The sequence below is a fragment of the Butyrivibrio fibrisolvens genome, from assembly GCF_037113525.1.
GTDB classification, from domain to species: Bacteria; Bacillota; Clostridia; order Lachnospirales; family Lachnospiraceae; genus Butyrivibrio; species Butyrivibrio fibrisolvens.
In genome coordinates this window covers 1,095,756-1,211,098 of sequence record NZ_CP146963.1, presented here as the reverse complement: position 1 = coordinate 1,211,098, position 115,343 = coordinate 1,095,756, and the positions used below count along the sequence as shown (strand labels likewise).

The 115,343-nt window shown below is 40.5% G+C and carries 81 protein-coding genes, 1 tRNA gene, 6 rRNA genes, 1 pseudogene and 1 riboswitch (2 of these 90 cut by a window edge); of the genes and pseudogenes, 16 read left to right on the top strand and 73 right to left on the bottom strand.

Annotation, left to right across the window (positions count from 1 at the left end; translation table 11 throughout):
• From WAA20_RS04810 to WAA20_RS04795, 4 genes are all read right to left on the bottom strand, one after another.
• Positions 1-700 carry the 5' portion of a hypothetical protein gene (locus tag WAA20_RS04810; RefSeq protein ID WP_073387360.1) on the bottom strand. 38 nt of this gene lie to the left of the window's left edge, so only the first 700 of its 738 coding nucleotides appear in the window; the start codon lies at positions 698-700; its stop codon lies off the left edge, out of view.
• Between the two features lie 377 nt (positions 701-1,077).
• Complete coding sequence (locus WAA20_RS04805; protein WP_073387361.1) at positions 1,078-2,331, bottom strand: hypothetical protein; 1,254 nt, start codon at positions 2,329-2,331, stop codon at positions 1,078-1,080.
• A gap of 262 nt (positions 2,332-2,593) precedes the next feature.
• Entirely contained in the window at positions 2,594-3,448 is an 855-nt protein-coding gene (locus WAA20_RS04800; protein ID WP_338802336.1) for a hypothetical protein, read from the bottom strand.
• A gap of 83 nt (positions 3,449-3,531) precedes the next feature.
• Positions 3,532-4,407, bottom strand: a complete 876-nt coding sequence (locus WAA20_RS04795) for an alpha-galactosidase (RefSeq protein ID WP_338802335.1) — start codon at positions 4,405-4,407, stop codon at positions 3,532-3,534.
• 640 nt (positions 4,408-5,047) lie between these two features.
• On the opposite strand from WAA20_RS04795, the gene WAA20_RS04790 reads away from it, so the two are divergent.
• Positions 5,048-5,434: a DUF6431 domain-containing protein gene (locus WAA20_RS04790; RefSeq protein WP_338802333.1), complete on the top strand. Its 387-nt coding sequence runs from the start codon at positions 5,048-5,050 to the stop codon at positions 5,432-5,434.
• 323 nt (positions 5,435-5,757) lie between these two features.
• On the opposite strand, the gene WAA20_RS04785 is transcribed toward WAA20_RS04790, so the two are convergent.
• The 12 genes from WAA20_RS04785 to WAA20_RS04730 form a co-directional block, all read right to left on the bottom strand.
• Positions 5,758-6,237, bottom strand: coding sequence for a glycoside hydrolase family 3 C-terminal domain-containing protein (locus tag WAA20_RS04785; RefSeq protein WP_338802331.1), 480 nt, complete (start codon positions 6,235-6,237; stop codon positions 5,758-5,760).
• Between the two features lie 81 nt (positions 6,238-6,318).
• Positions 6,319-6,501, bottom strand: a complete 183-nt coding sequence (locus tag WAA20_RS04780; RefSeq protein WP_338802330.1) for a hypothetical protein — start codon at positions 6,499-6,501, stop codon at positions 6,319-6,321.
• 416 nt (positions 6,502-6,917) lie between these two features.
• Complete coding sequence (locus tag WAA20_RS04775) at positions 6,918-8,555, bottom strand: HD domain-containing phosphohydrolase (protein ID WP_338802329.1); 1,638 nt, start codon at positions 8,553-8,555, stop codon at positions 6,918-6,920.
• Positions 8,556-10,328, bottom strand: a complete 1,773-nt coding sequence (locus WAA20_RS04770; RefSeq protein WP_073387341.1) for a HAMP domain-containing sensor histidine kinase — start codon at positions 10,326-10,328, stop codon at positions 8,556-8,558.
• Positions 10,329-10,949: 621 nt separating this feature from the next.
• Positions 10,950-12,980 (bottom strand): methyl-accepting chemotaxis protein, encoded by a 2,031-nt coding sequence (locus tag WAA20_RS04765; protein ID WP_073387342.1) that lies wholly within the window; start codon positions 12,978-12,980, stop codon positions 10,950-10,952.
• A gap of 194 nt (positions 12,981-13,174) precedes the next feature.
• Positions 13,175-14,005, bottom strand: a complete 831-nt coding sequence (gene folK / locus WAA20_RS04760; protein ID WP_073387344.1) for a 2-amino-4-hydroxy-6-hydroxymethyldihydropteridine diphosphokinase — start codon at positions 14,003-14,005, stop codon at positions 13,175-13,177.
• Positions 13,986-14,921 carry a dihydropteroate synthase family protein gene (locus WAA20_RS04755; protein WP_073387345.1) on the bottom strand — a complete coding sequence of 312 codons (936 nt, stop codon included), beginning with the start codon at positions 14,919-14,921 and terminating at the stop codon, positions 13,986-13,988. The genes folK and WAA20_RS04755 overlap by 20 nt, the downstream gene beginning before the upstream one ends.
• Positions 14,922-15,071: 150 nt before the next feature.
• Positions 15,072-15,584: an HD domain-containing protein gene (locus tag WAA20_RS04750; protein WP_073387347.1), complete on the bottom strand. Its 513-nt coding sequence runs from the start codon at positions 15,582-15,584 to the stop codon at positions 15,072-15,074.
• A gap of 112 nt (positions 15,585-15,696) precedes the next feature.
• Positions 15,697-16,251: a GTP cyclohydrolase I FolE gene (folE, locus tag WAA20_RS04745; RefSeq protein WP_073387348.1), complete on the bottom strand. Its 555-nt coding sequence runs from the start codon at positions 16,249-16,251 to the stop codon at positions 15,697-15,699.
• Positions 16,252-16,358: 107 nt separating this feature from the next.
• On the bottom strand, positions 16,359-17,777 hold the full coding sequence (locus WAA20_RS04740; RefSeq protein WP_073387350.1) for a folylpolyglutamate synthase/dihydrofolate synthase family protein: 1,419 nt from the start codon (positions 17,775-17,777) through the stop codon (positions 16,359-16,361).
• A 76-nt stretch (positions 17,778-17,853) separates the two neighbouring features.
• A riboswitch (THF riboswitch) is annotated at positions 17,854-17,952 on the bottom strand.
• 88 nt (positions 17,953-18,040) lie between these two features.
• Positions 18,041-20,065, bottom strand: coding sequence for an HD domain-containing phosphohydrolase (locus tag WAA20_RS04735; RefSeq protein ID WP_338802325.1), 2,025 nt, complete (start codon positions 20,063-20,065; stop codon positions 18,041-18,043).
• 110 nt (positions 20,066-20,175) lie between these two features.
• Complete coding sequence (locus WAA20_RS04730; RefSeq protein ID WP_073387352.1) at positions 20,176-22,287, bottom strand: HD domain-containing phosphohydrolase; 2,112 nt, start codon at positions 22,285-22,287, stop codon at positions 20,176-20,178.
• A gap of 247 nt (positions 22,288-22,534) precedes the next feature.
• On the opposite strand from WAA20_RS04730, the gene WAA20_RS04725 reads away from it, so the two are divergent.
• Positions 22,535-24,133: a hypothetical protein gene (locus WAA20_RS04725; RefSeq protein ID WP_073387354.1), complete on the top strand. Its 1,599-nt coding sequence runs from the start codon at positions 22,535-22,537 to the stop codon at positions 24,131-24,133.
• Positions 24,134-24,229: 96 nt separating this feature from the next.
• On the opposite strand, the gene WAA20_RS04720 is transcribed toward WAA20_RS04725, so the two are convergent.
• The 7 genes from WAA20_RS04720 to WAA20_RS04690 form a co-directional block, all read right to left on the bottom strand.
• Positions 24,230-24,871 (bottom strand): metal-dependent hydrolase, encoded by a 642-nt coding sequence (locus WAA20_RS04720; protein ID WP_073387355.1) that lies wholly within the window; start codon positions 24,869-24,871, stop codon positions 24,230-24,232.
• A gap of 210 nt (positions 24,872-25,081) precedes the next feature.
• On the bottom strand, positions 25,082-25,792 hold the full coding sequence (locus tag WAA20_RS04715; protein WP_338802322.1) for a hypothetical protein: 711 nt from the start codon (positions 25,790-25,792) through the stop codon (positions 25,082-25,084).
• Positions 25,789-26,847, bottom strand: coding sequence for a hypothetical protein (locus WAA20_RS04710; protein ID WP_338802321.1), 1,059 nt, complete (start codon positions 26,845-26,847; stop codon positions 25,789-25,791). Before WAA20_RS04710 ends, WAA20_RS04715 begins: the two co-directional genes overlap by 4 nt.
• 81 nt (positions 26,848-26,928) lie before the next feature.
• Positions 26,929-27,354, bottom strand: coding sequence for a hypothetical protein (locus WAA20_RS04705; RefSeq protein WP_073387358.1), 426 nt, complete (start codon positions 27,352-27,354; stop codon positions 26,929-26,931).
• Positions 27,355-27,369: 15 nt separating this feature from the next.
• Entirely contained in the window at positions 27,370-28,107 is a 738-nt protein-coding gene (locus WAA20_RS04700; RefSeq protein WP_073387360.1) for a hypothetical protein, read from the bottom strand.
• A 378-nt stretch (positions 28,108-28,485) separates the two neighbouring features.
• Positions 28,486-29,739, bottom strand: coding sequence for a hypothetical protein (locus WAA20_RS04695; protein WP_073387361.1), 1,254 nt, complete (start codon positions 29,737-29,739; stop codon positions 28,486-28,488).
• 262 nt (positions 29,740-30,001) lie between these two features.
• Positions 30,002-31,816, bottom strand: a complete 1,815-nt coding sequence (locus tag WAA20_RS04690; RefSeq protein WP_073387363.1) for a glycoside hydrolase family 27 protein — start codon at positions 31,814-31,816, stop codon at positions 30,002-30,004.
• A gap of 641 nt (positions 31,817-32,457) precedes the next feature.
• Here WAA20_RS04690 and WAA20_RS04685 point away from each other — a divergent pair.
• The 3 genes from WAA20_RS04685 (at position 32,458) to WAA20_RS04675 (ending at position 35,086) form a co-directional block, all read left to right on the top strand.
• Positions 32,458-32,976, top strand: coding sequence for a DUF6431 domain-containing protein (locus WAA20_RS04685; RefSeq protein ID WP_139263575.1), 519 nt, complete (start codon positions 32,458-32,460; stop codon positions 32,974-32,976).
• A 62-nt stretch (positions 32,977-33,038) separates the two neighbouring features.
• Positions 33,039-34,283, top strand: coding sequence for a DDE-type integrase/transposase/recombinase (locus WAA20_RS04680; RefSeq protein WP_026512086.1), 1,245 nt, complete (start codon positions 33,039-33,041; stop codon positions 34,281-34,283).
• Positions 34,283-35,086: an AAA family ATPase gene (locus tag WAA20_RS04675; protein WP_073384787.1), complete on the top strand. Its 804-nt coding sequence runs from the start codon at positions 34,283-34,285 to the stop codon at positions 35,084-35,086. Before WAA20_RS04680 ends, WAA20_RS04675 begins: the two co-directional genes overlap by 1 nt.
• Before the next feature lie 136 nt (positions 35,087-35,222).
• Here WAA20_RS04675 and WAA20_RS04670 read toward each other — a convergent pair whose 3' ends face one another.
• Positions 35,223-36,098, bottom strand: coding sequence for a CorA family divalent cation transporter (locus WAA20_RS04670; RefSeq protein ID WP_338802312.1), 876 nt, complete (start codon positions 36,096-36,098; stop codon positions 35,223-35,225).
• A gap of 340 nt (positions 36,099-36,438) precedes the next feature.
• Here WAA20_RS04670 and WAA20_RS04665 point away from each other — a divergent pair, with 340 nt between their 5' ends.
• The 3 genes from WAA20_RS04665 to WAA20_RS04655 all read left to right on the top strand — a co-directional run bounded on the left by WAA20_RS04665 (position 36,439) and on the right by WAA20_RS04655 (position 39,264).
• Positions 36,439-36,843 carry a hypothetical protein gene (locus WAA20_RS04665; RefSeq protein WP_338802310.1) on the top strand — a complete coding sequence of 135 codons (405 nt, stop codon included), beginning with the start codon at positions 36,439-36,441 and terminating at the stop codon, positions 36,841-36,843.
• On the top strand, positions 36,824-37,783 hold the full coding sequence (locus WAA20_RS04660) for an MFS transporter (RefSeq protein WP_338802308.1): 960 nt from the start codon (positions 36,824-36,826) through the stop codon (positions 37,781-37,783). Before WAA20_RS04665 ends, WAA20_RS04660 begins: the two co-directional genes overlap by 20 nt.
• Before the next feature lie 716 nt (positions 37,784-38,499).
• Entirely contained in the window at positions 38,500-39,264 is a 765-nt protein-coding gene (locus tag WAA20_RS04655) for a helix-turn-helix transcriptional regulator (protein WP_338802306.1), read from the top strand.
• 378 nt (positions 39,265-39,642) lie between these two features.
• Here WAA20_RS04655 and WAA20_RS04650 read toward each other — a convergent pair whose 3' ends face one another.
• Positions 39,643-40,902 (bottom strand): endo-1,4-beta-xylanase, encoded by a 1,260-nt coding sequence (locus tag WAA20_RS04650; RefSeq protein ID WP_073387369.1) that lies wholly within the window; start codon positions 40,900-40,902, stop codon positions 39,643-39,645.
• 435 nt (positions 40,903-41,337) lie between these two features.
• Between WAA20_RS04650 and WAA20_RS04645 the strand changes: the two genes are divergently transcribed.
• Together WAA20_RS04645 and WAA20_RS04640 are read left to right on the top strand one after the other, a co-directional pair.
• On the top strand, positions 41,338-43,725 hold the full coding sequence (locus WAA20_RS04645; protein WP_073387371.1) for a phosphoketolase: 2,388 nt from the start codon (positions 41,338-41,340) through the stop codon (positions 43,723-43,725).
• Positions 43,726-43,929: 204 nt separating this feature from the next.
• Positions 43,930-45,021 carry a ribose-phosphate pyrophosphokinase gene (locus tag WAA20_RS04640; protein WP_073387372.1) on the top strand — a complete coding sequence of 364 codons (1,092 nt, stop codon included), beginning with the start codon at positions 43,930-43,932 and terminating at the stop codon, positions 45,019-45,021.
• Between the two features lie 64 nt (positions 45,022-45,085).
• On the opposite strand, the gene WAA20_RS04635 is transcribed toward WAA20_RS04640, so the two are convergent.
• The 5 genes and pseudogenes from WAA20_RS04635 to WAA20_RS04615 form a co-directional block, all read right to left on the bottom strand.
• A complete protein-coding gene (locus WAA20_RS04635; protein WP_073387374.1) occupies positions 45,086-46,216 on the bottom strand; it encodes a GGDEF domain-containing protein in 1,131 nt (376 codons plus the stop codon).
• 86 nt (positions 46,217-46,302) lie between these two features.
• Entirely contained in the window at positions 46,303-48,153 is a 1,851-nt protein-coding gene (locus WAA20_RS04630; protein WP_073387375.1) for a glycoside hydrolase family 36 protein, read from the bottom strand.
• A gap of 163 nt (positions 48,154-48,316) precedes the next feature.
• Positions 48,317-48,862, bottom strand: a complete 546-nt coding sequence (gene rbr, locus WAA20_RS04625; protein WP_242951169.1) for a rubrerythrin — start codon at positions 48,860-48,862, stop codon at positions 48,317-48,319.
• Positions 48,863-48,904: 42 nt separating this feature from the next.
• Positions 48,905-49,012 (bottom strand): annotated as a pseudogene (locus WAA20_RS04620) (rubredoxin); the annotation flags it as partial.
• A gap of 103 nt (positions 49,013-49,115) precedes the next feature.
• Entirely contained in the window at positions 49,116-50,327 is a 1,212-nt protein-coding gene (locus tag WAA20_RS04615; RefSeq protein WP_338802300.1) for a cation:proton antiporter, read from the bottom strand.
• Positions 50,328-50,589: 262 nt separating this feature from the next.
• On the opposite strand from WAA20_RS04615, the gene WAA20_RS04610 reads away from it, so the two are divergent.
• On the top strand, positions 50,590-51,216 hold the full coding sequence (locus WAA20_RS04610; protein ID WP_073387378.1) for a hypothetical protein: 627 nt from the start codon (positions 50,590-50,592) through the stop codon (positions 51,214-51,216).
• 144 nt (positions 51,217-51,360) lie between these two features.
• Here the strand turns inward: WAA20_RS04610 and WAA20_RS04605 are convergent, their stop codons facing one another.
• Positions 51,361-52,569, bottom strand: a complete 1,209-nt coding sequence (locus WAA20_RS04605; protein ID WP_073387380.1) for a hypothetical protein — start codon at positions 52,567-52,569, stop codon at positions 51,361-51,363.
• 287 nt (positions 52,570-52,856) lie between these two features.
• On the opposite strand from WAA20_RS04605, the gene WAA20_RS04600 reads away from it, so the two are divergent.
• The gene (locus tag WAA20_RS04600; protein WP_073387381.1) at positions 52,857-53,093 is read left to right on the top strand and encodes a cysteine-rich small domain-containing protein; all 237 of its coding nucleotides are present in this window, start codon (positions 52,857-52,859) and stop codon (positions 53,091-53,093) included.
• Positions 53,094-53,319: 226 nt separating this feature from the next.
• Here the strand turns inward: WAA20_RS04600 and WAA20_RS04595 are convergent, their stop codons facing one another.
• The 6 genes from WAA20_RS04595 to WAA20_RS04570 all read right to left on the bottom strand — a co-directional run bounded on the left by WAA20_RS04595 (position 53,320) and on the right by WAA20_RS04570 (position 61,185).
• Positions 53,320-55,971 carry an FctA domain-containing protein gene (locus WAA20_RS04595; RefSeq protein WP_073387383.1) on the bottom strand — a complete coding sequence of 884 codons (2,652 nt, stop codon included), beginning with the start codon at positions 55,969-55,971 and terminating at the stop codon, positions 53,320-53,322.
• A 486-nt stretch (positions 55,972-56,457) separates the two neighbouring features.
• Entirely contained in the window at positions 56,458-57,567 is a 1,110-nt protein-coding gene (locus WAA20_RS04590; RefSeq protein ID WP_073387385.1) for a histidinol-phosphate transaminase, read from the bottom strand.
• A 123-nt stretch (positions 57,568-57,690) separates the two neighbouring features.
• The gene (gene cbiB, locus WAA20_RS04585) at positions 57,691-58,800 is read right to left on the bottom strand and encodes an adenosylcobinamide-phosphate synthase CbiB (protein WP_073387386.1); all 1,110 of its coding nucleotides are present in this window, start codon (positions 58,798-58,800) and stop codon (positions 57,691-57,693) included.
• A 70-nt stretch (positions 58,801-58,870) separates the two neighbouring features.
• Positions 58,871-59,269: a bifunctional adenosylcobinamide kinase/adenosylcobinamide-phosphate guanylyltransferase gene (locus WAA20_RS04580; RefSeq protein ID WP_073387388.1), complete on the bottom strand. Its 399-nt coding sequence runs from the start codon at positions 59,267-59,269 to the stop codon at positions 58,871-58,873.
• Between the two features lie 67 nt (positions 59,270-59,336).
• Positions 59,337-59,894: a bifunctional adenosylcobinamide kinase/adenosylcobinamide-phosphate guanylyltransferase gene (locus WAA20_RS04575; RefSeq protein WP_073387390.1), complete on the bottom strand. Its 558-nt coding sequence runs from the start codon at positions 59,892-59,894 to the stop codon at positions 59,337-59,339.
• Between the two features lie 88 nt (positions 59,895-59,982).
• Entirely contained in the window at positions 59,983-61,185 is a 1,203-nt protein-coding gene (locus WAA20_RS04570; protein ID WP_338802298.1) for a nicotinate-nucleotide--dimethylbenzimidazole phosphoribosyltransferase, read from the bottom strand.
• 167 nt (positions 61,186-61,352) lie between these two features.
• On the opposite strand from WAA20_RS04570, the gene WAA20_RS04565 reads away from it, so the two are divergent.
• Positions 61,353-63,044, top strand: coding sequence for a diguanylate cyclase (locus tag WAA20_RS04565; protein WP_338802297.1), 1,692 nt, complete (start codon positions 61,353-61,355; stop codon positions 63,042-63,044).
• An 82-nt stretch (positions 63,045-63,126) separates the two neighbouring features.
• Here WAA20_RS04565 and WAA20_RS04560 read toward each other — a convergent pair whose 3' ends face one another.
• Positions 63,127-63,579, bottom strand: coding sequence for a GAF domain-containing protein (locus WAA20_RS04560; protein WP_073387393.1), 453 nt, complete (start codon positions 63,577-63,579; stop codon positions 63,127-63,129).
• 299 nt (positions 63,580-63,878) lie between these two features.
• On the opposite strand from WAA20_RS04560, the gene WAA20_RS04555 reads away from it, so the two are divergent.
• Positions 63,879-65,447 carry a helicase HerA-like domain-containing protein gene (locus WAA20_RS04555; protein ID WP_073387394.1) on the top strand — a complete coding sequence of 523 codons (1,569 nt, stop codon included), beginning with the start codon at positions 63,879-63,881 and terminating at the stop codon, positions 65,445-65,447.
• A gap of 183 nt (positions 65,448-65,630) precedes the next feature.
• Here the strand turns inward: WAA20_RS04555 and WAA20_RS21035 are convergent, their stop codons facing one another.
• The 12 genes from WAA20_RS21035 to WAA20_RS04500 form a co-directional block, all read right to left on the bottom strand.
• Positions 65,631-66,224, bottom strand: coding sequence for a hypothetical protein (locus tag WAA20_RS21035; protein ID WP_330393625.1), 594 nt, complete (start codon positions 66,222-66,224; stop codon positions 65,631-65,633).
• Positions 66,221-67,216: an FAD-dependent oxidoreductase gene (locus WAA20_RS21030; RefSeq protein WP_330393626.1), complete on the bottom strand. Its 996-nt coding sequence runs from the start codon at positions 67,214-67,216 to the stop codon at positions 66,221-66,223. Before WAA20_RS21030 ends, WAA20_RS21035 begins: the two co-directional genes overlap by 4 nt.
• A gap of 77 nt (positions 67,217-67,293) precedes the next feature.
• On the bottom strand, positions 67,294-68,850 hold the full coding sequence (locus WAA20_RS04545) for a response regulator (protein ID WP_073387396.1): 1,557 nt from the start codon (positions 68,848-68,850) through the stop codon (positions 67,294-67,296).
• An 18-nt stretch (positions 68,851-68,868) separates the two neighbouring features.
• The gene (locus WAA20_RS04540; protein WP_073387397.1) at positions 68,869-70,575 is read right to left on the bottom strand and encodes an extracellular solute-binding protein; all 1,707 of its coding nucleotides are present in this window, start codon (positions 70,573-70,575) and stop codon (positions 68,869-68,871) included.
• A 527-nt stretch (positions 70,576-71,102) separates the two neighbouring features.
• A complete protein-coding gene (locus WAA20_RS04535; protein ID WP_338802294.1) occupies positions 71,103-72,380 on the bottom strand; it encodes an IS110 family transposase in 1,278 nt (425 codons plus the stop codon).
• 173 nt (positions 72,381-72,553) lie between these two features.
• Positions 72,554-74,353, bottom strand: coding sequence for an extracellular solute-binding protein (locus tag WAA20_RS04530; protein ID WP_073390129.1), 1,800 nt, complete (start codon positions 74,351-74,353; stop codon positions 72,554-72,556).
• 40 nt (positions 74,354-74,393) lie between these two features.
• Positions 74,394-75,368: a carbohydrate ABC transporter permease gene (locus tag WAA20_RS04525; protein ID WP_081373978.1), complete on the bottom strand. Its 975-nt coding sequence runs from the start codon at positions 75,366-75,368 to the stop codon at positions 74,394-74,396.
• 57 nt (positions 75,369-75,425) lie between these two features.
• Complete coding sequence (locus WAA20_RS04520; RefSeq protein ID WP_242951234.1) at positions 75,426-76,862, bottom strand: ABC transporter permease subunit; 1,437 nt, start codon at positions 76,860-76,862, stop codon at positions 75,426-75,428.
• A 137-nt stretch (positions 76,863-76,999) separates the two neighbouring features.
• Positions 77,000-78,733, bottom strand: a complete 1,734-nt coding sequence (locus tag WAA20_RS04515) for a histidine kinase (RefSeq protein ID WP_167562764.1) — start codon at positions 78,731-78,733, stop codon at positions 77,000-77,002.
• A 220-nt stretch (positions 78,734-78,953) separates the two neighbouring features.
• Positions 78,954-79,577: a uridine kinase gene (gene udk / locus WAA20_RS04510; RefSeq protein WP_073390124.1), complete on the bottom strand. Its 624-nt coding sequence runs from the start codon at positions 79,575-79,577 to the stop codon at positions 78,954-78,956.
• A gap of 163 nt (positions 79,578-79,740) precedes the next feature.
• The gene (locus tag WAA20_RS04505; RefSeq protein WP_073390123.1) at positions 79,741-80,757 is read right to left on the bottom strand and encodes a transglutaminase domain-containing protein; all 1,017 of its coding nucleotides are present in this window, start codon (positions 80,755-80,757) and stop codon (positions 79,741-79,743) included.
• Positions 80,758-80,759: 2 nt separating this feature from the next.
• Positions 80,760-81,593: a hypothetical protein gene (locus WAA20_RS04500; protein ID WP_073390121.1), complete on the bottom strand. Its 834-nt coding sequence runs from the start codon at positions 81,591-81,593 to the stop codon at positions 80,760-80,762.
• A gap of 179 nt (positions 81,594-81,772) precedes the next feature.
• Between WAA20_RS04500 and WAA20_RS04495 the strand changes: the two genes are divergently transcribed.
• Both WAA20_RS04495 and WAA20_RS04490 read left to right on the top strand, forming a co-directional pair.
• Entirely contained in the window at positions 81,773-82,438 is a 666-nt protein-coding gene (locus WAA20_RS04495; RefSeq protein WP_073390120.1) for a response regulator transcription factor, read from the top strand.
• A gap of 7 nt (positions 82,439-82,445) precedes the next feature.
• Entirely contained in the window at positions 82,446-83,657 is a 1,212-nt protein-coding gene (locus tag WAA20_RS04490) for a HAMP domain-containing sensor histidine kinase (RefSeq protein WP_073390118.1), read from the top strand.
• Positions 83,658-83,773: 116 nt separating this feature from the next.
• On the opposite strand, the gene rsgA is transcribed toward WAA20_RS04490, so the two are convergent.
• The 23 genes from rsgA to WAA20_RS04375 form a co-directional block, all read right to left on the bottom strand.
• Complete coding sequence (rsgA, locus tag WAA20_RS04485; RefSeq protein ID WP_073390117.1) at positions 83,774-84,691, bottom strand: ribosome small subunit-dependent GTPase A; 918 nt, start codon at positions 84,689-84,691, stop codon at positions 83,774-83,776.
• A 65-nt stretch (positions 84,692-84,756) separates the two neighbouring features.
• Positions 84,757-86,805: a Stk1 family PASTA domain-containing Ser/Thr kinase gene (gene pknB, locus WAA20_RS04480; protein ID WP_073390115.1), complete on the bottom strand. Its 2,049-nt coding sequence runs from the start codon at positions 86,803-86,805 to the stop codon at positions 84,757-84,759.
• A complete protein-coding gene (locus WAA20_RS04475) occupies positions 86,802-87,539 on the bottom strand; it encodes a Stp1/IreP family PP2C-type Ser/Thr phosphatase (protein ID WP_073390132.1) in 738 nt (245 codons plus the stop codon). Before WAA20_RS04475 ends, pknB begins: the two co-directional genes overlap by 4 nt.
• Before the next feature lie 28 nt (positions 87,540-87,567).
• A complete protein-coding gene (rlmN, locus tag WAA20_RS04470) occupies positions 87,568-88,641 on the bottom strand; it encodes a 23S rRNA (adenine(2503)-C(2))-methyltransferase RlmN (protein ID WP_278308472.1) in 1,074 nt (357 codons plus the stop codon).
• Complete coding sequence (locus tag WAA20_RS04465) at positions 88,641-90,116, bottom strand: transcription antitermination factor NusB (RefSeq protein WP_073390114.1); 1,476 nt, start codon at positions 90,114-90,116, stop codon at positions 88,641-88,643. Before WAA20_RS04465 ends, rlmN begins: the two co-directional genes overlap by 1 nt.
• The gene (locus WAA20_RS04460) at positions 90,116-90,802 is read right to left on the bottom strand and encodes a zinc metallopeptidase (protein ID WP_073390112.1); all 687 of its coding nucleotides are present in this window, start codon (positions 90,800-90,802) and stop codon (positions 90,116-90,118) included. The genes WAA20_RS04465 and WAA20_RS04460 overlap by 1 nt, the downstream gene beginning before the upstream one ends.
• Before the next feature lie 94 nt (positions 90,803-90,896).
• Entirely contained in the window at positions 90,897-91,826 is a 930-nt protein-coding gene (gene fmt / locus WAA20_RS04455; RefSeq protein ID WP_073390111.1) for a methionyl-tRNA formyltransferase, read from the bottom strand.
• Between the two features lie 102 nt (positions 91,827-91,928).
• Complete coding sequence (gene def / locus WAA20_RS04450; RefSeq protein ID WP_073390109.1) at positions 91,929-92,420, bottom strand: peptide deformylase; 492 nt, start codon at positions 92,418-92,420, stop codon at positions 91,929-91,931.
• A 101-nt stretch (positions 92,421-92,521) separates the two neighbouring features.
• Entirely contained in the window at positions 92,522-94,915 is a 2,394-nt protein-coding gene (gene priA / locus WAA20_RS04445) for a primosomal protein N' (protein WP_081373977.1), read from the bottom strand.
• Positions 94,916-95,370: 455 nt separating this feature from the next.
• Complete coding sequence (locus WAA20_RS04440) at positions 95,371-96,858, bottom strand: UDP-N-acetylmuramoyl-L-alanyl-D-glutamate--2,6-diaminopimelate ligase (protein ID WP_073390108.1); 1,488 nt, start codon at positions 96,856-96,858, stop codon at positions 95,371-95,373.
• A gap of 133 nt (positions 96,859-96,991) precedes the next feature.
• The gene (gene recJ, locus WAA20_RS04435) at positions 96,992-98,812 is read right to left on the bottom strand and encodes a single-stranded-DNA-specific exonuclease RecJ (RefSeq protein ID WP_073390106.1); all 1,821 of its coding nucleotides are present in this window, start codon (positions 98,810-98,812) and stop codon (positions 96,992-96,994) included.
• Between the two features lie 78 nt (positions 98,813-98,890).
• Positions 98,891-101,167: a protein translocase subunit SecDF gene (locus tag WAA20_RS04430; RefSeq protein WP_073390104.1), complete on the bottom strand. Its 2,277-nt coding sequence runs from the start codon at positions 101,165-101,167 to the stop codon at positions 98,891-98,893.
• A 98-nt stretch (positions 101,168-101,265) separates the two neighbouring features.
• Positions 101,266-102,288: a hypothetical protein gene (locus WAA20_RS04425; RefSeq protein WP_073390103.1), complete on the bottom strand. Its 1,023-nt coding sequence runs from the start codon at positions 102,286-102,288 to the stop codon at positions 101,266-101,268.
• Positions 102,289-102,300: 12 nt separating this feature from the next.
• On the bottom strand, positions 102,301-103,752 hold the full coding sequence (gene scfB / locus WAA20_RS04420) for a thioether cross-link-forming SCIFF peptide maturase (RefSeq protein ID WP_073390101.1): 1,452 nt from the start codon (positions 103,750-103,752) through the stop codon (positions 102,301-102,303).
• Positions 103,753-103,959: 207 nt separating this feature from the next.
• Complete coding sequence (scfA, locus tag WAA20_RS04415; protein ID WP_022755440.1) at positions 103,960-104,109, bottom strand: six-cysteine ranthipeptide SCIFF; 150 nt, start codon at positions 104,107-104,109, stop codon at positions 103,960-103,962.
• 429 nt (positions 104,110-104,538) lie between these two features.
• Positions 104,539-107,454, bottom strand: a 23S ribosomal RNA gene (locus tag WAA20_RS04410).
• 248 nt (positions 107,455-107,702) lie between these two features.
• Positions 107,703-107,776, bottom strand: a tRNA-Ile gene (locus WAA20_RS04405).
• A gap of 4 nt (positions 107,777-107,780) precedes the next feature.
• Positions 107,781-107,898: ribosomal RNA gene (gene rrf / locus WAA20_RS04400) — 5S ribosomal RNA — on the bottom strand.
• 82 nt (positions 107,899-107,980) lie between these two features.
• Positions 107,981-109,525, bottom strand: a 16S ribosomal RNA gene (locus tag WAA20_RS04395).
• Between the two features lie 791 nt (positions 109,526-110,316).
• Positions 110,317-110,751: a GNAT family N-acetyltransferase gene (locus WAA20_RS04390; protein ID WP_073390592.1), complete on the bottom strand. Its 435-nt coding sequence runs from the start codon at positions 110,749-110,751 to the stop codon at positions 110,317-110,319.
• Positions 110,752-110,945: 194 nt separating this feature from the next.
• Positions 110,946-113,861 (bottom strand): 23S ribosomal RNA (locus tag WAA20_RS04385).
• Positions 113,862-114,191: 330 nt separating this feature from the next.
• Positions 114,192-114,309, bottom strand: a 5S ribosomal RNA gene (gene rrf / locus WAA20_RS04380).
• A gap of 156 nt (positions 114,310-114,465) precedes the next feature.
• Positions 114,466-115,343: ribosomal RNA gene (locus WAA20_RS04375) — 16S ribosomal RNA — on the bottom strand (it continues 667 nt past the right edge of the window).
• Together the 16S, 23S and 5S rRNA genes with 1 tRNA gene alongside form the textbook arrangement of a ribosomal RNA operon.

The following is a 115,343-nucleotide window of genomic DNA, read 5'->3' as shown; positions in this document are numbered from 1 at the left end:
CATACCAGGATCTGAAATAGGTAAGGCCTTCGTGGTATGACCATTCATATTCTGCGTGATAATCCATCTGCTCTCTTGTGTCATTTATAGTCCATTCGCCACAGTAATCATAGGTAACTATGATTCCATCAATGTTTCTTTCATGATCTTCGCCGCCTTCAAATCTTATTCCTTTTTCCAGGAAATCATCTTTTGAAGGAGCCGTGTCACCCTGATAATCATACAAAAGATATATACTATCATCGTATATCATGAACTTACCGATATTATATCTGTCTATAGATCCATTTAAGTATCTTTCAGAAACATCGTCATAACTTATGTCCATCGAGTAAATACTGTACTCATCGCAAGCATCAAGCAGCGAAAGCTTCACATCAACTGTCTTGACCTTTTCATCAAAAAACTCCTGCACCTGGTATTCATACTTTTCAGAAAAGATAGTAAAAAAACAATTCCAGGTGTATCGATTTATATTTTCCAGATTGCCTTCTTTTGATTTGCACGCAAGCAAATAATAATCTTTTGGATTAAATGGATTACCTATATTATGATTTTCTTTATAAACAGCTTCCTTGCCACAAACTATGGCATTATCATATTCATAGTAAAATATGGATGGGCCTCCGAACAATTCTGATTCATCTCTTGCTACCATCGTCTTATCATTTCTCACAACGATTTCTTCCGTAGTATCCATATACGCAATTCCCCAAAACATCCAAAAGGGAAATAATCCGATAATGGTAACTATAGTGGCAACTGTTAATAATATGCGACTTCGAAGTCTTTTTAAATGGTAAATAACCTGAATCATCCCCAAAAATGCGAATAAGACAAAAAGAATTATAGCCATCCTTTTGATCCCAAATCTATATTGCAGACCGAATTCATGTAAAATGAGGGAAGAAAAATAAAAGACGATGCCAGCGATCACTGTGAAAAGGAGCAAATTATCAATGATAGATTTTACTGCTTTCTTTAATGTTTTCATATTTCATTTTCCCTCTTTAAAACATAATATCAATTTAACTTTCTTCATATACTCCCCATCAGCGATCACGGCTTTAGCCCCAATCAGCCAGCAAAATCAATTTTAATAAACACAATGGTGTTGTCTTCCGCAACTGTAAACGTAAGTTCATGGCCTTCAAATTCATAAACTATGTCAGTGTATCCTGACCAGGATCCCTCTCTAATATCATCAGGTGCTCCATATGCATCTATCACACTGTAGATTGAATCATATTCTGAAATATCTCTTCTGGTCGGTATCCCCAAATAAATAAAATCCATATATGTGTCCGAGCCTTCAAATTCCATTGACGGGCTTACACATACAATTCTAACTTCATAATCGCTGCTATAATCTAAAGCATCAGGATAAGCAAGCTGCCATCTATATCCCTCTTGTGCTGAAATAAAGCCATTATTGGTATCCTCAAAGTTTTCAGGATAAGATAGTGCATTAATTATTTCCTGATAGCTTGTATCAGGGCCAATATCAAAGCCATTGTAGGTTATAGTAACGTCTTCTTTGGTAAGTTCAGACTCATTAGCCTTGGAAAGTAAATTTTCAATATCCTCATACGTATTTGTAGTTATCTCAATAGGCTCAGCTTCTGCTCCATATCCGGATCTATAGTAAGTAAGCACCTTATCGCTGTCAAAGACATACTCTGCATAATAACCTGTTCCCCCTGACTCACTTATTGTATCGTAGTAGCTGCATCTGCAAAGATAGCCATCATTATGAAGCTTTATTTTATAACCAGATCTTTCATCGCTATAATCTTCTTCCGAATAAACTAATACTCCATAATCATAAAAATCCTGTTCCTTATGATTATCTCTAGTATCCGTGATCAGATAAATCTCATCTTCCTTGAACAGGAACGTTCCTATGTGTAATCTGTCGAGATCCCCGTGATAATCGACGATGACATCCTCATCATAAACTATATCGTAAGAGTATACGTCTCCATCGTCGAAAGCACCTGTCTTAACAATGCTTACCGGTACAGAATCAACCTCCTCTTCGTATAAATAGATGACTCTATAATCAACTTGGATACTATCTTCCATTGCTTCATCAGTATCATCAGTTTCGACAGCTTTGGTATCTTCCTCATCTTCATTTGAAGCTTCTATATCGCTTTCTTTGGCTTCATCTTCTGCATCATCTTTTGACGTATCTGATTCATTACTCACTTCAGATACGTCTGATGTATTATCTTCAGAAGACTCTTCTTTAAGACCCAGATCCAGATTGCCACAACCGCCCATCACGCATGTAGCTGCTAAGAATAATGCAATAACCTTTTTCTTCATATCATTCTCCCAAATGGCTGCTTTTCCCAAAACAGCCTAGTTAACTAATGTATATTGTATATTGTATCTATATGTAAATCCCTACTCTACAAAATCTGACAAAAAGCTTGTTTTACCCGATAAAAAGCATTTTTGGCTCAGCAAAATTTTTATTGCCGTAAACAAAGCCCTTCGTTTTGACCGAAGGGCTTTAATGCTATAGCAATATTCAGCATTACCAAAAACGCAGTAATTATTCGTTTCTGTAATCTAGTTCAAGAAGTTATCTAATTGGAGATACTCTAAAAGTCACGTTGTCATGAGCCTTAAGCTCATCTACAGCAATAACCTTACCTGAAAGGCTTCTCTCTTCTCCTGTCCAGAGGTCTTTGATCTGATAAGTCTGTGCGCCTTTAAAGCTTTCAGCATCTGCCATCTTGTTTTCAATATACTCAAGTATATTATCAAGACTGATTTCTATCTTATTAGTAACATCTTCTCCAGCAAGGTTAATAAATGTTACTGCGATATCACCATTTTCAAGAGGCTTAGCGAGGATATCTACTCTGTTATGATCCATGAGGTATACCTTATCAGCATCCTTATCGGCAAGGCTAGACCATACTCTCTTAGCCTGAACTCCGAGCTTATCCTGATTTAAGGCAATGATATCTTTGTTGGTTATTATGTTCCAGATATAGTCGCCCTTTTCAACTTTTCTAAGGTCCATGCCAAGCATAAGAGGTGAGTTCATCATAGACCACATGGCAAAATGAGTCTTAGCCATAGTTTCATCTACATCTCCCATTCCAATAACCATCATATCCGGGTCGTTCCAACCTCTTTCAGGGCTTGCGAACTCGTCCATAATAACGCATTTATCATACTGTGAGGTTATGCTGCAGGTTCCGTCTGCTTCCCAGTATCCTCTTCCAGGGTCCCCGTCTCTTCCTACCTGGAAGGTGATGTCGTTTAAGATTCTCCAGGAATCTCCTACTTTGTATCCCCAGTCGCCAGGCATTGTCTTACCCCATTCGCAGATTGAAAGGAGTATATCCTTGTTAGGATCAGCTTCTTTTAAGGAGTTGTACATTGCAGCATAGGAGCAAAGTGTATTTTCCTGACGTCTGTGATTCATAAGTCTAAGAACTGTATCACCGCTTTTTACAGTTACATCACATACATAGTTTTCCTTAAAGTCTTCTGTACCTTCAGTGCTTTCTACAAGGTTGTCAAAAAGAAGTCTAAATTACTTCCATCTGATACAGCAACCTGAAGCCACTGGCCTACACCTGCTTCTTTACCTGTAGCATAGGTTACATACAGCTTATAGGTGCCTTCAGAGGCGTTTTTAAGATCAAATGTAAGCTCACTACTCTGGTCACCAACAGGTGTGTTACCTATATTAGTTCCATCAAAAGTACCTATATTAGTAACATAGTTTTCTTTTACTACAGCATGTCTTCCTGTAACAACTCCGTCTGCTACAGCATTAAGTACAAGCTCTTTTCCATCTGCACCTACAAGCTTAACTTCCTTAATGCTTGGAGCATATGTAAATCTTGCATTCTCTCCTGCAGAAAAAGTTGCATTATCCCACAGATAGTAGCAGTTATCTACCTTAAGGAAATCTATATCCCAGTCTGTATAGCTTACAGCGTCTACATCTTCAAATCCGCAGGTACCAACTGCTGATCCTGCGCATAGGTTGGTTCCTATGTCATTGTACATTCCAAACTTAAGGCCTCTTTCATGTATATAATCTGCCAGAGCCTTAAATCCACTGGGGAACTTAAGCGGCTCATTAGTCAGCTTTCCATCTACTCTTTCAGAGTTATAACAACCATCATCAAGAACAAGATACTCATATCCTGCCTTGTCCAGTTCAAGTTCTATGAATTTATCTGCCATAGCCTTGGTCAGGGCTTCTGTATTGCCACTTCCAAATGCATTCCAGCTGTTCCAGCCCATGGCAGGTAGCCTTTTCTTTTTGCCTTCAAATGGGGTGTTATTGTTAAAAGAGTCATATCTGTATTCTTTACTACCAATTTCCTGCGGATGCTGTCTTGATGTTCGGGTGATCTTGTCTGTAGCCATTTTATGTCCTTTCTGATCTCTATATTCGCTTCTATGTACGGGATACAGGATGTATAGAGTTACGTTCCGTAACTCAGTACATGTTTAGAAGTTAGGAGTTCACTCTAACTTCCATGTACGTATAACAAAATCATTTTCCAATATATAAAGCCTTAAAACAATGTCACGCTGTGCTATTATCTTCCCAATTATTACCATAAAAAATAGCGCCGGTTTCCACATTTCCGGCGCCATTTTTGAAAGACAATGTGAATATGTGACTTTTGCGTAGTTTCTTAAATACAAATACTAAATACAATCATCTGATTATTTTTACACCTTTTCACAAATGGATTACTTTACAAGAGCTTCTTTTTCTTAAAGAAGGTAACACAAACCACTACAATCAGTACGCACACTATACCAGTAAAATGTTGTTTGTTACTTTACCTGCGTTCTAAATTCTGTTTTTGAATCACTTTATTTAAAGGTGTGGACTTATTTATTCTGGTGCATAATACGCCAGATTATTTAATGCCATGCCTTTTGTGTTATCATGGGAAAGTTACTGACAATAAAAGGCAGGATCCCTCCCCGACCAAAGTTTGGTATCCTGCCTTAGCAACTCCGTACACAGAAGTGTACGAAAACATGCAAGACAATGATAACCCTTTACGTCGAAGAAAACAATCCGATTACACCATGTTTCTACAACTCTGTCCTAAACAATCTCCAGTTCCATCAGCTCAAATGCCCTTGTGGTCAGTCAGGCTGCCTATCCGTCCATGGTTATTACAACAGATATGTTAAAACCGAGGATGGAAAAGTAATGTTCAGGATCTGCCGTGTGAAATGCGATCAGTGTGGACGCACTCACGCTATCCTTCTGTCATCAATGGTTCCTTATTCCCAGATATCATTCCAGGATCACCTTCAGATAATCACAGCTCATGAAAAAGAGACGCTTTCAAGCATCACTCTTTCCTCAGCTCTGTCTTTTGACGAGAGCAACTTTAGATACATCATCGGGATGTACCTGAAGCACTGAAACAACGGCTTATCTCCGAACGTATTTCTGTTGATAGCAAAAGCCTTATAAGCAGCTGTTTTCAATACTTCAAGCGTCAGTTCATGCAGATTAAATGTACTCCAAATATCCTTTTCTTAAATACCACATAACCTGGCACGAACTCTCTCCTGATCCTCCATATACTTAAGAAAAAACGAAAGGAGGATCCGCCATGGATCAGGAAAAAACAACAAAACATTGCTCTTATGAGATACTCTGTTATCTCTCCAATCATTTCAGGTCTCTGGGAAGACTACTCATCCCTTACGGCTTTCTTTAATGACGCCTCAGCCAAGGGAGTTTTAGCTCCATGTATCAGTAAGCTTACCTGAAGGAACAGACTTACCTGTAAGAACATCAGCAACGATATTACCGCCGATGTTACCCATCTGGCCTACTATCATAACTGCGTTTATTCCCTCTGTATTTCTGAGAGGCTTAGTATCGATCACTGCGCCTGTATTAAGAAGGACGATTGTCTTTTTATAGTTTTCTGCAAGGAACTTAATATTGGCAATCTCTGCATCATCAAGCTCGTAGTCCTTTTTAACATTGAATCTGTCAGCACCTTCACCTGAATTTCGGCTGATAACATATATAGCAACGTCTGTATCCTTAACATCTGTTATAAGATTCTCATCAGGACTTACGAATGGTGTGGAGAACATGATCATGATAGGCGGAACATGCTTCTCCTGCGCCTTTTTGTTAACATCATCCATGTACTTACTTTCAGCATCTGAAAGTATCTTGTCATATTCATCAAGCCAGTCTTCTGACACAACATCAAAGCCTTCAGCCTTAAGACCTTCATAGATATTGATAACTTCTCTTGGTTAACATCTCCTGATCCTGTACCACCCTTAACTGTGTGTCTTGCACCGCTTCCGTATAATGCAACTGTTCTTTCCTCCTTTCTTAAGAGGAAGTGTTCCATCATTTTCAAGAACGACCATGCATTCTCCGGCAAGTGATCTTACAAGTTCCTGATTCTCCTTCTCTAAAGCTGTAACTTCATCAGAAGTAAGCGCGTATAATTTCCCCATATTACAGTAACCTCCTGCGTTTCAAACAATTTCTCTGTTTTTATAACGGAACACGTGTCCCGTTTTGATAAAAAGATTATCGCACACAAAATGAAAGATTGTAAAGGGGAATTGAAAATTCTAGAATTTTCAATTCCTAGAATTTTCAATTTCCAGAATTTTTAAAAAATCCCCACAAATTTTACAAATTTTACAATTCACATGGAATATATAAAGCCAAGCGCTTATCTCACGGACTATTGAAATAATCCATAAGTTGCGCTTGGCTTTAATTTCTTTTCATTCTTTTTGTTTAAAGATCTGTATCAAAACTTTTAATCAGCTGATCAGGAGCTTTTCATCATGAGCGCTGTGCTCATCATTCTGCAAATGCATATAATACTCTTCAAGTTCACGCCTGCATCCTACAAATACACTCAGCATATTAGGATCAAACTGACTTCCATACCTTCGATCATGATCCTTGCAGCTTCCTCATATTTGATAGCTTTCTTGTAGTACCTCTGGCTGACAAGTGCATCATATACATCGGCAATAGCCATGAGTCTTGCTTCAAGTGGGATCATCTCACCTACAAGTCCCTCAGGATATCCTCTTCCATCCCATCTTTCGTGATGATATCTGGCTACATTGTAAGCAACATCTACGAAATGTTTTTCCTCAACTCCTTTTAAAATGAGGTTAACGAACTCGCCACTCTTGATGGAATGAGTCTTCATGATATTGAACTCTTCTCTTGTCAGATCTCCGGGCTTACATAAAATCGAGTTTTCAATAGTGATCTTTCCGATGTCATGCATAGGTGCAGCTCTGACAACATCTTCTGCAAATTGCTCTGAAATATGATATGTGCCCTGTTTCTTGGCTTCATTAACAACTATCTTGATAAGGTCACTGGTTCTTTTAACGTGACCACCTGTATTGTTGTCTCGGTTCTCCACCATGTTGGCAAGACCAAGAACAACCTTTTCCTGAATACTCTTGATATTCTCAGTCTTCTGGTCAACTTCCTTATTGAGTGTATTGTTATAGTCCTTCATGACCTGAAGAACCTTCTCTTCTTCAGTAACGTCTCCTATATCAAAAAGATACCCCTGGATCTTACCATCTTTTCTTATGGAAAATTCGGAGATCTCACACTGGCAGATCTTGCCGCCGCAGTTGAACTTTTTGATATTCCTTATATCTCTTCTGTAATCATCTATCAGACTGTAAAAGATCGATCTAAGCTCGCTTTCTTCAGGAAGCTTGTCATCAACTATCTGTTTTTTCAGTTCTGGAAGAAAATCATAGATCTTGTTGTTGCAGCTAAGAAAGTTTTTATCAAGGTCAAAAGCGGCATAACCCTTGGTTCCATGATACTTCTGCTGTTCAGATATAAGACATGCTATGTCATGGGTATGCGCATGGTCATAATTAAATGCTATCAAAATATCTGCAGTTGCATAAAGGGCCGGAAGATTGGAAAAATCAACATCAAGGACCGCTTCAACTATATAAATAGCAATTCCAAGTCCCGTCAAAAGTGAAAAAAGTGCAAGGGTTCTTCTTGAGTATGTACCTTTTTTGACAACTGCAACGATCATGAGCGCCAGCATAATTCCAAGCATGAACAAAAGATAGATCCAGTGAATGATCTTTAAAGGACCGTTGACCATTTTGGTCGCTGTACCCATTCCAGTGTCGATCAGGGTAATGTTCTTATAATACAGATCATTGTTTAAGCAAAGCCATATGCCAAACAAGTGAAGAAAAGCCGTTCCATAAGCCAGTATCTTCATCCATGATTTTACTGTCAGACCAACAAATCGCATTATATTGAATATAACAACTGTCAAAAGAACTGTACTATCAAGGTACAAAAAGCAGAAGCATATTTTTGCCCCTTCAACAGTTGTAACCCTCGTCTTAAGCCAGTATCCAAGTATTACGACAGGAACCAGTATCACAAGAGTCCAATAGTAAATATCAATATTCTCATAATTTTTCTGCGCCATAAAAATAACTACAAGCGCGGAAATGATAAGAAGTATACCATAAAAGGACGTAATCATTTACCAGTCTATCTCACTTTCTCTAACGCTATATTTCCCAATAGGACTTCGATCAACTATTTCCTGATCTATTTCAAAATAGTAGTCATTGCCATTGTCGTATGTATCAGAAATATTCAGCTCTGAACCCATAGCTTTAAGCATTCCTTCCACAAGATCTATACTGATCTCATTTTCTTTTTCCTTAGGAACACCATTATCAGCTTCCATATATTTGCGATAAAACTTGATTCTTTCATCAGGTCTGTTCTTTGGCTCGATCTCCTTGACAGAAATGAGAAGGTGAACCTTATCTTTATCAACAACCTTACCAAAAACACCAAGGCGTAATCCACCAGTCTTATTACGGCTGATAAGATACATGATCAGTGTAATAAGAATCTGCTTAAGTCTGACAGAATCTCCATTCATTTTATCCGGAATCGTGTCTGTGATATCTGTCTGGTACTCCACCCCTTTATATTTCATTCTTGGCCAGATAAGTTCATATATTTCATCAAGAAACGCACTTAAAGAGTATTCCTCTGGTGAAAGTTCAAGCTTTCCTACTTCCAGATTGGAATAGTCGATCACGCTGTCAACTTCAGCCATAAGTACTTTGCCGGAACTGATGACTGACTTGGCAAAAGAAGTGATATCGTCATCATTGCTGCGTTCAACTATCAGATTGGTCAATTTGAGCATAACAGTAATAGGAGTCTTGATCTCCTTTGAAATGTTTGCAAGAAAAGCACTCTTAACCCTGCTCTCTGATTCTGCTCTTTCAACCTTCCTTAAGATCTTATCGATCTCTTTCTTTTCCTCACTGATCTGTTCAGCAGTAAAAAGAACCTTTTCAACAGGTCTTCCGGAACCAGCATCCATATTGATAAATCTGATCCTGCTCCAGCCAAAATTTTTACTGATATATTCAATAGATATACTATTCCTGTTTTTCATCCTCTCGGGGAGAGTTGTAAGATCACCAAATTCAAGCAAAGGTTCAAGATATGACTCTGCTGCATCAAACTTATACAGATTCTTGAACTGTTCATTGGCTCCAAGGTTCTTGGGTCTGTCCTTATCCATACCTTCCGGATAGCTGACAGGAATAATAGTATCCTCCAAAAGATCTACTATATAAATAATGGTATACAGGCCTGACATACTGGAAAGACCTGACTTACGAAGTTCGAGTTCTCTCTCAGCCTTTTTGTAGACATATAATGCCGTAATGTACATACCAAGGGTAAAAAATCCCCATACAAGAAGCAGACCTATTATCAAAAATACAGGGCCTTCGTAATAATTTCTGTGGAAATAGTAATAGAAAGTGTAATCAGAAAGATCTACGCTCTTATCGTAATATAAGATAAAGCCAACTACGGTTTCATCTCCCGGTTTAACAGGGACTTCACGCATGTTTTCTTCAGGATAATAGATTATGTAGTCGCCTTCTTCAAGAGGGATCAACAGATCTGACTCATCAAAAAAATGTTCAAGCTCTATCTCGTCTTCAGCATAATTGGCGAGGTTAAGAGTCTGTATTTTCTCTTTATCTGTTCCTACGTGCTGATGAACTTCAACATCTCCGTTCCAGAACTGGTTAAGATAGCATGGCCCTTTGATATTGATCCTAAGCTTCCAGTCACTTATAGCGCTGGTAGATCCGTTAAAAATGCGGGCATCAGATATGATTCCATATAGATCCATCCCTCTCTTGATCCAGCTTGATGTATTATTGCCTCTGAAGTGGATGTCCATAGAGGTCTGGTCAGACATTTCATCGGTCATTTTTGAATCCTTGCTGCTGAATGTATGCAAGGTTGAATTATAAGTAGAAATGCTGATGTATTGGACTATAGTACACAATACCAATAGTGCAAAAATTATTATTAAAGCTGTATGTATCCTCTTTTTGAATCCGGAACTCATGGCACCCCTCTATGTCATAAAGTCTTATACCTACAACAAGCTCTCCGTACACTGCGGAGAGCTTACCATAGTAATACATCATAATAATAATTGATAATTTGTTATCAAACAAGGAGTTATCAATATTTCGTGTTATTTCGTTATTGAGCAAAAGGTATCCACCGCAAATTTTTCCCAAAATCCGCATCTTTCGCCATTTTACGCACAAAAAAACAAGTGATGTTTTTCACACATCAAATCGTATGTAATGGGAAAACTTTTCGAATTTTTGCTAATAACATGATACAAAGAATGTGGACGTTTCATAGAAACGGAACAATTCAGACGTCATGCGGTGGATAAAAGTTTTGAAATTATATACTTATTGTATGGTTTGCTTTTTATTAATATAGCATACTTTACCTGCATATGCTTAAAAAATAACAAAACAGCTCTGACCATTTTGGGTTTAGGCCAGAGCTGCTTTATCTTTACTATAAGTTACAATCTGAACTGCTTTATAAGTCCTTCAATCCTGTCAGAAGACTCGGATACTGCAACAGCACTTCCATCAACTCCTCTGGAGTTTTCTGCAACCTGTTCAGCACTAGATGCAAGTGTTGTAGCTGTAGCACTTACTTCCTCCGTGCTGGCTGACTGTTCCTCAGAAATAGCTGCCATGGAAGTTGCGATCTCATCAACATTGCCGACTTTGGCGATCATTTCGCTTACAATATCACTGGTCTCATCAAGACTTCTGAATATCTCTTCAAAGGTTTCACCTGCTGTATTAACAGCTTCAAGGTTTGCACTGATCTCTTCCATATTGGCCTGGGACTTTTCTGAAAGATCATGGATCTGTGCTGTTATATCCTTAATGATCTCGGCGATCTGAGTTGTTGAATCTGCACTGTTATTTGCAAGCTGTCCAATCTCTGAAGCAACAACAGCAAATCCTTTACCGGCTTCTCCTGCTCTTGCAGCTTCAATTGATGCATTGAGAGAAAGAAGATTAGTTTCTGATGCAATAGAATTGATCATCTCAATAATAGAATTGATCTTATTAGCAGATTCTCCTACCACAACTACTACTTCGTTCATTTCTTCCATTGATGATGAGATATTGGACATTCCTTTTTGAACTATTTCCATATCTCTTTGACCATCTCTAGCCTTGGTAACCAGACTACTCATAGTCTCTTTGGTCTGATTACTCTTATCAGTTAGGTTACTAACTTCCTGTGCCAGTGTAGTAGCCTGTTCTGCAAGCTCTGTAACAGCATTGGCCATATCATTCATAGCTTCCTGGATCTGCTGCATTGCCTTGTTCTGTTCATCAGCCTGGGCATTCAGATCACTGGATGCATTCTTACTGTTATTGGCCTCTGTTGCAAGCTTTCCTGTAACTCCCTTAAGCTCTGCAAGGGTATCACGCATCTGGTTAACATAGTCGAACATGTTGTTGTTCATAAGGCCGATCTCGTTAACATTGTCTCCGCCTTTTTGGATATCAACAGTAAAGTCTCCATCTGCGATCCTTGTAATATTGTTAGTAAGTGAGCTTACTGGCTTAGTGATCATTCTTGTGATGATATTGAGCATGATGATAGCCATAATAAGGATCATTACAGCTGCCATAATAATACTTATCATGATGAATCTATTAAGTGATGCCAGAACCTCAGATACTTTTACAAAAGAAACAAGGTACCAGTTTGTTCCTTCTACCTGGTCAAATGCAACATAGTAGTCATATCCATCTGTTCCATGAATTGTTATGATCTCATCCGTTCCACCGGAACTTGTAATGCTTGCCACCTGCTGGATAAATCCATCATCAGGATAATCTGAAACATCTTTTCCTATCTGGTCCTCCGCCGGTGAAGCTACCATAGTAGTACCAGAGAACATCATTGTTGCACCTGTGCCAAGAGGTTTAAATGCACTGGTTGTCTTAGAAATATTATTGAGTACAATGTCTGCTGCAATAACACCGCTCCTACCATCTTTAAGTGTTATCTTTCTTGAGATAGATGCAACCATTTCCTTACTGTTAGCATCTATTGAAGGCTCATTAACAGTCATTGTGCTGTAGTTAAGGCCTTCTATATACCATGGTCTTTGTGTAGGATCGTAATCATCTTCAGGCACCCATCCCGAAGCATCTATATAGTCTTTATTGGATAATCCAATATAAAATCCAAGCTCAGTCTCAGAAAACTGTGACATACTAAAGCCATAGATATCCACTATTTCCTGATCGTTTTTAAAATCTGTAGATTCAATAGTTTGTGCAAGGCCTTCAAAATATGATGTGATCTTTTGGACCTCTCCACTGGTTTCAGCAGCATTAGCCCTTGCTTCCTCCGCCAAAGCTTTCGTAGCGAGATCCTGAATGACAGATTTTGCACTGATAGCGATAAATGTAGTTACTATCGCAATAGCCAAGGTCATGATCGGCACGATGACCAGCAAAAGCTGCGCGCTGATATGCTTTCCTTTTTTTGATGTACTACTAGTTTTTTTAGCCATGGGCACCCTCCTTGATAAAAAAAGAAACAAAAACCCAATTACGATATAAGCCTTACACTTATATTTCGGATTTGAGCTTTTGTTTCTTTATATCTCGAAGATAAGCTCTTTCTTATTAACTCGGTAAATATGGCCAAAATTTTATAAATGAGTAGCGATCCTTATAGTTGCTACTCATTTATTATCGTTACTATTTAGTTATTAAGTTCACTCAGCATCTGCGCCACAGTCTTGCCATATACAGGGTGTCTAAGCCATGGTGCGATCTCTGCAAGGGGTCTTAGTACAAAATCGCGTAAATGCATCTCAATATGCGGGATTGTAAGATCCGGAGTATCAAGTACAAGATCATCATATAAAAGGATATCAAGATCAAGTGTTCTTGGGCCCCAGTGGATTATGCGCTCGCGGCCTGCTTCTTTTTCAATCTCATGGAGCTTATCAAGAAGCTCTTCCGGAGTATATAAAGTCCTTATAGTCATAGCGCTATTAAGAAAGTCATCCTGCTCAACGCCGCCATAAGGCTTAGTTACTATATAAGAAGCCACTTTAAGAACTTCAGTGTCAGGAAGCTCTCCTATGCTACGAACAGCATCATCAAGATATTTCCTGGAATCTCCAATGTTACTTCCAAGCGCTATAGCAACCTGGTGCCAGCCTCTGTGAATCTTGACACTTACGGTTTCAAGTGGAAGGCCAATAGGTGCACCTGGCTTTTCAATTTCTATATCTATCTCCTGAACAAGGGGATTTTGTATGAGGAGGTGCCTTGAAAGTTCTTCTGCCGCCCTTTCTATAAGCTTATAGGTATTAGCTGTCAGAAATTCTGTGATCTGATGACATACTGTGCCATAGTTTACCGACAGGTCAAGGTCATCAGAAAGCCCGGCTTTCCTTGTGTCTACATAAAGCGTTGCATTAACCACGAACTTCTGTCCAAGCTTATTTTCTTCCGGATATACTCCGTGATTAGCAAAAACTTCAAGTCCCTTTATACTTATCTTATCAAATACACTTTTGCTCATTGAGAATTGCCCTCGTCATTTCTATTGCGCGTTTATTTTCTTTAATATTATGGACTCTGACCATAGATGCGCCCTTCATAACGCCCATTACTGTTGTTACTAAAGTTCCTTCTACTCTCTGATCTGAAGGAAGGTCAAGAGAAAGACCTATCATGGATTTGTTGGATGTTGCAAGAAGTACAGGATATCCAAGCCCTATCAGCTCTTCAAGTCTGTTTGTAAGGATTAGGTTCTGCTCAAGGTTCTTGGCAAATCCAATTCCGGGATCAAGGATGATCTTATCTTTGCTTACGCCTGCTCTTAAAGCTATATCAACTGAGTCCTGTAAATCTTTGATGACATCTTCTATATAATTAGTATAATCTGTATCAGGTCTGTTGTGCATTAGGCAGCATGGAACGTCGTAACTTGCAGTCAGTTGCGCGATTTTTGTAACTATGCTGCTTCCGCCTGCATTGACTGAGCCACTTATTTCATTACTAAGATCATCTTTAGAAAAAGAATCTTTAGTAAGTCCATCTCCATAGAACTTCTCATATCTAAAGCCCCATACGTCATTAACAAGGTCTGCTCCGGCTTTCAAAGCCTCTTCTATTACATCAGCCTTGTAACTGTCGATGGAGACAGGGATATCAAATTCCTTTTTGATCATCTCTATGAAAGGTACAACTCTGTCAATTTCTTCCTTAATTGATATCTGCTCATGTCCGGGTCTTGTAGATTCTCCACCAACATCAATGATATCAGCGCCTTCTTCTATCATCTGAGCCACATGTGCTCTTGCGCTATCCAAATTGTTCCACTTACCTCCGTCAAAAAAGGAGTCCGGTGTAACATTGAGGATACCCATTATATAGCATTTATATTCTGAGGCAGCGCCGCCTCTTAAATCAAATTCTCTATTACCGATCTTCATGTCGATTCCTCCATTAGAATTGCCTAAGTTGTCGCGTATTCCTGAGGATGGCAGCATATAAATGATTTTCTTGTCATGAAAATCATTTATATGCTGCCATCCTCAGGAATATTCAAAGTTTTAGTTTATTTTATTTATGCAAAATTTCAGTTATATATTTATTTCAAGATTACGTTTATCCATACTCCAGTTGCATTCATCTTGAGCTTTACACATGAAGCACTGGCGTGACGCCTTGTCTGCTATATAGATTATTTCTGAAAGCGTCATTTTATCAGATAGTTTACCTGACCCTCTATGAGACATGATAGCCACAATTATAAGATCAATCTCATCATCATTAAATCCGCATTCAGGTAGTATACAACGTGAAATATCTGCACTTGCCTTATCATGAGGAGTTCCATTTTCGTATTGCTCATCTCTTCCTATATCATGTAGAAGCGCTGTAGCATATATGATTTCTCTTGATATCCCAAGCCCCTTCTCCAGATTCATAATATAAGCAATCCTTGCAACATCCATAAAATGCTCAAAGGTATGCCGGCAAAAGATCCTGTCTGCTTCTAGTTTTTGCAGATTTCCAAAATGTTTTTTATAAAGAGGATGTTCAAATATCTTCTGGCATCTGGGAAGCGTATCTATTTCAGCTTTTCTGATCATATTTATCCCTATTTGCTGATCTGATTCTTTAAGAAATGTATTCTGATCTAAATCTTCAAATCATCTGATTCACTATCTTAAGATAATTTGAATCAATATCTTCCGCCTGCTTTTATCTACCTATCATGCGATAAAAAGTATCCTGGAGATCTTTATTATTTTCAAAATCTCCTCTTGTCACAACAGTGACTGTCTTAGTTCCAGGCTTACGAATTCCACGCATGGTCATGCACATGTGCTCTGCTTCTACAAGGACCATGACTCCCTTTGGATGAAGCTCTTTGACAAAAGCATCTGCTATCTGGGCGGTAAGTCTTTCCTGAACCTGAAAACGCTTTGCAAAGCAGTCTACTGTGCGGGCAATCTTACTAAGACCAACAACCTCTCCATCAGGAATGTAAGCAACTGTCGCTGTTCCATAAAACGGAAGCATGTGATGCTCGCAGAATGAGTAAAGAGGAATATCCTTCTCTACTACCATATCTGAGGTCTCCACATGGAAGCGCTTGGCAAGGTGCTCGGCAGGGTCTTCTGAATAGCCTGCTGCCAGCTCATGATACATTCTTGCGATTCTGTCGGGAGTTTCTAAAAGTCCCTCTCTGTTTATATCTTCACCTATACCCTCGAGTATAAGTCGTACGCCTTCTTTAATCTTATTATCGTCCAAAACAGCCTCCAAATCCTATAGATTCTTATATTTCCAAATCTATATCAATTAAATCCATTATTATTAATATAGTAATCATCCAACAAAACTCTCATATCTGATCAGTATCAAATCTCTTTCAAGATAAGCTTCCTGACTTCGCCAATATAATACAGTGATCCAAAAGCACATATAACATCGTCTTCCAGAGCATTATGAAGCGCCGCATCAAGTGCTTCTTCTACACTTTCATGAGAAACTGCATCTGCTCCAAGCTCTTTGAAAGTATCTGCAAGGTCCCCCGCAGAAAGCGCCCTGCTGTTAGGCGGCGTGATGGTATGGAATATCTTTCCAATAGGAGCTATCTGTGCCATCATGCTCTTATAATCTTTATCTGCAAGAACACCTGCTATAAACACGATCTTCTTATCTGGGAAAAGGCGCTTAAGACTTGAAACAAGTACCTTTATTCCGTCAGGATTATGTGCTCCGTCTACGATAACCTTTGGGTTATCCTGTAAAAGTTCAAATCTGCCTTCCCAACAAGTATTACTTAAACCTTCTTTAATAGCTCTATCTGTTATCTGATCAAATCCTTTACTTTGCAGGATAAGTGCAGCAGTTATAGCAAGTGAAGCATTTTTTATCTGATATTCTCCAAGTAATCTAATATGATATGATTCACTCACCTTATTACCGGAATTAGAAAAAGTGTCACTAAAGGTATCTGACTTATTATCAGAATCTATCTCATTTCCAACATAAGGGCTATCGTTATATAAAATCCGATTACCAGAAGCCTTACTGTTATCAAGTTCAAATATAAAATCCTGCCCCGTAAGGTCATACTTTACAGCCTTGTCATCCTTCGGCTTACCTGATACGTATAACCTGCAGCCTCTTTCATCTGCGACCTTCTTGAACACTTCCATAACTTCCGGCGCCTGGTCGTATACAACAACGTCGCCGCCTTCTTTCATGATCCCGGCTTTCTCTCCTGCTATCTCAGGAAGGGTGTTGCCAAGGTACTGCATGTGATCAAAGCTTATAGACGCGATGACTGCTACTTCCGGCACCTTTATAACATTAGTTGAGTCCATCCTTCCGCCAAGGCCGACTTCAAGTACTACAAAGTCGCACTTTTCATGCTCATAGTATAAAAAGGCAATGGCATTGACCTGCTCAAATTCTGTAGGAACAGACAGTCCGTCCTCTGCCATGCTGTCAGCAGCATCTTTGACCTTCTGGGTAAGCTGCGCCAGAACTTCCTTGTCTATTTCTTTGCCGTCAACCTGTATTCTTTTTGTAAATCTGTCAAGAGATGGGGAAATGTAGATACCGGTTTTATACCCTGCTGCCATCAGGATATTAGATATAAAGGCAACTGTAGAGCCTTTTCCATTAGTTCCGGCAACATGGACATACCGTAGCTTGTCCTGAGGATCACCAAGGCGCCTCATAAGCTCTTTCATCCTGTCAAGGCCTAAGTCTATGCCGAACTTCTCGATTGATTCAATGTAACTTAGAGCTTCATCATAGTTCATCATATGCAATAAAAAAACCTCCTTATGCTGCTCGTCCTTTGGCTACATAAAAAGGTATATTGCTAATCCTGTGGTATGTAGCAGCGGGATGCGACTTCAAAACCGCAAGACATGTCTTTTCGTCCAAGTGACAACTCCCTGTTCACCTGGCACTTAACGCTTTGAAATCTACTCTGCATTTATTATTATTTGACCAAATGGTCTTTGGCTTCTTCGCCACTAATACTACTATTTTTTTTACAGAAGTTCAATATTTTTAGAAAAAATTAACGATCATGAAACTTTTGAGCTGTTTCCCTTACTTCATCTTCTACCGCCATAAAGGCTCTGACAATGCGGGGATCAAAATGGGTTCCGGATTCTTCACGAATGATGTCCATTGCTTGTTCAAAAGAAAAGGCCTTTTTATATACTCTTTCAGAAACAAGCGCATCAAATACATCTGCAATAGCCATGATCCTTGCAGAAAGCGGTATTTCTTCACCTTTAAGCCCTTCAGGATATCCTGTTCCATCCCATCTTTCATGATGATATAAAGCTATATCACCGGCAATTTCAAGATAGCTTGCTTCAGTTAAGGATTCTATGAGTTCATCTATTATCTCTTTGCCATAGACAGAGTGTTTTTTCATCACTTCAAATTCTTCCGGAGATAGTTTGCCCGGCTTATTAAGGATCGCATCAGGAATCTTGATCTTACCTATATCGTGCAGAGGGGCAGACTTAATAACATTGTCAATGTAATCATCATCCAGGATACCGGAATAAATTCCCATCCTTCTCATCTGATTCATAACAATGAGAGTATACATTGATGTCTTCCTTATATGATCGCCTGTTGATTCGTCTCTGTTTTCAACCATATCAGCAAGGATTATGATAAGGTCAGACTGCATCTGCTCGATATATTCAGACTTTTGGCACATCTTGCCAAAGCTTTTTACACTGTCTTTAGTAACCTGGATAAAAGAATTATAGAGTCTTTCTATCTCATCGCCGGTACGAATATCAAGCTCTGCCATACGCTCAACATTAGCTTTTCTTGCTTCTTCGCTATCATATCTAAAGCGCCTTGCTGTAGCTACCATAGAATCAACCGGGTAGACAACCCTGTATCTTGCTGTCCACAGACCGGTTATTATGACAACTATTATTATTCCTGAGCACATGATAAGAAGACGTACCATAAAATCTCTGGTGTATTTTTCAAGATATTTCATGGATACATCAACGCCTGCATAGCACGTAGTCTCGCCTTTGGAATTATAGACAGGTGTATATGCAGAAAGGAGCCAGCCATAAAAGCTATTTGATTCAACAGGCTCAATTTCTTTTCCCTCAAGAAGATCTGTGATATAAGGTACAAAGGCCTCACTATATTCCATTATATCTCCGGGCTTTGAAGCTGCCATAGCTTCAGTATCAAGGTCAAATACAACGTGGCATCCATCCGGCATCATCTTATATACATAAATGTATTCAATATCATCAGAAATCGCTCTGATTTTCTCAAGTTTTGCAACTATTTTTTTATATTCTCTGCTCTTGCCCTCACTCTTAATATAATCTTCAACCCAGTCTCCATCTATATTGCTTGCAACCATCTTCGAAATACCAACAGCAAGGGTGCGGTGTTCATCCTTGGTCTGGCTTACAAAAAGAGAACTTGCCTCATAGGCAACTACAACAAGAATTGTCAGACAGGTCATTACAAGCGACACCGCAAAAGCATTGTTTATCCTGGTCTTTCTGGTCTCACTGTTATTGATCTTGGCAAGTTCATCGCTATTAACAGGCTTTTGAAGCCAAGCATATTTTTCAAAGTAATCTTTGACGTTCTGTGGAATGATCCTTACTATTCCAAGAGCTATCAAAACATCTATAAAAATAAATACGATAGATGACGTAAATACGATAATAAAAGCTTTGGCAAATATGCTTATAGAAAGAGAACCAATAAATGAATAGAAGGGATTGATCTCAAAAAGATCAGGGTCGGTATGTCCTGCTCCGCTTTCTATCAGAAATGTAACAAGCGAATTGATAACGGCATTCAAAACAAGATATGATGCCATGCCAAGCTTTTTATTAAGCAGTCCCTTTTTATGATAATGAGTAAGTAAAATAACACAAAGAATATTTACGATACTATAGTAGATATAAGCCGAATAAAACATCGATGTCAGTAGCTGCGTAATAATAACTACCCATACGCTCAGAAAATATCCGGATAAAATGGCAATAACCATAGACCCGGCAAGACCCAGGATTGGTATCATTCCTATTTTCATAGAAACAATATTTATTATGAAGTTGAGCAAAATAATAGGTATGATTATAGCCAGAACTTTTAACCTGTTTTTTATGACAGCTTTATTCATATACCATCATCCTACGTATTCTATCGTTTCTGAAGTTTCGCGGTTTCTCTCACTTCATCTATAGCATCTATAAAAGCTTTTACAACATCCGGATCAAAATGTGTTCCTGACTCTTCCTGAATGATCTCCACAGCTTTTTCAAAGGTAAATGCCTTTTTATATACTCTTTCAGAGATAAGAGCATCAAATACATCCGCAACAGCCATTATCCTTGCAGAAAGTGGTATATCTTCTCCTTTAAGGCCTTCCGGATATCCTGTGCCATCCCATCTTTCGTGATGATATAGAGCTATATCCCTTGCAACCTCAAGGTAACTTGCCTGAGTAAGCGACTCTATAAGCTTATTTATGATCTCGCCGCCATAAGCCGAGTGAAGCTTCATGATCTCAAATTCTTCAGGAGTAAGTTTTCCAGGTTTATTAAGTATTGAATCAGTAATTCTTATCTTTCCTATATCATGAAGAGGTGCTGACTTATATACATTATCTATAAATTCATCTGTAAGAATGCGTGTATGCATCCCCTCTTTTTTCATCTGTCTCATGATTATAAGCGTATACATGGATGTCTTTTTGATATGATCACCAGTTGATTCATCCCTGTTTTCAACCATATCTGCAAGGATGACGATGAGATTAGTCTGGACCTTCTCAATGTAATCTGACTTTTGCTGCATGGTACTAAAGCTCTTCATACTGTCTTTAGTGACCTGTAAAAAAGAATTATAGAGTCTTTCGATCTCATCGCCTGTGCAAATCTCCAGATCTTCAAGAAGTTCAACGTTAGTCTTTCTGGCTTCTTCGCTATCATAATTAAAGAATCTGGCACGTTCCACCATGGATTTAACAGGATAGATGATCCTGAACTTAGCTATCCAAAGACCTGTAACTATGATGACTATGATGATTCCAATGCACATGATCAAAAGGCGTATAAAGAACTGTCTTGTATAGCTTGACAGATATTCCATAGAAATATCGCATCCTGCATAGCATACAGTTTCGCCAAGCGAATTATGAACAGGTGTATAAGATGTTAATAGCCAGCCATAATAATCATCGGAAACAAAGGTCTCAATTTCACCTCCTTCTAAAAGAGTTGGAACATACTTTTCAAAAGTCGGGTCAAATGGGACAACTTCACCAACATCTGCTGCTTCCACTTCATCTGTATCAAGGTCAAAAACCACATGGCATCCATCCGGCAATATCTTGTAAACATAGACGTATTCTATATCATTAGAAACATCTCGGATGGCTTCAAGCTCTGCTACTATCTTTTCATATTCCGGCCCCTGGCCTCCGCTTGCAATATACTCGTCTATCCTGTTTCCATTAACGATCCCTGCTATCATTTCCGATACGCCAACAGCAATTTTTTCATGCTCCTGCTTGGTGTGATTGATAAAAAGACGTGTTCCAATTGCTGCTACAAACAAAAGAACTGTAAGACATGTTGAAATAATAGCTATGATAAATACTGTTTTTGTGGATATAATCCTGGTCTTTGTCTTCTCAAGACGCTCAAGCTCATCATCGTCTATGGGCTTTTGGAGCCATCCAAATTTCTTCAGGATATCTTTGATATTATCAGGCAATATTTTAACTATGAGAAAAGAAAGCAAAAGACATATTACCTGTGAAGGAATCGCAGTCACGAGGATGATAAGCGATGATATGGCAAGCATTCCCAAAGGGGAAGGTGTAACATCGTTTACGATAATGTTACTCTCAAGCACAGTTTCATCTACTCCGCCGGTCTCTATAACGATAAGTGTACTTACGACTGCGCTGATCAAAGATGTCAGAATGATATAGCTTAGAATTTTAGACAGCTTCTTAAAATGTCCCTTTTGGGCATAATACGCCGTAACAATGATGATAAGAATATTAATAAGAGAATAATTAAGAAAATCATTTATAAAATAGCTTAAGATCAGATTGCTTATAAGAACAACCCATACAGCCGGCATATACCCAGCCAAAATAGCTATAGCCATCGATCCTGCTATAGCTAAAAGTGGCGGAAGCCCTATCTTTATACATATAAACCCAAGAAGCAGGTTTAGAATAATAGTAATGATAAATACCATTATTCCGATGATCCATCCGTTTTTATCGCGATTTTTCATAAGTATGACCCATGAAACAGCTTATTTTTTCCCTGCAAAATATGTTTAAAAACCCCTGAACAAATACCTACAAATTGTATATCGACATATACATAATAATTTTCAGTTCTAAATTATATTTTTGATTTATTTTAAGGGGTTAAATAAAGACGCAAAAAATAAGAAATTATTGTCATTAAATAATAAGATTGCAGTCAGTATCTGGTTTATATTGAATTTAGAATCATCTTATGGGAGGTTAGCAAAAATGGGATTAAAAGAAAGACCCGTTGTCGAGACACTGTCTGATGGCGGTAAATATTGGGAACATGAATTCGAAAACTATCACTTAACGGCTTATGTGCCTGTAAATGATATCGATAGCAAAGCTAACGACTATACTTTCAGAGCACCTCTTCTTCTGATATTTGAAGAAGACAAAAGAACTAAGGAAGATGCTGTCGCATTTGCAAAAGAAAGCGGACTTGAAAAGATCGCTGCAAAGTATGATACAAGCGTACTCTTCATATATCCTACCTGCGAAGGCGGCTGGGACAATGCTACAGATGAGCTTTATAAGGAAGTTATCTCTTATGTAAAGATGTATCCTGTTTATGAGGATGGCATCGTTGAATGGGATGATTTTATCAGCAAGCAGTTTATGGGCTACTACATAAGAGGCGCCATCTTCAGAGCTGATATCTACAGCTATGGAAAGTCCGCTGATTATGTGGCCAAAAATCTTTTGAAGACTACTGATGGTCAGTATCTCTGGGGACCTGGCGAGATCACACCTTCCATGTGCTCTATGGAGAGACTTAGCGTAGTTCCTGAAGTTTCAAGAAAAGACATTGCGATTCTTAGCGTTGGTAATTCTGCAGAAGTTAACAATGCTTTCAAGGGCTGCGAATATCTTCTTGTTAAGGACAGCGCTGAATATGAAAAGGACTTTAACTCTTTTGTCAAAAAGTTCAAGAGATGGTGCGGCAATATGCAGATCGAGCCTGATTTTGAAGAACTTGGCATGAATGAAGATGTTGGAGTTATCACAGTTAAGACATCTACTGATAACAGGGGTATTTACAAGGATACTACTGAGCACAAGATCGGTTATTTTGCATGGTACAACAAAGAGATCATGGACGGATCCAAAGTACCGCTTGTACTTGGCTTCCATGGCGGCGGAGATACAGCTATGTTCCTGACATTCGTATCAGGATGGTATGAGGTTGCTCATAAATACGGCTTCCTGTACGTAGCTATCGACAATCATCTTGCTGTATCTGCAACAGAGGTTATCGAGTTCATCGAAGGCCTTAAAAAGAGATACCCTATCGATGAGCACCGTATCTATGGCACAGGATTCTCAATGGGAAGCGGAAAGTCATGGGATATGTTCCAGGAATATCCTGATGTATTTGCCGGTCTTATGCCTGCAAGTGCTCTCTTCCCAAAAGGACAGAATCTCTTCTTCGAGGATATCGGAGACAGGATCAATACAACAGTTTCTGTTCCGCTTTTCTATTCAGGCGGAGAAGAATCTCCTCTTCCTGAGCTTCCATGCCAGGCTAAGCAGTGTATTGAAAGAGTTCAGTATGCAGCTAAGGTCAATAAGTGCAAGGAGACTTTCGAGGATGTCGACTTTGATAAGAAAGACAGCTGGGAAGACAAGATTTATGGCAAGAAGGGTGACCGCGTAGAAGTATTCCACGATGATACAAGGGATAGCGATCTGACTATCCGCTACTTCGATAGTGAAGACGGTGTATGCCGCACAGCTTTTGCAAGTATCAGTGGTCAGCAGCATGAGTGCCGCCAGCACACATGCGAGCATGCATGGGAGTTCATCTCACAGTTTAGAAGGTAAGGGTTACCCGGAAGGTAATGCCGCCCCGTCCTCGCCCCTATTCATTTGGGGCGAGGACGGGGCTCTCTACGTTTTCGGGTAACAAAATGAAGCGCACTAGTTCAACCCCAATACAGCCAGCATGGCAGCATACGCCTCCTGCACATATGGAAGTGTTGAAATGTATATCACTGATATTAATATTCCGGCAATCATCATCATCTTATTTACATACCCTTTGGATGAGCAAAGGTTGAAGCTATATCCTTTTTTCATGGGCCAGAATATCTTTTCACGCTTTCTGTTAAGAAGATCTATTATCAGATGTGATGCATAGCCAATTGTGAAATACGGCGTTACTTCAGGGAATATTATTCCTACACATGATGATAATAAAAAAAGTGCAAGTAGCGAATGCATAAATGATCTGTGAGGCTGCCTCATCCCAAATACACATAGCAAAATAAAAGCGAGGCTCCCTGTCATGATCCGATAGAGGTTACTATCAGCAAGAAGTCTTCTGTATATACCAATATGAAAATTGTACTCTATTATGATCACAGCTCCCAAAGCCAGTGAAGCCGCTACAACTATCTTGTCAGCTTCCTTATGGGCTGTAGATGTTCCTGAATCAATGTCACTTATTACTCCTCCTATAGCTGCAGCTCCGGTTCCTGCTACTACAACAGGTAATGATTCCGGTCTTAAGGCTATAAGTGCAGTAGCTATTCCTACAAAAAAATGTGTTCTTCCAAGCATATTTGTGCCTCCTTGTGCTATTATCATGATGTCTATACACGATTATGCTTTATGTCTTATTTGTGCCAGATTGAAGAATCTGAGCGATAATGGCGTCAGCTTCACCATTCTATCAAATGATCACTAAAAAAAGAAGCGACTTGTTATATAACACATCGCTTCTTTTCCTTTTGCTTTGACCTCGGTCACAATTTAGATAATTAGTATTATTTATTCATAGTAGCCGACTTCAGCTTCATAGATTTCATCTGTTAAACCTACTGCCTGTCTAGCGTTTCTCATTGATTCTTCAGCCTCTTCTTCTGACACAATTGTATTGCTACATGCTTCGTACAGTTCTTCAACTCGGTTATATAAATCTTCCGATTCATCGTTTCTTTCAATTTCTTCGCCATCTGGATCAAACAAAATAAGGTCATACATGTAATGAGGCGCAGAATAGCTATCAGAGAAGGAATATGTTGAATATTCGATGTTTCCAATTTCATCAAACTCCCCGTAAACATCATCGGGGAGGCTTACTATTAGTGTTTCATCTCCGTAGCTTCTGCTGCATCCACCAAAACCTTGCGAATAAAGGTAATGACAATCACCGTTGGCATCTATGTAATAGCAGCTTCCCCAATGGTTTAATCCGTCTATATTCCAGGTATAGCTGTAGTAGCCATTTTCAAGCATTTCATTCCATTTATGCTCTCTGGAATCTCCAGTAAAGCATATATATAGCTCGCCATCTATGTTTTTGAGAACATATTTAGTAAAACAATACATGGAATATTCGTTTTGAACGAAAAGCTCATATTCTCCGTCAAGACCACAATCTATATATGTGCAAGTTGTTTTTACATATTCTGAGTAATCATTTTCATTTAAATATACTTCTTTTAACTCATCAAAAGAATAGCTGTTTCCTTGTTTCAAGGCGCTTTTGAAAATCTTATTTTCAGAAGTATCAGATTCGGATCCTTATAGATAGCTGTAGCTTTTCCTTCCAAGAAGTCTCTGTAAAGCTGCCTGGATTCTTCATCAATATCACTATAATCGAGCAAAGAATCATTTACGGTTATTTCGATGTTGTCCGATACAGTTTCGTTTAACTCTGAAGCAGAGTTTTCAGGTATTAACTCTTCCAGATGAAGACTAGTTTCATCCGCAATAGAATCGTATGAATCCTGAATAATATCGAGGGTCACTTCTTTGAATATATTACTAGATTTAAAACTCTCATCACAGTTATAGAATGCCATTCTGATAAGTCCGGTAAAAGAATCGAAGGAAACATCATTTCCATCTTCATCTGCATACTTCACAGTTGTATATTCAGTAGTTTCAGAAGAAATAAGCTCTGAAGTAATGGCATTATCATTTACAGATAGCTTAAGATAACTGGTTTTACCGCCTGTAGCTCCGTATACTTCGTAATCAGCGGCAAGATACAGGCCATCATTATCTTCTGATTCAAAGCCAGCTAATAGTAATTTACCGTCAAGTTTAGGATCATTTGTCAAAATTTTTGTGATGAAATCCGGTTCCGAATCATCATAGGCAAGATTTGAGGTATCCCACATGATAACGCCTTTTTCATCGTCATATTCATAGACAAGGCTTGTAGAAAATCTGCCGCTTCCGGCAAATCCTGATGCGAAAATCTCAATATTGCCGTCATTATCAAGGTCTGTTACAGCATATCCATATTCATCGAAGTCAATTGTATCGCCACCGGGAATCTTATAACATCCATCTGCAAATTCCCAGGTCTGCCTGTTGTCATAAAGGGTCTGTACCTGTGATGCATATTCTGCGTCAGACTCATCGTCTGAGCTACTATCTGATTCACTATTGTCTGTCTTACCGCTTTCAGTTACAGCTTCATTTGGCTTATTCGCCTGGCTATTATCGTCTTTATTATCTTTATCGCTACATGCAGACATAATGGTAGCTGATATTAATAGCAGTGCTACTAATCTTTTTTTCATGCCAATTCTCTCCCCTTATCATCCTGGTTCTTACAACCAAAACTCCTTGATATACTCCTGATCATTTTCAAAAATATCAGGCTATCTTTCCCAAATTTTGGATAATATCAGATTCATTTCTTCATGTTCGATTCCGGAGTTCATATCAAAGATTTCATATGTCTTGCCAGAAGTATCATCCATAATCTTCCTGGATCCCATTATTCCTTTACAATAAACCTGTGCAATGTGAAGGACACAGGTTCTGCAGTCATAAAGGTCTACAAGTACATTTGCAGGCCGTATATCACTTACATCTAATTCATCCAAAAGATATAGAAGCGTGTGATGTATTATTCTAGCTGCTGCCTTTCTTGTAATGTAATCGTCAGGATGGAGATAATCCTGGTTGTCTATTACCTGCATTTTATAGGCTTCTTTAAAAAGTTCATCGTCTGGCATTGTCTCTCCACCAACGTGATCATCTTTCATAATGGAAAGAGTAAATTCTCTAACTGTAACGTTCATATTTTTCCTTATCTTTCAATTCCTTGAAATCTCAATTACAGCATTATCATCGCCATACCAGGATCTGAAATAGGTAAGGCCTTCGTGGTATGACCATTCATATTCTGCGTGATAATCCATCTGCTCTCTTGTGTCATTTATAGTCCATTCGCCACAGTAATCATAGGTAACTATGATTCCATCAATGTTTCTTTCATGATCTTCGCCGCCTTCAAATCTTATTCCTTTTTCCAGGAAATCATCTTTTGAAGGAGCCGTGTCACCCTGATAATCATACAAAAGATATATACTATCATCGTATATCATGAACTTACCGATATTATATCTGTCTATAGATCCATTTAAGTATCTTTCAGAAACATCGTCATAACTTATGTCCATCGAGTAAATACTGTACTCATCGCAAGCATCAAGCAGCGAAAGCTTCACATCAACTGTCTTGACCTTTTCATCAAAAAACTCCTGCACCTGGTATTCATACTTTTCAGAAAAGATAGTAAAAAAACAATTCCAGGTGTATCGATTTATATTTTCCAGATTGCCTTCTTTTGATTTGCACGCAAGCAAATAATAATCTTTTGGATTAAATGGATTACCTATATTATGATTTTCTTTATAAACAGCTTCCTTGCCACAAACTATGGCATTATCATATTCATAGTAAAATATGGATGGGCCTCCGAACAATTCTGATTCATCTCTTGCTACCATCGTCTTATCATTTCTCACAACGATTTCTTCCGTAGTATCCATATACGCAATTCCCCAAAACATCCAAAAGGGAAATAATCCGATAATGGTAACTATAGTGGCAACTGTTAATAATATGCGACTTCGAAGTCTTTTTAAATGGTAAATAACCTGAATCATCCCCAAAAATGCGAATAAGACAAAAAGAATTATAGCCATCCTTTTGATCCCAAATCTATATTGCAGACCGAATTCATGTAAAATGAGGGAAGAAAAATAAAAGACGATGCCAGCGATCACTGTGAAAAGGAGCAAATTATCAATGATAGATTTTACTGCTTTCTTTAATGTTTTCATATTTCATTTTCCCTCTTTAAAACATAATATCAATTTAACTTTCTTCATATACTCCCCCATCAGCGATCACGGCTTTAGCCCCAATCAGCCAGCAAAATCAATTTTAATAAACACAATGGTGTTGTCTTCCGCAACTGTAAACGTAAGTTCATGGCCTTCAAATTCATAAACTATGTCAGTGTATCCTGACCAGGATCCCTCTCTAATATCATCAGGTGCTCCATATGCATCTATCACACTGTAGATTGAATCATATTCTGAAATATCTCTTCTGGTCGGTATCCCCAAATAAATAAAATCCATATATGTGTCCGAGCCTTCAAATTCCATTGACGGGCTTACACATACAATTCTAACTTCATAATCGCTGCTATAATCTAAAGCATCAGGATAAGCAAGCTGCCATCTATATCCCTCTTGTGCTGAAATAAAGCCATTATTGGTATCCTCAAAGTTTTCAGGATAAGATAGTGCATTAATTATTTCCTGATAGCTTGTATCAGGGCCAATATCAAAGCCATTGTAGGTTATAGTAACGTCTTCTTTGGTAAGTTCAGACTCATTAGCCTTGGAAAGTAAATTTTCAATATCCTCATACGTATTTGTAGTTATCTCAATAGGCTCAGCTTCTGCTCCATATCCGGATCTATAGTAAGTAAGCACCTTATCGCTGTCAAAGACATACTCTGCATAATAACCTGTTCCCCCTGACTCACTTATTGTATCGTAGTAGCTGCATCTGCAAAGATAGCCATCATTATGAAGCTTTATTTTATAACCAGATCTTTCATCGCTATAATCTTCTTCCGAATAAACTAATACTCCATAATCATAAAAATCCTGTTCCTTATGATTATCTCTAGTATCCGTGATCAGATAAATCTCATCTTCCTTGAACAGGAACGTTCCTATGTGTAATCTGTCGAGATCCCCGTGATAATCGACGATGACATCCTCATCATAAACTATATCGTAAGAGTATACGTCTCCATCGTCGAAAGCACCTGTCTTAACAATGCTTACCGGTACAGAATCAACCTCCTCTTCGTATAAATAGATGACTCTATAATCAACTTGGATACTATCTTCCATTGCTTCATCAGTATCATCAGTTTCGACAGCTTTGGTATCTTCCTCATCTTCATTTGAAGCTTCTATATCGCTTTCTTTGGCTTCATCTTCTGCATCATCTTTTGACGTATCTGATTCATTACTCACTTCAGATACGTCTGATGTATTATCTTCAGAAGACTCTTCTTTAAGACCCAGATCCAGATTGCCACAACCGCCCATCACGCATGTAGCTGCTAAGAATAATGCAATAACCTTTTTCTTCATATCATTCTCCCAAATGGCTGCTTTTCCCAAAACAGCCTAGTTAACTAATGTATATTGTATATTGTATCTATATGTAAATCCCTACTCTACAAAATCTGACAAAAAGCTTGTTTTACCCGATAAAAAGCATTTTTGGCTCAGCAAAATTTTTATTGCCGTAAACAAAGCCCTTCGTTTTGACCGAAGGGCTTTAATGCTATAGCAATATTCAGCATTACCAAAAACGCAGTAATTATTCGTTTCTGTAATCTAGTTCAAGAAGTTATCTAATTGGAGATACTCTAAAAGTCACGTTGTCATGAGCCTTAAGCTCATCTACAGCAATAACCTTACCTGAAAGGCTTCTCTCTTCTCCTGTCCAGAGGTCTTTGATCTGATAAGTCTGTGCGCCTTTAAAGCTTTCAGCATCTGCCATCTTGTTTTCAATATACTCAAGTATATTATCAAGACTGATTTCTATCTTATTAGTAACATCTTCTCCAGCAAGGTTAATAAATGTTACTGCGATATCACCATTTTCAAGAGGCTTAGCGAGGATATCTACTCTGTTATGATCCATGAGGTATACCTTATCAGCATCCTTATCGGCAAGGCTAGACCATACTCTCTTAGCCTGAACTCCGAGCTTATCCTGATTTAAGGCAATGATATCTTTGTTGGTTATTATGTTCCAGATATAGTCGCCCTTTTCAACTTTTCTAAGGTCCATGCCAAGCATAAGAGGTGAGTTCATCATAGACCACATGGCAAAATGAGTCTTAGCCATAGTTTCATCTACATCTCCCATTCCAATAACCATCATATCCGGGTCGTTCCAGCCTCTTTCAGGGCTTGCGAACTCGTCCATAATAACGCATTTATCATACTGTGAGGTTATGCTGCAGGTTCCGTCTGCTTCCCAGTATCCTCTTCCAGGGTCCCCGTCTCTTCCTACCTGGAAGGTGATGTCGTTTAAGATTCTCCAGGAATCTCCTACTTTGTATCCCCAGTCGCCAGGCATTGTCTTACCCCATTCGCAGATTGAAAGGAGTATATCCTTGTTAGGATCAGCTTCTTTTAAGGAGTTGTACATTGCAGCATAGGAGCAAAGTGTATTTTCCTGACGTCTGTGATTCATAAGTCTAAGAACTGTATCACCGCTTTTTACAGTTACATCACATACATAGTTTTCCTTAAAGTCTTCTGTACCTTCAGTGCTTTCTACAAGGTTGTCAAAAAAGAAGTCTAAATTACTTCCATCTGATACAGCAACCTGAAGCCACTGGCCTACACCTGCTTCTTTACCTGTAGCATAGGTTACATACAGCTTATAGGTGCCTTCAGAGGCGTTTTTAAGATCAAATGTAAGCTCACTACTCTGGTCACCAACAGGTGTGTTACCTATATTAGTTCCATCAAAAGTACCTATATTAGTAACATAGTTTTCTTTTACTACAGCATGTCTTCCTGTAACAACTCCGTCTGCTACAGCATTAAGTACAAGCTCTTTTCCATCTGCACCTACAAGCTTAACTTCCTTAATGCTTGGAGCATATGTAAATCTTGCATTCTCTCCTGCAGAAAAAGTTGCATTATCCCACAGATAGTAGCAGTTATCTACCTTAAGGAAATCTATATCCCAGTCTGTATAGCTTACAGCGTCTACATCTTCAAATCCGCAGGTACCAACTGCTGATCCTGCGCATAGGTTGGTTCCTATGTCATTGTACATTCCAAACTTAAGGCCTCTTTCATGTATATAATCTGCCAGAGCCTTAAATCCACTGGGGAACTTAAGCGGCTCATTAGTCAGCTTTCCATCTACTCTTTCAGAGTTATAACAACCATCATCAAGAACAAGATACTCATATCCTGCCTTGTCCAGTTCAAGTTCTATGAATTTATCTGCCATAGCCTTGGTCAGGGCTTCTGTATTGCCACTTCCAAATGCATTCCAGCTGTTCCAGCCCATGGCAGGTAGCCTTTTCTTTTTGCCTTCAAATGGGGTGTTATTGTTAAAAGAGTCATATCTGTATTCTTTACTACCAATTTCCTGCGGATGCTGTCTTGATGTTCGGGTGATCTTGTCTGTAGCCATTTTATGTCCTTTCTGATCTCTATATTCGCTTCTATGTACGGGATACAGGATGTATAGAGTTACGTTCCGTAACTCAGTACATGTTTAGAAGTTAGGAGTTCACTCCTAACTTCCATGTACGTATAACAAAATCATTTTCCAATATATAAAGCCTTAAAACAATGTCACGCTGTGCTATTATCTTCCCAATTATTACCATAAAAAATAGCGCCGGTTTCCACATTTCCGGCGCCATTTTTGAAAGACAATGTGAATATGTGACTTTTGCGTAGTTTCTTAAATACAAATACTAAATACAATCATCTGATTATTTTTACACCTTTTCACAAATGGATTACTTTACAAGAGCTTCTTTTTCTTAAAGAAGGTAACACAAACCACTACAATCAGTACGCACACTATACCAGTAAAATGTTGTTTGTTACTTTACCTGCGTTCTAAATTCTGTTTTTGAATCACTTTATTTAAAGGTGTGGACTTATTTATTCTGGTGCATAATACGCCAGATTATTTAATGCCATGCCTTTTGTGTTATCATGGGAAAGTTACTGACAATAAAAGGCAGGATCCCTCCCCGACCAAAGTTTGGTATCCTGCCTTAGCAACTCCGTACACAGAAGTGTACGAAAACATGCAAGACAATGATAACCCTTTACGTCGAAGAAAACAATCCGATTACACCATGTTTCTACAACTCTGTCCTAAACAATCTCCAGTTCCATCAGCTCAAATGCCCTTGTGGTCAGTCAGGCTGCCTATCCGTCCATGGTTATTACAACAGATATGTTAAAACCGAGGATGGAAAAGTAATGTTCAGGATCTGCCGTGTGAAATGCGATCAGTGTGGACGCACTCACGCTATCCTTCTGTCATCAATGGTTCCTTATTCCCAGATATCATTCCAGGATCACCTTCAGATAATCACAGCTCATGAAAAAGAGACGCTTTCAAGCATCACTCTTTCCTCAGCTCTGTCTTTTGACGAGAGCAACTTTAGATACATCATCAGGATGTACCTGAAGCACTGGAAACAACGGCTTATCTCCGAACGTATTTCTGTTGATAGCGAAAGCCTTATAAGCAGCTGTTTTCAATACTTCAAGCGTCAGTTCATGCAGATTAAATGTACTCCAAATATCCTTTTCTTAAATACCACATAACCTGGCACGAACTCTCTCCTGATCCTCCATATACTTAAGAAAAAACGAAAGGAGGATCCGCCATGGATCAGGAAAAACAACAAAACATTGCTCTTATGAGATACTCTGTTATCTCTCCAATCATTTCAGGTCTCTGGGAAGACTACTCATCCCTTACGGCTTTCTTTAATGACGCCTCAGCCAAGGGAGTTTTAGCTCCTGATGGCTCGGTCAAGCACTTTGCACCACAGACCATTGAGCGCTGGTACCGTAACTACAAGAAAGGCGGTTTTGATGCTCTCATCCCTACAGGCCGTGTGGATCAGGGTCTGCCCCGAAAGCTGGATGCAGATCTTCAGGAACAGATCAGATATCTCAAAACCAACTACCCCCGCATGTCCGCAGCATCTATCCACAGACAGCTTCAGGATAACGGAAGCATAAAAGTAGGCACTGTTTCAGAATCAACAGTCAACCGCTACGTCAATCAGCTCTCACTTGAAATGAAGACCACCACAAACCCTGACATGCGACGTTACGAGCGCCCACACATCAACGAGGTATGGTGCGGAGATTCAAGCGTTGGCCCCTATCTTAAGACCGATGATGGCAAGAAGCATAAAGTCTACATCATTGCCCTTATCGATGATGCAAGCAGGTTCATCGTAGGCATAGATGTTTTCTTCAATGACAACTTTGTTAACCTCATGTCTGTCATAAAATCAGCAGTTGCAAAGTATGGACGTCCACAGATGTTCAACTTTGACAATGGCAGTTCCTACAAGAACAAGCAGATGGAACTCCTTGCCGCCCGCATCGGCTCAGTCATCCATTATGACCAGCCTTACACGCCTACACAGAAAGCAAAGATCGAGCGCTGGTTCCGCACCATGAAAGATCAGTGGATGTCAGGCCTCGACATCAGGGATTTCCATTCCCTCGATGAACTCAGAGGTAATCTCTTTGCCTATGTGCAGAAGTACAATCAGACCGTACATTCTTCCTTAAACGGAAGATCACCGCAGGACAGATACTTCTCAGAACCAAATCTTTTCCACCGCCTCAGCGATGAAGAGATAGACCACTCCTTCCTCCTCGAAATCGAAAGAAGAGTCTCGGCTGATAATGTCATCACCATAGACCAGGTTGAATACGAAGTGGACTGCCGTTTTTCAAAGCAGCATATCAAGCTCCGCTATTCTCCAGGGCTTGACGAAATTTACATTGTTGAAGCCGATGGAACACTTACGCCAATCCGTCTCCTAAACAAAGTGGAGAATTCCAAAGTTAAGAGAGACAAGGTACATATCTGCAGAGGAGAAGACTGATGGAATACTTTACACGCTACGGGCTTGAGTTTAACCCATTTATCAAGAACTCAAGGGAGATAATCGTTGATACCGCAGAACACAGGGAAGCCCTGTTCCGCCTTGACTACCTGGCCAAGACCAAAGGATTCGGCCTGCTCACCGGAAGTCCCGGTAGAGGCAAGACAACTGTCATAAGGCACTGGTCATCATCGCTGAATCCCTCGCTGTATAAAGTTATATATTCAAGTCTTTCCACCCTGACCCCGAATGATTTCTACAGAAATCTTGTTTCAGAGTTTGGCGCCCAGCCTGCATTCAAGAAACCAAGTAATTTCAAGATCATCCAGGAAGAAGTCACACGCCTGTCCGTTGAAAAGAGGAAAACGCCTGTGATCATCATTGATGAAGCGAACTATATCAACAATGCCATCCTTAACGATCTCAAGATTCTTTTTAACTTTGAGATGGATTCCAGGGACAGAGCAGTCATTCTGCTTGCCGGACTTCCGAACCTTAATTCCACACTTGGGCTTGGTATTCATGAACCCCTCAGGCAGAGAATCGTCATGAACTACAACCTTGATGGTGTGACCAAGGAAGAAGGCCGCAGCTATATCTCTGAAAAGCTCAAAGGTGCTGGCTGTAATCAGACCATCTTTGATGATGCAGCAATGGAAGCAATACTCAACGCAGCTGATGGTACTCCGCGTCTCATAAACAAGTACTGTAACGCCAGCCTCCTTATAGGTGACAGCGCCAAAGCTGATCTCATTACAACCGACATCGTCATGCAGGCAGTCAATGACTGCGAACTTGGTTAGGATTACATCCCTCACTCATTTAAAGTGCGTGAGGGATGATTTCATTTATATAATCTGAAAATCAGGTGTCAAACAATCTGACTGAACCCTTTGTCTGACCCCCTATGCAGCCTCATTTAAAGTGAAGATTGAGGACTCATTTAATGTGCCGGACAACAGTAAAAGGATATGCCCACTTCTCGTCGAGCTCGGGCATGTACTTAAAGTTCATTCCGTACCATCCAACGATAAGAGTCAGTGGCATGAAGATACTTGATATAACTGTGAGATATGCAAGGTTACTGTTCTGCTTCTCATCAGTTTTGGACTGGCAGAATTCGCGAAGCTGGATAGTGAATTCTACAAGGGAAGTTACTCTTTCATAGAGTCTTTGGATTCTCTGGTTTACAAGGTGGAAATATCTTTCGTTGCTTGCCATGAAGAATTCATTCTCGTTTTCTTCAAATTCCTGGCACACATCCATCAGTTCCAGATAGTGAATCTTAAGATCCCTGAGATGATTTCTTATCTCTGCGATCTTCATAAGTACATTATCTGTATGGCCGCCGAATATCTGCTTTTCTATCTCATCAAGGTTCCTGTCATAAGATGCCAGAAGTTCTGCATCGTTATATATTATCTGTTCAAGGAAATCATACAGAAATCTTTCAAGACATGGATTGAAAAGTTTCTTGGTTGTGGCGATCTTTTCGATGATCTCTGCTGCAAGACCATTATCATCAACGAAGATTATTCCTTTTTCATCGAGGGAAAAAGTGAATTCGCCTGCTTTATTTGGCATATCATGTCTGTCTAATATAGAGAACTTACCTGTAATTGAGTCGTAGTTAACCTCAGCTCTGGTACCACTTCCTGACCTGAAATAGATATCCCATTCAATACCCATGTCAAAATCGGTGCCGCGCTCTTTCCACTCTTCATTTGTCATGACTACGACATATTGGAAATCGAGATTTTTATATGATTTAAGTTCGATAGGCTCGAGTTTTTCTTTGATCTTATAGCTTTTCATATGCCCTCCCTACTAGTGATATTTCTTTTTTCATACTTGCGGATTTCTGATTCAAAGTTGCGAAAACATATCCATTTCTATATATTACAATATCTGTCCGTCTGCCACAAATATAGTGAAAAAAGCAAGATGGACAACGTTTTTTAGCTCTTCATCTAATATAAACACCTGGCATTATTGATTTTTTTTAATGCAACATCGTAGCGATTTTATTATCATCTAACCTGTCGCTTGACACTCATCTAATATACGTATATGATAACAATGAAAGATGTGTTAGATATTCATCTAATGTTTTCGGAACACGTCAAATGACAATCAAATATCAGGGAGAATGCGTATGAGTACCAAGTATGGAAAGTTATTCAAAAACAAAAACTACTGTAAAGATCTTGCTTCAACTGTTGTTAACCGTTTTGGTGATTCTGTAGATGCCATTGCCTCTTCATGGATCGTATATGAACTCACAGGTCAGGCTGCCTGGTCTGCTATTATATATGCTATCAACCGCCTTCCCACTATTTTTGTCACACCTCTTGTAGGTCCATGGGTTGAAAATCATTGTAAAAAGAACATCATGATCATAACCGATATAATACGCGCCATCTGCGTTGGCATTATGGCTACAGGTCTTATGATGGGCTTTTTGAATGCTCCGCTTTATTGGTCTTTTAAGTCTTGTTATATCCACAGCAGAAGCCTTCCGTTCACCAGCAGGCACTGCAATGTTCCCTATGATCGTTGATAAAGAGTCTTATAATGAAGCTATATCTCTTAACACTTCAATTTCTTCCATAACAGAGCTCGTCGGAACCGGTATGGCTGCAGCTATCATCGCTCTTATTGGAAGTAGCGGAGCCATCTATCTTGATATGGTAACATTCATTCTTTCCGCTCTCTTCATTGCATGGATGAAACTCCCTAAAGAAGAACTCAAAAAAGAAGCTACTGCAAGCGTTTCAGGCTATATACATGAACTTAAAGACGGATTTAAATACTGCGCTGGCAAAAAAATCCTTGTAGTATTCGCATTCGTAGCTCTGTTTTTAAATGGTATACTTGTTCCCATCAATAGCCTTCAGACTCCTATTATGACTGAAGTTTTAAAAGGCGGCCCGGAGCTCCTTTCCATCATGGGAATCACAATCACAGTTTCAACACTCCTCGGCTCACTTTTATTCCCTTCTATCAGAAAATTTCTGACAGGCAAAGCTTCTATAATCATGATGATAGGCCTCATCGTTATGTTCTATATCGGCCTTGTTGCAGCACAGCCCCTTTATGAAAAGAGATTTGGAGCTGCCATTGTTCTGATCGTTCTGTGTGCATCACTTGGCTTTGGAGTAGCTCTTGGAAACATGTATATAAGCGTTGAAATGTTCAATGTTATAGATAAATCCTACCTCGCAAGAGTATCCGGTATCGGAGGTGCCATTTCCTGTGCCATCACACCTGTAGCTGCATTTATCATCGGAATTGTGGTAAAATTTACATCAACACAGACTATTTTGATAATCGCAGGTATTATTGCTTTCCTTTTTGGTATCTACATGCTCACAACCAGTTCTAAAGCTATCGAAGAAGCTGAAGCCGAGATGAAACAGAAAAATGCTCAGAGTAAAGAAATGGCAGATGCCATCTCAAATACAGAAGAAGGCCATAAAAATCCCGAACCTGTGTGCTGACTTGTTCATCTTTTATCCTATTACAAAACATATGGATTTAAAAATAATATGACGTAAGGGTCAAAAGTCATTTCGATTCGAGCTTGCTCGAAATCGAATATGAATTTATGACCCGCAAAACATGAGCAAAGTAGCACGTAGTGCGGATTTGCGAATGTTTTAGGGCGCAAGACATCCGGGGGATGTCTGCTTTGCGCCGACCGGAGTGGAACGTAGATGTGAGAGTTTCGAAGAAACGGAACAATCCGTTAGTCATAAGGTGTCAAAAGGAACTTTTGACACCTACCTCATAGCATAAATAAATCAAATACCCCTTTGGAGGAGCCGATGAATAACTATTCTTATAAAATACAATACGTTGGAGAAAGCCTTGCGCTACTTAATATCTTATCTCATCCCGCTCCCTATGTTTCCACCTATATGGCAGAAAGCGCCGACAAACACGGAATCGTTCCCGGTCCCGAGGAAAAAAGCTCGTAGAAGAACTATCCTCTATCGAAGAAGATGCCAGAAAAGAATTTAAAGACGACCTTGAAACTATCGGATACTATTTTTCCAGCAAAGGCCAGTTTGTCATTTCTTTTGTAAATATTCTATTCGTAAACGAGGGTAGCAGCTGCCCATTTGACGATATCGCAGATAATATCTCAGTTAAGGATTACAAAAAATACTTATCCGAGATAGATGAAAACAAATACAATAAGTTCTTTTTTCAAATGGTAAAGAGCATTGAATCAAATTCTTCCGAAGGTGACGATAAAGAAGACGTATCTTCCACCGAGATCTTCGATGCCATATTTGAAGCCAATCTAAGTGACAGCGATAAGTTAAAGCTTCAAAAACTTTACCTCCACCGTGATGAGCACATAGAAATCCTCTTCCCTCTTCTCGAACGCGCTGCTAAGATCATCAAGAAGCACGAAAAAAAGCTCGAAGCCTTCGGCCAAAGAACCATTGAATATACTAAAAAAGAAGTTGGAAAAGAGCCTTTTATTGAGTTCATAATGAAGAAGTTATTCTCAGGTGATACCACCGAAGAAAACACTTACCCCAAGGATAGCATCATCCACATATCCTATCTCCAGTGCTCCAAGATAAGCTTCAGCATCAGAGGTGATTCATTAGAATCCTCCCTTCCAAGAGTCCTGATCGGAGCTATCTTCAGCGATAGCCTGACTTTCGATTCTGTTATCAAAAACAGGAACATGCTAACAGAAGAAAGGGCTCTCACAATTTTAAAGCTCCTGTCCGATAAAAGTAAGCTCGAAATCCTCGAGCTCACCAAAAACGAAGCCATGTACGGTGCCCAGCTCGCTGGTAAGCTCGGTCTTACCACTGCAACAATCTCCCACCATACATCAGCGCTTTTTGACCAGAACCTATTACATATAGAAAAAGTTGATTCTAAAATTTATTTTAAGCAATACCAGGAGACCATTAAAGCACTAATACGTTATCTCGAAAGCACGCTACTTAATTAACTAAAACTAATCAACTCTAGCTTCGCACATATAAGACATTGCCAAAAACTCGAAGATTCCAGAGGCTGGTAGTTGATAAATGATTTTGTGGTCTTTGAAAATTATATTAAATTCAAGAGCTTGATAGATGGAATAATATATTCTTGTAAGGGATTCATTGTTTGAGCGAAGCGAGTTTATGAATCCCAGAATATATTATTCCAGATATCATGCCTTGAATTTAATATAATTTTCACGACCACAAAATCATTTATCAACTATCGGCCTCTGGAATCTTCTCCCTTTGCGACAATCTCACCCAAACCAAAAGCGAGTAGACATGAAGCCTACCCGCTTTTGGTTTGAAGTATTTATTGAAATTTTTAGGAAACAGCAGTTTTAGTGAGCAAGTGACAGTTTTTCTTCTGTACTGCTCTTTGAAATTGTAAATGATGCGCTTGCATCGCCTTCTTCCGCTACATAAGAGCCTCTAAAGCCCTCAACTGTAGCTCGTCCATTCTCATCTGTATGAACTGTATATTCTGTATGCCACTCTTCCTTGATAAGTCTCTTGATCTCAAGGTAAGAAGGCTTAGGCGTTCCATCTTTTCTCAGAAGACCGCTTGGAGCTCCAAGCCATGCACCATCTGCAAGATCCCAGCCAGTTACAGCTTCAACCAAAGGATGCTCGAAAAGGACATGATACATTTCAGACCATTCCTTCTTCTGGCGCTCTTCTCCTTCAGGAGTTGAAGGCCACTCATCAACCTGATAGTCATTAAGATCCACGATATCAGGTGGCATAAGGTGTCCTGACACGAGTGTATTCTCTGTAAAGTGAAGCGGAAGTCCGAAGAATGAGAATCTCTCAAGAATATCTTCAAGCTTCTCTTTGCCCATATATCCCTGATGCTGGTGTGTCTGGATTCCGATAGCTGAGATCGGAACTCCTGCATTAAGACATCCGTCGATCAGTATTCTGTAACTTTCTGAAAGGTTAAAGTCATTGATAAGGAGTGTCGCATCCGGATTAGCAGCCTTGGCAGCTTCGAATACTTCCTTAATAAGGCGGATTCTTCCTAAATCCTTACATATTCTTGTAATAGCATTATCATACTTATCAAATACAGGCATGATAACAACTTCATTGATAACATCCCAGATATCGATAGTACCCTTAAAAGCTGTTACGTCGCGGTTAATTCTGTCGAGCTGCTTCTGAAGGATAGTTGCATTATCATAATTCATGAGCCAGTCAGCACATACTGTATGCCAGCAAAGTGGGTGTCCCTTTACCTTGGCACCATGCTCTGTAAGATACTTGGCAGCATTCATTCTGCTCTCATACTGGATCTTGCCTTCAACTGGTTCATATCCTCCCCAGTAAAAAGGAAGTGTGCCGAAGTTGAACATATCAGTCCACTTATCCATTCTGTCCTGGAACATAGCTCTGGTCTTAGCCTTATCATCATCATACATGGCAAGATTCGGGCCATCCTGAGGAGCTGTAAGAGGAAGAACATCAAATGCGCCGCAGCCAAATAAGAACTCATGGCCTGTCTGTCTTATCTTAATATCCTTACCTGCAAGTGGTTTTCCATTTGCATCTGTAAAAAGAACATTTACGGATCCTTTTCTGTGTTGTAAATTGTCGCTCATAAAATAACCTCATGCTTATCAAAAATAAAGATTACTTATTTTGATTATATCTATATTACTTTAGTTACAGATAAACTCAGTGACAAAAATCTGCCCACTGTCAATTTACAATATCATAGGATTGTGATATCATACTTATCATATCTTGTTCTTAACTGGTTAAGTTTTGCTCTATATATCGCGATTTTTCCCTATCAAAAAATAATCCTTTATGTTAATACTTTTCATCTGGTAAGTATACTTAATACTTGCTAGATTTTTTTCATTAATTGCTATATTTTTAGTCTTAAATAAAATATTTTAGTTTGCTATTGTATTTTTTTTCGTAATGTTATATTATCGAGTTCGTGTTAATTTTTAACACGGAAAGTAGTAAAGTAAATAGCCTCTTTTCACAGCTATTTATAAGGATTCACAAGTAATAAAGGAGAAGAAATGGAAGACGTTAAGACAACTGTCTGTGAAGAAAAAGGACCTATCACAGACGAGCTACTCACTAAGATGAACGCCTACTGGCGTGCAGCCAATTATCTTTCAGCTGGCCAGCTCTATTTGTTAGAAAATCCTCTTCTTAAGAAGCCATTAACAATGGATATGATCAAGAAGAAAATCGTTGGTCACTGGGGAACAGTACCTGGACAGAACTTTGTTTATGTACACCTCAACCGTGCTATCAAGAGATATGACCTTGATATGATCTTATTATCAGGTCCCGGACATGGCGGAAACTTCTATGTTGCCAACACATATCTTGAAGGCTCTTACAGCGAGATCTATCCTAACATCAGCGAAGACGAAGAAGGTATGCAGAAGCTGTTCAAGCAGTTCTCATTCCCAGGCGGTGTTCCAAGCCACTGTGCACCTGAGACTCCCGGTTCTATCAACGAAGGTGGTGAGCTCGGCTATTCTATAGCACATGCATTTGGTGCTGTATTTGATAACCCAGACCTTATTGCAGCTGTTACTGTTGGTGATGGTGAGGCTGAGACAGGACCTCTTGCTACATCATGGCAGTCCAATAAGTTCCTTAACCCTAAGACAGACGGTGCTGTTCTTCCTATTCTGCACCTCAATGGATATAAGATTGCTAACCCTACTATCCTTTCACGTATCTCACACGAAGAGCTTGTGAAATATTTCGAAGGTATGGGCTGGAAGCCATATTTCGTAGAGGGTTCAGACCCTATGGATATGCACAGAAAGATGGCTGAAGCTATGGACAGCGTCATCGAAGAGATCAAGGCTATCCAGAAGCACGCTCGTGAGACAGGCGACACAACTCGTCCTGTATGGCCTATGATCGTCCTTAGAACTCCTAAGGGATGGACAGGCCCTGATTATGTAAATGGCGATAAGGTTGAAGATTACTGGAGAGCACATCAGGTTCCTGTAATGATGGATCATGATGATCACCTTGAGATCCTTACAAAGTGGCTCAAGAGCTATCATGCAGAAGAACTCTTTGATGAGAACGGTAAGCTTATCCCTGAACTTAAGGCACTTGCTCCTACTGGCAATGCACGTATCGGTGCTAACCCTCATGGTAACGGTGGTCTGCTTCTTCGTGACCTTCGTCTGCCTGACTTCCGTAAGTACGCTTTCGATGTAACAGCTCCCGGCGAAAAAGACGGACAGGATATGACAGAACTTGGTAAGTTCGTTCGTGATATCATCAAGCTCAACAAGGAATCACGCAACTTCCGTGTATTTGGTCCTGATGAAACCAACTCCAACAGACTTAATGCTGTATTCGATGAGACAAACAGAGTATGGAATGCAGATACTCTTGATATCGATGATGCTCTTAACGCTGACGGACGTGTTATGGACTCAATGCTTTCAGAGCATATGTGCGAAGGATGGCTTGAAGGATACCTTCTTACAGGTCGTCACGGTTTCTTCGCAAGCTACGAGGCATTCATCCGTATCATCGACTCAATGGTAGCTCAGCACGCTAAGTGGCTTAAGGTTTGCAACCAGCTTCCATGGAGAGAAGAGATCGCATCTCTTAACCTTCTTCTGTCATCTAACGTATGGCAGCAGGATCACAACGGATTCACACACCAGGATCCCGGATTCATGGATCATATCGCTAACAAGAAAGCTGACGTAGTACGTCTGTATCTTCCACCAGATGCTAACTGCCTGCTCTCTACTTTCGATCACTGCGTAAGAAGCCGTAACTATGTAAACGTTATCGTTGCTTCTAAGCATCCTCGTCCACAGTGGCTCACTATGGAACAGGCTGTTAAGCACTGCACACAGGGTATCAGTATCTGGGATTGGGCTTCCAATGACCAGGGGCAGGAACCTGATATCATCTTCGCTTGTGCAGGTGAGACACCTACACTCGAGGCACTTGCAGCTGTATCAATCCTTAACAAGGAACTTCCTGAAGTTAAGATCAGATTCATCAACGTTGTCGACCTGTTCAAACTTCAGCCTGCATCAGAGCACCCTCACGGTCTCTCACACGCTGAATATGACATGCTCTTCACAACTGATAAGCCTGTAATCTTCAACTTCCACGGCTATCCTACACTTATTCACGAGCTTACATATCGTCGTCACAACAACAGACTTATGCACGTTCGCGGATACCAGGAAGAAGGAACTATCACAACTCCTTTCGATATGAGAGTTCAGAACAACATCGATAGATTCCACCTTGTACAGGATGCTCTTAAGTATCTTCCACAGCTTGGAAACCGTGGTGCTTATCTCTACCAGCGTATGAGCGACAAGCTTGTTGAGCACAAGCAGTACATCCACGAGGTAGGTCTTGATCTTCCTGAAGTTGCTGACTGGAAATGGGAGAAATAATAGTCCTGTAATGGCTACTTTTGCTGGCACTTTTAAGTGACCGGGAATTATATAAAATTGGCGAGGGTCAGATTTGGCCCTCGCTTTTTTTATACCCATAATATACCTTATCCATGTCTAATACTATAATTCTTCTATCGAACCCTATATAATAAAAGTGAACCATATATTTCGTAATTCGCTTTACCATATAAGGAGAACCATATGAAAGACAATCTGGCCATAATCGCACTTGAATCCTTTCAGGAACAGGGGATAAAGATAAACAGCACTCTTTGTAAATGGCGTGAATCCGAAAACTACCTGATCCCATGCAAATGTCCACGCTTTAGCAGCGGCGAAGCCAAAGGTATGATCTCTGAATCCGTCAGGGATAAGGACCTTTATATAATGGTCGACGTATGCAACAATTCTCTCCGTTACAAGATGGACGGCGAGATGAATCGCATGTCTCCGGATGATCATTATCAGGATCTAAAGCGCATAATCGTGGCATGTAATGGTAATGCTGCAAGGATCACTGTAGTAATGCCGTTTATGTATGAAGGTCGTCAGCACAGGAAGGTCACAAGAGAATCTCTTGACTGCGCTATCATGCTCAAAGAGCTGGAATTTCTTGGCGTCAACAGAGTCGTAACTTTTGATGCCCATGATCCAAGAATAGCCAATGTTGTGCCTCTTATTGGACTTGAAAATGTATCTCCTGCTCTTCAGTTCACTCAAGGGTTTCTTACCGAATACGAAGATATTCAGATTGACAAAGATCACCTTATGTTCATCGCTCCTGATGAGGGCGCTACAGAACGCGTTGTATTCCTTGCATCTGTTTACGGCGTAAATATTGGTATGTTCTATAAAAGGCGTGATTATTCCAATATCGTAGATGGTACTAATCCTATAATCGCCCACGATTTCTGCGGCGGAGATCTTAACGGAATGGATGCTATCGTTGTTGACGATATGATAGCATCAGGTGGCAGCATAATCGATGTATGCAAACAGATCAAAAGCAGAGGTGCCAGAAGAGTATTTATCTTCTCAACCTTTGGACTTTTTTCAAGCGGATTTGAAAAGCTGGATAAAGCTTATGAAGAGGGGCTTTTCGACAGAATATTCACGACTAACCTTGTATATCAGAAAAAAGAGCTGCTTGAAAAAGAATACTACTGCAGCATAAATATGAATCGCTATATTGCAGCTATCATCGATAATCTGAACAAGAACGAAAGCATGCAGGCTCTCGTTAAGCCTGAAAAGAGAATTAAAGAAATGATAGCAAGCTATTTAAAACAATAAAAAACGCTTCCTCTAAAGCAGTTTGGCAAATTGCCTTATCTACTTTGGAGGAAGCTTTTTTGTATCACTCCCTTGCAGAATGCGTCTGCTCTTTTTCTTCATACATCATTTCGTCCATATGTCTGAAGAAGCTGTCCATGTCATCATTTTTATGATCATACAAACTGTATCCCATTGAAAGAGACAGTTTGTATGGTCTGTTTTCGGTATCATTAAATTTGGCAAGTTCTTTTTTGACATTAAGAATTGCCTTTTTCAGCTCATCTTCATTAGCATCCTTCATCAGAAGGATAAACTCATCTCCTGCAAATCTTATTGCAATCGCTTTGTCCGGCTTTGCAATCGTAAGAACCCATGCAACATCTGTCAGAGCTTTATCTCCGGACGTATGACCATAGGTATCATTGATATTCTTAAAATAATCCATATCGATCATTATGCCCCCGAGCGTGCTATTTGTATCTCTTGTAAAGGCATTGAGGACATAATACAGATAGGCTCTGTTATAAAGCCCTGTAAGCGTATCAAGATATGAAAACTCATTCTGGATAGACATGTAGATCGAAGTAATACCTACCGCCAAAGAAACCCATATAAGTGATATACCATAAAAAATATTCTGTACGAGGCATCCAAGAGCGATCGGCCCCAGCATCAGAGGCAAAGGGAAAAATCTCACTTTGCCGAATCTCTTTTCATAAACATTAACAACTACAGCGCTATAGAGCATGTAGGCTGTTGCTACGATATAGTAAAAATAGCTGAGTGGAAGCCTGTGATAAATGTTGTTCTCATCTATATAGAAAACTACAGGATAAAACAGGTTGATGATGCATATTACTATTAGGATAATCCCAGGAATCATAAGATATTTATATCTTTCTTTGATCCTGGTCTCAGACTTATAGAGCTTAAGCTCCGTAAACATGCACCAGCCGATAGCAAAGATCGGGTTAGCTATAAAGCAGTATGTATTGCCGAGCAGATTGATGATATAAAACAAAACGCCATCTTTCCCATCACTATAAAACATCAGGAAATCCACAACGCAGGCTACTGCTGACAGGATGCCGATGGCAGAAAAAATCTTATATTCAGTTAATTTATCTGACATTCTTATGCGGCTGCTGATGAGCATTGCAAGAAGTAATATAAATCCGCAATAATCCGCTACCGCTATAGCGATAAGATTCATCCACGAGCTCCATCTTTTATCGTCAATGCAAATAAAGTTAAAGGCTCCATGGTATTTCTCGGCAAATTAATTAATAGTCTTTAGTATTATTGTCTAATACTCTTTTGCAAATAAAACGACCTTCCCCTAAAGTCTCCGTCAAGTTCACTTCCAAAGGTGCTTACAACCTTGTAGCCTTCAAGATATTTATGTATATCAGGATTGGCGCCATCTTCAAAGGTATGTACTATAAGCAGCGCTTCATCTCCTAGTTCTCTTAAGACTGCCTGATGACCTGTAAGATTATTATAATCATTACACTCACAGTCTATTACAGTCGTCATGCCGTCTTTAATGATATGCCTAACTTCTTCATAGAATGTGATAGCCTTATTAACCGCATCCCAGGACTCCTCACCAATATCAAATATCTCGCCGCTAAGGCACATCCTTCCAAGGAATGTAGAGTTTAATATATAGTTGACCCTGTCCAAATCATCTGCTGCCCTTAGAACCGCCCAGATCTGGCTCTGCTCGGGTCTTATCAGCCTGTGAAGATTAGCTGCTATTACAGGAATACTCCTACATTCATGCGCATCAGAAAAGCTTGCCTGTGATACAAGTTCCATCATGGATGGCTCAAGTCTGTGACCGCCACTTGAACAGTTTTCTATAACAAGTGATGGAATCTCATCAGAAAGCTTTTTGAAGAACTTCTGAGTTCCAAGTACGCTCTGTCTAAGACCTTCACCAAGGCTCTCTGCGCCGTCGCACCCTACGCCAATAGTATCGTTATAATCAACCTTTATATAGCCAAATCCGTTCTTTTTAAGAAACTCTATGACCTTCTCAGACAGATAGTCTATGCACCAGTCATCTCTCATATCAAGGAATCTCTGACCATCAACTGTAATAGGCTCTCCAAAACGTTTTAAAAGGTGCTCTGTCTGTTCATAAAGATGTGACAGTGTTGCTGCCTTCTCAAACTCAAACCAGATGCCTGGAATAAGGCCATAGGATTTTATAAGATCTGTCATCTCCTTTATTCCATTTGGAAAAAGTTCTATGCTCTCATTCCAATCTCCTATCGTATCCCACCAGTATTTATCAGGCTGTTTGTACCAGCCGCTGTCGATAACAAGATATTTAACATTGGTGTTCTGAAGAGATTTGCAGATCTTCTCTATGTTTTCAAGAGTAGGATTCCCCCATGTCGTGCAGTATTCGTTATAAATAATGGGAAGATCCTTATCCACTTCAGAAATCCTGGGATTCTGCGCCTTTACAAGCTTGTCACAGACCTCTTCAAGGCTCTTTCCTTTAGCTACAACTGCCCTTGGAGATGTAAAGCTCTCACCCGCATGTATAGTCTTGCACCAGTGACCATAATCAAAATCTGCAAGGCCGCCGCACATAGTCACAGGATCATCATTCCTGAATACCTCTATCTGCCAACTGGATGCGCAATATATCTGAACTCCTATAAAATCCGATGTCTTGGAATTTTCAAGTACTGCAAACGGGAACCACTTACGAACAGGCATTGATCCAAGAGTCCCGAACTTTTCTACTCTCGTACCATGCTTATTCCAAGATGGTTCCATGTTAAGATCTGTCAATTTCTGGGAAATGAGCTTTCCTTCAGCGCTCCAGAATGATGTTGCCCTGTGAAGGACATCAGCTTCAATATTGTCTACACAAAATGAAGACAATAGCTCAATTGTAATATCTTCTTTAGATGTATTTTCAAACACTGTATGGCACTTTGTTACGCCATCTTCCGTGACATGGAAAGCCGTAACCCTGTAATTATCTGCTTCATAGACCGTCTTATCGGCATCTTTTTCTACTACTTTGCACCTTTTAACGCTTTCACTATTAGCCATGGATAAACCATTGGTATAGTGGCCGTTAAAGTTGTCTCCCCTTACTTTAAGCTGGAATGAAAACTCCTCCATTTAATAATTCTCCTCCTGTATATTTATGATCTCTTAAAAGAATTACAAAAGCGCACTTCTACTGTATTTTTCTGATTCAAGGCCATCTTCGTCATCCATTTAATAATAAAAAAAACTTCCGGAACATGCATCCCGGAAGTTTTGGATTTTATAACAAAATTTATTAATAATTCTCTTCGTGTACTTCAAAGTATGACTGAGGGTGATTACATACAGGACATACTTCAGGAGCCTTAGTACCAACTACGATATGTCCGCAGTTACGGCACTCCCAAACCTTAACTTCACTCTTCTCGAATACCTTAGCTGTCTCTACATTCTTAAGAAGAGCACGATATCTTTCCTCATGGTGCTTCTCAATCTCGCCAACCATACGGAACTTAGCAGCGAGTTCTTTGAAGCCTTCTTCTTCAGCTGTCTTAGCGAAGCCTTCATACATATCTGTCCACTCATAGTTCTCGCCATCAGCAGCTGCTGCAAGATTAGCCTTGGTATCTCCGATGCCCTTAAGCTCTTTGAACCACATCTTAGCATGCTCTTTCTCATTGTCTGCTGTCTTTAAGAAAAGAGCTGCGATCTGCTCATAGCCCTCTTTCTTTGCAACAGATGCAAAGTAAGTGTATTTATTTCTTGCCTGAGATTCACCTGCAAATGCTGTTTCAAGGTTCTTCTCTGTCTGTGTACCTGCGTATGGATTTGTATTAGCCATGTCTTTATCCCCTTCCTTTGCCATTGGTTTGAATTCCGATTTGGGCTGATGACAACACGGACAAGTCCAGTCATCCGGCAGCTTGTCAAAAGGAACGCCTTCCTTTTCTTCGTCATATATGTATCCACATACCTGACACACGTACTTCATAGCCTGTCTCCTTTCTTTGAAAACAAACGCCTATATACCAATGATAACATATGAAAAGGACTTTACAAGACACAAAATAACTTAAGGGTTTTTAATAATTATTTCAGGCTTTAGCACTCTTTTCGTCCCTGTTATACAGCATTTTAAGAAGAAGAGGTGTTGAAATTGAGCTGATGATTATAAGTAGTATTACTGCAGAAAAGTATTCATTTGATATAACTCCTGCATCAAGACCCTTGTTGGTAACGATCAGGGCAACTTCACCCCTTGTCATCATTCCAAAACCGATCTTAAGAGAATCTGACCAGCCGAATTTAAGTGCTCTTGATACAAGGCCACATCCGACAACTTTTCCAAGAAGTGCAACAGCTACAAATGCTATAGAGAAAACAAGGAGTGTTCCATCCATAGACTCAAAGCTTGTCTTAAGGCCTATTCCGGCAAAGAATACAGGAGCAAAAACAAGGTAAGAGCTGATATCAACACGACGCTCAATATATGTAGCATCAGAAAGGTTACAAAGTACGATACCTGCTACATAAGCGCCTGTAATATCCGCAATTCCGAAATATTTCTCAGCTACATAAGCCATTGCAAGGCAATATGCAAGTGATGCGATCGTAATTCTTCTGGTGTGCTCATATCTTGTATCAAGCCATGCAAACACCTTATATACGACAAAACCTGTCACGGCAGCAAGGGCAAAGAAAAGAACTGACTTAACTATAACAATTCCTGCATTCTGAGTAGTATCGCGAAGTCCCAGAACCATTGTAAGAACAATAATTCCGATTACATCATCTATGATAGCCGCACTCATAATAGTAGTTCCGATAGTACCTGAGAGCTTACCCATCTCTTTAAGAGCTGCAACAGTAATACTTACGCTAGTAGCAGTCATGATAGTTCCTATGAAAAGAGCTTTAGTGAACTCTTCTGTACCGTAAGCGGCAAATCCATAAAAGCTCATATATAAAATAGTACCAAGAATAAGCGGGATAAAAACGCCTGCACAGGCTATTATTGTAGCTTTAACGCCTGTTTCCTTAAGCTTTTTCATGTTTGTGCCAAGGCCAGCTTCAAACATGAGCATGATAACGCCAATTTCAGCAATTCCTGAGATAAATGAAGACTCTTCTACTATTCCAAGAAAGCATCCACCTATTATAAGACCTGCTATGATCTCACCTACAACCTGAGGTGCCTTGAATTTCTTGGCAACAAGTCCAAAAAACTTTGCTGATAACAAAATGATCGCAAGATCCTTTAAAAACTCATACTTTTCCATCACTTTATCCTCTTTTCCCTTAGACATACAAAAAACGATAAATGTCTGCTTCACAATCATGACATTTATCGCAAATTTAGCATTTAGTGGAGTTTACAACAGTATATGTTTTAACAAATTGAAGCTGTGGTGTCAAGGTTGATATTTTCAGTTTTTTTCATAATTTTGACATTTTTTCGTTATAATCATTACCGAATGTGTTGCTTTTTGTTCTGGAACATGATAAAAATTAATAGCTGTGTTTAATTAATCTATTTAATTAGAAACACTATTAGGAGGAAAAAATATTATGATGAAGAAGAAATTAGGAGCAATCGTGCTCGCTACAACTATGATTCTTTCACTTGTTGGTTGTAGCAAAAAGAACTTCGATGGTAACTATACTGCTGAACTTGACTTCACAGACTACTTTATAGCTAGTTTTGAAGATGAAGTTGGATCAAGCGACTACGAATGGAAAGGTTCTTTCACAATGCCTTACCAGCTTGAGCTTTCAGAAGGCGAGTACAGCCTTACAGTTGATTCTAAGGCTACAGAAGAAAACTTCAGAACTTTCATGAGTGACAACATCGAAGATTATCTTTATGAAGTATTAGAAACTAATGAGGAAGATCTTCAGGAAGCTGGATTTACTTCAATTTGGGAAGTAATGGGATACTCAGATAAAGATACATTCATTGATGAGATGGTGCAGGAATTCGATATGGAAGCGCTTGAAGAAGATGAGAGCGGTGAGTACGAAATCGATGGTGATGTTGTTACACTTAAAGGTGTAGAAATCGTTGACGAAGACGGTGAGGAAGGTGAAGGATGGCCTCTTACTTATGAAGATGGCAACCTTACAGGTACTCTTGCTGGTAGCGATTTAGGTTTAGATGAGGATCTTGAAGTTGTATTCGTTCGTGACGAAGACTAATCCTAAAATAATTAAGTTTATTTTTGAACTTTAAAGAAGGGGACTGTCCACAAGGACAGTCCCCTTTAAAAATGCTTATTTTTATTTGAAATACGTTAGAGAAATCTTTAAGTAGTTTACATCAGCCACATAATACCTTATCAATTATTCTTCACAGATAGAATATCCTGTGATTGTGCAGTCAACTGCATACTGTTCGCTCTTAGAAGTATTCTTTACATATACTTCAACCTGTGCGTAGCAATCTGCTTCAGGTACATAGAAGAGGAGAATGTAAGATGATGTCTTACCCTTCTTTACCTTTGTATAGCAATTGTCATCATAACCTGTAGAGAATTTTCCAAGTGCATCACTATCAAAGTAGCTAAGTTCATTGTCTATAGCATCATCAAGTGTTTCAAGTGCTTCATAAGCTGACTCATAGCTCCAATCATCCTCATCAAGCATGTTGATTACATCATCAAACCAGTAGATAGGCTTATCAATATAATAATCAAGAACTTCAGCATCAACATCTACATCTGCGCTATTTGAAGAAGTTGTATCATCATCTTCGATTCCTTCTCTGAATGATTCAATATAACCTTCTTCATCTGGCTCCATCTCAGAAAGAAGTTCAACGAACTCGTTAGTCATAAATGAGATCTCATCATCATAGTACATCTCATATTCGCTTCCGAAAGATGTCTCAAATCTCTCTATTCGGGAATTCTTATCAATGTCAGCTGTATAGCTTGCATCATAATCTTCCATTTCAGCTTCGATTGTTTTTCCTTCGTTACCCTTTTCCCACTCAGCAGATGAATAATATGTAAGGGTTCCAATTGCGATTGAATAACCTGACTCTTCAAGATCTCCAAAATCATATGTATCTACCTGAATATCATCTTTGGATCCTCCAGCAGGAATAACGTACTGTGTCCAGCTCTTCTTTTCAGGATATGTAACTATAAGGTATGCTGCTTCATCAATATCATCTTCGTATGTAAGGATCTCCATGTAGATATTATCAGATGCAAGGATGTATGATGGAAGTACTGCTTCATCTCCACTCTCATATGTTACTGTGCAAGATCCTGAAAGACCGATACAAGATGAATCGTATATTGTATCAAGTGCATCATCCAGAACATCTTCTGCATCGCCATAATCCTTTTTAGATTTGTTTTTTGAATTGTCATCCTGATCGTCTTTTTTCTTTTTCTTTGAATTGTCCTTCTGATCGTCTTTGGATGACTGTGAATTATTATTTGAGGAACCACCTTTAGCAAATGAAGTTGTTCCCAAGCATCCAAATACCATTGATGCTGTACATGTTCCTGCTATTAACATAGTTGCGATTTTTCTTCTCATTGTCTTTTCCTCTCATATTCTTATTTGCAATTTAAAGTTCGTTGTTAGTGTTTGTCAGTGGCTTATGTCCTCCTGACATATATTACATTATCACTTGCACAAAAATTAGTTTCATAATCCGACAAAAAGCATTTTTTATACGACGAAATGCAAAAAATGTACTTTTTTGTCTTATAAACCATAGTCCAAAACACTGTGCTATAATTGAAGAAAGCAAGTATTTACGCGCCTTTTCAGATTATAATGTATATTTTTTGTATGAATAGGGAGTCAAAATGGAGGATCAAATGGAGAATTCCTTTAAGTATTTTGAAAACAGAGACTGCAAATATTATCCTTGTCACAAGGGTTTAGAGCATATCAACTGCCTCTTTTGCTATTGTCCTTTATATTTTAAAGATGAATGTCCTGGGAATCCAAAGTATATTGAAAAGGGAGATAAAACAATAAAAAGCTGTATAGACTGTACCTTCCCACATGAAGCGGATAATTATGGAGAGATACTAAAGAGGCTTATTCCATAAGATTTAGATTATCTATAAAAAAGATATATAAGAAATCTATATAATAGATTTGCGAATCATACTTATGATATAGATAAAAAACGCCTATCTTGCATGCTGTGATCAGATCAAGTCTGTACCAGCTTTAAGATAGGCGTTATTTTTATACTATTTTCTTTTGATATAACACTTTTATGTTATATATTCTTTGTTTTATTTATATGTTTTTGATCAAGTGCCGTTTTTGTTAGTTTGCACGGCGCTTTTTGCTTACAAATACCAGTAAGCTGATTGCAGCTGATGCAGCTAAGATGATGATAATATTCTTTGTTATATTAAAATCATCACCTGTATTATGATTTCTTGACTCGCCAAGAACACTGCTTTCATCTGTTACAGCCAGACGTGTCTCACCAAGTACTTCAGGCTCTTCCACTTCAGTTCCTTCATCAGTCATAGCAATAGGAGGTGCGCCAACCTGGGTAGGTGTCTGAGAAGGTGTTTCTGATGGAGTTGATGGTGTAGATGGAGTCTGAGGATCCTCAGGTGTTACAGGAGGATCTGAAGGTGGTGTAACAGGTACGTCAGGAGTCTTGTATGTATTAGTAAACGCAACAGCTGAAGATGTTGTCATCTGAAGTGAAAGCTCTCCATCTGTATTGGCTGTAACTGTTACAGTAACATTTATCTGTGATGCATCGTAAGTCACATCATTATAAGTGTAGGATCCATCTTCATTTAAAACAGCCCCTTCAGGGATCTGTTCTTTAACCACATAATAATGATCGCCTGCTTCTTTGTATTCGATCTCATCAAATGCAAAGCTTCCATCTGCCTTATTAACTGCAGTATATAAAGGAGCATCTGTATCTGATACTACAAAGTCAGAACCTGTTTCGTAAAGAAGGAATGTAAACTCGCCTTCTGCAAGATCGCGACCTGTAAGTTTCTTATCTCCTGTGATAGTTGTCTTTACAGGAACTATCTCTTTTTGAGTTTCTACATATGTGTTAGCGAAAATAGCTACAAGATCAAAATTAAATACTGATGTGTAATTTGAAAGATACTTACCACGCTCAAAGTAGAAGATCTTGATCTCGTGAATCTTTCCATCTTTCCAGCCACCCGGGAATACTTCGCTAAGGTTACTGATGTATGAATTGGAAGGAGCATCGCCGCCTGCTGATGGATTGAAATATGTTATAGCTCCTGTATTGAAGTTAACCTGAGCTCCATAAGCATCATGGATACCACCAAGGTCGATTACAAGCTTACCATCAACATATACCCATACATCATCATCGCCCGAGAATGTATATGTCATATCCTTGCCATTAGCAATACCATCTTCAGGGATCGTAAATGCTGTCTGTGTCATTACGCCAAACAGATAATCCTTTGCACCAAATGGATAGAAGCTGTTGCTTGAATATAAATATGTTCCGTTACCGTCTGCATGATACAGAACTGCATTTTCATTAGAGCTTACAACACCATTTGTATTAGCATTGAAAAGATATGAAAGGCTTTCGCTGCTACTTGTAGTAGATGAATTAAGATATGGATATCCATCTTCTCCAAGAGTTGTTGCAACTATTCCCTGGTAAACACCCTTCTGTTTTCCAACATAATAGTTGAATGGCTTGAATTTTTTATTACCACCATCAGAGAATTTAAGAGAATGACCATCATTGATAGGTGTTTCATCATAGTCATACATTCTTACACTGATCGGAACAGCATTTGAATTTTTAAAATATGCTGCGTTAGCTTTTAAAACAGTTTCATCTTCTGAATCCATACTTACATATACTCTCAAAGAATAATATGTGCTGTCATATGTTACTCCTGCCTTGCCATCATTGATCTGTGTGATCCTGTAATAATATGTTCCTGGCTCATCGTAGGAAATAACAGGGAATTCTACATTTCCTGATGCATCGTTATAAGCTTTCTTAGAATATCCGCCAGCCAATTCGTTGCCATCGATATCTGTAGCAACCATGAGGAACTCAAACTCTCCACTTACAAGTTCTCTTCCTGCCAGTGACATGTGAACTGTTGGTATAAACTCAGCAGCCTTATATTCAGATTCTGCCTCTTCAAAATTTGCGACAAATGTCACCTGCTCTGTTCCTTCAGGAAGGGCCTTTAAATCTTCAATAGAAGGCAGTAGTGTCTCGCTTGTAGATACAATGCTGTCATCAAGTTCAAGAGTCCAGTTAACGAACTCATAATCTTCTAAAGAAGCTGCTGTTGCTCCAACTATATCAACATCTTCGTCTACAGATTCTTCAGGCTGTGCTTCATCTTCCTGAGTATCATCACCAGAAAGAGACTCTTCGTCTGCCTGCTCATCAGCAGCTAATTCTTCATCTTCAGGTAAAATTACTACTTCTGTTAATACATTCTCTCCGGCAGGAAGGTTTTCAAGCGTTCCGCCTTCACCGGCCATATAGAAGATCGTAATTGTATCTGCTTCTGATTCTTCAGCGTCATCTTCCGAAGGATCAGTTACATTTTCTTCATCATCTGTTTCTTCAGTATCAAGCTCATCTTCAACGTCAGTATCATCTTCTGTTTCAGAAATATCTGCGTCATCAGTTTCGCCTTCATCTATACCGCCATCGTCGGTATCATTGTTTTCATCATTGCCTTCTTCGTTGCCATTGTTGTCATCCCCCAAGTTGTCATTACCATGTTCGTCATTACTCGCAATGTCATCACCATTGTTGTCGCTATCCGTATCATTTTCTCCATTTTCATCAATGGCTTCAGCAACCTGCTGATCTTCTCCCATCTCTGCATAAGTGGTAATCCCGGTTCTTCCCATTATCTGGAAAAGAACAGTAGCCGCTATTGCACCTGAGCATAAATGTTTTACGAGTCGACTTTTCATACAATTCCCCTCCGTACCCTTTTTCTTAAAAAACCGTAACACAAATAAGAACTTCTATTCAGAAATTCAATTTTCCCTGCGCCAGGGTCTTTTATTTTTTTGTTTAGTGGGTATTCCCTTCAGATTTTAATCACAAAATCCTATAAGTAACAATCACATTTTAAATATAGCATAATTGCTGCAAAAATCAAATGACATTGCTCGAAATATAGCTAATTTGTCATAAAAAATAAAACAAGTGACACCCAGAAACAGTATTTGTGCTACATTCAGAAGCTCGTGATTGTTCAAAACCACTAATAGTCTGTATCTTGGCGATTATGCATTTTTTATCATTTGAATTTAACTTATATTGCGTATAAATCGTTTTTTAAAAAACACAAAAAATGAGTCTACGACTGCAGCGTAGACTCTCTAACAAAAATCAAATATTTTCAGGTGAACTTTTTGAATAAATTATCACTTTATCGTGCCCAGTCAGGAATTTCAATCCTTGAACAGGATCTTTTGCAAGGCATCAAGGAGTTTTTGGTTGTCTTCTTCTCTTCTGACACATATGCGGTAGAATCCTGTATGAGGAAGTCCCGGATAATTGTTACACTCTCTAATTAGTATCCCTTCTTCAAGCAAAGCATCCTTAAGGTTAATCTGATGAGAACTTCTGAACATGAGGAAATTGGCCTTTCCGGGAACCACATCCATACCAAGGAAAAGGAGCTGCTGCATCAGCTTTTCTTTCTGCTCCATGATATATGGCAAAGACTTTTCAAGATACTCCTCATCTTCCAAAGCTGCGATTCCTGCTGCCTGAGAAAGCGTTCCCACATTCCATTCCGGAAGAAGTTTAAGGGTCTGGGAGCCCCAAAGTCTTGCTCCGCTTATGGCGTAGCCAAGTCTTATACCGGGCATGGCATAGAGCTTGGTAAAAGCCCTTATGATCATCATATTAGGGAATTCATTCAAAAACCTTACAGCACTTCTTCCTGCAAAGTCAGAGCAAAAGGGCAGGAAGCATTCGTCTATTATTATCCTTGCCTTAACTTCTCTTGCGGCTACAAGTATTTTTTTTAGTATATCTTCTCTAATGCAGGAACCAACAGGATTAGAAGGATTACACAATATCACCATGTCAGGTCTTTCATTCTGGATCTGATCTGCCATCTTCTCAGTAGGCATAAAATAGATTCCTTCTCTGTCACTTCGAAGCTTGACTCCGGGCATTACTGACATGCAGTCACCTCTATAGATACGGCAATCTGCCGCTTCCAGCGACCTTTCATATCCATAAAAACCGGGAGACTGGATAATAGCCGTACGCGGCCATGAAGCCTGGATCACAGCGTTAATAACTTCAGACGCCCCGTTACCGCATATTATCTGCTCGGGAAGGAGCTTTGCACCAGTGCGAGCTTCTTCCCATGCAGTTATGGCATTTCTAAGATCTGTACATTCAGGATCCGGATAGTTTTGAGCTATGTCCAGATTATCTGTAATAACTTTTCTGACACTGTCCGGCATTCCAAATGCATTAAGATTTACTGAGAAATCCAGCTTTATGTCATTGTTGTATATATCTCCACCATGTTCGTAAATCATCTATGTCCTCATTTCATATAATAACTAATCAGATACAAGGAAGTATCTAGTATAGTTTTAGAAATATGTGAATACATTTCTAAGCCGGGAATACAAGGTATATCTAACTTATAATGTTTAAAATCAATTATTATATACTATATATACTAATAATCGAATTATTAATCCAATCAGAATCATCAATACAGTTGAAGCATACATTAGTTTGCAGGCACGTGGAATATCTTCTTTTTCAACAGGGCGTATAGGATCTCCTATCGTTTCTTTATGCTTTATATGTCCAAAGTATGAGGCATCACCCGCAAGCTGTATGTTAAGAGCCCCTGCACATGCGCTTTCTGTCTGGGCAGAATTGGGGCTTTCGTGCTTAAATCTGTCCCTTTTCCAGATCCTGAAGGCATTTTTATGATCCATTTTGAGTATGGCAGCTGCCGCACATATAAGAAGTGCGGAAAGCCTTGAAGGAATAAAATTCCAGTAATCATCCTGAATTGCTGAACCGCTTCCGAAATGCATGTACTTTTCGTTTTTGTATCCAAGCATTGAGTCAAGGGTATTTACAGCTTTATACATTACTGCAAGTGCGCCTCCGCCTATGAACATATAAAAAAGCGGAGCTATTATTCCATCTGATGTATTCTCGGCAACTGTTTCTACTGCTGCCTTGGTTACGCCTGTTTCGTCAAGAGCCTGTGTATCTCTTCCGACTATAAGTGATACTGCACGTCTGCCATTTTCCAGCTTTTTTTGACTGGCTGTTTTTTCTTTTGCTGTATCATTATCGTCTTCTGCTACTTTTATATCATCCAAAGCAGCATCTATAGTGATCTTACCGCCATTTTCAAAATCGGGCAGTGTTATCTTTTCTCCTTTGAGTGCTTTATAGACACGCATGCTTTCGTATGCAAGGTCCCTTGCAGCAACCGCCTGCCAGCAAAGAAAGCTTTCGATAAGCACATAAGCTACAGGGTGAATCTTAAATGCTATAACAAGTATTATTCCGATCAGCACGATCGTTATAGAGGGAACGAGGAAGGCAATAAGACTTCCGCTTTTTTCTTTTTGCTCATCACTATCTGTATTCTTATACAATCTTTTTTCCAAAAAAGATATAAGCTTACCGATCATGATTACTACATGTGGAAAGCCGATCGGATCTCCTATCAGAAGGTCAAGCAGCATTCCAATTAGTATGCATATTGAATTGAGAAGTATAAAAGATGATATATCCATTTAGAATTCCTATTGTTTACAAAATCTGTTTATTTAAGGCTTCGCGAATACCTTACTGATACCATAAGCTTCAGCCTTTTATTTTCTGACCTATTCCACATATGATCCTTGTGACTTTGTCAGCTTTGGAAGCTGCTATGCACATGCATCTTCCTACAGCTTCGCGGTACATTCTGTCTTCTTTGGAAATGGGAATAACACCGCAGCCAACCTCGTCGCACACTATGATCAGATCCTTATTCAGGTCCAAAAGACGTTTTAATTCATCTTCAGGGGTCACACCATCCAAAAGCTCTTTTCTAATAACTTCGTGGTAGTTACATACTGCTTCAAAATCTGCAATCGTTCTGTAATCACAGTCTTTTTCAACGCAGTCTTTACCGTCAAACCACTTTAAATTTTTATCTGAATATTCGTTATCTACATATGCTTTTTTGCCCTGAAAGGCGCCGCCTACATATAATTCCATGAACTCTTCCTTCCAAAATGAGAGATGATTTCAAAGCTTAGACCATCCTGTTCTCATCTAAGATATTTTATTCTGTTCCCTTTACGATCAAGGGTATACCGCATACAAGCTCAACCACCTTATCCGCCATCCCGGCAATAGCCTGATTTATCCTTCCAAACTCTCGAAGATAGGTAGTCGTATATTCATCATAGGTTATACCATCTGAAAATACTTCATTAGTTACTATGACTGTATGCTCACATACTGATACTAACTTTTTTATATCATCAATAATCTTATCCGAAACATCAGGAATAAAATCGGTCCCCTGAAACATCTCACCTGCAAGAAGATTAGGGATATCTTCTACAAGTAAAACTGCTTTATTATCACTTTCTTTATAACTTTCAATGTCGATCGTTCCTACATCGCAGCTTTTCTCGATCGTAATATACTCCATATCCTTTCTTCTAAGGATATGCTTTTCTATACGTTTAAGGCTTTCGTCATCTCTGGCACTCATAGTTGCAAGGTATAACCTTGTATAGCCTCCTGATTCGCCGAAAGGACTAAGTTTTAGTACAAGATCTTCTGCGTATTCAGATTTGCCGTTGTCATTGCCGCCCGTAATGAGAGCTACCATTTCATTTCCTCATGAATGTCTTAACATTATGTTTTATTATCAATTTCTCTATTTCCAAATACAATATTCGAAAACAGTTTCTATTATCTCAAAATCTGTGATACTGCCCAACAGAAATATCATCAAAAGTTGTATTACCATTATATACTGCAAGCACCTGATCAAGAAGCGGGAACAGCATAACAGCGCCTGTCCCTTCGCCAAGGGCAAGGTCTGCGCAGATCACAGGATCTAGAGCCAGCTTCTTAAGTATCTCTTTCATCGCAGGTTCTTTTCCTATATGGCTTGGGATCATAAAGTCACGTACTCCCGGAAAAAGACATTCAGCCACAAGTGCAGCTGTTGCAGAAATAAGACCATCTATTACTACCGGCACCCTATATATGGCTCCGCCAAGGAATATTCCTGCCATTCCGGCTATGTCGTAGCCGCCGAATGTGGCCAGAGCTTTGAAAGGAGCATCAGATTCACCTTTATACTTATCTATAGCTGCATTAATAATTTCTATCTTGTGAACAAGGCCTGCATTATCAAGGCCCGCACCTCTTCCTGCAGTCTCTTCTGCCCTTTTTCCAAGGAGCATTGCTGCTACAGCGCTTGAAGTTGTGGTATTTCCAATGCCCATCTCGCCTGTTGCTATGAGCTTTGTGCCTTTACTTACTTCTTCTTTGACCAAAAGGCGGCCTATATTAATGGCATGTATGACTTCTGTATCTGTCATTGCAGGCTCTTTCATGAAGTTCCTGGAGCCGCGCCTTGAATACGTTAAAATAAGTTTATCATCTATATCCTTTGAAAAAACTTCTTCTGTAAGATCGTCAGCCATAACCTTAGACACCACGCCGTCAGGTGTTTCATCGCAGGCAATTCCCATATCAACAGGTGTAACGCTTGCCCCTACAGCCCCTGCCATGCGGCATACACTTGAATTTCCTTTAGAAAGGCTTATGGCAACAGCCTTTGTAACATCCTGCCCGGACTGGCTTATTCCCTCTTCCACTATGCCGTTGTCACTGCAAAGAACAAGAACCTTTTTTGATGAAAGGTCAATCCTTGGACTTCCGGTTATTCCGGCTACTTTCACAAGGATATGTTCAAATTTGCCAAGGCCGTCCAGGGGTTTTGCTATGGCATCAAGGTGTTTCCTTGCTTCGTCCATAGCTTTAGCGTCTGGTTTTGACATCATATTATTCATTTTTTCAAGAAAATCATTTAGATCTTTCTTTGAAAATTCTTTATCCATATCCGGTATACGATCCTTATCTTTTATTATCTTCCGGCTCCTGATCATGACCGGATAGTCAGGATTCTTCTAAACTAAAGCAATCCTTACGCCATATTATTATAATACAATTCCAAACTTCATATATCCGATTATTATTTTCCTAAAATATGCCGATATATATCAGCGAAGCGCTTTATTGCTTAGAAACGGTGTCTGAAAAAATGATTAGAAAATTGAAAGATAATCTAAAAAACAGACAGGTTTCCATCACCACCAGAATTACTTCGGTAACTCTGGTATTTGTCGTGCTTATTACTATTATCGCATCTTCTTTTTCTTACTGGAAAATAAGTTCCCTTATCGATAGCAATATAGCAGAAAACATGAATCTTATCGCTGAAAATCAGGGACTTAGAATAAACCAGATCATGTTTCATGCTGAAAATGTTGCTACATATATCTCTTCTTATATCCAGGATCAGATAACAGGTTCTGACGATCTTAAAGATGATGCTATTAGAGAATATATAATAGATAGCTCCGAGGCGGCTTTTGTTGCTCCTGTTCAAGGCATAGAATATGCACTTTCCTGCTATCTGTTTTTTGGACCTGACTATCTTGAGGGCAAAGAAGATGGATTTTTATATTTTAGAAATGAGAATGAAGATCTGAAAAAAGTCCCTCTTACAGATATATTACTCTATGAACCTGATGATATCGAGCATGTAGGCTGGTATTATATTCCAAAAGAAGCCGGGGAAGCCGTGTGGATTCCTCCATATTACAACCAGAATCTTGGTACTCTCATGATCTCTTATGTAGTACCTGTAATTTATAATAATGAGTTTATCTGCATTGTTGGTATTGATATCGACTTTAATTCCATACTAAATGATGTGGATGAGATCACTACTGCTATAGGAGGATCAGCTTATCTTTCAAGTGATGATTGGAAGAGTCATTATCATGCTGTTGCAGAAAATGATTCCTATTACATAGAGACTCTTCCAGCAAACGTTCATCCTACTTTTGATATGCGTTTATATGATTCAAGTACTCATGCAATCAGGACACATAGTCTGGATAACAACGAAGAATTCATGTCTTTTGTTACGCTGCGAAATGGTATGAAGCTCGTAGTATATGTGGATTCTGATGATGCATATTCCGACAGGTATGATACTTTAGCCTTTCTTCTAGTCCTTTCCTGTGTTATTGGTATAGTTTTTATAGCATTTTCTATCGTAACTGCCCGCTTCCTTTCAAGACCTATCAAGGTGCTCACTTCTGCTGCCAAAAAGATAGGTAGTGGCGATTTTAATATCACTCTTCCTGACAGTAATATAAAAGAGATAGAGATCTTGTCAAATACTTTGCGCCTATCAGCAGATAACCTGAGTAAGTTTACTAAGAACATGGAAGATCTTATCTATAAAGATGATCTAACTCATGTTAAGAATAAGGCTGCATATACGCTTGCCGTTGATACCATCCAGCACAAAATAGAAACAGAGCCGGAGTTCCAATTTGGTGTTGCAATGTTCGACCTTAACTTCTTAAAGAGCATAAACGATAAATATGGTCATGAAGCTGGTGATATAGCCATAAAGACTTGTTGTAAGATAATATGTGAAGTCTTTGAACACAGCCCTGTTTTCCGTATCGGCGGCGATGAGTTCGTGGCAATACTTACGGGCAAGGACTATGAAAATAGGGCTGAGCTTGAAAAGGAGCTCAGTGAAAGCATACAGCACAATAAGCAGTCAGCTACACATATCTATGAAGCGGTCTCCATAGCTTATGGTATCGCTGTTTATAACCCTGAAAAAGATCCGCATTATATCAATGTATTCTCACGCGCCGACAACGAAATGTACAACTGCAAAAAGAAAGATCATGAGGAAGTCGGCACTACTCCGCGATGAATAGAAAGGCAATAAGAGCGTGTAATTGCATTTATATTTTATCACTTTTTCATTATTTCAGATTGGTTCATATGGATACCCTTTAAAATTCAGCTTCTTCAATCGCCTTGGCAAATTCTTCCAGACCTTTTTTATCTTCCTCTGTGAATCTTCCAAGTGAGGGACTGTCGATATCCATTACTGCAACAATCTTGCCATTTGAATGAATAGGAACTACGATTTCTGAATTAGATGCACTATCGCAGGCAATATGTCCGGGGAACTTGTGTACGTCTTCTATAAGCTGTGTTGTATCAGTTGCATAGGCAGTTCCGCATACGCCCTTGCCTGACTGTATTCTAATGCAGGCAACATGTCCCTGGAAAGGCCCAAGAAGAAGGCTTCCGTTATCTACAATATAAAAACCTGCCCAATTAATGTCTTCAAGTGTATCATTAAGGATTGCTGATGCATTAGAAAGAACCGGCAAAAAGTTCTTCTCATCCTCCATAAGGCTTCTTAATTGAGCTGTCATAAGTTTATAATCTGTCTTCATTAAATTATCCTCCAAGGATTTCTTACGAATTATTTCTGTAGAAAAATATACCATGTTTCCATGGTATAAAGGTAGTATTCTCGGCATGCAAAATTATTAAAAAATTATAACTTTTTATTTGCATGTGCCATCACTTATTTTTCTGTAAAACCCTCCCATTTTGTGCTAACATCAATATATGATGACGTAAGGGTCAAAAGGAACTTTTGACACCTACCTCATATGATTCTATCGTTATATGTTTAGCGAATCTAAAAGATCTATATACTTTCATATATCATTAATAGGGGGCATTCAAAATGATCAAAGACAGTAAAATTCTCGTTGGTAAAACAGCTAATGGCGAAGATATCTTCCTTCTTCCAAGCAAAGCTAACCGCCACGGTCTTATAGCAGGTGCAACGGGAAGTGGTAAGACAGTCTCTTTGAAGGTTCTTGCAGAATCTTTTTCTGACCTGGGAGTACCTGTATTTCTTGCAGATGTTAAGGGTGATCTTGCAGGAATGATCAAGGAAGGCTCTGGTATGGAAGAAAGAGCTTCCAAGCTTGGAATCAATATGGAGGGCTATAGCTATCAGAAGTATCCTGCAATATTCTGGGATATATATGGAAAAAATGGTATTCCGCTCAGGACTACTATCTCTGAGATGGGACCGCTTCTTCTTTCACGTATTCTGGATCTTAATGACCTTCAGAGCGACATTCTTACAATAGCATTCAAGATTGCAGATGATAACGACCTGCTTCTTGTAGATACTAAAGACCTTAAAGCGCTTCTTAACTACATTTCTGATAATAATAAAGAGTTTGCAGCCCAGTATGGCAAGATGTCTCCTCAGTCAATAGGGGCAATCCAGCGTGCTGTTGTAGCTCTTGAGATGGCAGGTGGCGAGACATTCTTTGGTGAGACAGCTCTTAATATTCTGGATTTCTTCTCAGTAAGTCCTGAAGGCAAGGGCAATATTCACATTTTGGATTCAAGAAGCCTTATGCAGAATGGAACTCTTTATTCTATGTTCCTTCTGTGGCTGTTATCAGAGCTCTTCGAGAATCTCCCTGAAGTTGGAGATCTTGATAAGCCTAAGTTCGTATTCTTCTTTGATGAAGCTCATCTTCTTTTTGATGGCACTTCAAAGGCGCTTCTTGATAAGATCGAGCAGGTAGTTAAGCTTATCCGTTCCAAGGGTGTTGGTATCTACTTCGTAACACAGAACCCTCGAGATGTTCCGGACGGCGTTCTGGCTCAGCTTGGTAATAAGATTCAGCATGCTCTACATGCATACTCTCCTGCAGAGCAGAAGGCTGTAAAGGCTGCTGCCGATTCATTCAGAGCTAATCCTGAATTCTCAACCTATGATGCCATCATGCAGCTTGGAACTGGCGAAGCTGTTGTGTCTATGCTTCAGGAGGACGGAACTCCTTCAATTGCTAACATCGCAACTATCCTTCCTCCAAGAAGTGCTCTTGGTAGCATCGATGATATGGAAAGAGATAATGCTATAAAGGGTGCTATACTGTATACCAAATATGAAAAAGCATACGATCCAGATTCTGCTTATGAATTCCTTGAAAGAAAAGGTCTTGAAGAGCAGGCTGCCAAAGAAAAAGCTGCTGCCGATGCTCAGGCTGCCAAGGATAAGGCTAAGGCTGACGCCCTTGCTGCAAAAGAAAAAGAGAAGGCTGAAAAGGCTGCTGAAGCTCAGAAAAAGAGAGTTGCTAAATCTGTAGGTAATTCAGTTGCAGGAACTGTTGGACGTGAAGTTGGTAAGACAGTTGGCGGATCTTTTGGTAAGTTTGGTAAGACACTTGGCGGTAACGTTGGTGCAAGCCTTGGACGTGGAATCCTCAGCACACTGTTTAAATTGTAATGATAGAAAGCTGCTACATTCAATTGTGTAGCAGCTTTTTTAATACATCAATCCAAGATTATCTACTAAGTACATAGAAATGCATCCATGCATTTCTGAACATGTACGAACTACTTCCTGTAGTTCCACCAAAAAGAGAGTAGGCCTTACGGTCTACTCCCCAAATACTTATCTTCAATATTCTTAGTCTACTTCAGCTTCTTCTTTAACTTCATCAGTCTCATGATATTCCTGCTCTGTATTTACAGACCAGATCTTATCTTTGTTCTTCTCGCCGGTTACGATGCACTTAACTGCTTCGAAAGATGTAACCATAGAGTGGTCGATGTTGTTGTATCTGTGCTGACCATTTCTACCTACGCAGTAGAGGTTGTCAATTGTCTTAAGGTAATCAACAAGTGTATCGATCTCATCATATGTATCGAAGTAAGCAGGGTATGCCTTCTTAACTTTTTCCATATGATAATCAAGAACTTCATCAGCGCTGTCGATAAGTCCGATCTTAACCATCTCTTCGATACCAAGCTTTGCAAACTCATCTTCAGTCATTGTCCAGTACTCATCACCTTCGTTAACAAAGTACTCAAGACCTACCCAAACAGTATGCTCGAGATCCTTGATCATATATGGTGACCAGTTATTGTAGATCTGGAAACGTCCAAGCTTAACCTTACGATCCTGTACATATACCCAGCAGTCAGGAACGATATTCTGAATAGTCTTGATATCTGTAAGGTTCTTGAGTTTAAGCTTTGGTACAAGTACACCAAGTGTCATGTAGTCACGATATGGAAGTCCCTTAGCGATTCTTGCTTCGTTCTCAGGTACGTCGTCATACCGCCTACAAGGTCTCTAAGTGGCATTGAAGAGATGAAGTAGTCACCATTAACTTCATGCTCAGAGCCGTCCTTAGTATCAACATATGTAAGTGATGTAAGAACTCCGTTTTCATCCTTGTGAACTTTAGTAACCTTAGCGTTCTTGATGATCTTACCGCCGAGCTTTTCTACTTCATCAGCAGTAACATCCCAGAGCTGTCCGGGACCAAGTTTAGGATATTTGAACTCTTCAATAAGAGAAGTGTTGACCTTACGGTTCTTAACCTTAAATACACGGCCAAGGTAATCCTTGATGATTCCAAAGATTGAAAGACCCTTTGTACGCTGCTTGCCCCAGGAAGCATCAATTTCAGAAGGATGTCTTCCCCAGAGGTTCTCTGTGTAGTACTCAAAGAACATGCTGTAGAGCTTACGTCCGAATGAATTGATATAAAGGTTCTCAAGATTATCTTCAGGGAGCTTGTGGAATACAGATCCCAGATAAGAGAATCCAACCTTAAGTGTTGTAAGAAGACCGAAGTTCTTAAAGGTTTCAGGCTTTAAGGAAATCGGATAATCATAGAATTTATCATCAAAAAGGATACGTGATACGCGGTGACGTGTAAGCATTACGCGGTCCTCTTTTTCAGGATCGGGGCCACCCTCGTGAACAGGCATCTCTCTGTTCAGAACGATATCATCGTATGACTTATGTCCCTGCATAGGAAGCATCTGATCCCACCATGCATTGACTTCAGGTATCTTGGAAAAGAAGCGGTGTCCGCCCATATCCATGCGGTTTCCTTTATAATTTACCGTCTTGGAGATACCGCCGAACTGCTCAGTTTCTTCAAATACGACTACTTCTATTTCCTGACCTTTTTTTAATAATTCATATGCTGCGGTAAGACCTGCTGGTCCCGCACCAATCACAAGCGCTTTCTTACTCATGGATTACTCCTTAATTATTTTCACTCATAACTAACTAAATGATTATAGCAGACTTACCATGATTTGAAAACTTGTAATCAATTTTTCTTCCTGTAATCCGCCGGGCTCATGCCTTCTAAGGATCTGAACTTTCTGCTGAAGTAGTCTACATCACTAAATCCTACTCTTTGTGCAATGTCATATATCTTGATATCGCCGCTTTCAAGAAGCTTTTTGGCTTCATCGATCCTCTTTTTATTTACATAAGTATTAAAGTTCACACCTACTTCTTTGCTGAAAACCTTGCCAAAATATACGCTATTATAGCCAAATAAAGGCGCAACCTCTTCCAAGGTCAGGTTTCTGAAATAGTTATGATCAACATATGACTGTACATCCTGCATAGTGCTCTTAGCCCCCTGTCTGTTGCGGACTTTCTGTACTATCACAAGGGCTATTCTGTGGATATATTCAAAGATCTCATACAGATAGAATCTGGTCTCCAAAAAGTCTATTATCTCTGAATTCTCTACAAAAAGATCTCCTGAATCCGGATAAGTTCTTGATATCTGAGCCTTGATCTGCAATATCATATCTGTCATGTAGATCCTTATGGCTGTAGAATTCTCGCTACAGGCACAAAGAAGACTCTTCATCTCATTAAGAGTTTCAAGAACCCTTTCGATCGATCCTGCCTGCATGAATCCGATAGTCTTTTGAGTATAGTCCCTGAGCATATCTTTAGAAAGGGTTATGTCATAGGTTCCGGGCTCTTTAAGGTTTTCATAACCCATCTTGTGAATTCCCATATCGCAAAAGAACCTTCTGTCACAGAGCTTTTGAGCTTCATCACAGGATATCCTCACATCTTCAGGTCTTTCCACAGGTCGTCCGTAGGTAATGAAAGTAGAATCCAGAGGTGAATCTTCCTGTATAAGTCTTTTATCATAATGTTCTAAGAACTTTTCAAATTTTGAAAGAACAGCCTTACCTTTTAAAAGTATCACTCCTCTTTCATTCAAGATGCATGATTCATAATCTTCATCATCGATGAAGGCTGACAGAAGCTCGGGCAGCTTATATTCGGGCTTACTCCTGTCTGTATGATAGGTCTCATATACTACGACCTGATACTTATCATATAATAGCTTCATTTCCTTAAGTTCATCTTTGCTAAGTCCGGGATTACCTGATCTTAACATCTCTTTGATAACAGCATCCCTTGCTTTAGTCCTTATGGTCTGAAGCTGTCCTTTTCTTGCTTTTTCAAGGCTAAGACTTCTTCCGATATCTTCCAAAGTCTTTTGAAGTTCATCCTCATCAATGGGTTTGGTCAGATAATTAGTAACTCCGTACTTAATGGCAGACTGGGCATACTTAAAGTCGGAATACCCGCTCAGGATAATGAATTTGCCCATATAACCAGCTTCTCTGGCCTTTTTTATAACTTCAATTCCCTGAATCCTTGGCATATTTATGTCCATTACTACGACTTCTGGAGCATCCATACTTATGATATCGAGTGCTTCTTCGCCGTTTTCTGCTTCGTATAGTACGCTAAAGCCAAGGTCTTCCCAATCCATTATGCATTTAAGACCTGCTCTGATGTTCTCTTCATCATCAGCTATCATCACGCTAATCTTAGAATCCCTCATAGGCTACTCTTTCCATTTTTATCTGCCAAGGATCTCTTTTTTCAAATCCCCTTCTGCCATCGCATTTTGAAGATCAAATGCATACACATCTGCATATCCAAGGCCCTGGCATTTACTCTTCATGTCATTCCAGATATCTTCAAATTCCTGTTCATCTTTTGCATATATCATCTCCCAGGATTTAGAGATTATTATACGCTTGACTGCTTCTCTTATTTCCTTGATCTCAGCGCTTTCTACGCTCTCATTATATTCACATCCGGGAGACACAATGAGCTTATTATTAGAAACCAGATAGTCCATTGTATTATCAGCACCCATAGCATTGCTCCAATCCAGCATTAGCTTTGTGGATGTCCTGTTCATCTCACTTTCCCAAAGTTCATAGGCATATGGGTATCCGTTATCTGCGATCTCAGTAAGTGAAACTGCCGTATAGTTGAGCATTGATATTCCGCCCCTGTAGGTATTTCCATTAGGATCGTCTGGAATAACAGCACTGCTTTGATCATAAAAAACATCTATTCCATACTCGGTAAGTTCAGGCTTTCCATCTGTTATCGTCCATGTGATACCATAAGGGCCTGCACTTCCTCCGTTTTCTGCTGCCTGATTTTCATATACTCCATCATCTGAATAAATATAATCTACAAAGTCTACCATTCTCTGAGGATCTTTGACATCAGCGCCTACGCACATGACTATGTCATAAACTCCGTCCAGAGAACATCCATGCTCATAGATCTGCATGTCGCCTATATCTGCCATCATGAAACCCTTGCCTTCCTGCATATGTTCATCGGTATTGTAGGCAGACATTCCAAGGAATCTCCATGGACTGAAAAGGACTGCTCCATCCTGATATTTACTGAACACTTCACTATATGACTGATTTCTTGAATCAGGATCTACAAGCCCTCTTTGATTGGCTTCAAAATATAGCTTAAGAGCTCTGTAATACAGAGAATTATCATCAAGAATCGACTGATAATCGCTTCCATCAGCCTTGGCCAGCACAAATCCATTCTCATCATAGCCGTAGAAGCAGCATGGCTGCTTGGCCCATGTCATCATATTGTTGTCCCAGTCGTCAAAAAAAGAAAATGCATATACCTTCTGCCCCGAATCGCTTAAAGGATTCGCCTCCTGCATTTTTTCAAGGACATCAAGCATATCCTCTAAGGTATCCATCTTAGGACTTCCTATCTGTGTATAGATATCCCATCTTACATATGGTGCATAGGTTGAATTTATAATATCTGAAGGGGTATCCGGCGGCAGAGTAGAGATACTTGAAGGGATTGCATATATACCATCAAGGCCACTGTTGAGTTTATAGATAGCATCAGAATATTTCATGATATCCTTATCTTGGATATAAGGAGTCATGTCCAAAAGAAGTCCTGAATCAACAAGGTCCTTAAGAGAATTGTTCTGAGCACTGATCATGATTATATCGCCAAGATATCCTGATGCAGCGCGAACATCCTGGAGTACTGCTCCGTTATAGTTATTATTAACGCTGATGATGTTAAGGTTCATATTAAATCTTTCCTTAACGCACTCAGCAAACCATCCTGACTGAATTCCCTGACTATTTGCTCCACTTGCAAATACGTCAATCGTTAACTCTTCCGGATACTTCTGACTATTCCTTCCGGCGCAGCCTGACAATAAAAAAAGAGTGGATGTCAGTATCAAGGTCGATAACAATCTTTTCTTCATCTTGTCCCCATGTCCCCTTTTATGAATTACATCACGCTCTTTTATTTTAACTTTTATTATGTGGACATAACAGATTAATTCTCTCTATACTTTCTTATATATTTTGCACAAAAGAACCAGCATTTAAGCCTTCTGTGCAATTGGTTAATAAGTTACAAACAATGATAAGCAATAAATAATGGGCGAAAACTATGTCATTTCAGGTACAATGCATATGTGTTTCCAGTCAGAAGGGTGCACGAAAGATAACGTCATCCTTTTTATGAAGGCGAATCTGTGTCCCATTCTTCCCTATGGCTGCTAACCTCTCATGTCTAACAGGATCGTACTCCCGTAGGAGTGTCCTAAATTCCTTCGTCCAGCCTACCCATAGTGGGGTGCCGCCTCTGCTCCATTCCAGGGTCATGCCCTATATAGTATGTCTTAGCGGCTTCGCTCTGCTTTGTCATTGCTAGAGAGCACTCCTGTAATCCAGCACCAATTGAACTCTTGGCGGACGTTGTCTGGTACAGTATGTGCTGTTTTAATTAGGCTGCTTCCGGTCTGATGATGTCCCTTCGGAACTTTTCTTCATCAAAGTCACAACCTGTCTGTAGTATTACATAGAACACTCTGATAGCCTTACATGCAACTGCTATCTTTGCCTGCATTCCTCCAAGAGGATTTCTTGTTCTGTTCCTGTAATAAGAAAGGAATACATCTTGAAATGCAGGATTCCAGTTCATCAGTGCACGAGCCGATTCATACATTGTTCTACGTAACTTTCTTCTGCCCCTCTTACTGATTCTTGGCTGCCCTTTTTTCTTTCCAGAACTCTTTTTGACTATCTCTAGCCCTGCAAGCTTCTGTATCTGCTTTGGGTCAGTGAAACGTCCGATATCACCAACCTCTGCTATAAAGCCAATCACAGTACTCATCCCTACTCCTTTAATGGCGAGCAGTTTCTCCACATTCGGTACTTCTTTTACTTTTTCCTCCAGGTATTCATCAAGTCTTTTGAGCTGTTCTGCCTTCAGTATATAGTCATTCACAAGAACCCAAATCTCGAGTCTTGCAGCCTCACCAGCTTCTAAACCTACACTTTCCTGTGCAGCTTCTACCAGGGTCTGAGCCCTCTTTAGCCCTGCTGCACGTACCTTTGCATCACGCCATATCTGATTGATTCCACCTGCCCCAATTTTTAGGATATCCTGTGGAAGTGGTGCACTCTTTAAAAGCATAAGTCCACTTGTTGAATCCCAATCGGAATAACAATCCAGATACTCAGGAAAGAATTTTTGCAACCATCCCTGTATCTGATTAGACAGACGCACATGCTGCTTCATGATCTGGTCTCTACACACAGAGGCTTCTCTAATCTCCGCATATACTCCTTCCGGCAGATAAGAAGTTGAATATCTTCCTTCTTTAACCAACATAGCAATTGTTTTAGGATCCTTTAGATCACTCTTTTCTGGGCTGTTATCATCCAGTTCTTTGCTTCTATTTACAGTAAATGGATTTACTGTTACAAGCTTTACATCATGATCCTGTAAAAACTTCTGAAACGTAAGCCAGTAGCAACCAGTAGGCTCGCAGCCAACAATAACCTTCTTCATTTCGGTCTTATTCATGAGTTCCTCAGTCCATCGAAGGAATGTAAGGAATCCCATTCGGTCGTTACTAAACTTAAACACTCTTCTGGATAGCTCAAATCCCCTCCAGTCAAACGCTCTACAGAAATGTGTCTGTGATCCAACATCAACCCCAACAATCAATGTATTTGCCGTAACTTGCTTAAGTCTGTCATTCTGTGTAAAATTCATTTTGAGAAACCTCCGGTTAGCATAAGATGTTTTTTCATCCGCCAAGATGAACACCTTTATCTTACTTAGAGGTTTCTTTTTATTCAATTGGCGTTATTTCTGAATTACAGGAATGCTCCATTATGTCCACAAATAATTGGGAAGTTCTATTATAAAAATGACAAAATCAAAATTTAGTTAGCTGCGAGTGCTTCCTGTTCCGCTGCTTTGCGAAGCTGTGCCTCACCTTCCTGAAACTCTACGCACTGGTCATAACCATAATCTGTTGCCTGCTGGATCATCTCGCTTACTATAGCTTCGAATTCCTCATCTGTCTCTGCATAGATAGCCTTCCAGGAGTAATCCTTAATGCATGTAGCAACCTGATCCCATACAACCTGAAGCTCATCTGAATGTGTTCCTGCAGAATATGTTGTACCTGGCGCAAGGATATAATCTGTTGCCTTAATATATTCATCAGGCGTCTGTGCTCCGGACCATTCGATCCATGACTTCTCTATTTCAGAAGCATCGATTGCCTTATAACTCTCCCAGTTCTTGTAGTTATAAGTCTCTGAAAGTTTTGAATCTGGATTAAGTGAATCAAGAGCCCATGTTGTATTGTTCATCTTGAATGAACCATCATCAAATGTTCCGCTGTAATCGCCTGTAAGAGTTGTTGTAGAATCTGTCTTGCAGGAAAGTCCAAGTTCTGTAAGGTATGCGCCGCCGTTTTCATCATAATCCCAGCAAGTACCCTGTGGACCATACTCTGCTGTAAGTCTTCCTTCAGGAGTTGAAAGCCAGTTGATGATTGCCATGCAAAGCTCAGGATATTCTGTGTTTGCACCGATCGACCATATTCTGTTTGACCCATAGATGTTTTGGCCATAGATGATAGGTGAAGCATCTTTGGGTTTGACAGGATACATCATCTTGCCTTCGCTTATATGTGTCTCTGAGTTGTAGATCGCTGATCCAAGGAAGTTGAATACGTTAAAAAATGCTGTACCATTCTGGTAATCTTCTGCAAGTCCGTCATATCCCTGTGTCTGTGAATCAGGATCCACAAGACCTCTTTGATATAAGTCATTGTAGAACTTAAGAGCTGTAAGGTAAGGGCCATTTTCTTCAAGAGCAGGATGGTACTCTCCTGTTGAAGGATCATAAAGACCTATACCAAATTCATCATAACCATAGTATGCAGATGCAGTAGACTTTACGAACATGACCATATCACCATCCCAGTCATTGAAAAGTGATACGCCATAGGTCTTATTACCATTATCATCTGTAGGACATACTTCCTGCATCTTGGCAAGAACTTCTACAAGTGAATCAAAATCTGTGATCTCAGGTGCTCCGATCTCCTGATACAGATCGAATCTAAGATCCCATTCATACATGACTGACTGTGTATCTTCTGCAGAGTAGGCTACGTCATGACCAAATCCGTATATCTTGCCATCTGCATTGATGCTGCGGTTTTTCTCAAGAGCTTTGTCCATATTAGCAAGGATATAAGGGCCGTAATCTGCAAGTATATCATCTTCTTCCCAGTCGAAGAGCATTCCCTTATTAACTGCCTGAACATAATCATCGCCGTCTGCTCCCCAGATAACGATATCGCCAAGATTTCCTGATTCCATACGTGTGTCATAGACGCCGTCTGCTTCAGGGATGATATTGAGCTTAACATTGAACTTATCAAGCATTACCTTGGCAAACCATCCGATCTGTTCTCCTGAATAGTTAGCAAGCTGATCATATACATCCAGCGTGATAGTCTCTTCAGGAACTACATCAGACAGATCACCTTCAAGTTCTCCATCTGCAACGTCTCCTGCTTCTCCGGCTTCATTGCCTGCTGCACCAGACTCAGTACCCCCTGCTGTATCTGCTGTTCCAGAAGTAGTTGATGTTCCGGAGCATGCTGCCAGTGATGCCACCATAGATGCTGTCGTTAGAAGTGCAAGTAATTTCTTATACTTCATTCTTTTTCACCCTCCTGTGATAAAAATAGTTTTATATAGATCATCCCTTTACGGCACCCATCATGATTCCTTTTTCAAAGTACCTTTGCATGAATGGGTATACGCATAATATAGGAATGATAGTGACCATTGAAATAGTATACTTTATGACCTTCCCGTTTAATGCAGATTCAAGAACTGTCTGGCTTATACCGGATGTACTACCGGATGACATAAGAGCTGCAAGGTTTGAAGTTGTATTAAGATAGATATAGAGTCTGTGCTGCAAGGTATAAAGCTTTGGAGCTGACTGCATAAGGATAAGTGAATCCTGGAATGAGTTCCATTGTCCTACTGCTCCGAATACTGCGATTGTCGCAAGTATCGGCTTGGACAAGGGCCATATAATAGATGTAAATATCTTCATCTTGGAAGCTCCGTCAAGCTGGGCACTTTCTTCAAGTTCTGAAGGAATTGAAGATTCTATATAGGTCTTGACCAAAATGATATTGTAAGGAGCTACTATTCCGGGGATCACATAAGCCGCAAAGCTATTGGTAAGTCCCAGCATGGACATATTCAGATACCATGGAATGATACCTGCATTAAAATACATGGTGACCACAATAAATCTGTACCAGAAGCTTCTCCCCCACATCTCCTTCTGGGTCACAAGATATCCCACAAAGCCTGATGCTGTTACCATAAGCGCAGTGCCAAGGACAGTTCTTGAAACAGTGACAAGTGTTGATAAGAACAGGTCATTTACTGCCATCAGTCTTACATAGTTTCCAAAATGTATTCCTCGTGGAAAGAAGTTGATAAGTCCTTTTCTTACCAGTTCATTATCTGAGATCGTATTGATAAACAGATAATAAAACGGGAATATGCATATAAATGTAAACAGTGCAAAAACAAGATAATTGATCACATTGAAGATGACGTCTGCAAGTGTTATTTTTCCGGGCTTTTTATGTTTTTTGTAATATAGCCTTTCAGCTTTTTCATCAGCTCTTTCCTGCGCTGTTTTAGCCATGTCTTTTTCTCCTTATATCATGTGTATGATTAGTATTCTCAAAGTAAAGTAATATGATCAGACGATAGTCTCACCCCTTACAAGTTTTGATACGTTATTGGCTGTAAAAAGAAGGATCACAGAGACTACAGACTTAAGCATTCCTACTGCCGTAGAAAACGGAATAGCTCCATTTACGATACCCATCTTGTAAACATACAGATCCAAAACCATGATATCTGTTGTATTGGTTGAATTCTCAAATACAAGGTACTGGTCCATACCATTTGAAAGTATTCCGGCTATGGACATAAGAAGAAGCACATAGAAAGTAGGCATAAGTCCCGGTACTGTTACATGCCACATTCTCTGGAATCTTCCTGCTCCGTCAACTGTTGCCGCTTCATATAACTGCTGGTCTATTCCGGAAATACCTGCAATGTAGATGATCGCGCTCCATCCAAGTCCTTTCCACAAGCCCCACATAAGCATCTTGATCCAGATATAGTCACTGCTCATAAGGAAATTCTTGCCCTGATCCCAGATGTTAAGATTTATCATGAGCGAACTTATGAATCCATCTGTAGAAAAGATCGAGAAAGCAATGGCAAAAACCAAAACCCAGCTTATGAAGTTAGGAATAGTAGTAAAGGTCTGAACGAATCTTCTGAATCTTGAATTCTTAATCTCTGAAAGAAAGATTGCAAATACCATTGGCATCCAGCTTGTCAATATACCAAGAAAGCTCATTCCAAGAGTGTTCTTCATAACTCTGATCATATCTGACCTCGTGGCTGCATTTCTTACAAGCTGTGTAAACCACTTAAATCCGACAAAATTTTCAAAAGAAAGTGTGTCACCTGATTTATAATCAAAAAAGGCATATCTCCAGCCAAACAGAGGAAGATAACTAAAAACGAAAGTAAGAAGTATAAATGGCATCATCATAAGAAAGAGCCTGTACTTAGTTTCCATATAGAATTTCTTTTCCCCAGGAGCTTTTAAGGCAACTATCAGTTCATATACTGAAACTGCCAGCATCACAACAAGGATCGCAAGGATTCCGTAATAAAACGGCGGAAAAGTCGGATCTATCTTCTCGGGCTTTTTGGTATGAGCTACCTGTGTGTATGCCACATAGATTCCCTGAAGTGCAATAAGTGAAATGCTGCTGCCTGCAGTGCTTATGATATTGCCAAGGCGCCTGCACTTGTTATTACCAATTGAAAGGCATGCGCCAAGAGCACAGGCAAATATACCAATACAAACAAATAAGCTTGAAATGCTATCAAGTCTCATTGTGCTTTCAAGTATCCATTCTTTTCTGAAAGCGCGGCCAAAATTATCGATCAAAGTTCCATATGAAAAGCCGGCTGTTAAAAGAGAAATACTACGACCTACCATACCGCTGATCCTTGCAGGATTAGCTGCAGGCAAGAAAAGAAGTACAAATAGCATTATTGCCATAAGACGATACACATAATAGATCTTGTCAGATAATTTAGAGTTTCCCACGTCGCTCCTCCCCCTCTGGTCTTTCCCTGTTCCCAACAAAAAAAGTACCGAACCTGTTAATAAAAGTTTATCTTTTATTAGCGAAATTCAGTACCTTAACTATTTAACAAAAAGTACGGTAATAATTAAACATCCATTTAATTATTACGGATTTGTACAGGAACATATAAGTTGATTACGGTTCCTGCACCTTGCGCTGAATCTATCGTCATTCCGTAAGGATCACCATACTTAAGTCTTATTCTGTTATATACATTGGCTATTCCAATACTGCGCCCATCATCTGAAGGAGTCTTTATGCTTTCCTTAAGCTCTTCAAGCCTTCCTTCTGACATACCACCTCCATTATCTGTTACCATGATCTTTAGAGCTTCATATTCCTTGTTATCTCCCAGCATGACTTTGGTAATATCAACTCTTAAGATGCCTTTGCCGTCCTTCTCCCTAAGGCCATGCTGTATGGCATTTTCTACAAGTGGCTGGATTATAAGTGGAAGCGTTGTTACCTTATATGTATCTATCGATTCATCTATACTTATTTCATAGTTGATCTTATCTCCAAATCTCATTTTCTGGATCGAAAGATAATTTTCTACATGGTCAATGGAGTTTGCAAGGCTGACTTCTTCAGAATTACCTTTATCAAGAACGAATCTCAGCATCTTGCCAAGGGTTTTGATGGCGCCTGCAACTTCTTTATCTTTGGCTGTAACAGCCTTCATTCTTATGGTTTCAAGTGTGTTATACAAAAAGTGAGGATTGATCTGGCTTGTGAGCATCTTAAGCTCCATCTCGCTTTGCCTGCTCAAGAGCTCTTTTTTATCAAGCTCAGCTTTATACATCTGCGCATTCTTTTGCTTGATCTCATGGGCTGTGACTACCAGGTCTGAAAATGCTTCTGATATCTCATCTTCACCATTAAGTGAAGGCGGAATATCATATTCTCCGCTTGAAACCTTGTGCATAGAGCTTTTAAGCATCTTGACTCTGCCTGCAAAATATTTTGAAAAGATCCTTAATATCTCATAAGGAACGATAAGCGCAACTAACAGGATCACGACTATAAAGAAAATGATAAGAATTACTCTTTTTACTGAATTATGATCCAGAGTGGTTATATAAAATACTGAATCAGCCCTGTAGGCCGAAAGGGTGTTACAATTTAACATTGTAAAGGTCCCGCCCAGCATTTGCATGCCATTATAGGTATAGTGTTTGTTGGCATGATCAACGGGGACAATGTCGTATAGGCTGTCGCCATAGCTTGAATTGTCAGAACTAAAAGAAATCGTCCCGTCATTAACCGAGATAGCAACTTCATACTGCTGCTCTCTGAGCCTTGTCTTAAAATAGTTGTCGCTCAGTCTTATGATAAGGACTGCATTATATTTGGAATCAACAAGAGGTATCTGCCTTATAAGACAGATGTTGTAGTAGGTTATGCCATTTTTGTCCTGTCTTGAAAGTCCTCTCCAGAAGGCTGCCTTCTGAGTTATGGCTTTTTTGTACCATTCAGATCCTTTGATATCATCTGTAGCCAGATAAAATTCCTTGTAATCTCTGATACTTGGGTTATCCGAATAGATTTCCACGCTCTCTATAGCAGTATATTCATAGTTAAAGCTTTCTATTATGTCGATCTTGTCAATTGTATTCTTCTCTTCATCAATATCCCGATAATCATGAGAAAGGATATTCCAGACATCTTCACTATAAGTAAACTTCTCAGAGATATTAAAAGCCTGGGTTGTAATTTCAAAAAGGGTTGTAGAGACTCTTTGCCCATAAGACTCTAAGAGATTTCTGTTATATCCCATGAACATGGAGAATGTGCTTACAAGCAAAATAGTACCAATTATTCCAATTGGCACTAATCCTGCGATAATGTATATGTGTAATAGCTGTTTTTGAATATTACCCTTATTAAAAAATTTCATATTCTGAGATCATAAAATGGATTAACACTGCTTCAAGTATTATAGCACATGTATAATTTATCTGGCCCATAATAAAAAGCCGATGCATCGCACCGGCTTATAAATAGTATTAATCGGGGAACAAAACGACAAAAAGTCATATATATATAACATATCAGTTCTTACATTCAATAAGTGAATTGATCTTGGTCGCCATAACATCAAGGGCCATGTCATTCATTCCGCTGTTGATTACAAGATCTGCATAGACTCTTGTAGGCTCAACATAGAGATAATGCATGGGCTTAACTGTTGTAAGATACTGCTCTACGATGTTGTCTATATCTCTGCCTCTTTCCTTAACGTCACGTACTACACGGCGAAGGATTCTCTCATCGGCATCTGCTTCTACGAAGATCTTGATATCCATCTGATCGCGAAGACGTGAATCAGCAAGTACTAAAATGCCTTCAAGAAGGATGATATCTCTAGGCTCTACGATAGTAACTTCATCTGTACGGTTGTGCTGTTTGTAATCGTAAACAGGACATTCTATTGACTTACCTGCTTTGAGCATTTTGAGGTGCTCAAGAAGAAGTTCTGTTTCAAATGCATCGGGATGGTCATAATTGATCTTCTTTCTTTCTTCAAATGGAAGGTCATTATGAGCCTTGTAGTAGTTATCGTAATACAGGACTGTTACCTGATCTTTGAATATATCTTTAAGTCTGTTGGTAAAAGTGGACTTTCCTGAACCGGTTCCTCCAGCGATTCCTATGATAAATGGTGTCTTAGACATCTTAAATTCCTCCTGAAAAAAGCTGATGACCAGAAAAAATCATCGTGATACAGAATATCTCAAAATACGCAGTATAGTCAATACCTTAATTTAATTTGAGAAATATTTCCTAATTCTTATTATATAATAGAGGATTCTTCAGCAAAATAGCTAGAGTATTTATTCAAAAAACAACTGTATAAGACGCATTATTTGTACGCGTAATTCCGTCAACGCTAGATCCGATGGGGATTTTATAGCAGTCTGACCCAAGATTTTTTTCCATGGCAGGGTCAAACACATAGAATGTGCCGTCAATTTCGACCTGTACCCAGGCCGCTGCCTGACTCTTCCCTTCGCTGTCTGTAATGATTCCTACCATGACTCTTGACTTATATCCAAGGCTGGCAGCTATATAGGCAAAGGCTGCAGCAAAGCCATAAGAATCCCCTGACTTTGAAGAAAGGGTAGACAGTGCCTTTTCCCTTGTCCAGTCTCCTGCCGGTGAATAGAAATAGTCAGTATATTCGACATTTTCCATAAGGCTGTCGTAGCAGCTCTTTAGCTGTTCATTTTGTCTCATGCCACTCTTGGTATTATCTTCTACAAACTGTGCAACAACAAGAAGGAGGCCGTCATTAACTGATACAATGTTGCCCTTTCCATCATCCCACATGATTCCGTTTGCAGTATGAACAAGGTGGGGAGTCGTAATATCTTTTTCCTCGCCACCAGCTTCACTATTGTAGGCGATAGTAGCTTCTATCTGCTTCTTAAGGTCCGTTTCTACGCCGTCAAGGGCATGCTGACCTATGGCTACGACAGAATCCGGGATGTATGCAGAGTTTCTTGCCTGAGGGAAGCACAGAAGGGTATTGATGTTCTTGTCATAAAGGCATCCGTCATAGGATGAGAAATAGCGGTTATTTGAACTTACTGTTATTTCTTTCAGGTTGAACATGTTGACAAAAGAGTTGCTGGATATCTCTTTTACATTTTTGCCTATATGAAGAGATGTGATCCTGTCAGCATTCTCGAAGGTATTAACATTGATGGATGTAAGCTCTTCTGCAAATGAGCGTGTAGGTATGCTTAAAACAGCAAGAATAGCCGCAAGTATTACTACCGCGGCTTTTCTTGCAAAAGTCTTATTTAGTATACATATCTTTTTTCTCATTGTCAGAAGATAATCCTTATTCATGATCAATATACGCTGAACATCTCTCTTACATCTGCATAACTGATTTCTTTACCGTTGCCGCCTTCAAGGGAACTCTTGCCGTATCCTGCCACGCCGTTAACGCCGTCTGCGTAGCCTTCCTGTCCGTCAGCTATAACTCTGCACCACTGATCTGCATAGGTTCCGATATTAGCGTGTTCCCAGCGGATTCCCAGGTAGTCAAGGATAAGTCCGAGGGCTCTTGTTGCGCCTTCACTTGAGTATTCACGTGCTACAAACACGCCATAAGCAGTACGATAATTCTTGCCCTGAGTTGTATAGGTTCCATCATTGCAATATGCCTGAACGATTCCTGCTGCATAGGCACATTCAAGGATTTCTACTCCTGTACCTTTCTTGGGAGTATAGTTTCCTGCTGCCTTTTTGATCTCAGTTGCGATCTGGGAAGCCTTGTTTCTTGCTATCTGTTCCTGCTTGGCCGTCATTCCTCCGTTATCATGCTGGGTTATCTCAATGACAGTAACCGTGCTGTCTCCGGAGGGCACTACTACTTCTTCGGAGGAAATAAGTCTGTTTGCTATTCTTCCTTCATATCTTCCATAAAGTGCATAGTGCATGATAAGCGCATTTGGATCCATTCCGAATGCTGCCCGAAGGTCTGCATAGTTCATGTAATAGCAGTAGGCATCGTACTCTGCGCTGTAATCGACACCGTTATATACCGTTGTTGCAGAAAGAAGTATCTCATAGGGATCTTCAGCACGGCTATCAAAAGATGTGGTGGTAAAAAACATAAGAACTGTGAATACTGCAACGATCATTAGTGATACTGATTTTTTAGCAATAGATTTTTTCATAAAGACCTCTTACCTCCAAAACAACTCATGCCTAATAAACATGGTGTACTACCCATCTAGTTCTTTATCGGATGAAAAAGGTGAATAATTTACGATTTCAGTAATTTTTCAGAATCCTATGATATATTAGAAAATATAGAAATATTAAAGACATCAAAACTTTTTCAGTGGAGACTATTATGCGAATTCTTGTTGTTGAGGATGAAAAGATTCTGGCTGATTCTATCGTGGACCTTCTTAAATCCAATAAATATGAAGCTGAGGCGGCTTATGACGGCGTAGAAGGCCTGGATAAAGCACGCCTTAATATTTATGACCTTATCGTACTGGACGTAATGCTGCCCAAAATAAACGGCTTTGAAGTGGCTGCCACCTTAAGGCGTGAACACAACGGCACTCCGATCCTGATGCTGACTGCCAAGGCTGATCTTGATGACCGTGTAAAAGGGCTCGACAGCGGCGCTGACTATTATCTTACAAAGCCCTTTGAATCAAGAGAGCTTATAGCCTGCATCCATGCTCTTACAAGACGTCAGAAGGATCAGGTAGATGAAATAACATTTGGAGATCTAAGGCTTGACCTTGCAGGTATCAGCATGTCCTGCGGCGCTGAAAGCATAAGGCTTTCTTCTAAGGAATTCGATGTTCTTCGCCTTCTTATGCAGGCAGGAAGCAGCAATATTCCCAAGTCAAGGATCCTTGATCAGGTTTGGGGATATGATTCGGAAGCCATAGAGAATAATGTTGAAGTTTATGTTGCATTTCTTCGTAAGAAGCTCAAAAAGCTTGGAAGCAAAGTAACTATCAGCGCTATAAGAGGCGTTGGTTATCACCTGGAATTCTGAGGTTTATATGATCAAACGACTTAGAAAAAGATTCATTCTGACAATGATAGCCATTTCGGCAGTTTTACTTGGAATCCTTTTTATCAGTATTCCTGTTTTGGAATTTAATCTGGCAAGAAGTAATGCATCAACTGCCCTTAATGTTATTTTGGATAAACCGGAAGAGATCCTTTCTCCCAGGGATAATCCTTCTTCGCTTACCTATTCTGCTTTTTATGTAAACCGTGTTGGTACTATCACCAGATATTTCAGTATGGAGTACAACAGGACTCAGCTTGAAAATATATATCGCGAGATTCGTCAGGATCACTATGGCGAAAATGATATGCTGCTTGAAAAATCGCATCTGTACTACAACTACACGGAGAAGGCTAATGGAACATGGTATGCGATATCAGATTCTACAGAAGATGAGCTATATGCTTACTCTCTTTTCAAGACTTGTATTATCCTGTACGCCGTGTCCATGGCTGTTGTAACCTTACTGACTATCTATCTTTCCAGATGGATCGTTAAGCCGATAGAGTTTGCATGGAACAGGCAAAAGCAGTTTATCGCAGACGCTTCACATGAGCTTAAGACTCCGCTTACAGTCATACTTACAAATGCAGAGCTTTTGAATAAAGAAACCACTAAAACTGATACACAGAAAAAGTATATTTCTAATATACTAACGGAATCTTCACAGATGAAGACTCTGATAATGCATCTTCTGGATCTTGCTCGTATTGACAGAGGTATACCAAAAGAAAACTTTGTAACTGTTGATCTGTCCAGCCTCGTAACTGATGAATCTCTTGTTATGGAGGTTGAACTTTATGAAAGAGGGCATTTGCTTGAAACAGCTGTGGACGAAAATCTTTACGTCAAAGGCGATATGAGTAAGCTTCGTGAAGTTGTAGATATCCTTTTAGATAATGCCGGCAAATATGCACACGACGGCTCAAATATCGAGATAAAGCTGTCAAAGCAAAATCCTGCTACTGTTCTTTTATCTGTATCAAATAAGGGAGATGCGCTCACTGACAGGGAGCTGAAAGCTATTTTTACAAGATTCTACAGAACTGACTCATCCAGATCTCATAATGGAAGTTATGGTCTGGGGCTTTCTATAGCCAGGCAGATCATAACCCAGCACGGCGGTGATATATGGGCAGAAAGTGATGCGGATGTAATTACTTTTAAAGTCAAGCTTCCTTTACTCATCTGTCATAAGTAACATGTATTTGTAATATAAAAAAGTCCGAGGTATATGTACTTCGGACTTTTTTGCGCTCAAAATATACTTATGACCTGCCTTGACTTTTAGAACGAAGTGACAAAAGTCATACCTGTTTACATAGGTTTTCTTCCTTCTTTTTTGCCATAAACGGGTTTGGCATTTTTAAGATCTTCATAAAGAACTTTATAGTTCTCGTATCTGATATGTGATATATGGCCTTCCATAACCGCCTTTTTGACACCGCAGTCAGGTTCCGTAATGTGAGAGCATCCGCCGAATCTGCATTCGGGTTCATACATCTCGAATTCCGGATAATACAAAGGAAGGTCTCTTATTGTGACATCTTTAAGATAAAGGGATGTAAATCCCGGAGTATCCATGATATAGGTATCTGGTCCAAGTCCTTCGACATGAAAGAGTTCGGAATGCCTTGTGGTATTCTTACCACGTTCTATCTTCCTTGAGAGCTCGCCTGTCTCCATCTGAGCCTTAGGATGCAAAAGGTTAATAAGAGATGACTTACCTACTCCACTTGGGCCTGCAAGTACTGTTGTCTTACCTTTCAAAAGACTCTTCAGTTCATCTATTCCATTTCCATTGGCAACACTTATGAAAAGAACCTTATATCCACACTTTTCGTAGGTTTCTTCAAGCTCTCTCTGCTCTTCTTCGCCTGCTATGTCCTGCTTATTAAAGCATATGACAACAGGGAGGTTTTGCTGCTTCATCATGATAAGGAATCTGTCCAGAAGGTTGTAAGACGGATTTGGATGAACTATTGCAAATATGATAAGAGCCTGGTCTACGTTGGCTACAGGCGGTCTTATAAGCTCATTCTTGCGTGGCAGGACTTCAGATACATTGCCGGTAGCATCATCTTCTGATACGACATCCATAATAACATCATCGCCTACAAGGGGCTTTATCTTCTGCTGCCTGAAGATTCCCTTGGCTCTGCATTCGTATAGTTTGCCGGATGGCGTATCAATATAATAAAAACCTGCTATTCCTTTAATTATCTTACCCTGCATCAATTCTCCATATGCCTTTTTGAAGGCAGAAAATTACCATAGCTGATAGCTATGGTAACTTGTTTTTATTGCATCTGAGTTAGTGAAACTGTTCTTGTAACTGACTGTGTCACCGCTCCTGATTCTGTATTTACTACAAAACTCATCTCCAGAGTTGCTGTTGATGATTTCGTATATGCCTGATTCTGATTCTGTACTACAGAAACAGGGAATGAACTTGTTGCTGAACTATATAAAAGTGTTCCGTCTGCAGCAGTGATCGTAATGTTAACTGTAACACCGCTTGTATAATATGAGTTCTCAGTCGGAGCATCTATATTACCAACAAATACATACGCTGCTGTTGCAGCCGGGCCTACAGAAACCTCAAGGTTGATGACTGCATCTGTAGAAACCTTTGTTCCCTTGGCAGGATTCTGGTTAATAACCTTATCAATAAGTGAAGTATCATTGTTATTAACAGTCACAACATTAACATTACTGTTTGAAAAGCCAAGTTCTACAAGTGTAAGTCTTGCTGAAGCTTCATCCATGCCTATAAGATTAGGCATCTCTACTTCTTTAGTGCTCTCGCCTGTTGTAGAAGCATCTGAAGCGCTCATATGTGCGCCGGTACTTACTGTGATGGTAATTGTTGAGCCGCTTGCCTGTCTTGTATCCTTGTCAGGTGACTGTGCTACAACTACGTTTTTAGCTTCAGCACTTGTGTTATCGTCGACTTTTTCAACTTTAAAACCCTTCTCCTGAAGAGTTGTCTTAGCTTCAATATAGGACATTCCGACAACATCGGGAACTATTATTCCTGATGCATCTGAACCTGACATCTCCTGAGATGATACTGCAGATGGATTATCAGAATCAGAACCTCCAAAAAGTCCAAGATGGCCGCCTACTATAAATATCAGGATGATAAATACAAGAGCTACAGCTATTACCGCCATGATGATCATGATCTTATCAAGGTTATCATCTGGTCTTACATCCTTGCGTCTCTTATTTCCTGATCTGTAGGATCTGTCATAAACATAGTCACCCTCATCGTACTCATCACGATAGTTCTTATCATTCTGAGGACGCTGCGGCGCCGGTCCATTCTGGGCATCTCTGTTGTTATAACTATTTCTGGGTCTCTTATCCTGTTCAGGAGGATCGATCACGCCTGTATCGTTAAGACGCATCTCACCTGTCTTACCGCCCTGAGCATTACCGCCCCTTATCATATTCTGCTCTTCATCAGAAGCTATTCTTGTAGCTCCCTCTTCATCAGGATCAACAAGAACAACGAAATCTTCATCAGGTGTGATGAGAGATCTCTTCAGATCTTTGATCAGCTCTGTTGCATTCTGATAGCGACGATCCGGAGACTTCTGGCAGCACTTAAGAATAATCTTCTCAACGCTGACTGGAAGGTCTGGGGCATATGTAGCCGGAGAAGGGAACTGTTCCTGAATATGCTTAATGGCAATAGCAACAGTTGTATCGCCATTAAAAGGAACACGTCCTGTAACCATCTCGAATAAAGTTACACCCAGTGAATAGATATCACTCTTGGCATCAGAAAAACCACCTCTGGCCTGTTCAGGTGAAGTGTAATGAACCGATCCCATAACATTGGATGTAATTGTGTTACTGGAAGCAGCCTTTGCAATACCAAAATCAGTAACCTTAACCTTACCGTCTTTACTGATCATGATATTCTGCGGCTTGATATCACGATGAACGATGTTGTTCTTGTGAGCAGCATCAAGTCCCATCGCAACCTGTATTCCTATACTCACAGCCTCTTTGACTGTAAGTCTTGATTTCTTTTCTATATACTTCTTAAGGGTTATTCCGTCTACAAGCTCCATTACGAAATAGTAGACTCCCTTATCATTGCCTACATCGTAGACATTAACTATATTTGGATGCATCAGCCCGGCCGCAGCCTGAGCTTCAGAACGAAACTTCTGTACAAAATTCTGATTTTCTGAAAATTCCTGCTTCAGTACTTTAACTGCAACAGGACGGTTTAATTTATGATCAAGCGCTCTATATACATCGGACATTCCGCCAGTTCCGATCTTTTCCTGGATCTCATAGCGGTCGCCGATGATCATCCCGATTCTAATCATCTGTCTTCCTCCGAGATTTCAATAAGGATAACTGAAATGTTGTCTTTACCACCATTCTCATTGGCAGTCTTTACAAGTATTCGGGCTTTATCCTCTATCTCACCCTGCTTATTGACAATCTTCCTAATCTCTTCATCACTTAACATGTTCGTAAGACCATCTGAACACATCAGGATCGTATCGCCAACATTAAGCTCTTCCTGGAAAAAGTCGATATCCAGTTTGTCTGTAGCACCTACAGCTCTGGTTATTATGTTCTTGTCAATGTGATTGCGCGCAGCTTCTCTGTCAATACCACCCATTCTGACCATCTCCTCAACAAGAGAATGATCTCTGGTGATCTGCCTGATACTATCGCCATTTATGATGTATAATCTGCTATCGCCAATATTAGCGACCTGCAGAAAATGCCCCATAATTGTTGCTGCAACAAGGGTTGTCCCCATCCCCTTCATGCGTATATCGTCTTCTGCGACACGGCGAAGAAGCGAATTGGCATTCTGAATTGCCTGATTCAGGATCTTTATAGGACTCTGCTCAAAAGAGCTTTCTATGCCTTCGACTATTTTATTCACACTGAAACGTGACGCATAGTCTCCTGCATTATGTCCTCCCATTCCGTCCGCAACAATAAAAAGATTGGACAGATTTCCAATTCTCTCATGGGATTCAAAAACATAATCCTGGTTCAGCTCGCGCTCTTTTCCAATGTCAGTAATGGAAAACGATTTGATCAAGACTCTCCTCCATAAAAACAGCAGGTTATTTTTCATTCAGGTGTCGTCTGCGAAGTTGTCCGCATGCACCGTCAATATCCCTGCCCATTTCCCTTCTTATAGTAACATTTATTCCGCTTTTTTCAAGTTTATTTTTAAAAGCGAGGGCATTCTCACGAGTCGGAGCCGCAAAGTTGCGCTCTTTGATCGGGTTTACAGGGATAAGATTTACTATTGCATTAAGGCCCTTCAAAAGATCAACAAGTTCTGCTGCATCTTCTGCGGTATCATTAACACCTGCAACAAGCGAATATTCAAATGTAAGCTGTCTTCCTGTCTCATCAAAATAAAACTTACAAGCGTCTATAACTTCTGAAAGCTCATACTTATTGGCTATAGGCATAAGCTTTTGTCTCTTTTCCTGATTGGAGGCATGTAAAGATAATGCAAGATTGATAGAAAAGTGCTCTCCTGCAAGTTCTCTGATCTTTGGAACAAGTCCGCAGGTAGAAACGGTCAGATTTCTCTGACTCATGTTCATGCCTTCTTCACCCGTAAGCATGCGGATGAATTTTAACAGGTTATCGTAATTATCAAGAGGTTCTCCTGAACCCATGACTACTACGTGAGATATCTTCTGTCCTGTGATCCTTGAAATAGCATAGATCTGATCAAGCATCTCTCCCGGCAAAAGAGATCTTACGACGCCGTCTATTGTAGAAGCACAAAATCTGCATCCCATGCGGCATCCAACCTGTGATGAGATACAAACACTACATCCGAACTTGTATTTCATAAATACACTTTCGATGACATTGCCGTCAGAAAGGCCAAAGAGGAACTTCTTGGTCTCATCAAGCTTTGATTCCTGAACATCTACTACCTGAAGAGAAGTAAAAGAGTAGGCATTTGAAAGCTTCTCTTTAAGAGACTTAGGAATATTGGTCATCTCATCATAGCTTCCTGCCATCTTCTTGTGCATCCACTCGTAGAGCTGCTTGGCACGGAATTTGGGCTCGCCAAGAGATACTACCGCTTCTGTAAGTTCAGGAAGCGGCATGGACTTGATGTCCGGGAGTGCATTTATTGTTGTATTATCAGAAATGATTTCATTTGACATTATGTAGTAACTCTCCTTAACTTCGCCAGGAAGAATCCATCAGTACCGTATACACCTGGGAGAAGTTGCAAATATCCCTTTGAAAGGCTCTCTTCACCTCTAAGTGCTTCCGGCATACTTTCAATAATATCTACTCTTTCAAAAGGCAGGTTCTCGCATATATACTCTACCATCTTCTCATTCTCATATGGATTGATGGTACAGGTTGAATACATCATGATTCCGCCCGGTTTTACATAGTTCCATACGCTTCCAAGAATCTCTTTTTGAAGATCTGTCAGCGATTTTAATGACTTTTTAGATACGCCGTACTTTATATCGGCCTTTCTTCCAATAATTCCAAGACCTGAACATGGAAGATCGCAGTACAGAACATCGGCTTTATTTTCAAGTGATACATCATGTTCTCTTGCATCGCGGACTTCAACTGTTACAATGTCTTCAAGGCCCATTCTGTCTATGTTTTCTTCAATAACCCTTGTCTTAAACGCTGTCAGATCGCGGGAATAAACATGTGGTAGTTTATTGTTATCAGTATTTATGGATATTGCAATATCTCGTCCATCTTTCTGACCGTATGAGTCATTGTTTTCAAGACTACTTCCAAACTTCTCAAATGCCGCAAGTTTAGCTGCTGCATGAAGTGCCTTACCCCCCGGAGCGCTGCATACATCTACAACAACGTCTCCTTTTTTAAGTCCTGCTGCCTCACTTACTAGCATTGAGCTGACATCCTGAACCATCCATCTTCCTTCGTCGAATCCGGGAAGATACTGAATGTTATCAGTATGGGTAAGTTCGTAGGCATATGGAAGGAGGTTATGAGGCTTAATCTCGAAGTTTTCTCCTGATTCTTCTTTCATTGACCGAACCAGTTCTTTGATCTCATCCTCAGAAAATCTCTCATCCATTCTGATAGTAACTGGACGAGTATTTAAAAATGATTTAAGAATTTCTTCTGCCTTCTCATATCCATAATTAGAAACAAAAAGCTCACAGACAAACTCAGGCATAGAATAAATAACTGAAAGGCTGTGAATCTGACTCTTCTTATCAGTCTTTGATGGAAGAGGGAATGTTATCTTATCTTTTTCTCTGGAGATATTACGAAGTACTCCGTTTACAAATCCCTTGAGGTTTTTAAAGCCTCTTTTGCCTGCAAGATTAACAGCCTCGTTGATCGCAGCGCTATCAGGAACCTGATCCATATAGAAGATCTGGTACACGCTCATTCTAAGAAGGCTTCTTATAAGGGGCTTTTGCTTAGAAGTTTTGACACTTGCAAACTGATCTGTAATGTAATCAAGGGTAATACGGCGTTCCATGCTTCCCTGGGCAAGCTTTTTGATAAAAGCTTTCTGCCTTGGCTCAAGATAATCGTATTTTTCCAATACATCACGAATAAGGGAGTGCGATGCATCTCCCTTATCTGTCTCCATAATTATATCCAGTGCTATTTCTCTTTCGCTTATCATTATCTTCTTCTGTTCCTAAGTATAATAAGCCTTGCAAGCTGCATTACTGATGATGCAGCTGCCGCAACATAGGTAAGAGCTGCAGCTGTAAGGACTTTTCTTGCGCCGCCAACTTCTTCCTGGCCAAGCATTCCATAACCTTCAAGCATAGCGAGTGCTCTTCTTGATGCATCAAACTCAACAGGAAGGGTTACTATCTGGAATAAAACTGCAAGTGAAAATACCCAGATTCCGATAGTTGTGAGTGGCTCGAAAGCAAGTATAAGTCCAAGAATTACAATATAGATTCCAAATCTTGAACCGATATTAGCAGCAGGGACAAGTGCTGTACGGATCTTGATAGGAGTGTATCCTGTCTCATGCTGCATTACGTGTCCGCATTCATGTGCAGCTACGCCAAGAGCAGCAACAGATGTTGATCCGTATACAGAATCTGACAGATTGACTGTCTGTGTTCTGGGATCATAATGATCAGTAAGTTCGCCGCTTACGTGCCTTACCTGTACATTTCTTACGTTGTTAGCTTCAAGTATACGCATTGCAACTTCTGCACCTGTCATGCCGCGCATGCTGGCAATCCTTGCATATTTTTTATATGATGCCTTTACATTGTAACTTGCGATCAAACTAAGAAGTGCTCCTGCGATCACAAGAAGATATGTCCAGTCAAAATAATAGTATCTCATAGTTATGCCTCCTACTAATTGTCTATATAGATATAATAGGCTTAAAATCCATCGTTAAAATCTTACTAAAACATCAAACTTATTTTACCTGGAATCATCCAAGCTTCTGCCCTGCTTCCACGTGATTACCTCTCATGAAATCGCCGGCAGACATACGCTTTTTGCCCTCAAGCTGAACTTCAAATACTTCAAGACTTCCATTTCCGCAAGCAACCTTGAATGAATTCTTACCTACTTCAAAGATCTCGCCTGCCTGTACGCCGGATGATGCTTCAATAGGCTTTGCCTTCCAGATCTTAAGAGTCTTTTCATTCCAGTGTGTAAATGCGCTTGGCCATGGATCCATGGTTCTTATAAGTCTATCGATATAGGCTGCATCCTGGGACCAGTCAATGATTCCCATATCTTTAGAGAACTTGCCGACTTTGGTTGCCTTATCGTTGTCCTGCGGAACCGGAGTAAGTTCTCCCTTTTCGATCATAGGAACTGCGCGGACTATCATGTCAGCGCCAAGATCCATAAGCTTATCAAAAAGTGTTCCGGCTGTATCCTCATCAGTGATCTCAAGGCTCTCCTGCATAAGGATGTCACCTGTATCCATTCCGGCATTCATCTGCATAAGTGTAACGCCGGTCTCTTTGTTACCATCAAGAAGTGCCTGCTGAATAGGCGCTGCTCCTCTGTATTTTGGCAAAAGAGATGCATGGATATTAACGCATCCGTACTTAGGAATATCAAGAACTTCCTGAGAGAGGATCTGTCCAAATGCAGCAACTACATAAAGGTCTGCATCAAGACTCTTAAGATACTCTACGCTTTCAGGTGTTCTGATCTTTTCAGGCTGAAATACCAGAATATTTTTCTCGATCGCATATTCTTTTACCGGAGAAAAAACGAGCTTTCCACTTCTTCCCTTTGGTTTATCAGGCTGTGTAACCGCGCACACAACTTCAAATCCCGCTTCACATAAAGCTTTCAAAGCTCCGACAGCAAAGTCAGGAGTTCCCATATATACTATTTTCATTCTAAACCTCACGCCGCGAGTATCATACGTAGTCAATTCATCAAATTGGTGGGACTCGCAACACCAATTCATTCTATCCTAATAGTCTTTTTCGGAATAGAATTAATCCTCGTCCTTATAGAGCTCTTCATTGTCTACAAGTCCTTCAACTCCGCCTGCTACCTTTTCAACATACATATGTCCGTCAAGGTGCTCGCATTCGTGGCAGATAGCGCGTGCAAAAAGCTCATCAGCTTCAAGCTCGAACTCATTCATATCGCGGTCAAGAGCCTTAACTCTTACGTGATCAGGTCTTGTAACTACGCCGCTCTTTCCAGGGATAGAAAGACATCCTTCGTAGCCTGTCTGCTCACCGCTTGTCTCAAGAATCTCAGGATTGATGAATACAAATGGATCTTCACCTGTGCAGTCGATTACCATGATCCTTTTAAGGATACCAACCTGAGGTGCTGCAAGGCCTACTCCATTTGCTTCATACATTGTTTCGAACATATCATCGATAAGTTCCTGTATTGAATCTGTCATTTCTTTGACAGGTTTGCACTTTTTTGCAAGTACTTCATCACCATATTCACGAATCTGTCTTATAGCCATAATTAACCTCCGTTAATACTTCATTATAAATTTATACAATAATCAGCCAATCAATAGACTGATCAATAGCAGAACATGTAGATCCCTATCAATTATCATTATCAAAAACCGTTTATAGGGTCAAAATCAAATTGTACCGAATATCCTCGGTATTGTCCAGCTTCTATGAGTCTGGCGGTATACCGTTCAATTTTATCTTTCATCTTAGTTAATATAGCATAATCCTGCGACTTAACATATATAACAAATCTGAAAACATCATTAATTTTTGATATATTCGCAGCTGCCGGACCGATGATAACCGGCTTTTCACTCTCCATAAGGCTTCCTCTTACATAAGCTGAGGGAGATACGCTTATATCATTACTGTTAGAATTACCTCTTCCATTGTCACTGCGAAAGCTATAACTGCTACCATCAAGATCCAGAAAAGGAACTACAGGCTGTTCTAAAATAGTCCTCAATTTATTGGAAAAAGTTATTCCTGCTTCTTCACTTTTTGAAGTGATCTGAACTGCCATCATGTGCGCAACAGGAGGGTACGCCAGAAGCCTTCTGTAGGCAATCTCTTCATCGTAAAAAGCGCCATAATCCTGCCTTGCAGCGGTCTGGATCGCATAGTGATCAGGCTGATAGCTTTGTACTATTACTTTGCCGGCAAGTTCTCCTCTTCCTGCTCTTCCTGCTGCCTGCGTCAGAAGCTGGAAGGTTCGCTCTGCCGCCCTGTAGTCATTAGCATAAAGTGACATATCCGCAGCCAAAACTCCCACAAGCGTAACCTTAGGGAAATCGTGGCCCTTAACTATCATCTGCGTTCCTATCAGTATATCGGCTTCTTCGTTGGAAAAAGCAGACAATATCTTCTGGTAGCTGTCCTTAGTCTTGGTGGTATCTGCATCCATCCTGAGGACTCTTGCATGTGGCCAGTTCTTAAGAACTTCTTTTTCTATCTGCTCTGTTCCTGCCCTAAAGGCTGAAACATACTTGGATCCGCACTCAGGACATATTCTTGTGACAGGCTCTGAATATCCGCAGTAGTGGCATACAAGCTTGCCGCCTCTATGCTCCGATAGAGATACATCGCAGTGAGGGCACTTAAATACATGTCCGCAGCTTCTGCATGATACGAATCCTGCAAGTCCTCTTCTGTTTATAAAGAGCATAAGCTGCTCGTGCTTTTGAAGCCTATCCTCGATTGCTTCCTGAAGACTTCTTGAAAAAATAGATCTGTTGCCGCTTCTAAGCTCGTCTCTTAGATCTACGCATTCAACTTCCGGCAATGTTCCGCCTGTAAGTCTCTTGGTAAGCTCAAAGAGTTCGTATTCACCTGATACAGCCCTGTAATAGGCTTCAAGAGAAGGGGTCGCACTTCCTAAAACCACGCTTGCTCCGTCTTTTACCAGTTTTGCAAGTGTAATAGCTGTCTCTCTTGCATGATACTTGGGCATCTGCTCAGATTTATAGGCAGGCTCATGCTCCTCATCTATTATTATAAGTCCAAGATTTGGAAATGGTGTAAAAAGAGCTGACCTAGGGCCGATTATTATGTCAAGCTGGCCATTTCTTGCCCTTTCAAACTGATCATATTTTTCCCCGGGAGAAAGAGTTGAATTCATTACTGATACTCGCTCTCCAAAGTGGCGGTAGAAACGCATAAGGGTCTGATAGGTCAAAGATATCTCAGGGATAAGGACTATAGCCTGTTTGCCCCTTGCTATTATCTCTTCTATCATGCGGATATAAACTTCAGTCTTACCGCTTCCTGTTATGCCGTGCACAAGATAAGTCTTTTTTATATTCGCATCAAAGTCGCTGATGACCTTATCAACTACGTGCTGCTGCTCATCAGAAAGGTTAAGCCTCCTGGTTGCACCCGCACTTATATTAACAGGGTTACGATAATACTCTTCTTCGGTGACATTTATCACGCACTTTTCCTTAAGACTTCTTATGGTTGCCGCAGAAATATTGAGCTTTCCTGTTACAAGCTCATAGGGAATCCTTTCTTCAGGCTCAGTTAAGAGCTCTGCAAGAAGCCTTTCCTGCGCCTTCCTGTTCTTTTGCCTGCATTCATAGAGATATTCTGTAGCTTCTCGCTGCGCCATCCTTAAGGATATAAACTTATGCTTAAGTGTTGTCTGTTTCTTATGCGCAGGAAGTACTGTCTTAAGTGCTGCATACATGGTAGAGCCGTATCTTTGCTTCATCCAGGCAGCAAGCTTTATAAAAATATCTTCTGCCGGAAGATTCTCAGTCGCGATAGAAACGATCTCTTTGATCTTCGCAGGATCAAAGTCCGCAGTATCCGTAAGCTCCATGACGTAGCCGGTCCTAACCTTATTGCCTCGTCCAAATGGCACCTGCACGCAGCTTCCAACATCGACACTGCCTATAAGGCGCTCAGGAACTTTATAGCAGAAAGTTCTGTCCACCTGCTCGTGAGATATATCTATGATAATTTTGGCGTATATATTAGATTCTGTAGTATTGTCCATGTTAGTCCTCGGGTCTTTATAAACTCGCAAATTATGTAAAACAGCGTTAGAGAATCAGATTATTCTTTTCCCAAAACACAGTTTTATTAAAACCGGCATTAAAGAATCAGATTATTCTTTTTCTCAATTCGCAGTATATGATCAGAAATAGATTTATTTATATGTCAGTTCATAACACCTTATCAATTGTATCAGAAAGCGGCGCTAATGAAAAATATTGCGTAGAAAGTTGAAGATTTTGAGGTAAGAAAAAAGGGGCAAGATGATCATATCACCCGCCCTCTTCTTTCTTGTTCATAATAGAGTTTTATATTAATTTTTTTGATAACTGCATTTTCGCATATATTACTATCCATATCTTAAATGTCCCTAGAAATAATGGTTAATCAATAATTTTATCGTCTCTCAAAATATTAGAAACATGCATTACCACCAGGGGACTTAATTCATAGGATTTACATGCGCTCTTTCATGATATCTGCAATGAGATCTCTTTCATCCATAGGATACTTAACACCCTTGATCTCCTGATAGTCTTCATGACCTTTACCTGCAAGGATGATGATATCACCCTTCTGAGCATTATCGATCGCATAAGCAATAGCTTCTTTTCTATCAGGGATCTCAACATACTTACCATCAGTCTTCTTCATACCGATCTCGATGTCATGGATGATATCAAGCGGCTCTTCGAATCTTGGGTTATCTGATGTGATGATAGTAAGATCTGCAAGCTTACCACTTACTTCACCCATCTCATAACGGCGAAGCTTAGATCTGTTACCGCCACAGCCAAAGAGACATACAAGGCGGTTAGGACGATAATCCTTAAGAGTTGAAAGAAGACTCTTAAGTGCCATAGCATTATGAGCATAGTCGATCATAAGTGTGAAGTCGTCTGATACCTTGACCATCTCGATACGGCCCTTAACCTTGGCATTCTTAAGCGCCTCAGCGATCTCTTCATCTGTGCAGCCAAAGTGTCTTGCTACAGCGATAGCGCAAAGGGCATTGTAAACAGAAAATTTACCAGGAGTACGCACTTCTGCATGAAGCTCAATAAGACCTTCTGTGTCAAAGAATACTCCAAGCTGACCAGGCTTTCTGATATAAGCAAGGTTTACAGCTTTGATATCAGCTTTGTCAGAGAAGCCGAATGTCTCAAGCTTACATGTATGTCCCTCAAGAACCTGTTCCATGTGCTCGTCATCAGCATTTGCAATACCAACCTTACACTGTTTGAACAAAAGACCCTTGCAGTGCATATAGTCGTCGAAATCCTTGTGTTCATCTGGGCCGATGTGATCAGGCTCAATGTTTGTAAAAATACCAAGGTCATATACAAATCCCTGGCTTCTATGCTGCATAAGCGCCTGTGAAGATACTTCCATAACAAGGCTGTCGCAGCCTTCATCAACCATCTGTCTCATATACTCCTGAAGGTCATATGACTCAGGTGTTGTATTCTTAGCAGGAATATGCTTATCTCCTATAACAACTTCGATAGTACCGATAAGACCTACCTTATGTCCTGCATTTTCAAGCATGCTCTTTATAAGATAAGTTGTTGTTGTCTTACCCTTAGTACCTGTAATGCCGATTGTCTTAAGACTCTGTGCAGGATTTCCAAACCATGCAGCTGATACAAATGCCATTGCATATCTTGTGTCCTCAACACGGATAACAGGCATCTTGCAGTCTTCAGGAAGAGTTACATCATCCTGAACGAGGATTGCTGCAGCTTTCTGCTCAGCTGCCTGTGCTGCTACGCTATGGCCATCAAAATTAGCTCCTTTAATACACATAAAAAAGCAGCCTTCTTCAATTTTCTTGGAATTGTTAACTACTGACTTGATCTCAACATTTGAAATATCAGCTTCGTTACCGGTATTTCCCTCGAAGGCTTTGTAATCGATTTTCTCAAGCAAAGTTGTAAGCTTCATATGTGTATCTCCTTATTTTTATGACTTAGTTATATAAAAAGAAATAATATACATTTATTCTTTATATCCTGGCCCTGATCATTATTCCATAACTTGATTTTATCTACATCATTACAGTTATAATCTGATGATTTCAACAAAAATCAGTCATTACTATCTGGAGGCTCTCTCTGCCCTGCCATGAGTTAATATCCGGATAGTAAGCAATATTCAGAACAATGTCTTCATTTACACTATTATTATATAACGCATCTATTATGGCATTTCCATATCGGTCTGTTAGGAAATCGTGCCATTTTTCCATATTTCCAAAATAGACCATTTCGTATTCTCTGCCATTTGCATCAGCAATCCTGTATTTGCCGCAGTTTCTGTTCTTGCCCATAATTCGTCCTGACTTGATCCTGATATCACGGCAGGCAAAAGATGGCTTATCGTTGCCATTACCATACGGCTCAAGAATATCAAACTCTCTTATAAGCGAAAGGCTTAAATACTGAAGAGGCAGTACCATATCAAGGTGCTTGATCTCAACAAAATCTTCTTCTGTAAGATCACAGTTTTCATTAAGCCTGCGGCGCAGCTCATCAACATTTTCAGTAGGAAGTGACAAACCTGCCGCCATTTTATGACCACCAAACTTTGTAAAAAGATCTTTACACTCAGATAAAGCTCTGAACATATCGTAGTTCTCTGTCGATCTTCCACTTCCCTTAACACCATCATGTGCATTAGTAAGTATGATCGTAGGTCTTGAATACTTCTCTCGTACTCTTCCAGCTACTATTCCTGCTATTGATTCATGAAGATCAGGCTGATAGAGAACTATGACTTTAGGAAGATCTTTAACGCATTTATCCATTTCTGCAGTTGCCTGATCCACGCCAAGCTGAGTCATTGTCTTTCTGCTATCATTAAGCGATTTAAGGTCTCCTGCTATGTTTACAGCAGCCATCTCACTTGTTGAAGTAAGAAGATCAAGGCCCCTCATAGCACGGTCCAGTCTTCCTGTAGCATTAAGACAAGGTCCTATAACAAATCCAAGGTGATAAGCAGTCATCTTACTTCCCTGAAGACCATTAACATTAATAAGACTACTAAGTCCAAGATTACCGGAATTCTCCATCTGCTTAAGGCCTTCTCTGACAAGAACTCTGTTCTCATCTTCGATAGGCATAACATCACATACTGTTGACAGGGCAGCAAATTCAAGCATTTCATTAAAGAATTCATCTATTTCAGATTTTGAGTACTTCCAGCCTGCTTCTTCATATTTTTCAAAAAGAACCTGAAGGAACTTATATGCTACAACTCCTCCGCATATCTCCTTGAACTTCACATTACAGTCATGACGCTTAGGATCAACTACTGCATCTGCAGGAGGCAGGATCTGTTTTTCCTCATCACCGTCTTTAGAAATCGGAACTTCGTGGTGATCTGTAACAACTACTGTAAGCCCCAGATCTTTGGCAAGCTGAACCTGATCATAGGCTGCTATACCATTATCGCAAGTAATTATAGTATCGATATTGTCATCTTTAGCCTCATGAACAAGCCTGTCATTAAGACCATATCCATCTATTATTCTATCGGGAAGCCTATAGTCAGTCTGTGAATTAACTGCATTTTCTGCTTTAGATCCCCTTGCTGCAAATGTTAGTCCTGCCCAAAGAATGTAAGATGAGCATATTCCATCAACGTCATAGTCACCTATGATCCTTATCTTGCTTCCGGCGTCAATCCTGTCCTTCATTATGTCAGCAGCTTTATCTATATCAGTCAGGTCATGAGCATCTCTTAAGTCTTCACGACCTCCATAGAGATATCTCTGAATATCTTCAGTTGTTGTAAGGTCTCTGTTTCGTAATAACCTGGCCGTAATAGGGCTTATATTAAACTGCTTTGCTATTGCGTCAAAATCAGCCTTCTTGGCTGCTATCATCCATTTTGCCATTAACTTATATATCCTTTTTAAAGAAAAAAACTGCAGAAAGTTTTAAACTTCCTGCAGTCTTAATATTTTTAGTATAGGTTAAGCTTTCTCTACACTTTTCTTCTTCATTGAGAACCAAAGCTGTGATGCTATGCAGATAGAAGAATATGTACCACTTACTACACCAACCATAAGAGGAAGTGCAAAAGTCTTGATATCCTGAACACCTACAACATACAGACAAAGTACCATGATGAATGTTGTGATAGATGTAAAGAGTGATCTTGTAAGAGTCTGGTTAACTGACTCATTAACAAGCTCTTTAAGCTGCTCTCTTGAACGAATACCATGCTGATTCTCACGAATACGGTCGAATGTAACGATAGTATCGTTGATTGAGTAACCAATGATTGTAAGTACTACAGCGATGAATGTGCTTCCAACCTCAAGTCTTGTAAATGCGTAGCACATGATAACCATAATAGCATCATGAGCAAGAGCGATGATAGCACTAGCACCAAAGCGGATATCTCTAAATCTGAAATAGATATAGATAAGCATAAGGATGAGTGCGATAATTGTAGCCCAGCTTGCATCACTTGTCATCTCATCACTGATAGTAGCACTGATTGTGTTATATGTTACATCTGTAGCACCATAAGTTGTTGTAAGAAGTTCATGAACAGCCTGTGAAGCATCTGTTGAAAGAGTTTGAGTCTTTAATACAACCTGATTCTGATCCTTAACAATCTGGTGAGAAATTGAAAGATTCTTAAGATTAGCATCAGCAGTAGATGCTGCATTTATAACAGCAGGCTCGATTACGTTTTCAAGGTCTTCAACTGAAGGAGTCTGACCTTCTGCAAATGATACTGTTGTAGCTGTACCACCTACGAAATCAATTGAATAGTTAAATGCATGATTACCAGCAACGTGGTTAAATACACATGTTCCAATACCAGCAACCATTATGATAACTGAAATTGCATAGAAGATATTTCTCTTTGATACAAAATCGATCTTCTTAGGATCTTTAGCTTTACCATAGAAGCCTTCAGCCTTGAATCCAAGATTGAAAAGGATTGAAGAAATACCTCTTGTAACAACAAGTGCTGTAAACATGGAAACAAGAATACCAAGCGCAAGAGTAATAGCAAAGCCTCTTACTGAACCTGTTCCACGAAGTCCAAGAACACCGGCAGCAATAAGTGTTGTGATGTTACCATCAAGGATAGCTGAAAGAGCCTTTGAATATCCGGCTTTAATAGCTTTATCTACAGCTGATCCAGCTGCAATCTCTTCTCTGATACGTGCAAATACAAGAACGTTAGCATCAACCGCCATACCGATTGAAAGGATGATACCTGCAATACCAGGAAGTGTAAGTGTTATATCAAATGCTGAAAGAAGTATTACCATAAAGCAGCAGTAGAAGCCAAGCGCCATAGATGCTGCTACACCAAGTATTCTGAAAACGATGACCATGAACAGAACGATAAGTATAAGACCAATGATAGCTGCAATCTTACTTGTATGAATAGCACTTGCACCAAGCTGAGCTCCTACAACGTTTGCACGAAGTTCTGTAAGAGATACATCAAGTCCACCGATACGAATTGTAGATGCAAGGTTTTCAGCAGATTCATAAGAACCCATACCTGTAATTGATGCCTTACCATCTGAAATTACAGCCTGAACTTTAGGAACACTGATGAAAGATCCATCATAGTAAATACCGATTGTCCAGCCATTAGCATAAGCTGCTTCTGTAGCTGTAGCAAACTTCTTAGCACCTTCTGATGTAAGTGTAAGCTCTACGATATACTCTGAACCTGTACCAGAATTATCAATTCCAGCCTGCGCATCAGCAATATCTTCACCAGAAAGAACGATGTCTCCACTTGCCTGAAGTGATTCAATTGTCACACCATCTGCAAGCATATAGAATGCAGAATATCCCATTCCATAAGGATCATAGTAGTTAGCTGAACCTGCATCATTATATTCACGAATGAAATACAGATTACCAGGTGTTGAAAGAGTTTCGAAAATCTCATCTGTAGCACCAGGAATTTCTACTGTGATACGATCTGAACCTTCCTTATAAACAGAAGCTTCTGTTGTATTAAGCTCGGAAGCAACACGCTTAGAGAGCTTAGATACTGTGTCATCCATCTCCTGAGTTGTTGGTGTTCCGCCATTCTCACCAGCTACCTGATAAGTGATGCTGACACCACCTGCAAGATCAAGACCGAAGTTTATGTCGTGCATAGAGCCATCTTGTGTTTCTCCCACTCCATGCCAAGCAACATAGAACAATCCTACCAGTACAGCCAATACAACAACTAAAGGCAGTACCTGCTTTAACTTCTTCATTTTTATAACCTCCGTTAACCCACGTTTTGGACATCTGCTTCTTCAGCAAGTGCCGCTTTTATCATAATCGCACATTCAATGCGCTTACGTCTTAGAAATCATTTACGTACAATGGCTTTATAAATGCCAAGTACTAAAAATACAAAGAGTATTAATACTATTACTATGATACCTATAATAGCAATTATTATATTTGTATCAATACTGTTTTCAGTATCAGTAACTGTATCGCTTGAATCAGTTTCAACCTCGGAAAGCTTCAAATTACCAAGACGAATATTCTTAGCAAGCATCTCAGCACTTTCATATGATCCCATACCAGTAATGGAAGCCTTACCATCAGTGATAACCGCTTGTACTCTCGGAACACTTATAAAGGCTCCATCATAATAAATACCGATAGTCTCGCCATTAGCATAAGCCGATTCTGTAGCTGCGGCAAATTTCTCAGCACCTTCTGATGTAAATGTAAGCTCTACAATATATTCTGAGCCTGCACCTGATTTATCAATTCCAGCCTGTGCATCAGCTATATCTTCAGCTGATAAAACAATATCACCACTCTCCTTAAGAGAATCTATTGTTACACCTTCTGAAAGCTCCATGAATACTGCATATCCCATCCCATAAGGATCATAGTAGTTAGCTGATCCTGTATCATTATATTCACGAATAAAATACAACTCAGGAGTAGTAGTTATTCTTTCTATAACAACATCTGCAACATCTTGACTATATATTTCAATGCGATTACTTCCGACCCAATTCACTTTATATACTGCGTCTTTATTTCCTGGAAGTATACTTTCAAAATTCTCGGATAGGTCTGATTTTTTATCTTCACTCTCAGAATCTTCATCTGATCCTTCTGGTTCAACTTCAGATGCAATACGTTCTGTTAGCAATTCTTTTATATCTTCCATATCCTGATCAGTAGGAATATCGCCATTTAAATAGGTGATTTCATAGGTAACATGAATACCATCTTCATACTCTGAGCAGTCATCATCTTCGGAAGAATTTTCTTTATAATCAGTCAAACCTTGAAAAACATAAAAACAAAGTACTGCAAGTAATATCAAAAGTACTGGTATCAGAATTACTGGCTTGAATTTTTTCATGTAAAGCCTCCGTTAACCAGCATTCTTAACTTCTGCTTCTTCAGCAAGTGCCGCTTTTATCATAATCGCACATTCAATGCGCTTACGTTGTAGTTCACAACCTTCTTTATAGACGGTGTTGATATTACCATTGAAATTGTATGCGTTGGCGCTGCATCCACCGCTACAATAGTATCTAGCAAAACACTTCTGGCATTCAGGTCTTGAGTATACATTACTCTCCTTGAACTGCTGCTGAATGTCTGTACGCTTGATTCCTTCAAAGACATTACCCATAATAAAGTCTTCGTTACCTACAAACTGATGACATGGATAAATATCTCCCCAAGGAGTAACGCCTACATACTCACATCCGCTTCCGCATCCTGAAAGACGCTTTGCAACGCAAGGGCCGCCTGAAAGATCTATATTGAAGTGGAAGAAGTTGAATCCTTTACCTTCTTTTCTATACTGAAGGTAAATCTTTGCAAGCTTATCGTATTCTTCCTTAAGCTGTGGAAGATCTTCTTCCTTGATTGCATACCAGTCTTCCGGCTTTGCAACTACAGGCTCCATTGATATCTGCTTGAAGCCAAGATCTGCAAGGTGCTTAACATCTTCAGCAAAATCAAGATTGTTATGAGTAAATGTACCCCTTACAAAATATCTGAGCTGATGTCTTGACTTTGCAACTTCAAGATATTTAGGAACGATCATATCATACATTCCATGACCAGCTGCATTAGGTCTCATCTTGTCATTGACTTCCTTACGTCCGTCAATTGAAAGGACTATATTGCCCATTTCTTTATTGCAATAATCAAGTATCTCTTTTGTAAGAAGAGTACCATTAGTCGTAATCGTAAAGCGGAAATTCTTACCAGCCTCTTTCTCAATGCTACGACCATACTCAACTATCTGCTTAACAACTTCCCAGTTCATTAAAGGCTCGCCACCAAAGAAGTCAACTTCAAGGTTATGACGATCGCCTGAGTTCTTAACAAGGAAATCAAGTGCTGCCTTACCAACTTCAAAAGTCATCATGGCTTTGCGTCCATGATACTCACCTTCATCTGCAAAACAATATTTGCAACGAAGATTGCAATCATGCGCTATATTCAAACACAACGCCTTAATAACTGTATCTCTGGTCTTGAACTCTTCTACATAATTCTCATATATATCATCTGTATACAAGAGACCAGCCTGACGTAATGATAAGATTTCTTCAACTGCTTCTTCTACTTCACTTTCAGGATAAGATGTTCCTTTAGCAACAACTGCATCTGTAACTTTTCTTAAAAGCTCTTTACTTATCTCACTATCTTCTTCATTTTCAGGAATCTGTGCAGTACCAAACATTCCTGTAAGGATCTCTTCCACTGAAGGAATGAGATCATAAACTATTTCATCTACAACATGAACGCTGCCACTGTTCACGTCTAATACGATGTTATAACCATTATTCTTAAATATATGAACCATTAAATCTGTAACTCTCTATCTACCAGTAAAAATATAAAAAATATTTTATAAACACAGAAAACAAGTATAGCAATATGCCCGTTATCATATACAGGGAATATCGCTATACATGCTCATAAATCCCTTAGGATAATTTACGAATTACTGGGATCCGATTGATCTCTAAAGGGATACATCAGAATCTAAACCAGTTATAAAGACAAAAGGTTAGTTCTTTGCAAGCTGCTCACAGCTCTGATTTCCAACTGTGCAAGATGTCTTGCAAGCAGACTGACAAGATGTCTGGCATTCGCCACATCCGCCCTTTTTCATAGACTCTTTAAGATTTCTTGTAGCAAGTGTCTTAACGTGCTTCATGTCATTTCCTCCCGGTTAATTAAAATGAGATAATCTCATACGTTAGAATAGTATACCATAGTTTAATTACTGTGTAAAAGATTTTTGCTTTGAAATGGCAGATTTAAGCATAAAATAATGCTACTAATCGTCTTTAATACAACTATTATTACAATGTATTTAATTAGTATATTTCCAACCAATAAGTTACACCATAGAAACCGATTAAAATGTAGCTTTTGAACAATCGAGTAGGCTGACTCCTACTCGATTTCGCACACGAACATTCCGCACTTCGTGCTCCATGTTCTTACAACCGGCAAATGAATTTGTATGCAAGCATCCATTCGCTTGCCGGTCTTGTGCAACAAAAAAGCTCTATGCGATAAGCATAGAGCTGAACTTATTCCTTCAAAACCGAACACTGAATTTCCAAACTTTCTTGACTTTTTGGTTAAGTCCTCGACCTATTAGTACACATCAGCTGAGAATGTTACCACTCTTACACCTTGTGCCTATCAACCTCGTACTCTCCAAGGGGTCTTACCACTTGCGTGGGGATATCTCATCTTGAGGGGGGCTTCACGCTTAGATGCCTTCAGCGTTTATCCCTGCCAGACTTGGCTACCCTGCCTTATGCGATTGCCTTCGCAGCAGATACACCAGCGGTCCGTCCATCCCGGTCCTCTCGTACTAAGGACAGCTCCTCTCAGATATCCTACGCCCGCGCCGGATAGGGACCGAACTGTCTCACGACGTTCTGAACCCAGCTCGCGTACCACTTTAATGGGCGAACAGCCCAACCCTTGGGACCTGCTACAGCCCCAGGATGTGATGAGCCGACATCGAGGTGCCAAACCACTCCGTCGATGTGAACTCTTGGGAGTGATAAGCCTGTTATCCCCAGGGTAGCTTTTATCCGTTGAGCGATGGCAATCCCACGTTCTGCCACCGGATCACTAAGTCCTACTTTCGTACCTGTTCCACCCGTCGGTGTCACAGTCAGGCTCCCTTATGCCTTTGCACTCTTCGGATGGTTTCCGTCCATCCTGAAGGAACCTTTGAGCGCCTCCGATACTCTTTCGGAGGCGACCGCCCCAGTCAAACTCCCCGCCAGACATTGTCCCCGGACCGGTTTCACGGTCCATGGTTAGAAATCCAGTACGGTAAGGGTGGTATCCCAACAGCGGCTCCATGACAACTGACGTCATCACTTCTTAGCCTCCCACCTATCCTGTACATACAATACCGGATCCCAGTATCAAGCTGGAGTAAAGCTCCATGGGGTCTTTCCGTCCTGGCGCGGGTAGCCAGCATCTTCACTGGCACTTCAATTTCACCGGATGCATTGCCGAGACAGTACTCAAATCATTACGCCTTTCGTGCGGGTCGGAACTTACCCGACAAGGAATTTCGCTACCTTAGGACCGTTATAGTTACGGCCGCCGTTTACTGGGGCTTAAATTCAAAGCTTCGATTGCTCTAACCTCTCCTCTTAACCTTCCAGCACCGGGCAGGCGTCAGCCCATATACTTCACCTTTCGGTTTCGCATAGACCTGTGTTTTTGCTAAACAGTTGCTTGAGCCTCTTCTCTGCGGCCTTCATGTACTCATACATGAAGGCTACCCTTATCCCGAAGTTACGGGTACATTTTGCCGAGTTCCTTAGCAATGCTTCTTCCGTCGGCCTTAGGATTCTCTCCTCATCCACCTGTGTCGGTTTACGGTACGGGCAGATATCACACTATAGCGGCTTTTCTCGACAGGTCCTCCGGACACTTCACTACTTTATTTCGCTCCGCATCACACAGCACGATCCTACCAAGGGATTTCTCCCTGGCCTCGCGCCATGCTTGCCCCGGGCTGCTCTCCCGGGCTGTCCCTGTTACCTGTGTCCCCACAGTTCTGATGATATCTGGTGCAGGAATATCAACCTGCTGTCCATCGGCTACGCCTTTCGGCCTCGTCTTAGGCCCCGACTTCCCCAGGGCAGATCAGCTTTACCCTGGAATCCTTGGATATTCGGCCTGAGGGATTCTCACCCTCATCTCGCTACTCATTCCGGCATTCTCTCTTCATAACGCTCCGCTGCTCCTTATCGGTACAGTTTCAACGCTCTTATGAATGCTCCCCTACCGATCACTTATACCCGTAGATACAAGCAATCCCTAGGCTTCGGTGTCGTGTTTTAGCCCCGGTAATTTTCGGCGCAGGACCTCTCGGCTAGTGAGCTATTACGCACTCTTTGAATGTATGGCTGCTTCTGAGCCAACATCCTAGCTGTCTATGAAATCCCACATCCTTTTCCACTTAACACGTACTTTGGGACCTTAGCCGTAGATCTGGGCTGTTTCCCTTTTGACTGCCCAACTTATCTCGTGCAGTCTGACTCCTGTGCTAAACCTGACTGGCATTCGCAGTTTGATAATCTTTGGTAAGCGGTGAAGCCCCCGCGGATATTCAGTGCTCTACCTCCAACAGGCACGCTACAAGGCTAGCCCTAAAGCTATTTCGGGGAGAACCAGCTATCTCCGAGTTCGATTGGAATTTCTCCCCTATCCACAGCTCATCGCCACCCTTTTCAACGGATGTGCGTTCGGACCTCCACAGCCTTTTACGGCCGCTTCATCCTGTCCATGGATAGATCACCCGGTTTCGGGTCTATGTATACTGACTAGTCGCACTATTCACACTTGGTTTCCCTTCGGCTTACGTATCTTAGATACTTAACCTTGCCGGTACACATAACTCGCCGGACCGTTCTACAAAAAGTACGCGATCACTCGTATATAGAGCTTTCGCAGCTTGCAGGCACAGGGTTTCAGGTTCTCTTTCACTCCCCTCCCGGGGTCCTTTTCACCTTTCCCTCACGGTACTATGCGCTATCGGTCACTAAGTAGTATTTAGCCTTACGGGGTGGTCCCCGCTCATTCAGACAAGGTTTCACGTGTCTCGTCCTACTCTGGATACTGTCTCGTCTCATCCACTTTCACATACACGGCTTTCACGTTCTCTGGCAGGTCTTTCCAGGACCTTTCTGTTAGCAGACTTGAATCGATTATACAGTCCGAACCCCAGAAAGCAAGCTCTCTGGTTTGGGCTCTTCCGCGTTCGCTCGCCGCTACTTACGGAATCACTTTTGTTTTCTCTTCCTCCGGCTACTTAGATGTTTCAGTTCACCGGGTTCCCGGCCTTAACCTATGGATTCAGTTAAGGTCAACTAGGTACTTCCTAGTTAGGTTGCCCCATTCAGATATCTGCGGATCATGAAGTATTTGCCTCTCCCCGCAGCTTTTCGCAGCTTATCACGTCTTTCATCGGCTCTTAGTGCCAAGGCATCCGCCCTGCGCCCTACATAACTTAACCAGTTACGTAGGAATCAGTCCTGATCTTTCGATCATTCTGGATTCTCTTCTGATCTATAACACAGCGATATGTTATAGTCAGTGCCCATTTCTTTAGAAATGGTTTTTGATGAATAAATTCATCATTTTGATGTCTTGATTTTGGTTTGGACATAGAACATATCTTAATCATTTGGTATGACTAGATATAATCTATATTTCAGTATTCGGTTTTCAAGGAACAAATTTGATTCTTCAAGAAGAATCAAATGGGATTAAGTGGACTCGAACCACCGACCTCACGCTTATCAGGCGTGCGCTCTAACCAGCTGAGCTATAATCCCATAAATCTGGCAACCACCTATCCTCCCATACCGTTACCAGTATAGTACTTTCGGCCGCTAAGGTCTTAACCGTCGTGTTCGAGATGGGAACGGGTGTTTCCCCGAAGCGCATCGTCACCAGAAATATTTTGTTTTAAAGGTTCATTGCCTTTAACAACTAAACAGTAATGCAACTCCCTACTTCTTCCTTCTTTATTTCCTTAGAAAGGAGGTGATCCAGCCGCAGGTTCTCCTACGGCTACCTTGTTACGACTTCACCCCAGTTATCCGACCTGCCTTAGGCAGCTCCCTCCTTACGGTTAGGCCACTGACTTTGGGCATTTCCGACTCCCATGGTGTGACGGGCGGTGTGTACAAGACCCGGGAACGTATTCACCGCAGCATTCTGATCTGCGATTACTAGCGATTCCAGCTTCGTGCAGGCGGGTTGCAGCCTACAGTCCGAACTGGGTCGTTATTTTTGGGATTTGCTCACCTTCGCAGGGTTGCTTCCCTTTGTTACGACATTGTAGCACGTGTGTGGCCCAAATCATAAGGGGCATGATGATTTGACGTCATCCCCACCTTCCTCCAGGTTATCCCTGGCAGTCTCCATAGAGTGCCCATCTTACTGCTGGCTACTATGGACAAGGGTTGCGCTCGTTGCGGGACTTGACCCAACATCTCACGACACGAGCTGACGACAACCATGCACCACCTGTCTCAGATGTCCCGAAGGACTGATGGCATTACCCATCATTCATCTGGATCTCAAGATTTGGTAAGGTTCTTCGCGTTGCTTCGAATTAAACCACATGCTCCACCGCTTGTGCGGGTCCCCGTCAATTCCTTTGAGTTTCATTCTTGCGAACGTACTCCCCAGGTGGAATACTTATTGCGTTAGCGCCGGCACTGAAAGACTATGTCTCCCAACACCTAGTATTCATCGTTTACTGCGTGGACTACCAGGGTATCTAATCCTGTTTGCTCCCCACGCCTTCGAGCCTCAACGTCAGTTGCTGTCCAGTAAGCCGCCTTCGCCACTGATGTTCTTCCTGATATCTACGCATTTCACTACTACACCAGGAATTCCGCTTACCTCTCCAGTACTCTAGTCTACCAGTTTCCAAAGCAAGCCCACGGTTGAGCCGTGGGGTTTCACTTCAGACTTGATACACCGTCTACGCTCCCTTTACACCCAGTAAATCCGGATAACGCTTGCCCCCTACGTATTACCGCGGCTGCTGGCACGTAGTTAGCCGGGGCTTCTTACTCAGGTACCGTCATCCCCTCTTACGAGGTCTTTCTTCCCTGCTGATAGAGCTTTACATACCGAAATACTTCTTCACTCACGCGGCGTCGCTGCATCAGGCTTTCGCCCATTGTGCAATATCCCCCACTGCTGCCTCCCGTAGGAGTTTGGGCCGTGTCTCAGTCCCAATGTGGCCGTCCGCCCTCTCAGGCCGGCTACTGATCGTCGCCTTGGTGGGCCGTTACCTCACCAACTAGCTAATCAGACGCGGGTCCATCTCATACCTATAAATATTTTCACACTGTGTCATGCGACACTGTGCGCTTATGCGGTGTTATCAGTCGTTTCCAACTGCTATCCCCCTGTATGAGGCAGGTTACCCACGCGTTACTCACCCGTCCGCCACTAAGTTATTCAAGATTCTGCCGAAGCTTCATCAGCGAATAACTCCGTTCGACTTGCATGTGTTAGGCACGCCGCCAGCGTTCATCCTGAGCCAGGATCGAACTCTCACTTTAATGTTTGTTCTTTCCGGTTCAGACTTACACTGACTTAATCAGAATAATTCTGCTCCTCTGTCGATCTCTCGACAGCTTGATGGTGGCTAAACCATCAAAAATTTACTTTGGTTTTTGTTCTTCTGAACATTCTGTCCTTCTTATTTAAGAAGAACTGGAATTTTCAGGGTTGCATTACTGTTAAGTTGTCAAAGTACTTTCAAAAGCTCTTGCCTTCTGGCTTTCAAGCTTTTGTGTCTTGGCTTTCGTTCGCCGCAACGTGTTATATGTTAACTCGCTGCTTTGTGATTGTCAAGAACTTTTTTAGAAAAGTTTTCGTCTACTGACTTTAAAACTCTTCTGTCTTGGCTTTCGTTCGCCGCAACGTGTTATATCTTAACTCGCTGCTTTGTGATTGTCAAGAAGATTTTAAATCTTTTTTACTATCATTTCAGCTTTATAAGCGGCCTCCCGACCCTCAGGGAAAACTGTTTTTGCGACAGCGAAATTGATTATAGGATGTTATTGCCTCAATGTCAAACACTTTTTGGATAAATCGTAATTATATTTATCTTTGCAGTTTATTACGATAACTTTTTCAATAAAACTGCATTCTCATGACTTAATCTATAAAGAATTCAAGCTTCCCACTTGGACGGACCAGTATACCCAAAGTCTTTACTTGGTGCATCCAGTAAAGAGTTTGGGTATACATACCGATCTGCCCAAACGTGAAGCTTTAGTAAATAACAGAGCATCTTAAGTCGTGCCACATCACTCTTAACCGCCATCTTCTATAGGTTATATTAAGTTTACTCAAACCATTTTGACTTCATCACGAAATTATTAGCTGTATAATAGCCAGCTTTGTCATAGTAATGTTCATGCATTTCATCATTCACAGCATGTAATTCGACACAAGATGCTCCTCTTTCTTTGACGTGTTGTTCTAATTCATTCAAAAGGACACTACCAAGTCCCTGGTTCTGGTATTCCTTTGATATCACTATCTCTTCCAGTGTATAGCCAATAATGTCATCATATTGCTTGAAAAATCCCATCGCAAATCCAACTACCTGATCGTCCTTCTCATATATCAAACCATATGAATCTTCCATCGATAATACCTGATGAATTCTTCTTCCTGCAGTATTATCTGTCCAGCAGCAGTCTTCTACTTCGTTGTAATAAGAGATGTACAATGGCAAAATGTCTGGTATATCATCTATATGGATTTCACGTATCATAATCTGCCTCCCGAAAAAATATAAAATCAACCATAAATTATGAATTTTTTTATTTACGACATGATAATTTAAAATCTGGTAAATAGCGTACTGGCTCATTCATAAATATGCAATAAAAAAGCTCTATGCAATTAGCATAGAGCTGAACTTATTTCTTCAAAACCGAACACTGAATCTCCAAACTTCTTGACTTATTGGTTAAGTCCTCGACCTATTAGTACACATCAGCTGAGAATGTTACCACTCTTACACCTTGTGCCTATCAACCTCGTACTCTCCAAGGGGTCTTACCACTTGCGTGGGGATATCTCATCTTGAGGGGGGCTTCACGCTTAGATGCCTTCAGCGTTTATCCCTGCCAGACTTGGCTACCCTGCCTTATGCGATTGCCTTCGCAGCAGATACACCAGCGGTCCGTCCATCCCGGTCCTCTCGTACTAAGGACAGCTCCTCTCAGATATCCTACGCCCGCGCCGGATAGGGACCGAACTGTCTCACGACGTTCTGAACCCAGCTCGCGTACCACTTTAATGGGCGAACAGCCCAACCCTTGGGACCTGCTACAGCCCCAGGATGTGATGAGCCGACATCGAGGTGCCAAACCACTCCGTCGATGTGAACTCTTGGGAGTGATAAGCCTGTTATCCCCAGGGTAGCTTTTATCCGTTGAGCGATGGCAATCCCACGTTCTGCCACCGGATCACTAAGTCCTACTTTCGTACCTGTTCCACCCGTCGGTGTCACAGTCAGGCTCCCTTATGCCTTTGCACTCTTCGGATGGTTTCCGTCCATCCTGAAGGAACCTTTGAGCGCCTCCGATACTCTTTCGGAGGCGACCGCCCCAGTCAAACTCCCCGCCAGACATTGTCCCCGGACCGGTTTCACGGTCCATGGTTAGAAATCCAGTACGGTAAGGGTGGTATCCCAACAGCGGCTCCATGACAACTGACGTCATCACTTCTTAGCCTCCCACCTATCCTGTACATACAATACCGGATCCCAGTATCAAGCTGGAGTAAAGCTCCATGGGGTCTTTCCGTCCTGGCGCGGGTAGCCAGCATCTTCACTGGCACTTCAATTTCACCGGATGCATTGCCGAGACAGTACTCAAATCATTACGCCTTTCGTGCGGGTCGGAACTTACCCGACAAGGAATTTCGCTACCTTAGGACCGTTATAGTTACGGCCGCCGTTTACTGGGGCTTAAATTCAAAGCTTCGATTGCTCTAACCTCTCCTCTTAACCTTCCAGCACCGGGCAGGCGTCAGCCCATATACTTCACCTTTCGGTTTCGCATAGACCTGTGTTTTTGCTAAACAGTTGCTTGAGCCTCTTCTCTGCGGCCTTCATGTACTCATACATGAAGGCTACCCTTATCCCGAAGTTACGGGTACATTTTGCCGAGTTCCTTAGCAATGCTTCTTCCGTCGGCCTTAGGATTCTCTCCTCATCCACCTGTGTCGGTTTACGGTACGGGCAGATATCACACTATAGCGGCTTTTCTCGACAGGTCCTCCGGACACTTCACTACTTTATTTCGCTCCGCATCACACAGCACGATCCTACCAAGGGGTTTCTCCCTGGCCTCGCGCCATGCTTGCCCCGGGCTGCTCTCCCGGGCTGTCCCTGTTACCTGTGTCCCCACAGTTCTGATGATATCTGGTGCAGGAATATCAACCTGCTGTCCATCGGCTACGCCTTTCGGCCTCGTCTTAGGCCCCGACTTCCCCAGGGCAGATCAGCTTTACCCTGGAATCCTTGGATATTCGGCCTGAGGGATTCTCACCCTCATCTCGCTACTCATTCCGGCATTCTCTCTTCATAACGCTCCGCTGCTCCTTATCGGTACAGTTTCAACGCTCTTATGAATGCTCCCCTACCGATCACTTATACCCGTAGATACAAGCAATCCCTAGGCTTCGGTGTCGTGTTTTAGCCCCGGTAATTTTCGGCGCAGGACCTCTCGGCTAGTGAGCTATTACGCACTCTTTGAATGGATGGCTGCTTCTGAGCCAACATCCTAGCTGTCTATGAAATCCCACATCCTTTTCCACTTAACACGTACTTTGGGACCTTAGCCGTAGATCTGGGCTGTTTCCCTTTTGACTGCCCAACTTATCTCGTGCAGTCTGACTCCTGTGCTAAACCTGACTGGCATTCGCAGTTTGATAATCTTTGGTAAGCGGTGAAGCCCCCGCGGATATTCAGTGCTCTACCTCCAACAGGCACGCTACAAGGCTAGCCCTAAAGCTATTTCGGGGAGAACCAGCTATCTCCGAGTTCGATTGGAATTTCTCCCCTATCCACAGCTCATCGCCACCCTTTTCAACGGATGTGCGTTCGGACCTCCACAGCCTTTTACGGCCGCTTCATCCTGTCCATGGATAGATCACCCGGTTTCGGGTCTATGTATACTGACTACTCGCACTATTCACACTTGGTTTCCCTTCGGCTTACGTATCTTAGATACTTAACCTTGCCGGTACACATAACTCGCCGGACCGTTCTACAAAAAGTACGCGATCACTCGTATATAGAGCTTTCGCAGCTTGCAGGCACAGGGTTTCAGGTTCTCTTTCACTCCCCTCCCGGGGTCCTTTTCACCTTTCCCTCACGGTACTATGCGCTATCGGTCACTAAGTAGTATTTAGCCTTACGGGGTGGTCCCCGCTCATTCAGACAAGGTTTCACGTGTCTCGTCCTACTCTGGATACTGTCTCGTCTCATCCACTTTCACATACACGGCTTTCACGTTCTCTGGCAGGTCTTTCCAGGACCTTTCTGTTAGCAGACTTGAATCGATTATACAGTCCGAACCCCAGAAAGCAAGCTCTCTGGTTTGGGCTCTTCCGCGTTCGCTCGCCGCTACTTACGGAATCACTTTTGTTTTCTCTTCCTCCGGCTACTTAGATGTTTCAGTTCACCGGGTTCCCGGCCTTAACCTATGGATTCAGTTAAGGTCAACTAGGTACTTCCTAGTTAGGTTGCCCCATTCAGATATCTGCGGATCATGAAGTATTTGCCTCTCCCCGCAGCTTTTCGCAGCTTATCACGTCTTTCATCGGCTCTTAGTGCCAAGGCATCCGCCCTGCGCCCTACATAACTTAACCAGTTACGTAGGAATCAGTCCTGATCTTTCGATCATTCTGGATTCTCTTCTGATCTATAACACAGCGATATGTTATAGTCAGTGCCCATTTCTTTAGAAATGGTTTTTAATTGATGAATAAATTCACCTTTTTGATGTCTTGATTTTGGTTTGGACATAGAACATATCTTCATCATTTGAAATGATTGGATATAATCTATATTTCAGTATTCGGTTTTCAAGGAACAATGCGTTTTAAATACAAGATTTAAAACCCTACGACTGTTTTAAACAGTCATCAGAAATCGGAACCTTGTTCTGATCTCTCATCGCCATTTAAAACTTTTTTTAAATCTGGCAGCCACCTATCCTCCCATACCGTTACCAGTATAGTACTTTCGGCCGCTAAGGTCTTAACCGTCGTGTTCGAGATGGGAACGGGTGTTTCCCCGAAGCGCATCGCCACCAGAAATGTTTTGTTGTTAAGGTTCAGTGCTTTGCTATCTTACTCTTCAGTACTTATCCTGTCAAGCTCGATTTTTTCAAAGCTTTTTGCTCGTTTTTTAGCTTTTTAACAACTAAACAGTAATGCAACTCCCTACTTCTTCCTTCTTTATTTTCCTTAGAAAGGAGGTGATCCAGCCGCAGGTTCTCCTACGGCTACCTTGTTACGACTTCACCCCAGTTATCCGACCTGCCTTAGGCAGCTCCCTCCTTACGGTTAGGCCACTGACTTTGGGCATTTCCGACTCCCATGGTGTGACGGGCGGTGTGTACAAGACCCGGGAACGTATTCACCGCAGCATTCTGATCTGCGATTACTAGCGATTCCAGCTTCGTGCAGGCGGGTTGCAGCCTACAGTCCGAACTGGGTCGTTATTTTTGGGATTTGCTCACCTTCGCAGGGTTGCTTCCCTTTGTTACGACATTGTAGCACGTGTGTGGCCCAAATCATAAGGGGCATGATGATTTGACGTCATCCCCACCTTCCTCCAGGTTATCCCTGGCAGTCTCCATAGAGTGCCCATCTTACTGCTGGCTACTATGGACAAGGGTTGCGCTCGTTGCGGGACTTGACCCAACATCTCACGACACGAGCTGACGACAACCATGCACCACCTGTCTCAGATGTCCCGAAGGACTGATGGCATTACCCATCATTCATCTGGATCTCAAGATTTGGTAAGGTTCTTCGCGTTGCTTCGAATTAAACCACATGCTCCACCGCTTGTGCGGGTCCCCGTCAATTCCTTTGAGTTTCATTCTTGCGAACGTACTCCCCAGGTGGAATACTTATTGCGTTAGCGCCGGCACTGAAAGACTATGTCTCCCAACACCTAGTATTCATCGTTTACTGCGTGGACTACCAGGGTATCTAATCCTGTTTGCTCCCCACGCCTTCGAGCCTCAACGTCAGTTGCTGTCCAGTAAGCCGCCTTCGCCACTGATGTTCTTCCTGATATCTACGCATTTCACTACTACACCAGGAATTCCGCTTACCTCT

Bases quoted from the DNA above. Each gene is read 5' to 3' on its own strand.
- WAA20_RS04505 (WP_073390123.1), bottom strand. From the start codon at position 80,757: ATGAATAAGGATTATCTTCTGACAATGAGAAAAAAGATATGTATACTA.
- rbr (WP_242951169.1), bottom strand. From the start codon at position 48,862: ATGGCTAATACAAATCCATACGCAGGTACACAGACAGAGAAGAACCTT.
- WAA20_RS04610 (WP_073387378.1), top strand. From the start codon at position 50,590: ATGATGAAGAAGAAATTAGGAGCAATCGTGCTCGCTACAACTATGATT.
- WAA20_RS04735 (WP_338802325.1), bottom strand. From the start codon at position 20,065: ATGAAAATAGGAATGATACCAATCCTGGGTCTTGCCGGGTCTATGGTT.
- WAA20_RS04710 (WP_338802321.1), bottom strand. From the start codon at position 26,847: ATGAAAAAAAGATTAGTAGCACTGCTATTAATATCAGCTACCATTATG.
- recJ (WP_073390106.1), bottom strand. From the start codon at position 98,812: ATGGCAAAATGGATGATAGCAGCCAAGAAGGCTGATTTTGACGCAATA.
- WAA20_RS21035 (WP_330393625.1), bottom strand. From the start codon at position 66,224: ATGACACTTGGTGTACTTGTACCAAAGCTTAAACTCAAGAACCTTACA.
- WAA20_RS04700 (WP_073387360.1), bottom strand. From the start codon at position 28,107: ATGGATACTACGGAAGAAATCGTTGTGAGAAATGATAAGACGATGGTA.
- WAA20_RS04465 (WP_073390114.1), bottom strand. From the start codon at position 90,116: ATGATAAGCGAAAGAGAAATAGCACTGGATATAATTATGGAGACAGAT.
- fmt (WP_073390111.1), bottom strand. From the start codon at position 91,826: ATGAAAATAGTATATATGGGAACTCCTGACTTTGCTGTCGGAGCTTTG.
- WAA20_RS04770 (WP_073387341.1), bottom strand. From the start codon at position 10,328: ATGACCGATGAAATGTCTGACCAGACCTCTATGGACATCCACTTCAGA.
- WAA20_RS04800 (WP_338802336.1), bottom strand. From the start codon at position 3,448: ATGAATCACAGACGTCAGGAAAATACACTTTGCTCCTATGCTGCAATG.
- WAA20_RS21030 (WP_330393626.1), bottom strand. From the start codon at position 67,216: ATGAGTAAGAAAGCGCTTGTGATTGGTGCGGGACCAGCAGGTCTTACC.
- WAA20_RS04605 (WP_073387380.1), bottom strand. From the start codon at position 52,569: ATGAGAAGAAAAATCGCAACTATGTTAATAGCAGGAACATGTACAGCA.
- WAA20_RS04730 (WP_073387352.1), bottom strand. From the start codon at position 22,287: ATGAAAAATCGCGATAAAAACGGATGGATCATCGGAATAATGGTATTT.
- folK (WP_073387344.1), bottom strand. From the start codon at position 14,005: ATGAGCAAAAGTGTATTTGATAAGATAAGTATAAAGGGACTTGAAGTT.
- WAA20_RS04790 (WP_338802333.1), top strand. From the start codon at position 5,048: ATGATAACCCTTTACGTCGAAGAAAACAATCCGATTACACCATGTTTC.
- rlmN (WP_278308472.1), bottom strand. From the start codon at position 88,641: ATGTCAAATGAAATCATTTCTGATAATACAACAATAAATGCACTCCCG.
- WAA20_RS04655 (WP_338802306.1), top strand. From the start codon at position 38,500: ATGGTAAAGAGCATTGAATCAAATTCTTCCGAAGGTGACGATAAAGAA.
- WAA20_RS04570 (WP_338802298.1), bottom strand. From the start codon at position 61,185: ATGATCAGGAGCCGGAAGATAATAAAAGATAAGGATCGTATACCGGAT.
- WAA20_RS04740 (WP_073387350.1), bottom strand. From the start codon at position 17,777: ATGATGAACTATGATGAAGCTCTAAGTTACATTGAATCAATCGAGAAG.
- WAA20_RS04650 (WP_073387369.1), bottom strand. From the start codon at position 40,902: ATGAGCGACAATTTACAACACAGAAAAGGATCCGTAAATGTTCTTTTT.
- WAA20_RS04630 (WP_073387375.1), bottom strand. From the start codon at position 48,153: ATGGAGGAGTTTTCATTCCAGCTTAAAGTAAGGGGAGACAACTTTAAC.
- cbiB (WP_073387386.1), bottom strand. From the start codon at position 58,800: ATGGATATATCATCTTTTATACTTCTCAATTCAATATGCATACTAATT.
- WAA20_RS04665 (WP_338802310.1), top strand. From the start codon at position 36,439: ATGAGTACCAAGTATGGAAAGTTATTCAAAAACAAAAACTACTGTAAA.
- WAA20_RS04440 (WP_073390108.1), bottom strand. From the start codon at position 96,858: ATGAAGCTTACAACTTTGCTTGAGAAAATCGATTACAAAGCCTTCGAG.
- WAA20_RS04490 (WP_073390118.1), top strand. From the start codon at position 82,446: ATGATCAAACGACTTAGAAAAAGATTCATTCTGACAATGATAGCCATT.
- WAA20_RS04540 (WP_073387397.1), bottom strand. From the start codon at position 70,575: ATGAAGAAAAGATTGTTATCGACCTTGATACTGACATCCACTCTTTTT.
- WAA20_RS04670 (WP_338802312.1), bottom strand. From the start codon at position 36,098: ATGAAAAGCTATAAGATCAAAGAAAAACTCGAGCCTATCGAACTTAAA.
- WAA20_RS04460 (WP_073390112.1), bottom strand. From the start codon at position 90,802: ATGAGATACTATTATTTTGACTGGACATATCTTCTTGTGATCGCAGGA.
- WAA20_RS04425 (WP_073390103.1), bottom strand. From the start codon at position 102,288: ATGAAAAAATTCAAGCCAGTAATTCTGATACCAGTACTTTTGATATTA.
- WAA20_RS04615 (WP_338802300.1), bottom strand. From the start codon at position 50,327: ATGTCTAAGGGAAAAGAGGATAAAGTGATGGAAAAGTATGAGTTTTTA.
- WAA20_RS04775 (WP_338802329.1), bottom strand. From the start codon at position 8,555: ATGATTACGTCCTTTTATGGTATACTTCTTATCATTTCCGCGCTTGTA.
- WAA20_RS04780 (WP_338802330.1), bottom strand. From the start codon at position 6,501: ATGGGGAAATTATACGCGCTTACTTCTGATGAAGTTACAGCTTTAGAG.
- udk (WP_073390124.1), bottom strand. From the start codon at position 79,577: ATGTCTAAGACACCATTTATCATAGGAATCGCTGGAGGAACCGGTTCA.
- scfA (WP_022755440.1), bottom strand. From the start codon at position 104,109: ATGAAGCACGTTAAGACACTTGCTACAAGAAATCTTAAAGAGTCTATG.
- WAA20_RS04705 (WP_073387358.1), bottom strand. From the start codon at position 27,354: ATGAACGTTACAGTTAGAGAATTTACTCTTTCCATTATGAAAGATGAT.
- WAA20_RS04575 (WP_073387390.1), bottom strand. From the start codon at position 59,894: ATGGTAGCTCTCATTACGGGCGGCAATGACAACGGCAAATCTGAATAC.
- WAA20_RS04795 (WP_338802335.1), bottom strand. From the start codon at position 4,407: ATGGCTACAGACAAGATCACCCGAACATCAAGACAGCATCCGCAGGAA.
- WAA20_RS04640 (WP_073387372.1), top strand. From the start codon at position 43,930: ATGAAAGACAATCTGGCCATAATCGCACTTGAATCCTTTCAGGAACAG.
- WAA20_RS04600 (WP_073387381.1), top strand. From the start codon at position 52,857: ATGGAGAATTCCTTTAAGTATTTTGAAAACAGAGACTGCAAATATTAT.
- WAA20_RS04750 (WP_073387347.1), bottom strand. From the start codon at position 15,584: ATGATCAGAAAAGCTGAAATAGATACGCTTCCCAGATGCCAGAAGATA.
- WAA20_RS04560 (WP_073387393.1), bottom strand. From the start codon at position 63,579: ATGAAGACAGATTATAAACTTATGACAGCTCAATTAAGAAGCCTTATG.
- WAA20_RS04545 (WP_073387396.1), bottom strand. From the start codon at position 68,850: ATGAGGGATTCTAAGATTAGCGTGATGATAGCTGATGATGAAGAGAAC.
- pknB (WP_073390115.1), bottom strand. From the start codon at position 86,805: ATGATTAGAATCGGGATGATCATCGGCGACCGCTATGAGATCCAGGAA.
- WAA20_RS04530 (WP_073390129.1), bottom strand. From the start codon at position 74,353: ATGAAGTATAAGAAATTACTTGCACTTCTAACGACAGCATCTATGGTG.
- WAA20_RS04500 (WP_073390121.1), bottom strand. From the start codon at position 81,593: ATGAAAAAATCTATTGCTAAAAAATCAGTATCACTAATGATCGTTGCA.
- WAA20_RS04555 (WP_073387394.1), top strand. From the start codon at position 63,879: ATGATCAAAGACAGTAAAATTCTCGTTGGTAAAACAGCTAATGGCGAA.
- WAA20_RS04660 (WP_338802308.1), top strand. From the start codon at position 36,824: ATGTTCCCTATGATCGTTGATAAAGAGTCTTATAATGAAGCTATATCT.
- WAA20_RS04805 (WP_073387361.1), bottom strand. From the start codon at position 2,331: ATGAAGAAAAAGGTTATTGCATTATTCTTAGCAGCTACATGCGTGATG.
- WAA20_RS04495 (WP_073390120.1), top strand. From the start codon at position 81,773: ATGCGAATTCTTGTTGTTGAGGATGAAAAGATTCTGGCTGATTCTATC.
- WAA20_RS04645 (WP_073387371.1), top strand. From the start codon at position 41,338: ATGGAAGACGTTAAGACAACTGTCTGTGAAGAAAAAGGACCTATCACA.
- WAA20_RS04525 (WP_081373978.1), bottom strand. From the start codon at position 75,368: ATGGCTAAAACAGCGCAGGAAAGAGCTGATGAAAAAGCTGAAAGGCTA.
- WAA20_RS04430 (WP_073390104.1), bottom strand. From the start codon at position 101,167: ATGAAGAAGTTAAAGCAGGTACTGCCTTTAGTTGTTGTATTGGCTGTA.
- scfB (WP_073390101.1), bottom strand. From the start codon at position 103,752: ATGGTTCATATATTTAAGAATAATGGTTATAACATCGTATTAGACGTG.
- def (WP_073390109.1), bottom strand. From the start codon at position 92,420: ATGGCTATAAGACAGATTCGTGAATATGGTGATGAAGTACTTGCAAAA.
- priA (WP_081373977.1), bottom strand. From the start codon at position 94,915: ATGGACAATACTACAGAATCTAATATATACGCCAAAATTATCATAGAT.
- WAA20_RS04675 (WP_073384787.1), top strand. From the start codon at position 34,283: ATGGAATACTTTACACGCTACGGGCTTGAGTTTAACCCATTTATCAAG.
- WAA20_RS04535 (WP_338802294.1), bottom strand. From the start codon at position 72,380: ATGAATTTTACACAGAATGACAGACTTAAGCAAGTTACGGCAAATACA.
- WAA20_RS04690 (WP_073387363.1), bottom strand. From the start codon at position 31,816: ATGGCTACAGACAAGATCACCCGAACATCAAGACAGCATCCGCAGGAA.
- WAA20_RS04695 (WP_073387361.1), bottom strand. From the start codon at position 29,739: ATGAAGAAAAAGGTTATTGCATTATTCTTAGCAGCTACATGCGTGATG.
- WAA20_RS04580 (WP_073387388.1), bottom strand. From the start codon at position 59,269: ATGGAATTATATGTAGGCGGCGCCTTTCAGGGCAAAAAAGCATATGTA.
- rsgA (WP_073390117.1), bottom strand. From the start codon at position 84,691: ATGCAGGGTAAGATAATTAAAGGAATAGCAGGTTTTTATTATATTGAT.
- WAA20_RS04635 (WP_073387374.1), bottom strand. From the start codon at position 46,216: ATGAATCTTATCGCTATAGCGGTAGCGGATTATTGCGGATTTATATTA.
- WAA20_RS04755 (WP_073387345.1), bottom strand. From the start codon at position 14,921: ATGAAGATCGGTAATAGAGAATTTGATTTAAGAGGCGGCGCTGCCTCA.
- WAA20_RS04595 (WP_073387383.1), bottom strand. From the start codon at position 55,971: ATGAAAAGTCGACTCGTAAAACATTTATGCTCAGGTGCAATAGCGGCT.
- WAA20_RS04390 (WP_073390592.1), bottom strand. From the start codon at position 110,751: ATGATACGTGAAATCCATATAGATGATATACCAGACATTTTGCCATTG.
- WAA20_RS04720 (WP_073387355.1), bottom strand. From the start codon at position 24,871: ATGCTTGGAAGAACACATTTTTTTGTAGGAATAGCTACTGCACTTATA.
- WAA20_RS04765 (WP_073387342.1), bottom strand. From the start codon at position 12,980: ATGGCTAAAAAAACTAGTAGTACATCAAAAAAAGGAAAGCATATCAGC.
- WAA20_RS04685 (WP_139263575.1), top strand. From the start codon at position 32,458: ATGATAACCCTTTACGTCGAAGAAAACAATCCGATTACACCATGTTTC.
- WAA20_RS04680 (WP_026512086.1), top strand. From the start codon at position 33,039: ATGGATCAGGAAAAACAACAAAACATTGCTCTTATGAGATACTCTGTT.
- WAA20_RS04725 (WP_073387354.1), top strand. From the start codon at position 22,535: ATGGGATTAAAAGAAAGACCCGTTGTCGAGACACTGTCTGATGGCGGT.
- WAA20_RS04590 (WP_073387385.1), bottom strand. From the start codon at position 57,567: ATGATTTACGAACATGGTGGAGATATATACAACAATGACATAAAGCTG.